The organism is Arthrobacter sp. NPDC056727 (assembly GCF_042790555.1).
Lineage (GTDB): Bacteria > Actinomycetota > Actinomycetes > Actinomycetales > Micrococcaceae > Arthrobacter.
Map to the genome: position 1 here is coordinate 162,485 of NZ_JBHTZA010000005.1, position 107,872 is coordinate 270,356.

The window sequence follows — 107,872 nt, forward strand, 5'->3', positions numbered from 1 at the left end:
CGTCGTCTTCGGTGGTCATCTCGTCTACGGTGGCGCCGGAGTTGGCGGCCAGGACGGCGGCTTTGACTTTGTCGGCCGTGTCGCCGGTCAGTGCGGTTTCGTTGCCGTGGGTGTGGGTGCTGCTGGTGGACGAGTCGGTTGTCGTGGCAGCGTTGGCGGGCAGTGCCGCCGCGGTCAGGGCCCCTCCCCCGATAATGGCGCCGAGAAGGGCCGCGCCGGCAGCGATTTTTCGGACCTGGTTCATGATCGTGCTCCTAGTGCGTCGTTACCCCGACATGCTCGAGGTGTTAAGACCATCCTGAGACGTCTTCCTTTTGCCGCCCTGTCCTGTTGCTGTGCCGTTCCTGTGACTGATGTGGCTTGTGAGCTTTGGTTACGGGACGTGACCCTGGGCGCCGGCTGATTGAATGCTCGCCTCGCGGCGGCGCGGACAGCTCACCGTCACCGGTATGCCACGCCGGGCCTTCCCGACGCGCATAGCAACCGGACAGCTTCGCAACAGTGGATCCATAGCGGAGGACAGGAAAGTGGGTCATCGATACGACCCGATCTTCTAGCTACGGAGGAAGTGTGCACAGCGCAACCACACTTTTGAACCATCCCCGGTCCAGGAATACCGATACATCCACTTATTGGCAGACTGTTCATAGGGGCTTGTCGGTGCTCCTCGCTGTTGGGGTAGTGCTTGGCGGGGTTGTTTTGGGATTGAACGGACCACTGGTCTCGCCCGTGGCCGCTCCTGCCTCTTCCACCTCAGTTGCCAGCAACACCACGGTAACAGTGCCGCAACGGACACCAGCCGTGGGCGGTGCAGACCGGCGCGGGATACGCGCAAGGGGACGCCGGTGATGGACAGTCGCCAGCTCATGGTTTCTCCGGCCACCGCGCTCACCTTCATCTGGGGTGGTGCTGTGGTCGCGTCAGGGCTTGCCATAGTAGCTGCGCCTCAGCCTCTGAGGCTGGGCGTGCCGTTGATCGCACACCTCACGGGGATGCTGGCCGGTTACGGGGTGACAGTAATGCTGGCCCTGATGTCCCGGGCCCCTGCCTTGGAACGAGGCGTCGGCGCGGACCGGTTGGCGCGCTGGCACGCCACTGGCGGACGAGCGATTGTCTTCCTCATGCTGATCCACGGTGGCACCGCCACCGTTGCCTGGGCGACGCGGCAGGGAATGGGCCTATGGGCTGCCTTTATCGAAGTGATGCGAATGCCCGGGCTTATCGCGGCGACGGCTGCCACCCTTATCTTTGTACTCATCGGCGTCATATCCGCCCGCAGCATGCGGCGGAAAGTGAGATACGAAACCTGGCACGCGCTCCACCTGCTCACGTATCTGGCCGTCGCTTTGTCTTTTGCGCATGAGCTGGCCGGTCCCGATCTCGCCGGCCATCGCCTGGCCCAGGTCTTCTGGAGTCTGCTCTACACGGCCGGCTTTGGTCTGGTGCTGCGGTACCGTGTCCTGGCCCCGATATTGCTCGCCTGGCGCCACCGGCTTCGGATCGACCACATCCGCACCGAGGGAAAAGGCGTCGCGAGCATCATCCTTCGCGGTCGGCACCTCGACGAATTGAACGCTCAACCCGGCCAATTCTTTCGCTTCAGATTCCTGAGCAGAACCACCTGGCTGTCATCCCATCCTTTCTCGCTCTCGGCCCCGCCTCACCACCAGTTTCTGCGGATAACCGTCAAAGCGATCGGCGACGGCACCGAACTCATTCATTCCCTCCAGCCCGGCACAAGGGTTATCGCGGCAGGACCTTATGGAGCCATGACCGCCGCCCGGAGGCAGGCACACGGGGTCCTGCTGATCGCAGGCGGAATCGGAATCACACCAATGCGGGCGCTCTTCGAAACATTGCCCCCAACTGCCGGGCGCATAACGCTGCTGTACCGGGCCTCATCCCCCGAAGAAGTGCTGTTCAGAGAAGAACTCCAACAAATTGCCGGGCACCGCAACGCCCGCCTCATCTTCCTCGTGGGACCGTCCTCGGACCCGGCGAACGCCGTGACAGCCCGAAACCTGACACACATGGTTCCAGACCTGACTGCCCGTGACGTCTACATCTGTGCCTCCCCCAAATTCTCTGCAGCTGTCAGAACAGCACTCACAAAGGCAGGACTCCCCGGCCGACAACTACACCAGGAGGAATTCAGTTTCTAGAAAGCGGCATTACAGGTCCAGCTACTGAGACGAAGCGCCAGCCTGAGCTACACCCCAGCCTGACGTCAGTGCGCCCTGACAAGGGAGTATGTGGCCTGTGGTGGAGCTCCGGCTTATCCTGAGACGGCCATCCAGTCACAACATCTGCCTCAGCCGCCCCCTGGCCCATGCCGGATTTCATCAGGACCAGATATTTTGGACTACTTCGACTATTCTCGGGCTACCCCGCCACCGGTTTTCTCCTCTGAGACTGTCAGGGTGGGATCTGAGACCCTCGTGAGCCACTGTCAACGAAACGGAAGATCGCCCTATTCTGACGTCACGTCCGTACTTCAAAGTCGAATGATTCAGAGCGACGAAGGATGACGTGGCCGCCAGCATCAACGGCGCTCCCGTTCGCCTTGGGCCTCGCGCCCAGATGATTTCGGTCGCACCTCTACTGCTAGGCGACCTTGGAGAGTCTTGGACCGGCGCAGGGTGATGCGGACGTTGCTGTCGTTTCTGCTTCCCAGGACACAACCTGCGACAGGCACGGCATTCGACCCCGGTTCCTTGAGCCGCTCTACTCGGTGTCCGGTTCGGCCCACTCGAGGGCTGCGACGAGGTGCCCTTCGTTGGGAAGGGCCTGCTGTTCTGCTGCCGGGAGTTTGTCGTAGGTGTAGGCCGCTACGGCCATGGGTGAGGTTGACCGGCCGAGGCTGTAGCGGACGCTGCGGTCGTTCTTCGTTCCGCAGATCAGGATGCCCACGGTTTCGTTGTGATAGTCGCGGCGAAGCATGTCATCGACCAGGGCGACATAGAAGTTCAGTTTGCCGGCGTATTCAGGCTGGAACTTCCCGGTTTTGAGTTCGATGACCACATACCGGAGCTGCTCGATGTGGAAGAAGAGCAGGTCGACGTAGTAATCATCGCCGTCGACGTCGAAATGGACCTGGCGCCCCACGAACGAAAAGCCCGGTCCCAACTCCTGCAGGGTTTCGGTGATCCGGCTTGTCAGCGCGTTTTCCAGGTCGCGTTCTGCGACTTCACCGGAGAGGCCGAGGAATTCGAAGTTGTAAGGGTCCTTTGCCATCTGCTGGGCAAGTTCAGAGTCGGCGGCTGCCAGATGCCGGGTGAAGTTGGATGGCGCTGTGCCCGTGCGTTCCATGGACCGGTTCATCATCATGTTCAGCAGCACGTTCCGGGACCAGCCGTACTGGACGGCCGCGGCGGCGTACCAGTCCCGCTCTTCGGCGCTGGCTGCTTTGTCCAGGATCATCCGGATGTGGCCCCACGGCAAATGTGCCACAGCCTGTGGCACATTTTCGTCCTCGCCCCAGGCCCGCACCATCGCGGTCATGTACTGCAGGCTCCGGTACGACAGGCCCTTCATATCCGGAAATGCGGCTGCCAGATCGGCCGCCAGCCGCCGGATGACGCCGCTCCCCCAGCCCTTCGCCTGTGATGTGGTTGGCCATCATGCCGTCATCCCCTAGTGACACGTCGGCTGACCCATCGCCGTACTTAATCAAAGCGATCCCGTGATCCGCGTCCTCACGCACAACGAATGGCTGAAGGACGTCTCGCATGCGATCGCCGCCGCCTGGCAACACTTGACCGTCGACGAAGCCTTGGAAGAACACATCGAATGCCATGGCCCCGACCCTTGCACGAAGAGTGCGGGTCCACAAGGACCCAACGCTTTAGCGGATTGCAGAGCCACTGCCGGACCGCGAATACCCGTACATGCCGGTCGCCAGGGCGTCAGTAGGTGAGAGATTCACGTATCTTGCTCAGGAACTTTTGTCCGTCACCGTCGAGCAGGGACTTCGCGAGAAGCCTCTGCCCGATTGGAGTGGCCAAGTTGGAGACTGTCCCACCCGCATCGACGAATGGGACTAGCCAGTTTTTTAGCGCTTCCAGGAGATCATGGTTGCGTTCGTTTTCCATAAGGCTGTGGTCAAGATCGAGAAGGGCTTCAAGATGAGGTCGGTCCGTTTCTGAGACTAGGTTCTCCCATCGGGTCTGCAGGTGGCAATGGGTCGGTTTCGGATCCTGAGCCGGCCCAATGCCAAGGAACCATAGGCCGAAGTTGAGGTAGTACCGGGGGCCGTAGTTGGACTTCTGAAGATGAAGAACAACGACAGAATCTGGCCGGGTAATGTACCACGATCCGGATTTTTTCCGGCCCCCTAGGTCCTTTGCGAATTGGTCGAAGGTCGTCGTGATCACGTTTTTGTTGTTCACGGTCCGTAGGTCACCACGCTTCCGGTCCAAGGTTTTCCGGGGAACTGCTCGTTCAGTTTAGCCACATAGCCCTCGATCTGACGCTCGCCCAACCGAATCGCCCGCGGGTTGTTCGGCTTGAGTTCGAAAATATGTCGGGTTTCGAAGTTGATCGCGTCGACGCGACCACCGGCCCGGAGCGTGAATTCCTTTTCATATCCGGGGCCGTAGTTCCAGGCTTTATGCATGTCGCGACCCAGTTTGGTTGCTGCCGTCTCGCCGTTAATTGCCACACGTTCGGACTTTGCTGCTGCGACCGTTCCTTCTGCTGCGGCTGCTTCTGCCACGGTTGGGCCGCGGGCGCCGAGGACCACTGCTCCTTCTGCCGCGGATGCGCTGCGGCCTCCGAAGGCCATTGCAGCGACCGCAGCGACGGGTCCGAGTGCGTGCTCCCAGGACTGATCCTCGGGTTCAGAGTTACCCTGCATCGCATTTAGCGTTTGCTTAAGGCTCATCGGGCCCTTGAAGGTCGGCGCGGGGACGTCTGTCGTTGAATAGCGCATCGGCGTGGAGTAGTGGTGGAAACCGGCGTATGCGCCGTTGACGTAGGTCCCTCGGGCGTAGGTTTGCAGGGGGCGGAACGGGTTGAGGTATTCCGCAGTTACGGGTCGAGGTACCCATCTCCCCGGAGTAACTTTGGCGCCAACACCATGCCAAGATCCCCCCTCCGACAAGGCAGGCATCATGATCAGCCCGGAAGGGTCTGACCCGTTGACGGGGTCGCCCTCGGAATAGATGTAGGCCGAAAAGTTCCTGGCTTCACTCGGTTTGAGGACAGGGTCCGGTGTAGTGAAGGCACCCGTGACGGGATCGAGGTCGCGGGCTCCGAGGTGGGTGAGGGAACTGACGGTGTCGCCAAGCCCGGCGATGTATCCGTTACTGGCGCTGAAGCCGGCCAGATTCGCAGTGTTGGAGCCGGTTCCTTTGACGGTAGCGGGCGCTGTTGCGTAGGCGCCTGTTCCGGTGGCGGATTGGGTGGCGCCACGGGCAAGACCGAACGGGTCGGTATAGCGGGTGATTGCGGTGGAACCAGCGGTCGTTGTGGTGGGTTGCAGGATGGTTTGGGCGGTGTTGACACTGTCGCTGACCACGAAGGCAAGCCGCACGGTGGTGCCGCTGGCGATGCGTTCCGCGATGACGTTGCCTAGGAAGTCATAGCTCCTCGTAGCGCTCTTGGCACCTGTTGTTGTGGCGTGCGCGGTGGTTTTCCCTAGGGTGATGGTGGTGCCGGATCCATCGACGATGCCGACAAGGTTTCCAGCGGCGTCGTAGTAACGGCTGGAAGCGGATCCCGCTGTCCCGGTCGCCGGAGCAGGCGGGGTGCCCGCGGTGGCCGACGGATTCGGGTTCGTCGGCAGAAGGGCGGACCCGCTGCTGGAGGCGAGGAGCCCGTCTAGGGTGTAGTTCAGGGTTTGGCCGGCCCGGCCGGTCATCCTGCCCCCGCTGTCCCAACTGAAGTCGACCGTGGTGGCTGTGCCGCCGGCGGGGGTTGTGGTGAGTGACTTCAGCCGGTGCGGGCCAGGCTGCCCCACTGCGGCGTAGGTGTAGCTCTCGGTGGAGGACAGGGCCCCGGTGGCGGAGAAGCGCTTTACCTGGGAACGGTCTCCAGCCTGAGTGTAGGTGTAGGTGTGGGCGTAGGGTGCAGGGCCTCCTAACCCGGTCACCGAGGTGGACGCCGGCGAAGGGGCCGTTGTGCAGGTTTTGGATGAAGGTGTCCAGACGGCGGCGAGCCGGGCGGCGTAGTCGTAGCTGTAGCACTGGTAGTCGGTCGGGGTGCCAGTGCGGCCGGCGAATGCGACGGAGCGGGCGGTGAGCTTCCCGGATGGGGTGTAGGTGTATGCCGTTTTTCCCAGGTCTGCGGTGTTGTTCTTGGCTTTGTTGGTGCTCCAGTGATTGGTGAGTCGTCCGGTAGTGGCGTCCCAGGTGAAGTAGCTCTGGTTCAGCCCCACCGTTGGGGTGGTAGTGCTGGAGGAGTTCGCGTCCCATTGCTGGAACGTGGAAATCAGGTTCAGGTGGTTGTACTGGGTGTTCCCGGCGAGGGTGTCTCCGGTGCCGTTGGCCAGCGACGAGTCGTTCTGGAAGGTGTCGTATCCGTAGTACAGAGTCTCGGCTGGCAATCCGCCCATGGCGGGGAAGGCCTTTTGGCTGGGTTTTCCGGTCTTGGTGAAGTAAGTGGTGGTCGTGTACGGGCCGGCGAAGGCGCCAAGCCCGGCCGGGAGGGTTGTCGTGACTGTCTTGGGCTGATAGGCGGCGTTGTAACCCGAGACGGCCGTGGTCACCGCCTGGTCGTAGTTGCTCCCGTTGTAGCGGGTGGTAGAACTGAGCTGACCCTTCTTCTCGCCGTCGTAGGTGCTGGTGCTCAGGGTGTGTGGCTGCCCGCCAGCAGGGCTTACGGTGGTCGTCGTTTTTCGGTCAAGGATGTCATAGCTGTAGGCGATGATGCTGTTGGTGGCATCCGTTACGGAGGAGACCCTGCCGCTGCTGTCATAGCTGGTGCTGTGGGTGCCGGTGTCGGGGTCGGTGGCGCTGATGGTGCGGCCGCCAGGGTCGAACGTCCAGGACCAGGCGTTGCCGGCAGTGTCGGTCATGCCGGTGAGCTGGCCTAGGGTGTCGTATCGGTAAGTGGTGGTATCCGGGACGCCGCTGGCGGTGGTGCCGTGGTAGAGCAGTTGGCTGGTTACGTTACCGTCGGCGTTGGTGATGACTCGTTTCGCGGATTCATTCCCGGGACCGGTGGTGGTGGCGGTGTCCTGGCCGATGTAGGCGATGTTTGTGGTCCAGAGGGTCTGGTTGTCATTGGCCACTGCTGTGATAGCTGTGGTGCGGCCTGCCCCGTCGAAGGCGTAAGTTGTGGACGAAGGAACGGCCACGGTCGGAACCAAGAGAGTTCCGTTGGGTTCCGGGGACATGAAGTAGTCGTTGTCGACGCGGCGGACGGCGCCGGCGGAGTCGTAATACGTGTCGCTGGCGATCGTACCTCCGCCCGGGGACATGTTCTGAGTTTGCCGGATGCGGCCGAGGCCGTCGTAGATGGTGTAACTGCTCACGACCTGGTTGGCGGTATTAATTGTGCCGGTGTGGACCCAGGAAGGCGCCGTCTGGGAGACCGAATAGGTGATTCCTTGGGTCGGGGTCGGGTTGCTTGTCTGGGGCCGGAGTGGGTCCCAAAGGGCGGTGGGGCGGCCGGAGGCGTCGTATTGGCGTGTGGTTGTGTTGCCGTTCTCGTCCACCTCGGATAGGGATAAACCCCGGACCATGTCCAAGGTTTGGGTGGAGGTCCAGCCCAACGGGTTGGTGGTCGTGACGGTCGCGGGTAACCCGGTCGCGGGGGTGAACGCTGTGGTCGTGGTCCTTGCGGTTCCGGTGGTGTTATCTGTGGAACTGATGGCCCGGCCCAGGGCGTCATAGACCAGGGCGGGGCCTTGTTGCCAGGTGGTGACGTTGTTTCCGGACACGGCGGTGGCCGTGTCGGTCCGGGTCGGGTTGCCGTCCACGGGCTGACTGTATCCAGAGGATCCCGGTACAGCGGAGGTGGAGGTGTCATACAGGGTTCGCGCGGCGGTCAGGATCGCCGCGGTACTGACCCCGTCGGTGCTGCATTCCCCGCTGTGTGTGGTGACCGTAGCCTGCAGAGCCAGGATGTTTGCTGCGGGATTGTCGGCGTAGTCGGTCATGGTGCAGCTGCCCGTGGTTCCGGAGCCTGTTTCGGGGGTGGCGGAGGAGGAACTGATCCGTCCGTATTTGTCGAAGTAGTTGGTAACGGTCTTGGTCCGGGTACCGGTGCCTTGGCTGCTGGCGATGTAGCGGGTCACGGATTTGGTGCCGGTATGGCGTGCCTGGGCGGTGTCGGTTCCGGCGCTGCCGGTGGCGGTCGGGCTCGAGGCCCAGGGAACGGTCACGGTGGAGCTCAGCCTTGGCCCGGTCTCCCCGAGGAAGGATTGGGATTCGATGGTCGCCCCTGCCAGCCAGGGCGAGTCGGTGATCACGCTCCCGTTGCTGGCTGTCACATTCGATGACCGGGTGCCTCCGGTGCTGTTGGACGTTGTGCCGTCCAAACCGCGCAGATAGGTGGTCGTTGTGGTGGGGTTTAGGCCGGCCGCGGCATTGCCGGTAATAGTTTTGACCTGGGACCAGCCGGCCAGCACGGACCAGCTCAGCCGGGACCCGCCGGAGCCGGCCACGAACTTCGGAGCGGCGTATTTCCAGGCGGGGGTGCCCAGATAGGTGTAGCGGGTCAGCAGGTCCGGGCTGTCCAGGCTGCCGGGGCCGGCGCTGATGCCCACCGACGCCACCGGGTAGATGTGGAAATAGTCCATCTGTGCCGGTTGGGCGACCGGGGTGGTGGGCGCCCACCACTGCGGAAAGCAGCGCTTTGTGTTGGTTTCCGGGGACGCGGGCAGGGTCGTGGAGGTGCATTCGGGGGCCATGTAGCCCACGGAGATGACGGCCCCGGTGGCGGTCTTAATGGAACTCAGCCGGTACCGGTCCAAGGGAGCGAGTCCATCGATAACCCAGACCCGGTTCTGCAAGGTCTCCCCGCTGAAGATGATATTTGGGTCGGTGATCACAGCGCCGGTGCCGGTTGTCGTGTTCGCGCCCCGGTGGCCGATGGTTCCTAGCCACAGTGCAGGCTTCGTGCCATCCCCGGGATCCGGCATCGAATGACCGAGGGTCCAGATGTCCGCGGTTTGGTAGACGCCGGAAACAAGGGTCCGGGAAGTGACGGTCTGTAGTCGCTGATCTGCATAGAAGGTGGGCGAGTACACGGTGCAGGCGCCGGTGGCCGCGCAGGCGAAACCGGTAGGCATGTCGTTGCCTTGGGTGCAGTCCACCCCAGTGCAGCGTCCGGTGTATCCGAAGCTGATCTGCAGTGGAGCGGACGCGGTGAGTTCACTGCCTGAGCGCATGCCGTAGTCCACGCGCTCTGGCCTGCTGGCCCGGACATAACTTAGCCGGGCGCCGTCACCGGCCTGAGCAGCATAGTAGTTAGTGTCCTGGGCGTAATAGACGGCCTGGGAGTTGCCGTGGGTGTCCACGACGTAGTCGAGGTTCCAGGCGTAGGCCTGCTGACAGAGAGACGAAGCAAAGGACACCACATAACAGGGTTGCGTGCTTGATGCCGCGCCGACGGGGACGGTGTCGGTCGAATTCGTGGTGGCTTGCCCGGACGACCAGCCGGGGAGCTTGTTCAACCCGAAGAAGTATTGCGTGCCGGAGGTATCGGTGATTTTCCAGTGTCCACCGTCGTAGGTGCCGTTGGTCCCGGCAACGGTGAGGTATTCGATCTTCGTGTTGTCATCGTTCTGCAGCCGGTACGTGCCTGTGGCGGCGTCCTTGATGATCTGCCCGGCACGGCCGCCGAAGGAAATGCTGAATTGTTGCCCCGCCGGGGAGCCGCACAGGTCGTAAGTCCCGGTGACGCCCTGGTCCATGCACGGAGCAAAGTTCTGGCGGATACTGCCGAGCCCGGCCAGGGACCACCCGTCACCGACCACGGATGCCTGGTTGTTCGTCGAACTTGTCAAGCCGTCCACGGATGAGGAGTCGTACCCCAGGGACAGGGCGGGGCTAGGACCGGCCGGTGCCTGTCGGGCACTGAAGGGGTAGGACCATGTAAAGGACCCGGTCTGCCCGCTCACGCCCCAGTTCCCGGCCCCTGCTCCGGGGATGGCGGTGAAGTCCCCGGACCCCTTGTCATTGGCGGGGACCGGTGTGGCCGTCATGGAGGTGAAGCCCGCGGTCCGGATCCTCACTCCGGTCCCTGACTGAGCTGGTCTAGATTCTCCGATGACTGCGGCGGGGCCGGTCCCGGATACCACGGCGTGCGTCGCCGCAGGGTTGGCACCGCTTAGGAACGGAATCGCCGGAGACAGGGGTTCCGAAGTCGCATGCCACGGGACCGCCGCAACGGGACTGAAGTCGGCTGGTCGGTCCGGCACCCAGTCCGGGAGCGAAGATGAACCTCCCAGGGCGAACAGTCCGGCTCCCGATATCGTCAGCACGGCGGTCGAGGCCAGAGCGGTCAGGCAGCGGCGCATCCGACTCTGTGTCTTGCCACTCATTTCAGGACTCCCATGCTGCGGCCGAATTGGTTTTGGGCATTGATAAATTGCTTGGCTGTCAGAACGCCTTGTGCGAGCACAGGGTGGTAAATTTGGCCGCTAAACTGATCTGCGCCGGCCGTGTCCGAGGCTCCCAGAAGGACAGGTTGGCTGGCGGCGGCGGCCAGATGGCTTCCTGTCGACGTCGCGGTCGTCCAGGTCCCGGTGTAGCCGTTGTTGGTCACGGTAATCCGCATTTGCTTGTTCGTTGCGTCATACACGGCGGAGATGAAGGACCAGGCTCCTGCAGCCAGCTTCGGTGTGTAGACGACTGAGTCCTTGGTCCCGCTGTTGATCGAGGTCCAGCCATCAAATCTTGCATAACCATCATCGATGCGTAGCGCGGCACCTGGTGACCCCGGGCCGGCCATTTGGGTTATCGCGGCCTGAACAGTAGCTGGCACGGATGTGGGGCAAACCCACCCTGAGAGGCTGAAACTGAGGGAGGGATCAACCGCAGCGCCCGACGTCGAGGCGTATGCCCCGGGGGAAGTTACTTCCAGTGCCTGGCCGTAGCTCAGGTCTGGGTCTTTGTCCGTCACGCCACCGGTGCACGAATTCGGTGCAGGGGTGCCGTTGATGGTTTCGATATCCTGCCACTGGGCGCCGCCGTTCAGATTGACGGGGAGGACTGTGTTCGGTAGCGGTGCCGTGACGCCGGAGCTGAAGGTGTAGGACGCGGCAGCGCCATAGACCTGCGTATTGACGTTGCCCGCAGTGTCGAAGGCCCACACGGTCAGGGTCGTCGTCTCGTCCACAGCCGCAATGGTCACGGTCGTACTGTCTCCTGCCGGGCAGACGACAACGTATTCCCTTAGCCTTTTGCCGCAAGTGGAATCGGCCAACAGCGTTGGTGACGCCGGGCCGGACGTCACGGAGTAAATGAATCCCTGCAGCCCGTACTTTCCGCCATCGCTCAAAGTGAAGGTGTACGGCGTCTGGCCGACGACGCCGTCGGCATCATTGCCATTGGCGTCAAACGTTCCGGGCGGGGGGACGATTTTCGGGGGCGCTGGAGGCGTCGTGTCAACGGTGAAAGCGAACGACATGGTCCCGGAGGTGTATCCGTATTTGTCCTTGGCATAGGCTTCCAATATGTAACTTCCGTCCGCCAGGGCGTTGCTGCCGGCCAGACTGAAGAGTGTGCCGGACGTCGGCGATCCTAGTGCCGTCGTCCCGGAGTCTTTTACGATTCCGGTCGAGGCAACCTTGACCGTCATGGTCACGGTGATGTTTCCGCCGACCGTTCCGTCCGGGTCGCTTGCCCTGACTGTATATGTGGGTTTATTCAGCCGGGTCACGTACCTTGAGGCCCAGGGTGTTCCCTCCCAGAGGCCGCGGGTGATCGTGTAGATCGTCGGAGTGCTCGGCGGAGTGTCGTAGTCGACAATGATCTTCGCTGTGTTGGAAAAGCGCTTCCACCCCAACCCGTCGGACTCATTGTCCGCCCGAAGCCCAACAGTCCAGACAGAGTCGGCAGCCAACTGGGTTTTGGCTGCCATCATGTCAAAACCGACAGCGCCTGCGGGACAGCTGGCCGAGTTTCCCTTGGCAACGGTCTGGGTCTGCAGCTTGGTTGAGAACGTTGGCTGCGCGTTCCACGTCGTTCCCGTGCCAACGTTCCCGGTGTAGTAAGCCGAGACAGCCCGCGCCGTGCAGGAGGGTGACCACACTTCCGTCGTCTGCAGCTGAGCGGCAAGGATCTTCTTCCCGACCAGACCGGATGTGTTGAACTGATAGAAGCCACGCGTCACATGTGAAACACCGTAGGTGTAGTCCCATGCTGCAGGTAAATATCCGACGTGGACGCTCGCGTCGGTGTACTGGCCATTCCAATATGAGGTCGTGGGCCAGTAGCTGTCCACGTATACGTACGAGGTTCTGTCGACGTCCCAGTCCGGGTCAACGTAGATCGGGTAGGTGATGTGAGGGGCGTTTAGGATCCCCTGCATTCCGAAGATCTGGGTTTGCCGGCCATTTTCATTCCCTAGCGACAGTGCGAACGGGTAGCTCAGACCTGGGCCGCCAGGGTCTTTGGCGGAAGCACCCTCCCAGGACGAGTCCCACCACTGCCCCTCAGCAGTATGCAGGGCGACCTGCCCGGACGCGTCCACAGCCGAGAGACCCGAACCCGGTGCGTTGTCCTTCACCGTGACATGCTCCGCGTCCAGGAAGAAGCGCATCTGAGCCACCCGAGGATCTCTGGCTGCCTCCGCGGAATAGATCTTCAACACCTGCGACACGCCGGACTGGTGCACGACTTGAACCAGATCGACACCCGGCAGCACGCCAGAGTACGTCGCAGTGTCCCCGTCGATCACCGGCCGGGGCAGGTCGCCGAAGGGCCAGGACTGCACTACCGAGGCCCCGTGCCTGTTAGCCAGTTTGGCCATGACGGGAGTGCCCTCCGTCCCTAGAGACACAGATATAGGTGCCCGCTCGGGGACGAGACGTTCCTCGCCATCGACTGTTGTGGTCACAAGGCGGGTCGAAATGTTCTCCCACCCGTTCTCATTGTTCATTCGGACAGGCTCCGAGCTCACCTCAAGCTGAAACGTACCGTCCGGCTTCGCGAGCGTGAGGTCTGTCGGAGTCGTCAAGGAATCCACCACTACCGGTTCACCCGCTGCGGCCGCCTCCTGTGCCGCCTCCTCTGCCGTGGGGGCATGCCCATCAGTCTGCGATCCAGTCATCACCATATCGTTGGAGGCCCAGCTCGAAGCCGGGGCCAGGAACATGGTCAAGAACATGCCCAGCGAAAGAATGACCGCGTAAAAAGGGCGCGAAAAAGTACGGTGAAAAATGTTCATCGGTGCCACTTCACTTAGAGTCCCCCCACCCCGGAATAAGCGAAGTCGCACTCCAAGCGTGGCTATGGGCCTAAGATAATCGACCAGCAAACTGAGGCACAAGAGCCAATTTCGAAGAATTTCCGGGCCGTGGGAACCGCACGGCCAAACGCATAAGTGATGGCCTCAAGCGGCGGGAACAGCCGATGGTGTCGAGGCCAAAGGCTACATCCGTCGAGTTATCGGAGACCTTCTGCGCCTAGGGACCACGTTTAGTGGTTTGGCTCATGCACCGGCACAAGCCATGGACCGCGCGAAAACCAGAGCGGTTATCGGTGTTCGAAACTGATCAGGGAAGTAATAATTAGCGGTTATGCTGAGCGCCATGACGTTGACACAGCGGATTGATGAAGTCATTACTTCACCCGCACATCATCTCCTAGCCGATTTCTTTGATCCAGAGGGACCGTTCGCAGGGTCAACTTTCGATGAGCTCGGAGAGAATCCGCCACAAAACATCGGTCCGGCGGATCTCGTTGCAGTAAGCCTTCTCGACGTCCGCTTTGAACCGCGTGCCGTAAGAGCAATACTGCAAACCGACAGCTCGTACCTCTCGAAACTACTCATCGCCATACCTGCCGACGTCGATATCTGGGATGCCGAGGACCGTCACCTCGATGCGGCCGCAGAACTCTTCAGTGCCCTCGATGCTTATGCAGGTGTGGGAGAAACAAAGGCCAGCAAACTTTTGGCCCGCAAACGCCCGCGGCTTCTTCCGGTTATCGACAGTGTTGTCCGCAAGGGGCTGCCGTTAGGCTCCGAGCCGGCACGAGAGTTGCGCGATGCCCTATCGGATCCATCTCGTCGGACAGCGCTGGAAGCCCTAAGGCCACGTGGAGTTTCTCCCCGAATCTCCACGATCCGGCTGCTCGATGCTGCCGTGTGGATGCGGTACAGCCAATCACGGAACGCGAAACGAGCTCGACGCAGAGCGGGCGTATAGCTAAGGCCAGAGCTCATGCCATGAGAGATGAGTTCCGCCACTACCGAGGGGTATCCCCATGACAACAAGCAGCCATCGCCTCCCCGGCAAGAGCCTCAATAAAAACATGCAAGGACCTTCAGGGCAGCCGGTTCTTTTCATCGATGAACTGCCCGTCCGCGAGGGCCAAGAGTTGATAATCACATTCGAGGAGGTCAATTCGACTTGGCGGCAGGGTCTCTTCCTCGCAACCAACGGCACACATTGTCCGTGGCGGGGACATCCTCGCCAAAGATAGTCCTGTGGCAAGATTCCGCCCCGCCCCAGGTGCCAGTCAAAGTCATAGATACGGACGGCAAACTCATCATTCATAACGTGTGGGATTCGCGCAGAAACCTTGGCCCGTTCGAGTCGCAGGCGGCTTCATCAGGAATGATAGTGGAAGTGGCAGGCGGTAGCCGACACTATCGCTGCAATGACATCGGCACCAACGCGAGCTTCGATAAATTGGTGGTGCGGGTGGAAGTTCGCTAACCAGTCAAAGAGGCCTTACCCACCACGGCTTGCCGGCTATGCCGGTACCGTACAAAGAAATAACGGCGCACCACCCCTGGCATTGCACCGGCGACCATCTGCAGTTTGAAGCTGATCGCCCCGGGCGGCTTTGAACGCACCCCCGCGTCGCTGTACCCGGGCCACGGCACGTGCTGCGTATGCATCCAGCTTGACGGATTATCCCTTACCGGCGTGTTCGATCTGGGTTCTCGTTGGACGAGTGAATCACGCATCTATTCTTGGTTCTGGGGCTGCCCAGAGCGCACCTGTTGAGCATCGCGTTGGATATCACGGGCGGTGCCCGCCATCATGGCGGTAAGTCGAATGGGGGGAATATGGAAGCCACACACAGTGAGCCGGTTTGGCGCGACAAGGCGAATTTCATAATTGCCGCGACGGTGGGTTCGTCGGCCACCGAAGTGACTACCGAGCAGCTCTGGGTCCGCAAGATTGACGGGATGCAGTATGAGATCTGTTGCATTCCGTTTTTCGTTTTATGACTTGGCTCTGGGCGACAAGGTAGAAGCAGCTGCTGATCTGCTTGTTGACCGTGTAACAGAGCCCTCCGGTCGGTTTGTTTTCCGCGTCTTCTTCCCGCAGCCGCATTCGCCCAGGGAGACAACAGTCTCGGCCCTGACTGCCCTGGGTGCCCTAGTGGAGTGGTCCTCGCCGAGCCTCCTGGCAATAGACGCAACCGACGAATCGCATGCAAGAGTCGTCGCCAGCTTCCTTCAACAGGCGGAGGACAACGGACACCTCATGTATGAGACCGGCCGATCCAGCTAGCGCGCATAGAGTTCCGTCGGAAGATCCAACACCAAATCAGCGGGCTGGCACTTGGAACCGGAGTTTGTACCGTGACCATATGTGAAAGATGAGGACATGTACGAGAAGTTCACTGCTGGATTCCATGTAACAGCCGGGGCTGCCCGGTCTCCTGAGCCGTCAAGTGATCGTTTGACAGAACTGTTTGCCCGGTTTGGGGGCTGCACCTTCGACCGCGGCCTATACCGAGTTCACGACCAGACTTCGTCACGGCGAGCCTCCCAGTGGGTGAGTGATGCGTACCCAGAATTCAAAGGAAGGCTTGTATGTTTCGGCTTTGACTGGCTGGGACGCCAATTCGCGTTGGATCCGCTTCGGGGATCGGCCTCCGAATTCGAGGTTGCGATGCTCGAACCCGGAACGGGATACGCCATGGAAGTCCCCGTGGCCTTCTCCGACTTCCACGACCAAGCGCTCGAAGAATACCGGGACGCCTGTCTCGCACCAGCCACGTTTGAGGACTGGATCACGCAGACGGATCGTGACCTGGACTTCAGCGAATGTGCAGGCTACAAAGTTCCGCTATTCCTTGGTGGGAAGGACGAGCTCGGAAACCTCGAAGTCTCGGACATGGCAGTCTACTGGTCCATAATGGGTGACCTTCGAAAGGCGACCCAGCATCTGGCCCCCGGGACTCCGGTATCAGGGATTGACTTCATCGAATAACAGATATAAGAGGCACGAAGATCGTGGCCACACCATGACAACGCCGCAGGGACGTGAAGGTACGAGCGAATTCCGCACAACGTCCCCGCCGGCCACCACACTGAAGCCTGGAGTTGTTCCAGCTTGACGGAATCTCCGTTATCGGCGTTTAAACCCACGGGAGTAGAAGTAGCTGCGAAAACTCCCGTTGCGGCACAGGTTTGCCGTCAGGCTCTGCTCAGATGCGGTAGGTTCGCCGCGCTGTTTCGGCAAATAAGTCACGGCGTTCAGGGTCTGACATGGGGCTGGTTATCGCGTCAAAGGCTGTGTAGAGAGTGTTGAAGCTGGAGTAGAGGCTGTCGACCGGGAAATTACTTCCGAACATGGTGCGGTGGGGACCGAACACGTCGATGGTGTCGAGGATGACGGGTCGGATTGATTGTGTCGTCCAGGAGTGGTCGTTCGTTCCGAGCGCGGAAATTTTGGTGACCACGTTGGGCTGCTTTGCCAGTTTTTGCATGCCGGTTCGCCAGTGCCGGAGGGACTCCGGATCGCGGTGTATGGGCATTCCGGCGTGGTCCAGGATGATGGTGGTGTCCGGATGGTTGGCGGCCAGTTGTGCTGCCTGGTCCAGCTGGTCGGGGAAGACTTGGAGGTCGAAGGACAGCCCGAGAGAGGCAAGGTGCGAGAACCCTTTCAGCCAGCCCGGGTTCGTGATCAGATCCGGGCGGGAGGTGTGGGTGTAACGGGGATCCGGGTGCCAGTTGAGGATGTCGCGGATACCCCGCACGGATGGGACTGCCGCGAGGCGTTCCAGGGTGAACAGCACCCCTGGCTCGGCCAGGGAGGCCTTGGCTACTTGAACCGATGGCACGCCGCTGGTGTCGTGTACGTTCTGGATCCAGTCAGCTTCCGAGAGCGGATCCGCTGCACCGTTTTCGACGTGGACGGATCCTGCCAGAGCGAATCCTGTGGCGTCCGCGAGGTAATCGTCGATGAGGTAGTTTCGCCGGAGCGGACGGTCATCCCCGTGGTAGCGGAACGGTTCTGCCGGGCCTTGGAGCCATGGGTATGAGCGGGAGAAGTCGCACAGGTGGTGATGGGCGTCGATGATGTCGAAATCGAGCACTGGGATCTCCTCATTTCCGGGCGCTTTTCCGTCGGCTCGGCTGTTGCCTGCGGGAGAGCGGATGGAGCGTCAGCAAGCACGGTGACGCTGGAGCGCGACGGCGGGAGGGGCGGCAGCGGTGTCGTCCGCTGCCGCCCTTGCCACTGATGCTCTATGCGTGGGCATCTTCCTGGGTCCGGTCACCGCCAGGGGTCGGTCAGGCAGTTGCCGTTGCCTCCTTTTTGGGGGGTGATTTTTTCTTGAATAGCGGCCAGCCTTTGCTGCCCTGGTCCAGTGCCACGGCGATGACGACGACGAGTCCGGTGACGATTTGTTCGTAGAAGCTGGGGACGTTGAGCAGGACGAGGCCGTTGGTGAGCGCCCCAAGGATCAATGCTCCGATCAGGGTACCGGCGATCCGTCCCTCTCCACCCATGAGGTTGGCTCCGCCGATAACGGCCGAGGCAATGGCTGTCAGCAGGTACGGGCTGCCGGCGTCGGTCTGGGCTGCGTTGATCCGGGCGACGATGACCAGCCCGCCGACACCTGCAAGTACGCCGGAGAGGGCGTAGACGGCGATTTTCACCCGGTCGACGCGGACGCCGGAGAGCCATGCTGTTTCCTCGCTGCCGCCGGTGGCGATGACGTTCTGCCCGAAGACTGTCCGGCGGAGCAGCAGCCAGCAGAGGATGGCGAGGACTGCTACGAGGATGACCGCGACCGGGATGCCGCCGACGTAGCTGTTGAGCATGAAGACGAAGTCCTTGGGGACGTTATAGACGGGCCGTCCGTTGGTGACCACGTAGGCGAATCCCTGGTAGATGCTCATTGTTCCGAGGGTGGCGATGAACGGGGGCAGCTTGAGTTTCGTGATGAGCAGCCCGTTGATGGCGCCGCAGACCAGGCCGGTGCCGATGCCGGCGAGCAGGGCGAGGAACGGCGAGGTTCCGGCGTTGACCATGAGGGTGGCGGAGACGATGCCGACGAAGCTCGCGATTGAACCGACGGCGAGGTCGATGCCGCCGGTGATGATGACGAACGTGATGCCAAGCCCGATGATGGCGTTGACGCTGGCTGAGACGGCGATGTCCCGCAGGTTGCCGGAGGTGAGGAAGTTCGGGTTCAGCAGCCCGAAGATCAGGAAGATGACGACCGCAGCGATGTAGATGCCGAGTGCCTGGAAGTTCAGTGCCGGCAGGGTGCGTCGTTTTCTGCCGGCGGCAGCGTCGGGGCGTCGGTTCAGAGGCGTCCTCGGGCTGTCTTCGCCCGCGTCATTCTTGGGCAGGGTGGGCTGGCTCATGTCGTTGTTCTTTCTGCGATGCCCATGGCGTTGGCCACGAGGCTGTGTTCATTGATGTCGTCGCCGGTGTGCTCGGAGACGAACTGACCCTGCCGCATCACCTTGACCCGGTCGCTGAGGGAGATGATTTCCGGCAGGTCGGAAGAAACCACGATCACCGCGCTTCCGGCCTTCGCCAAAGCGTCGATGAGTTCGTAGATTTCGACCTTCCCGCCGACGTCCACGCCCTTGGTGGGCTCATCGAAGAGGAATACTTTGGTGTTGCGCCACGTCCACTTGGCGATGACAATTTTTTGCTGGTTGCCGCCGGAGAACTGGCGGGCGTTGAGCCGCACGTTCGCCGGCCGGAGAGACATCCGCGCCGCGGCCTCTTCCGCAGCCGCGATCTGTTTCCGCCGACTGATGAGCGGGCCAAATCCGTTGAACTGCCTGTCCGCGGTGAGTGCGACGTTGAAGTAGGCGGGAACCTGCAGGACCAGGCCTTGGTGCTTGCGTTCTTCGGGGATGAACGCGATACCGGCGTTTCTGCTGTCCCTCGGTGAGCGGATCTTCCGCTTTTTTCCGTCAACGTTCACCGTCCCGGTGCTGCCCTTGTCGGCCCTGATGATGGCCCGCAGGAACTCGGTGCGGCCCGAGCCGACCAGCCCGGCGATCCCCAGTACTTCCCCGGCCCGCACGTCCACGGCAAGGGGTCCGCCGCCGGTGGGGTGGCTGACATCCGAAGCTGAAAACAGGACCGGGGCGTCTGGTGGGACGGGGTGCTGCCGTTTGAACGACAGCAGCTCCCGGCCGACCATGTTCCGTACGATGTCCTGTTCCGAGGTCTCCACAATCGGCCTGGTGTAGTTGACGGTGCCATCGCGCAGGACCACCACCTTGTCGGAGACGCTCATGACCTCGGGCATCTTGTGGGAAACGTAGATGATGCCTACCCCCCGGGTATGGGCGATTTCCCGTACCCGGTTCAGGACGCCTTCGACGTTGTGTTCCAGCATGCTGGTGGTGGGTTCGTCCAAAGCGACGATTTTTGCGCCGAAGGCCAGGGCCCGGGCGATCGTCAGGGCATGGCGCTGGGCGGGGCTGAGACCCCGGACCGGGGCTTTGGCGTTGAGTGGGAAACCCATTTGGGCGACGTCGGCCAGCGCCTGGTCGATGTCGGCGCCGGCGTCCCGGCGTTCGCGTGCTGTGCGGCCGAGCACGAGGTTCTGCTCTACCGACAGCTGCGGAACGATGGCGGGTTCCTGGTGGGCGATCCTCACCCCGTCAGCCAGTGCCTGGCGGGGTGAGAAGTGCTGCCGTTGGGTGCCGTCGATAATGACGGACCCATGGTCCGGAACGAGTGAGCCGCCGAGAATGGCCAGCAGTGTGCTTTTGCCCGCCCCGTTTTCTCCGGCAAGGGTGCAGATTTCTCCGCGTTCCAGTGTGAAGCTCACATCGTTCAGCGCACGGACTCCGGGAAATGATTTCGCGATGTTCCGCAGTTCCAGCAGGGGCGCAGCCATGATCCGCACCATCCCTACGGCATGCCGGTCGCGTACTGACCGACGTTCTTGGAATCGATAATGAAGGCGGGAACGTCGACCCAGCCAGGAACCTTCTTGCCGGCCAACAGCCACAGTGCCGCGTCCACGCCGCTAGCGCCTTCGGTCACGGGCTGCTCGCTGACCGTGGCGGTCATGTTGCCTGCCTGGATTTCCTTCTTCGCCTGGGGAATGCCGTCGGTTCCGACAAGCAGTACCTTTCCGGTGAGGTTTTTCGCGGCGATGGCGGCGGCGACGCCGAGGGCCATGCCGTCATTCTGGGAGTAGAACGCCTTGATGTCGGGGTTGGCGGTGAGCATCGCGCTTGCGATCTCTTGGGCCTTGGTCTGATCCCACTTTGCTGTCTGGGATGCGACCAACTGGAGGTTGGAATGCTTGGTCAGGCCGTTCTTGAAGCCCTCTCCGCGGTTCAGCGCGTTTGATGATCCCGGGTCGCCTTCGATCATGGCGACCTTGCCGCCGGCGGGGAGTTTGGTTGCGATGTAGTCAGCGGCGGTGGCACCGATAGTCTTCGCGTCAGGACCGACGTAAACGCTTCCGGGAACGTTGCCCTTGGCATCGTTGAGGATAACAACGGGCATTTTCTTCGCCAGGGCGTCAGTGAAAACCGTGTCCAAGCCTGTCGCTGAGATGGGTGAGGCAAGCAGGGCACTGCAGCCCTGGTTTGCGGCGCTCTTGGCCTTGTCCAGCTGCTCGGTGATGGAGGACTCGTCGGTCACATCGAATGTCTGGTACTTGACGCCGAGCTTCTTGGCCTCGGCTTCGAACCCGTCCCGTTCGAAACCCCAGAACTCGTTGGACAGCGTTCGGGTGATGTAGCAGAGCTTGGTATCGGCCGATCCTGAGGGGGCACCGAGGCTGGCCTTGACGTCCTTGATGGGTGTCTTAGCCGAGGCGTCAACGAGGCTGGCCAGGTCAGCCGTCTGGCCCGACTGTCCGGTGGATGCTTCCGGCGTGGCGCTGCAGGCGGCGAGCAACGCAACTGCCGCCGTGGCTGCGGCGATCTGGGTGGCCGCCTTGGGAAGTTTGTTCATGATCTGTTTTCCTTTCGTCCTTGGAAGGCCCGCCGGGGCGGGATTCATGCTCTTGATTGGCGCAGCCTTTGTTAGGGGAAACGGCGCCATTGTTCGTCATGGGGGTTACGGTGAGTTTGGTGTTGGCCGTGTCCTCGGCCAGGGATGTTCTCCGACGCTTGCGGGGCCGGCTGTTATGAGACTTTGGCGAGGGGAACTCCGATGGCCTTCTCGATATCCCGGATGTCATCGGATGTGAGGAAAGACTCGGGGCGGCCGCAAACGAGCCGTCCGGCCTCGTTGGCAGCCCGGAGGCTGACGGAGAACGGGTGGTCGTTGGCCATCGCGAGGACCATGGCGGCAAGGAAGCTGTCCCCTGCTCCGATGGAGTTCACGATGCGGGCCGGTTCAACTTTCTCCTGCAGGAGGTCGTTCCCGTCCAGAGCCACAACCCCCTCATCGCCCAGTGTCAGGACGGGGGTTTTGGCGCCGGCCTCCCGCAGCGCTGTCAGCAGCAGCCGTTCGTCCGTCTCTTGCGGGACGTCCAGTACGTGACAGGCCTCGCTGCGGTTCAGGACCACGACGTCGGCCAGTCGGAGGAGCGTCCTCGCTTCGGCATGCACCGGGGAGAGGTTCAGGACCACCGTCGTGCCGAGCTCCCGGAAGCGGGTGGCCGCGCGTCGCACGGCGGGAAGCGGGACCTCGAGGTTCAGAACCACAAACGCCGGCGGTTCGTGGCCATCGAGGAAGGCATCGACGTCGGCGGCCGAGAAATTCCCGTTGGCTCCCGGGACAACGACGGTGTCGTATTCACCCTCCGGATTGACCCTCACATGGCCTACACCGGTGTGAATCCGATCATCGATGATGATGCCTTCTGTGGTGATCCCCCGTGAACGGAGAGTCCCGGCAATGAAACTGCCAAGGTCATCCGATCCGACACGGCCCACGAGCGTGACGGCCGCCGGATCAAGCGAGGCGATGCTCATGGCGGCGTTCAGGCTCTTGCCGCCGGCAGCCATTTCGAAACTGGACCCGGTCGCGTAGCTCGCCGCGCTCCCCTGTTCGCCAACGTAGGCGATCAGGTCCGCGTTCAGCGAGCCGACCACGCAGATACTGGTTGAGCCCACCTAGACACCCACGGCTTTCGACCAGAGAACTGAGGATGAGTGCAACGCGTCTCCCTGAGGCAGGTCCGGGTGGTCGCGGACCAGTTCGCGGGCCTTATCGATGATGATCCCCATCCGCTCGATGTTCATTTCACATTCGGATACCGGGTTTTCGCGTACCGGGTCAGTGTCGAAATAGAAGGTTCCCTCGTAGCCCTCCCGGAGCAGGTAATACACGAGTTCCAGCGTCTCCGAGAAGTGGATCGACGCTACCACGAGGCCGTCGTCAGCCACGCCGTGCGAATCATTGAGCTGGAGCCCGTAGAGTTTCTGTTCCCGCAGGCACATCGCGGCGGACTGCGCAGGGTTCTCGCGGGCCATCAGCAGATGGCCGAAGTCCAGGGTCACGCCGAGGTTCGGGCGGTCACAGTCCTTGATGAGGTTCATGACGGCGCCGGTGGTGTTCAGGATGGTGCGTCCGCGCGGCTCGGCGGGCTTGTATTCGATCGAGATGCGGATGTCCTGGTCGACGTCGGCGACGGCCTGCAGGCTCTCGACCATCCAGTTCCAGGACTTCATGTAGTCCATCTGCAAAGGGTATTCGTACCCGTCGTGGGCCGGCCACAGAAGGACGTGGTCGGAGCCGAATTCCCGGCACAGGCTGATGGCTTCCTTCACCATTCCCACGGCTGCCTCCCGAAGCGCGGGATCGGGATTGGTGAAACCTCCGTTGGCGAACTGGGGCGCCGGCCAGCGAAGCTGGATGCCTCGAACGTCCAGGCCGGCGCTGTCCAACGCCGCCTTGATGTCCTGAACCGAGTGCCGGCCGAAGTGTTCCGGGTAGTTCAGCTCGAGCGAGGTCAGTCCCTTCACGCTGCCCGCGAGGGCAATCAGTTCGAGCACGGACTCTTCGCCGCTGGGGTATTTTTTTCCCTTGCCAAGCGCAAAGGAGTTGAGACGGGTGGAGTACTTAATGTCGGTCATCGGTGTTTCGCTTTCGATCGTGAAGGCCACTGGCCCACGGGGAGCGATCGAAATTCCTGACGGAACTTCGGCTCTGAAGTCGGGCTGGTGTTGGAAGTCTACGAGGCAATTCCCTTTGAATGACGCTAGATTTGGACCACGAGGCTAGAATCTTTCACTCCTGAATATTGATTCAAAGCGCCGATTCGATCCTCGAGCAAGCTGCCAGACAAATGCCCGCACATGTCCGCGAAGAGCGCAGCACACGAAGCGGTTCAGAGATAAATTCACCTCTGCATAAATATTCAAAAAGCCGATGAAAGTGACGAATTATGACGCAGATCACGGGGGCCTCCTCATTCTTGTCCGTGAGCACTGAGCAGCTTCGTCTGTTCACCAAGATCGCCGTGCTGTACCACGAGGAAGGGATGTCGCAGGGGGAAATCTCCCAGCGGCTGAACCTTTCCCAAGCTCGGGTCTCGCGCTACCTCAAAAACGCCGTCGAACTCGGAATCGTGCGGACATCCATAGTCCAGCCGGCCGGGATCTACGTCGGTCTGGAGAAGGCGCTCGAGGAGAAGTATCAACTCCGCGAGGTTGTGGTCGTTGATGTGATGGACGGCGCCTCACTGGGAATGAGGTTGGGCTCGTCCGCGGCCACCTACCTCGAAACGACAATCGATGCCGACGACTATGTCGGAATCTCCTCATGGAGTACAACGCTCCTGCAGACCGTTGAAGCGATGCGCTCACGGCCGCGGAAGATCGCCAATGAAGTGATTCAACTCATCGGGGGCGTGGGCAGCCCCCAAGCGCAACTCCAGGCCACGCGCCTTGTTTCCCATCTGGCCGAGCTGACCTCGGCCAAGCCCTACTACATGGGCTGTCCGGGGCTCGTCGCAAACCCGCAAATCCGCGATGCATTCCTCGCAGACCCGGCCGTGAAAGCGTCCATTGAGGCCTGGGACCGCCTGACCACGCTGCTGGTGGGCATCGGAACGTTCCCGGCGTCCCCGCTGTGGGAGGCCAGTGGAAACGCGCTCAGCAGAGCCGAGGAGAAAGAACTTTCCCGGGCCGGCGCCGTCGGAGAGATATGTTTGCGCTTCTTCGACATCAACGGCCAGCCCATGAAACCCGCCATCGAACAGCGGATGATCTCGATCGAAGCCGAGGCGATGATGCGCATACCCCGCCGCATCGGCGTCGCGGGAGGCATGCGCAAACTGGACGCCATCCGAGGCGCCATTGCAGGAGGATGGATCAATGTTCTGATAACGGACGCCGATGTGGCAAGACAGCTTCTCGAACCGCCACAGCTCTAGGTGACCGCTGACATTCAGTGCCGGCCAATAGCGGCTTCTACTCAAACGGACCAACTGTGCCGTCGCACCAAGGCTGGATTCCCGCGGAATGCCGGAATCTAAATTATCGGCGTGGGCTAACGGGATTGAAGTAGCTGATTTGGGTGACCTTAAGGCGGTTGTTCCGTCAGTAATGACGATTGCCACGTAACGGCAGCCTGGGTTGGACTTCCGTCCTCTGAACTCCGTCGATCTGGAGTCCTTGGAAGCAGGTCCAGCCCCCGCGGTAGGGTTTCGTGATTACCCGTATTTAGGTGCATGAGCCATGATTGGTGTTGTGGATGATCAACGTATTCATTGCCTGTTCGAGAGTCGGTCATGAGCGGACGTGCCTTTCAAGACCCGCACAAGGTTGCGGTGACACCTGGACAACAGGCCCAGGCTCCATCGCCTGACGGTTCCGTCCGGCCACTTTTCCAGCGTGACTTTGGACCGGGCATGTCCGGCGACCGCAAGAGGCCGCCGACGATTGCCGATGTCGCACGCGTTGCGGGCGTGTCGCAGCCCACAGTCTCTCGGGTTCTCACCGGCAACATTCCGGTGCGCGATGTGACTAAGGCCCGTGTCCGGGCTGCGATGAAAAAGCTCGGCTATCGGCCCAACGGTGCGGCCCGCGCACTCGTGCAGGGGCGTCAGCCGATTGTCGGCGTAATCACGCGTGACACGGCCTTGCATGGCTACACCCGAATGCTGGCCAACATCGAAAGCCGGGCACGCCAGGCCGGCTACCTCGTAGCCATCGTCGCCCTTGACCCTGTAGACCTGCAGAACGCTACGTCGGCTCTGGATCTTTTGCTTGGTCAGCCTATCCTCGGGGTCGTTGTCCTCGATTACGCCACCTACGACTCCCGCCTGAGGGACAGCCTGGGTACCTTGCCCATCTCCACTGTGATCCACGGGGACCAAACAGACATCGATGTACCGCATGTGCGCGTCGATGACAGGAGGGCTGCGTACGAGGTCACGAACCATTTGCTCGGGCTCGGCCACCGGACTGTTCATCATGTCGCCGCGCCGAGCCGCGGCGGGGAACCGCATGTCCGCGAGAAGGCATGGCGCCAGGCGCTGACCGATGCAGGCGCCCCCGTCCCTGACGTCCACCGAACCGACTGGTCCATCACTGCCGCACGCGAGGCGGGTGCAGCCTTGGCGCGCGACCCCGACGTCACGGCGATCTTTTGCGCCAACGACGAACTCGCCTTCGCCGTGATGCGCAGCATCCACGAAGCGGGCAGGCGCGTCCCGGAAGACATCAGCGTCGCAGGCATCGACGATGAGCCCCTGGCAGCGGCCTGGGTTCCAGCGCTGACCACCTACCGGCTTGATTTTGACTGGGCCGGAGTGGCAGCACTGGAACTGCTCATGGAACTCGACGAACCCAGCCGCACGGCCGGGTTGCCGTCTTACGGGCTCGTCATTCGGGAAAGCACAGCTCCTCCCGCCTCCACCGCCTGAGCTTCCGCTCGGGCCAAGCCAGGCCGGAACTCCTGACCTTTTAAAATGATCAACGCTTGCATGCGTGAATGTCAGGACATATGCTTTTCTTCAATCGGAAATGATCAACGCTTTCATGGAGCGGATCGACGCAAAGGAGCATCGTTTGGACACCACGCAGACCTCGCCAACCGCCACCGTTCTGGCAGTGCAGGAAGGGGCAGCATCCGTTGCCCTGCTGCCGTTCCGCTTCGAGTGGAACACGGGCGGGATGAGCCTGGCCTTCACCGCCGATACCGAACTGCCGGTGGTCCTGAGCGGCGTGAGTGACATGGATTCCGCGGCGACGCGGACCCTTCAGCCGATTGTTGAACTCATCGCGACCGGTGACGGCCGTTCCCGGACAACGACGCGCTTCACAAATACGGGGGTAGGTTCCCGTCTTCGCTACGCCAGCCACGCCGAAAGTGTCCGGGACGGAGTTGCCGAACTAGAGGTGGTGCAGCGGGACGCCCTGACGGGATTGGAGGTGACGACGACGTTCACCGCGTCACCGGCATTGGCGGCCGCCCGCGTGACGACGACCGTCGTGAACACCTCGGACACTCCTGTGATCCTCGAGGCAGTCAGTTCCTTCTCGGCCGGGGCGTTCGTCTATCCCGGCGAGTCGACGAAGGACCTGCTGCTGCACTCCGGTACCGGCGAGCAGCTGGCGGAATTCCGCTGGACGACCCAGGCGCTGTGGAGCCAGGAGAACCTCGCCGACTTCAACTCGGCCAACATGAACCAGCCCGGCCGCGGCGGTGTTGAGAAGGTCAGCACCTCGACCTGGTCAACGGCGCGTGCCCTGCCGACCGGCGCCCTGGAAAACAGGGTCACGGGACGGTCCTTTGCGTGGCAGATCGAACACAACGGGGGCTGGCGCTGGGAGGTTGATAATGTCCGCGAGGGCGAAGACTCCGTGGCCCTCGTCCTGCTCGGCCCGGAGGACCTCGATCATCACTGGTCGCACAAACTTGAGCCCGGCGAGGCATTCACGTCCGTGCCGGTCTCGTTCGCCGTCGGTGGGGCCGGGTTTGAGGGCGTCATCGCGGAGCTCACCCGCCATCGCCGGTGGCTGCGCCGCCACCAGACGGCCGATACCGGCTCAATGCTGGTCTTCAACGATTACATGAACACGATTAACGGCGACCCGACGACCGAGAAACTGCTCCCTCTCATCCAGGAAGCGGCAGCAGCCGGCGCTGAGTGCTTCTGCATTGACGCCGGCTGGTACGACGACACGGCAGCCGGCGACTGGTGGCCCTCCGTCGGCGAGTGGCTGCCCTCCGCCCGGCGCTTTCCCGACGGCGGACTGGCACGGGTGGTGTCGGCGATCCGGGATGCCGGCATGGGAGTCGGGATCTGGCTGGAGCCTGAGGTCATCGGCGTCGACAGCCCGGTCGCGAAGCAGCTCCCGGACGGTGCCTTTCTGCAACGCCACGGACACCGCGTCACGGAGCACCAACGCTATTTCCTTGACCTGCGCCACCCCGCCGCCCGCGCACACCTGGACACGACATTCGATCGGCTCATCACGGCGTTCGGCATCGATTTCTTCAAGCTCGATTACAACGTGACCCCTGGGCCGGGTACGGATTTCGAAGCCTTCTCAACCGGCGCGGGCCTGCTCGGGCACAACCGCGCCCATCTCGACTGGTTTGCCGGGCTCCGCCGCCGCCATCCCAGTGTGGTCTTCGAGAACTGCAGTTCCGGGGCCATGCGGGCCGACTTCGCCATGCTGGAACTGTTCGACTTCCAGTCCACGTCCGATCAGGAAGACTTCCGCCTATATCCGGCGATCGCCGCCGGGGCGCCGGTCCAAATGCTCCCGGAGCAGGCGGGCAACTGGGCCTATCCGCAGTCGTGGATGACCCAGGAGGAGATCGCCTACACCATGGTCACCGGCCTCAGCGGCCGCCTCTACGCTTCCGGCTACCTCAACCGGATGACCCCGGACCAGCTTGAGCTCGTGCACGATGCCTACAGGCAGTTCAAAGCGACCCGTGACAACATCGCTGCCTCCACTCCGGGCTGGCCTGCCGGCCTTCCCCAGTGGTACGCCGACACCATCGCGCTGACGCTCTCCGGGCCCGAGGCTGACCTACTCTACGTCTGGAACCGCGGTGATGAAAACTCTGAAATCTCACTGGACCTGGGCGACGGTGTCCAAGCCGGACACCTCATTGAGATCTACCCCCGCACCCTCGCCCCCTGGGACGTTACCGACGGCCCGGGGAACACCGTTCTGATGCGGCCGGGCATCAGCGGCCCCACCGCACGGGTCTACTCGATCCCGCGCGGCTAATCCCTCGAATCCCATCTGCAGTAACCCAACTACAAAGGACAAGCAATGAAGCTTTCTCGGAATACGGCACGGGCGGCAATCGCGGCTCTCGGTGTCGCGGCCCTCCTCGTCAGCACCACCGGATGCGATCGCGGCACCACCGCCTCCAGCAGCAGCGATGAAGTTCAGCTGTTCCTCAACGGTGGCACCGGCACCCCCCAGTACAAGGCGATGACGGATCTCATCGCCAAGTTCAAGACGGAAAAGGGCATCTCCGTCAAGATGACCGCGGCGTCCACGGACTACGAGGACCAGATGAAGGTCAAGCTCGCCTCCGGTGACATCCCCGATATTTTCACCACCCACGGCTGGTCCCTCCTGCGCTACAGCAAGTTCCTGGAACCACTCACCGACCGCCCCTGGGCATCAAAGGTCAACAAGGGACTGGATTCCGCAATGCGCGACAGCGACGGCAAGATTTACGCCTTCCCCGGCGCATTCGACACGGCCGGCATCGCCTACAACAAGGATGTCCTCGACAAGGCAGGCATCGACCCGACCAAAATCACCACCTGGGACGCTTTCGACGCCGCAGCGGCGGCGGTCGCAGCCAAGGGAAACACACCGATCTTCTCCAGCGGCAAGGCACAAGGACCGGCCGGGCACATGGCGGACTACCTGGCCGCAGACTCCTTCACGGAACCCGAACTCACCCAGATGAAGGACGGCACCTTCGTCACCTCCGCCTACACCAAGGTCCTGGACCGGGTGAAGTCCTGGCAGAGCAAGGGCTGGTTCAACAAGGACTACTCTTCCGCTTCCGAGGATGACATGGCCCGCGCTCTCGCCAACGGAACAGCCGGCTTCGAGATCTACAACAACAACATCCTCGCCACGGCCCGGACCTACAACCCGAACGCCAATGTCGGATTCATCCCGCTGCCGCCCACCAACGGCGATACCCCGTACCTGATCGGGGGCGAAGGCATCGACTCGTTCGGCATCTCCAAGACCTCCAGCCACAAAGACAACGCCCTGGCGTTTCTTGACTTCCTCGCCCAGCCGGCCAACGCAGCTGCCCTCGCCGAAGCAAACGGCGCCGCCGCAGGCCTGACGGACGTCAAGGTCGACTTCGGCAAGCTCACCGCCAGCTACGACAAGTACGTCACCAGCGGATCGACGCCGGTCAAGCCCTACTTCGACCGCGTGTACCTTCCGAACGGCTCGTGGAACACGATGGTCGCGACCACCGACGCCGTGATCTCCGGACAGTCCGAGGTCGCTGGAGCCGTCGACCAGATGAAGAACCAGTTCGCCACACTGTACGGCCAGAAATAGCCCAAAAAGGGGGCCTGCCCACGAACCAGCAGGCAGGCCCCCATCCCGTATCACCTTCGGCACCGCCGACCCAAAAACCTCGCGAAAGCAAGAGACATGAGCCAACAAACCACCCTCCCCCGGGCAGCCAAGGGGGTCGAATCCCAGACAGAACGCCGGCCGCGGCGGCGCCGCGGCGGGTTAATGAACCTGATGTACGTGCCGGCCATCGCCATGGTGGCCATCTTCATGCTCTACCCCCTTGTGCAGGGCATCGGACTCGCGTTCACGAACTGGGACGGATACTCCCCCACCAAGGCTTTCGTTGGACTCGACAATTTCGCACGGCTCTTCACCGACACGACGTTCCAGACCGCGCTGGTAAACACGCTCATCTACGGCATCGGCTGCACAGTGCTGCAGCAGGTGCTCGGACTCGGACTCGCCGTCGCCCTCGACGGCGCCGGGCGCAGCAAGGCCTTCGCCCGCGCCCTGATCTATCTGCCCGTGCTCGTCTCGCCCGTCGTGATGAGCATGATGTACTACTTCCTCTTCCAGTACGACCGCGGCGCCCTGAACGACATCCTCGTCTCGATCGGATTCGACCGGATCGCCTGGCTCTCCACCGGCCCGGGAACGGTCAGCATCGTCGTACTTATCAACACGCTTCAATTCGTCGGCATCTCGATGGTCATTTACCTCGCCGGCCTCCAGAGCATCGGCCAGGAAATCAACGAGGCCGCGGAAGTGGACGGCGCCCGCGGACTGCGCCTCTTCCGGTCCATCACCCTGCCCCTGTTGCGACCGGCAATTATTTCCAGCGTGATCATCAATCTCATCGGCGGGCTCAAGCTCTACGACGTCATCCAGGTCCTCACCGCCGGCGGCCCCGGATACTCCTCACACTCAGTCTCGACCCTGATCGCACGCAGCTACTTCGGCCAGCAGGCCGCCGGCTACGCCTCCGCCATGGGCGTCGCACTGTTCGTACTGATCGCCGTGGTCTCAATCTTCCTGGTCGCGCGCATGGACCGCACCGGAAAGGACCTCTGATGGCCACCATAACCGCATCGAAACGGACCGCTGCCCAACGCGTCGGGCGCACCTCCCAAGCCGGACGACTCGGACGCTGGATCTTCATCGCCATCGCCGTCATCGCGCAGGTGACCCCGTTCTACCTGGCCCTGACCACAGCCTTCAAACCCATCACAGACACCACGTCGCTATGGCTCCCACCCCTCAGCGGCGGAACACTCGATAATTTCGCCACAGCCTGGGACTCCGGACACCTCGAATGGGCCTTGGAGAACGGCCTGATCGTCACCGTCGTCAGCACTGCGCTCACCTGCATAGTCGGCGCCATGGCCGCTTACCCTCTCGCGCGCCGAAGCACGAAACTGAACCGTTTCGTTTCCCTGGCAATCCTCGGCATGCTCATGGTCCCGCCCCTGAGCATCCTCGTTCCCCTCTACACAATGCTCGCCCAGCTCGGTCTCCTGAACACTTACGTCAGCCTCATCATGGTCCTCACGACCCTGCAGCTTCCCCTCGCGGTGTTCCTGTTCACCCAGTTCATGCGGACACTGCCGCTCTCACTCGAAGAAGCAGCCGCCATCGACGGCGCCGGACTCACGACCACGTTCGTACGCATCGTGCTTCCCTCACTCAAGCCCGTCTTCGCGACCGTCGTGATCCTCACATCAACCAACGTATGGAACGAGTTCGCCATGAGCTCCTACATCCTGAACAAAGCCGAAGTCCGTACACTCGCCCCCGCCGCAGCCAGCTTCTTTGGAACCCAGGGCAACAACATCGGAGCCGCAGCCGCAGCCGCGCTCATCGGACTCCTCCCAATCCTCATCGCCTACCTCTTCCTCCAAAAATACTTCGTCAAGGGTGCGCTGGCAGGCGCAGAGAAGTAGACATGGTCCACCGGCTGCGCAGGTCACAGCACTCAGGATCGCCAGAGGCCCTCCCAGACCGTCCCTTGAAAACAATTCAAAGACCAGAGTCCCGGCCGCACGGGACTGCAGGCCAAACGGAACCCCCTCAACGATCGCGCCGCGGAGTTCCTCGACATCGGCCCGCAAGATCAAAGGAAGCCCGTAGTGATGGACATACAGATTCTCAAGCACTCTCCCGTACCCCTGTATTTCAGATAGCCGAAGCAATCCAAGCAGAGGTACGGCGCAACAACCTCGCCAAAGGACACAAACTCATGAGCGAAAGCGAGCTGGCTCAGCAGCTGAATGTATCGAGGGGAACCATCCGCCACGCCATGCAAATCCTCGCCGATAGGCACATCATTACGCGAACCCAGGGATCCGGAACAAACGTGGCCTAAGGCTGGGCCACATCCGTATCCGTGAAAGCTCCGGGCAATCCAAGGCAACGATCTCATCATGAAGGTTTGCGTCCCGAGTCAGCCAGGGAAAGATCAAGCTCTTAGCCGTAGGCAGTCCGGCGATGCCGGTGCTCGGCATCGTGGTGATGAACGCGGCGGCCTCTCTTTCAACGCGATTGCAGCGGAACCGCGACCTGATTGCCCCGGCTCGCTCACGGGGATTAGTAGCAAACGAATAATCACCGATACCAGGTATTCAACGACGAGATGTTGCAACCATCGGTAGGCGCTTCCAAAGGAGCAGGTGGGTAATGAATAAGAAAAATGCTAGAGATGGTTCCCTCTCTAGCTCCACGACGCCCGGCCCCGGCTGCGACCCGCAAACGGGTATTGGGGATCGCCGGCCGGAGCGGAATCATCGTGCCTCCGTGGTCGACGTCGCCAAACGAGCCGGAGTGTCCACTCAGACCGTATCCCGCGTGGTCAACGGCGAACGATACGTCCGTGGCAGCACTCGCGACCAGGTGATTGCGGCGATGAACGACCTTGGCTACCGGCCGAACAGTGCCGCCCGGGCACTCAAACGCGGCAGCTTCCGCACCATCGGGGTGATCACGTTCTCACTGTCGTCGCTGGGGAACATGCGCACACTGGAGGCCATCGCGCTGCATGCAGCACGGCAGGACTTCGCCATCACGCTGATACCGGTCACCGCCCCCACCCGGGCCGGGATCCAGGGCGCGTTCTCCCGGATGGGCGAGCTCGCTGTCGACGCCGTTATCGCCATCATGGAAGTCCACCTCCTGGACGCAGCCACGGTAACGCTGCCGCCGGGAGTGAAGGTGGTCGTCGTCGATTCCGACGCCGGCGAGCAGCACAGTGTGGTGGACACCGACCAGGCCGACGGCGCCCAAAAAGCCGTCAAGCACCTCCTGGATCTCGGCCACCAGACCGTCTGGCACGTCGCCGGCCCCGAGGAATCCTTCGCCAGCGAACGCCGCTCCGCCGCCTGGCGCAGCACCCTTACCGCAGCAGGCAAACCCGTCCCGCCGGTGATCCGTGGCGACTGGTCGGCCGAGTCCGGCTATGCCGCCGGTCTTCGGCTCGCCGACGAACCTGGCTGCACCGCCGTGTTCGCCGCCAACGACCACATGGCCCTCGGCCTGCTCCGGGCCTTCCGCGAAAAAGGAAGATCCGTCCCGGAAGACATCAGCCTGGTCGGCTTCGACGACGTCCCGGAAGCCTCCGCCTACGCTCCCCCGCTCACTACCGTCCACCAGAACTTCGCTGACGTCGGCGAACGCTGCGTCGATAACGTCCTCCAACAACTCCGCACCGACACCGCAGAACCCGGCGTGACCCTGGTGCCCACCAAACTCGTCATCCGCCAAAGCACCGCACGCCCAAATCAGGCTCGCAATTCGGTTCGCACACCTTTTTCGGCGCACCGGTTAGGAGACATAGGTACGAAACACGGCGAGCCCTGAATCTCTCGGCAGTTTCTGGAAGCTAATAAGAAGTCTCGCAACCATCGGTTTATAAGTCGGGCGTCGGCGGCGGGGATGGGACGTGACGTATCCAGTTGATGTAGACCCCAACCTGACACCACGGCGCCTGCCTCTTGACGTTCGTCTAGGGAGGCCTTAGAACTCAATCCCACACGTAAGACGGTTGGAGGCGGCGGTGGCTGGTCAGCGAATTGGGTACGTGCGGGTGAGCACGCTGGATCAGAACGAGAAGCGTCAGCTCGACGGTTTGGTTCTGGACAGGGTTTTCACGGACAAGGCGTCCGGCAGGGACACGGCCAGGCCACAACTGGCAGAACTGCTGGGCTTCGCCCGTGACGGGGACACGGTCGTGGTGCACAGCATGGACCGGCTCGCCCGCAACCTCGATGACCTCCGCGCCCTAGTACAGCGCCTGACCCGCAAGGGGGTGCGTGTGGAGTTCGTTAAGGAGCACCTGCTCTTCACGGGCGAGGACTCCCCCATGGCCAACCTCATGCTCTCGGTCATGGGAGCCTTCGCTGAATTCGAACGCTCCCTGATAAGGGAACGCCAGCGGGAAGGCATCACTCTGGCCAAGCAGCGCGGCGCTTACAAAGGGCGGAAGAAGACGCTCACTGCGGACCGGGCTGCGGAGCTGGTCCAGCGGGCAGCCAATGGAATTCCGAAAACTGTCCTGGCCGGCGAGTATGGCATCAGCCGGGAGACGGTGTACCAGTACCTGCGCCAGGCCAAGCTCTCCTGAGGCTTCCCCTTAGCCCGTTTACTCGGTGTCCGGTTCGGCCCACTCGAGGGCTGCGACAAGGTGCCCTTCGTTGGGAAGGGCTTGTTGCTCTGCTGCGGGGAGCTTGTCGTAGGTGTAGGCCGCCACGGCCATGGGTGAGGTCGATCGGCCCAGGCTGTAGCGGACGCTGCGGTCGTTCTTCGTGCCGCAGATAAGAATCCCGACGGTTTCGTTGTGGTAGTCGCGGCGGAGCATGTCATCGACCAGGGCGACGTAGAAGTTGAGCTTGCCGGCGTATTCGGGCTGGAACTTACCGGTTTTGAGTTCGATGACCACGTACCGGAGCTGCTCGATGTGGAAGAAGAGCAGGTCGACGTAGTAGTCATCGCCATCGACGTCGAAATGAACCTGACGGCCGACAAAGGAAAAGCCCGGTCCCAGCTCCTGCAGGGTTTCGGTGATCCGGCTTGTCAGTGCGTTCTCCAGGTCGCGTTCTGCGACTTCGCCGGAGAGGCCGAGGAATTCGAAGTTGTAAGGGTCCTTCGCCATCTGCTGGGCAAGCTCAGAATCGGCGGCCGCCAGATGCCGGGTGAAGTTGGATGGCGCTGTACCGGTGCGTTCCATGGACCGGTTCATCATCATGTTCAGCAACACGTTCCGGGACCAGCCATACTGGACGGCCGCGGCCGCATACCAGTCCCGCTCTTCCGCGTTGGCTGCCTTGTCCAGGATCATCCGGATGTGGCCCCACGGCAAATGTGCCACAGCCTGTGGCACATTTTCGTCCTCACCCCATGCCCGCACCATCGCGGTCATGTACTGCAGACTTCGGTAAGACAGGCCCTTCATATCCGGAAAGGCGGTCGCCAGATCAACTGCCAACCGCCGGATGACGCCACTCCCCCAGCCTTGGCTTTCCTGCCGGACGATGATGTCCCTGCCAAGCGACCAATAGAGCTGGATGACCAGCGTGTTGACGGTCCTCTGGGCGTGGATCCTGGCACTCGAGATCCGGGTCTTCAGCTCCTCCAGTAGGTCTGCGTAGTCTGCTGGCAGATCGATTTCTGAAGTCACCATGCCTCAACCCTACCGAGAGGCAAATGTGCCACAGGCTGTGGCACATTTGCCGGAGGCCACAGCCAACGCCAATCAGGCTGACGGAATCACCATTATCGGCTCTTTAAAACAGTCCGGGGGAGTGCCTGGAAAAGGGGCTGCCTCCTGCCGTCATTCCATGGCGCTTTCCCCACGGACTCCTTGGCTCAGAACTGTTCAGCCAGCGCCCGGTTTACGGCGGAGATGTCCAGAAAGGCGGCTGGCTTGTAAAAATGCGAACACGGGGCCCGTCGCGGACGACCGGCAGTAATGTCAGTCCGGTTTGATACGTTGCATCTATCAGCAACGTCTGGGGGTGACTTAAATGGCTGAGCGAAATTCGTACCACGTGGTTCCTAGTGAAGATGGATGGAAGGCCGAGCGGGAAGGCTCGTCTCGCGCTTCTTCTGTTCACGACACGCAATCCGCAGCAATCGACGCTGCTCGGGGTTATCTGTCCCGCTCTGGAGGCGGGGAATTGAACATCCACGGCAAGGACAACAAGATCAGGGCAAAGGACACAATTGCACCTGGCAATGATCCACGGAATACGCCTGGATGAGCCTGATCGCGTAATGACCCCGCCGGCTTCGGTTTGTTAACAGGAGCCGGCGGGTCTTCTTGTATGCGGACGGACGGGGCCTGAGGGACACATAATGCCCGTACGCCTGCCTTACGCCGCGGCTGACGGAATACCCGTTATCGGCGTTTCGAGGGAGCGTTCGTTAGATGCGAGAATCCCGCATCTAGTGCGGCCTGCCACCCTTGTTGGCGGATTGCCAAGAGATCTGGGGGATTCTTCCAGGAAAGCGAAGAGCCCCGCCGGTGGTCACAAGGCGAGGCTCTTCTCTGGTGGTTCGGCTTCTCTGCTCATAGGTCAGCAGAGTTGCTGAACCCAACGTATAGACAGCCCACTTAGCTTTACAACATGTGACCGCGGTCGTCCTTCCGCCAGCCGGAACCCGGGACTGAGGTGACTTGGCAGCTTTCATGGCACTGTAAGCCCTCCACGGCCTGAGCGTTTCTTTCCTGCGCCGGACGCAAACCACCTCTACCTTCCTCGGCGTAAAGTTGTAATCGGCCGGCGGCGGACAGTCGCCTGGCGTCCCCCCACGCCAGCGGCCCCAGCTCCGTCGTCGGTCCGCTACGCCGTGGGCAGCGATGCCGACCCAAGCTGGGGTGTGGGTTTATTACCCTTATGGCGGCCCGCTCCAGGTTGACGAAATATCCCTTATCGTCGTCCGTGCAGCACGAGTTCAAACAGGTGAGAGAACCATGCTGCTGAGCTTAGTTGGGTCCGTACTGGGACCACTTGTCGAAGTGGTGTTCCCCGTCGATCCTTCTGACGGTCCCGGACTGGGCGCGCATCACAATGGACTGGGTGCTGATCTTCGATTTCTTGTATCGAACACCTCTGAGCAGGTCTCCGTCGGTGATGCCGGTCGCGGCGAAATAGCAGTTGTCGCTGCGGACCAAGTCACTGGTAGTCAGGATTCTGGATGGGTCGTGGCCCGCGTTAGTGGCTTTCGTGCGTTCTTCGTCATCCATGGGCGCGAGCCTGCCCTGGATGACCCCGCCGAGAGTTTTCACTGCGCACGCTGTCACGATTCCCTCAGGGGTACCGCCGGTGCCCATCATGGCGTCAACGCCTGTACCGGGGACGCATGCGGCGATGGCTGCCGCGACATCGCCGTCGAGAATGAACTTGGTCCGGGCGCCGGCGGCGCGGATGTCCTCTACGAGGCTGGCGTGCCGTTCCCGTTCGAGGACGGCAACCGTGAGCTGGTTGACTTTGACGCCTTTGGCTTTGGCGATCAAATGCAGGTTCTGACGCACCGGAAGGCGGAGGTCCACGAAGTCGGCCGCTTCGGGTCCGGTGACCAGCTTCTCCATGTAGAACACGGCCGAGGGATCAAACATGGCCCCTCGTTCGGTGACGGCCAGGACGGCGAGGGCGTTGTTCATGCCCAGTGCGGCCAGGCGGGTGCCGTCGATCGGGTCCACGGCCACGTCGCACGCCGCGCCGCTGCCGTCGCCGACGTTCTCGCCGTTGTACAGCATGGGAGCTTCGTCCTTCTCCCCTTCCCCGATCACCACGGTGCCGTTGAAGCGGACGGTGGAGAGGAAGGAGCGCATGGCGTCGACGGCGGCACCGTCGGAGGCGTTCTTGTTCCCCATTCCCACCCACTGGCCGGCAGCGATGGCAGCCGCTTCTGTGACGCGGACCATCTCGAGGCCGAGGTTGCGGTCAATCACGTCGGGCCGGATTACCGGTACTGCAGTGGACATGCGGACTCCTGTGCTGTGTGCTTCTTGTTACTTGACCGTGGACCGGAGTCGTTTTGCCGCGCTGGTTGGTCCGGAAATGACGGGCAGGCCCGTTGCTGCCGCGAGGGCCTCGGTTGCCGGGGCCAGGGAGTACTGGGCCAGGAAGATCGCGTCGGGTTGGCTGCCGCTGTCTTTGGTGGCTGCGATGAGGGCGTCTGCCAGCTCGGTCTGGTTTCCGGTTTGTGTGGCGGTGAACGCGGCAGGTGCGGCTACCCCGTCAAGGTCGGTTGTTCGTCCGGCCTGCTGGAGCGCGTCGCGGAGCCTGGCCACTGAGTCCGTGAGGGCCGACTCGAGGGAGGCGATGACCAGGACCCTGCCGTAGTTGCCTGCGGCGAGTTCGTCGAAGGCCGCCTCGTCCGGCGCCATCACGGGTACGTCCGCGTGGGTGTCCTGGGCGATGGGCCCGTACATGGAGCAGGTCAGGAGGATCCCGTCAGCTCCTTCTGCCAGGGCGTGCTGGATGAGGCGGGCCATGCGTGTGCGCAGGGGGTCGTCAAGTCCACCGCGGGAGGAGGCGTCGGCGAGGAGTTTGTCATCCAGGATGTTCCAGACCTCGGCTTCGGGGAAGTCAGCGGCGAGGGCCTGGACGGCCGGGCCGATCGCGGCGGGGGTCGCGTTGATCAGGGCGATCCGCGGGGCTGGCTGTGCAGTGCTCATGCGTTTGCTTCCTTGATCCAGTCCAGGCCTTCAACGGTGCCGGCAGCGGGGGCATATTCGCAGCCGATCCATCCCTGGTATCCGCGGCGGCGCAGGTGGTTGAAGATGCCGGTGTAGGCGATTTCGCCAGTGCCGGGTTCGTGGCGTGAGGGTGGGTCGGCGACCTGGAGGTGGAAGACCCGATCCCACACGCTGTCGAGGGTGGTCAGCAGGTCGCCTTCGTCGATCTGTGCGTGGTAGAAGTCGAAGAGCAGTCCGACATTGTCGCTGCCGACGGCTTCTGCGACGGCTGCTGCCTGAGACTGGGTGTCGAGAATGAAGCCGGGGGCGTCCCTTTTGTTCTGCGCCTCGAGGAGCAGCCGGACGCCGGTCCCCTTGGCGCGTTCGGCGGCCCAGGCGATGTTGGTGACGTAGCGGGCGAAAGCCCTGTCCCTGCTGACGCCATCAGGGCGGAGGCCTCCGACGATGTGGAGGAAGTCCGCGCCAAGGGCCGTGGCGTATTCCAGGCCCTGCTCGACGCCGTCGCGGAATTCCTGGACCCGGTCCGGGAAACAGGCAACACCTGAACGCGTCGGGGTCCCGGGTTCACCCATGGGGGTGTTGACCAGGACCTGCTTGAGACCGGCATCAGCCAGCCGGCGTTGCAGTTCGGCCGCTTCGTAGGGGTAGGGGGCGGCGTATTCGACGGCGGCGAAGCCGGCCTTGGCGGCCGCGTCGAAGCGCTCCAGGAACGGGACTTCGGTGAAAAGCCACTTCAGGTTCGCTGCGAAGCGCAGGCGGGCCGGCTGCCCGGCGTCAACCACTGCGGTCGTGGTGAGTGTGGTGTCGGTGCTCATGCTGCCGGGACCGCCGCGATTTCCTTGTTGACCGTCTGGGCGGGCAGAGGCTGGCCCTGCAGGACGTCGATGACGGACTGGGCAGCCATGGTTCCGGAGCGGCGGCGGGACTCGATGGTGGCCGCACCGATGTGGGCGGTGACAAGGACGTTGTCCAGGGAGCGCAGGCGGCTGTTGGCCGGGAGGGGTTCGACCTCGACGGTGTCCAGGGCGGCGCCGGCGAGGTGGCCGCTTTCGATCGCGTCGGCGAGGGCTTCTTCATCGATGACGCCGCCGCGGGCGGCGTTGACCAGGTACGCGCCGGGCTTCATCTTGGCGATGGCGGCGGCGTTGATCAGGTGGTGGGTTTCCTCGGACAGGAAGAGGTGAAGGCTGACGAAATCACTGACGGCGAGCAGTTCGTCCAGCTCGACCCGGCGGATGTTGTGCTCGGCGGCGAATGCTTCGTCGAAGTACGGGTCGTAGGCCACAACGTCCATGCCGATCACCCGGGCGATACGGGCAACGTCTTTGCCGATGGCGCCAAGGCCCACGATGCCGAGGGTGTTTCCGCCCAGCTCCCGCCCGCTGGTCTGGTCCCAGCCCCCGGTGCGGATGCTCTGGATGTTCTGCGGAATCAGGCGGGCGACGTTGAGCAGCAACGCGACCGTGTGCTCGGCGACCGACTGGCGGTTGATGCCCGGGGTCGGGCAGACAGCGACACCGTGGGCGGTTGCGGCGGGAACATCAATGTTGTCGTAGCCGACCCCGGTGCGGCCGAAGACCTTCAGCTTGTCGGCCGCGGCGATGACCTCAGGAGTAAAAGCGTCCGTCCCGGCGACAATCCCGTCGAAACCGGCCACGACCTCCTTCAGCGCTTCCACCGACGTCCCGCGGGTCTTGAAAGAGCTGTGAACGACCTCGAAGCCGGCCTCCAGCAGCATCTGATGGACCTCATCGCCCGGGGACAACCAGGCGGTAGTGACGAGTACGCGTTGTGCAGTCATTAGGGATCTCCTTTGTTCCGTTCCGGCGCCTCCGCGTGGAGGTGCGGAGGCCTTCCCGGCAAGTTCTGAAACTATACTATATGGCGGGAAAGTATAGTATGTCTACAACTGCACGCGTTGCCGGAAGGTGGGGGCGGCGCCGGATAGACTGTCCTATAGTATTTTCGCTTCTAGCCAGGAAGGGTGTTCCTTGATGGCCCGCTCAGCCCGTCAGCCCCTGGCTGACAAGATGTACGAAGTCCTGCTCGATGAGTTCATGGACGGCGTGCGTGCGGCGGGCGAGCCTCTGAACATCCACGCTCTGACGCGTGAGCTCGAGGTAAGCCAGACACCTTTGCGTGAAGCGCTGGCCCGGCTCGAACACACAGGCCTGGTCCAGCGCGTGGCCCTGAAGGGGTACCGCGTCGCTCCCCCGATGAGCCAGCGTGAAATTGCCAAGCTGATGGCGGCGCGTCTGGTCCTGGAGCCTGCCATGACCTATGAAACGGGCCTCAGGACGACCCCGGAGTTCCTCGACGAGCTGCGGGGAACCATTGAGGATCTCGAAAAATCCGTCGAGCACGCCGACACGGAGCGCGAAAACTTCCGTCTCTACTGGCGATCGGATGACCAGTTCCATCAGCTCATCGCCGCGCAGTGCGACAACCCGTTCCTTGAAACGGCCTACCGCTCCCTGGGCGGGCAGATCCAGCGCTTCCGCCTGTTCTCAAAAATCGGCCGGACCGGTGCGAAGTTCGCTGCCGCAGAACACCGCGCGGTCTACGAAGCACTGGCCGCAGGAGAAGCCGACCGCGCCGCGGAGATGATGCGCGAGCACATCTCCCTGGCTAGCGAACGCAACACCGCGCCGCGCTAGGCGCCCCAGGCAACTACAGCAATGCCCGCCAAGCAATTGGCGGGCATTGCTGTTTAAGCCACACCTCAGCCGGCGAAAACCCCCGGCAGCCTCTCGGCGGGAGCGCTGCCGCCGCGCGGATTTCACTCCCGAGCTTCCCCCTAAAGGCAGGGTGTTGCGTAGACCACATGGAAATAGTATAGTTTCGTGCTGTTCGCTATACTATTCTTCGCGGGCCTGGCGTTGTCTTACGCTGGTCCTAGCGGGTTTCAATGAGGAGGCCTCATGTTGCAAGTACGCGCTCTTAGCGCGCTTCCCGATCCCAAGGGGGGTATGGCGCAGTGACTGCCATCTTCGCCTTGGGCGCTTTTATCGCGGCGATCGTTCTGTGGAACGTCGTCTTCAAACGGAACATCGCCGAAGCCATGTTCGTCGGTTTCGTTGCCGCTGCCGGATTCGCCGGCGCCGACTTCTTTCCCGTTCTCTGGAAGGGATTCCTCTCCGGCATCCAGAACGAGGTCGTGTTCGCGGCCCTCGCGTTCGTGATCGTCGGTGAGATCCTGACCAAGGCCGGCATCATCCAGCGCATCGTCGACATCCTGTCCTCGATGCTGGGCCGGCTCCGTGGCGGGTCCATCTACGCCGCAACCGTGGGCTCAGGTGTGTTCGGCGCCGTCGCCCACAACGGTGCGGCGACGGCCGCGACCGTTGGTGCCATCACGATCCCCTGGATCAAGCGCTCCAACGCCAGCGGCGAAACCGCGGCCGTCGTCCTTGGCGGCAACTCCGGCGTCGGCGCCGTGTTCCCGTTCAGCGGCGCGTTCTTCCTGCTGCTCGCAGCCCCCACCGTCACCGGTGTCGTCTCGGCCCAGACCATGGCCCTCACGGCCTTCATCGCCGCCCTCTGGATGGTCGTCGTACGCCTGGTGTCCGCGTTCTTCCTCATCCGCAAGCAAAAAGTCGGCGCGATGGACCCCGAAGACGTCAAACCCCTCCGGGTCACGTTCCTTCTCGGCTGGACCTCCCTGCTCGTCCTCGCCGCCGTGGCCCTGCCCATCCTCGCCACGTCCGGCACCTTCGTGACCGACCGGGTCGGGGAAGACGCCTTCGATGCAGTTCCCGTCCTGGTGTGGCTCCCCGTGGCCATGCTTCTGCCCGGCCTGATCGTCGGCCGTAAGCAACTCCCCCGCACCGGACGTGCCTGGTGGGACATGTTCGGCAAGATCAGCCCCAAGCTCGGCATCGTAGCGGTCACCATGATCTCGGCATTCTCCGCCTCGGACGTTATCTCCAAGCTTGGCCTGAGCAAGCAGATGACACCGCTGCTGGCCATGCTCAACGGCGTTCCCGCCATCGTCGTGGCGATCATCGTCGGCATCATCATCATCATCGTCGCCGGCCCGCTCAGCACCACCGCCACCCTCGCCGCCGTCGGGTCCGTCGCGTTCGCCGCCCTGACCGCCGCCGGCATCCCTGCTCCCCTGGCCTTTGCAGCCCTGCTGATCTGGGCGGCATCCGAGAGTGCCTCCCCACCGGGCGCAGCCCCGCTCTACGTCGCCGCAGGCATCGCTGGCGTCGACCCGGTGAAGACCTTCTTCCCCGTCATCATGTACTACCTCATCCCCACGTTCCTTCTGGGCGTACTCATCGCAGTAGGTGTGCTTTGGATTCCATGACCAACAAATCCGTCAACGACAACCAGACCAGCAACACGACAGAGGCACCAATGGCCAAGGCAGGCAAAGGAAGCGCAGTCCACCGACTGTTCTCCTACGCCTCACGGATCTGCATGATCGGCCTTGTCCTCGGCGGCATCATCGTTGCCCTCGGCCAGGTACTGGGCATCGTTCTGATCAACGCGGACCTCGTCATCGCCCTCGGTGAAACCGGTGTGAACACCATCTGCATCCTTGCCTCCCTCGGCGGCATCTTCGCCTACCTCGGCCTCTACACGAAGGCCGGACGTGAAGAAGTAGCAAACATGCACGAGGACGACAAGTGAGCGCAGCCGCGCAGCAGACCAGCGGCCGGCGGCCCGTCATCGGCGTCATCGCCGATGACGTCACCGGCGGCACCGACGTGGCCGTGGCGCTCCGGCGCCGCGGCCTGCGGACCCTGCTGTTCTTCGGAACCCCGGAAGACGATCTTCAGCTGCCCGAGCACGACGCCCTGGTTATCTCCCTCAAGACCAGGATGCTGCCCGCCATCGAAGCAGTGGACTTCTCCCTGGAAGCCAGCCGTTGGCTGCAGCAGCACGGAGCCACGCAGACCTACTTCAAGTACTGCTCAACCTTCGATTCCACCGCCGCCGGCAACATCGGCCCGGTCCTCGACGCCCTCTCCGACGCCCTCGGGGCAGGAACCGTCGTCAACACCCCCAGCTCCCCCGAACACGGCCGGACCCAGTACGAGGGCCAGCTCTTCGTCGGAGACCTGCTGCTGGCCGAATCCCACATGCGCCACCATCCGCTCACCCCGATGACGGACTCGGACCTGCGGCGCCTTCTCGGGCAGCAGACGCACCGGCCGGTGGGGCTCCTGCGCCATGAAACCATTCGGAGTGGCGTGGAGGCTATCGGTGCCGGTCTCAAGGCTGCAGGTGCTGAGGGTGCGCGGTATGTTTTCGCTGACGCCGTCAGCGACAGCGACCTGGCCGATATAGGCCGCGCCGTCCTCGGTGAACCTCTGGTGGGCGGGGCAGCCGGTCTGGCCGGCGGTATCGCCGTCGCCTACGCCGAGGTTTATGGCACCGCCGGCACCGAGGGCATCGACGAGGACCACCACGGTCCCTCAGCCGTCGTTGCCGGCAGCTGCTCCGCCCGGACACTGGAACAGATCGAACACATGCACCGGGCGGGCCGGCCCTCCTTCTTCCTGGACGCGGTCGCCACCCCCGACGCCGCTGCCCTGGCCGCCGAGGCCCTGGCCTGGTACGACAGCCTCGACCCCGCCGCATCGCCGCTGATCTACTCCTCGGTCGAGCCGGTCAGGCTCTCCATGATCCAGTCACGCCTCGGCGTGGACGGCAGCGCCGCGATCCTTGAAGAAGCCACCGGCCTCATCGCCCGCGGCCTGCTCGAACGCGGCGTCACCCGCATCATCGCCGCCGGCGGGGAAACCTCCGGCGCGGTCGTCGACGCCCTCGGCGTCAGCGGCGGGCTCGTCGGAGCTGAAGCCGCCCGTGGTGTCCCGTGGATCCACACAACCGGCAACCAGTCAGTGACCCTCCTGCTCAAATCCGGCAACTTCGGCGACCCGGAGCTGCTCGTGCGGGCCTCGGCGCCGACAGCCGCCCTGGCAGCAGGAGGTACCCATGGACGCCCGTGAACAGATCGTCGCCACCGCACGGTCGCTGTTCAACCGGTCCCTCACACACGGCAGCACCGGCAACATCTCCATCCGGACAGAACAGGGGGTGCTGGTCACCCCCACCGGGTCCAGCCTCGGGACCGTCCTGCCCGAGGAGATCTCGCTGATCGACCTGCAGGGAAAGCACCTTGACGGGCCCAAACCGTCAAAGGAGGCCTTTCTCCACGCCGCCGTACTCAGGGCACGCCCGCACGCCCAGGCCGTGGTGCATACCCACTCCACGCACGCCGCCGCGGTCTCCTGCCTCGACGGCCTGAACACCGACGATGTCCTGCCTCCACTGACCGCGTACTACGCCATGCGCATCGGGAAACTGCCGCTGCTGCCCTACCATGCGCCAGGAGACGATGCCCTGCGGGACATCGCCGAGGACGCAGCACGACGCAACCCCGCACTGCTGCTCAGCAACCACGGACCCGTCGTCGCCGGAACCTCTCTCTCAGCCGCAGCTGACGCGGTCGAAGAGCTGGAGGAAACAGCGAAGCTGTTCCTGCTCCTGCGCGGCATGCCGGTCAGGCCCCTGACCCAGGCACAACGCGACGCCCTCGCACCGCCCTCGGCCTGACCGCGCGCCCGAACCCTCGAACCGACCCCCTTTTTGGCTTCGGCTGCCCCGGCATGCCGTCAGCCAATGCCCTCACAGAACAGGAACACCACGAACGTGAAACTCTTCAGCACCCTCGCCGTCAAGAAAGCCCTGGACGACGTCATCCTCGATGCCTTTACCGCAGAAACCGGGATCACCGTCGAAGGTGTCTACGACCCCACCGTGCAGCTGCTGCGCCGCATCGATGCCGGGGAAACCTTCGACGTCATGATCGGGGTCACCAGCTCCTTCGACAGCCTCGGCCACCTCGTCGACCTGACCTCCCGCCAGGCTGTGGCACGCACCGGCGTCGGCCTCGCCGTACCCGCCGGCGCCCCCGTCCCGGACATCTCCACCAAGGACGCCTTCGTCCAGACGCTGCTCAACGCCCGGTCCGTTGCCTACTCCGTAACCGGCGCCAGCGGCATCTACTTCGCAGAACTCCTCAACCGCCTCGGCATCGCCGACCAGATCAACGCCAAAGCAACCATCATCGAAAAGGGCTTCATCGCCAACGCCGTCGTCGACGGCCGGGCCGACGTCGCCATCCAGCAGCTCAGCGAACTGCTCTTCGTCCCCGAAGCACAGATCGCCGGCCCGTTCCCGGCAGAGGTACAGCACTACACCGAATTCTCCGCCGCCCTCGCGCTGGAAGCAGCAGAGAACCCCGAAGCGCGCGCCTTCATCGAATTCCTGACCTCCGCAAAGGCCAACGAAGCCTACGCCCAGACCCTGCTCGAGATCCCCGTCGCCTAAAGCGCGCACAATACGAAGGGCCATGGACATGATGTCCATGGCCCTTCGCGTATCCCTGCCCGCGCATCAGGACGATCCCCAGGAGGACGCCGGGCTTCTTCGGCAGCTGCGGCTCTGCCTTGGTTGAACTGCACCCCCGTCTGACACCTGCCGGTTGCTGGACGGAATACCGGTCATCGGGTTTAGACAGGACCAGAAAGGCAGAGGGGTGAGCTCGTTGCATGGCCTTACGGTCTGTTTCGGGATGGGCTTGAATAAGCGTGGGACTCCGGCGCGCGGGTGCCCGCGTGGAGAGCCCATCGACCCGGTCACGGAATTTCCGTGCCAGTGCGTAGGCCTAACGTGCTTCTTCGGTTAATTCAGGGCCTGCGAGGTCACTGGCCAGTGCAGCAGGTCAGCGATCTTTTTCAGATGCTGAGCGCGGCGCGTCCTTCTCCGGCACATTCATCGAGCTTCCCATGTTCTATTCATTCCCCGGCCTCATGGTTTAGCATCCCAGCAGGTCGTTGAATTCACACCGGGGCCAGCACTTAGGCAACGGAAGGGTTGTTTCGGGGTTCTTCCGCTGAGAGGCGGCGGACGATCAGGGATTCGAAATCAACGAGCTTGCGGGTGCCGCTGCCGGTGTCCAGAATCCAGAACATCCCCATGGACGGCATTGTCTGCAGCACCTTTCCACGGTTGTAGCACCGTCCTTCGTGCCAGGCTTCAATCATGTCGCCGACGGCGAGGGCCGTCAGGTCCTGCACGACTCCGATTGTTTGTTCTTCCGTCACGTCCCCTCCTCCGTTCATGCCTACGGGTTGGCCCCGCAAGTTCAGAGTAGGGGCTACAGTTTGCGCCCGCGTTTCTGACGGATGACTGCCTCGGTAGGAAATTGGTTCAGACGGCTGGCAGTTTCAGCTACACCCCAACCTGGCACGGCTGTTTGCTTGACGGAATCGCGGTTATCGGCGGTCGCTCGCGTCCTTATCCATGAGGTGCTGTTTGGCCCTTGGCTCAACACGGGGGCTCTGGCCGCTGCTCTTCATGAACTGTCCCTGGCAACGGCCGGCTGACCGACCTGTCCGATCAGTACAACCAAACCTGATGCCTGAGCTTTTCACGTATTGTTTGGCTCTCGCACCAGCCGATGCCGGCAAGTTCCAGTGCCCGGGAGTTAGCCACCGGTTGTGCTTGGTGTCCTTCAAAAGAGATGGCCGCCCACCGGTGGCGGCGTCAAAGCGGGCAAGAGCGTCCGCAGAATTCAATTCGCCCAGGACCGCCCGAAGCCCAGCTTCCGCCGGCTACCCAGTCATTCTGCGCCAGACATTTCGCCTGTTCTGCGACAGCAGTAAGCAGCTCGAGGGGTCTCTTGGTAGGGGACTCCTGCAGTTGAAAGAAGTCCCTGGCCGATGCCGGGCTAGTCGGTTTCCGGACCGTCGCAATAGTGACAGCCATCTTCACAGCCGTCCTCGCCGGATTGTCTCTGAAGGGACAGCATCGTGATGGGGACGGCTACAGTCGCGGCCCCGCCGCCGCGGGCACCGGTCGGGCGGTGCGTCTTGCACGCTGGGAGGGGGCCTCGACGTCCGAGAGATCTGGTAAATGTCACTGGAGACTCCTTGGGGCGTATTGGACGATCCGGACTCACGTCCAAAGAAGCTGCTGCCATTGAGGTCTTCACTATGATGCAGATGCCTTGCACGTCCGGGACCAGGTTTGGGTCAAAAACCCGCTGCTGCGCCAAGTCCGCCTAGCCTAATTGTTTTGTGCGCGCGCCGCGCGTATCAGGCGGCGTCGGGAATTGGAGAGGTGGCTGCGCATGGCCGCGGATGCGGCCGCATCATCGCCGTCCACGATCGCTTCGTAGATGGACCAGTGCTCGTGGATCACCTGTTCGAAGTGATCGCGGGCATAGTGTTCTTCACTGGTCATCAGCCTGGTGCGGGGCATGGCGATCATAGTGGGCCCCAGCGAGGCGAGACAGTCGGTATAAAAGGGATTTGCGGATGCTGCGGCGATGGCGCGGTGGAACTCGTAATCAGCTTTCATGGCGTGAGCTGGGTGGGCGCCGCTTGCCGCGAATTCTTCCAGGGCTTTATGTGCGGCCTTCAGTTGCCGGTCTGTCCGGTTGCGGGCCGCGAGAGCGGCGGCCTCGGACTCGACGCCTAGGCGGAATGCGAGCAGGTGGAGCCGGTCCTCCAGGCTGGCCATGGGCCGGCCGCCGGCCGGGTGAGGGTCGCCGTGCGGGGGCGGGGTCAGCGCGAAGCTGCCACGCCCCCGTTCGGTTTCCACCAGACCCTCTGCCTGGAGCCGCGTGAGCGCGGCCCGGACCACTGTCCGGCTGACGCCGAACTCGCCGATGAGGGTGTTTTCGCTGGGCAGCTTCGCGCCCGGCTGTATGTCGCCGTCAACGATGCGCCTGCGAAGGTCGGCTGCGAGGTCCGCGGTGAGGGTCCGGCTCATGGCTTCAAGGTTACTTGCCGAATTCCACCGTCTCGGTGGTCCAGGCGCGGGCCTGGTCGCTGAGGCTGACGCCGAGTCCCGGGCGGTCCGGAACGATCATGCGGCCGTCCTTGGTTTCGAGGCGTTCGTTGAACAGCGGGTCCAGCCAGTCGAAGTGCTCCACCCAGGGTTCGCGCGGGTAGGCGGCGGCCAGGTGCAGGTGGATTTCCATCGCGAAATGCGGTGCCAGGCCCAGGCCGCGTTCGTCGGCCAGGGCCGCGAGGCGGAGGAACTGCGTGATGCCGCCGACGCGCGGGGCATCGGGCTGGATGATGTCGCAGCCGTTGGCCGCGATCAGGCCCTTGTGCTCGGCCACGGAGGCGAGCATTTCGCCGGTGGCGATGGGGGTGTCCAGGACCTGGGCGAGGTGGGCGTGGCCCTCGAAGTCGTAGGCGTCCAGCGGTTCTTCGATCCAGATGAGGTTGAACTCCTCAAGCTGGCGGCCCATGCGCAGTGCAGTGGCGCGGTCCCACTGCTGGTTGGCGTCGACCATCAGGGGGACGTCCCAGCCGATGTGTTCGCGGATGCCGGCCACGCGGCGCAGGTCCTCCTTGGTGTCCGGGAGGCCCACTTTGATCTTGATGCCGCCGATGCCCTCCTGGACGGACTGTGTGGCGCGGGCCTTGACCTCGTCGAGGGTGGCGTTCAGGAAGCCGCCGGAGGTGTTGTAGGTCTGGACGGAGTCGCGGTAGGAACCCAGGAGCTTGGCCAGGGGCAGGCCGGCGCGCTTGGCCTTGAGGTCGTACAGGGCGATGTCGATTGCGGCGAGGGCCTGGGTGGCGACGCCCGAGCGGCCCACTGACGCGCCGGCCCAGAGCAGCTTGGTGTACAGCTTGCCGATGTCGTTGGGGTCCTCGCCGATGATTCCCTCGGCGACTTCCTTGGCGTGGGCGTACTGGGCCGGGCCGCCGGCGCGCTTGGAGTAGCTGAAGCCGAGGCCGGTGTGGCCCTGCTCGGTGGTGATCTCGGCAAAGAGGAAAACGACCTCGGTCATGGGCTTCTGGCGTCCGGTGAACACCTTGGCGTCGCTGATGGGCACGGCCAGCGGAAGGCGTGCGGTGGAAAGTTTGACGTGCCGGATGAGATCGACGGTACTCATTGGATTCTCCTTGAAAGCTTCGTGCGGCTGCATCGCCACTTTAGTTATAGTACAAGTTACGCACTTCTAATACAAGTGCAATTTTGGGGTGCTGGCGGTTAATTGTGAAGGCTGGCACTTCTCTAAACAGACATCCCCGACCCCAGGTTTGGCGGGAGGTCGGGGATGTCTGAATTCGGGCGGCAAGTGCTCTAGGGCTGAAGAGCTTCGCTGTTTGCAGCGTCCTTGGTGGGTTTGAATTCGAGCCTCTTGACTCGGCCCATGATGAGGTAGCCCAGCAGGGCGACGGCTCCGTGGGCGCCGACAAACCACAGGGCGACGTCGAAGTTGCCGGTGGCGGAGATGACGATTCCGATGACGATCGGGGTCACGATGCCGGCGATGTTGCCGAATGCGTTCATGATGGACGCGGAGACGCTGTTGGCTTCCTTGGGGGCCATGTCGGTGGCGAAGGCCCAGCCAAGTGCAGCGACGCCCTTGCCGAAGAACGCGAGCGTCATCAGCAGCACAATGATGGGTGTGCTGTCCGTGAAGGGGCAGAGCATGATCAGCATGGCAAGGGCCATACCGGTGACGGAGGGTATTTTTCGGGCCTTCGTCAGTGACACTCCCTTGCGCAGGAGGAGGTCGGAGATGAATCCGCCGAGGATGCCGCCGGCGAAGCCTGCGAGGGCGGGGATGGCGGCGATGAAGCCGGCCTGCATGATGTTCAGGTGCCTGCTGCTGACCAGGTAAATGGGGAACCAGGTGATGAAGAAGTAGGTCAGGGCGTTGACCGCGTACTGTGCCACGTAGAGGCCCCAGAACATCCGGCTGGTGAACAGTTGGGTGAACTGTGCCCGGGTGATGGTGGTTTTCCGGGTGGACAGGCTGGCTGACTCGTCCAGGTCCACGAGGCCGCCGCCGGCTCGAATGGCCTCGATTTCTGCGCCGCTGACGCGCTTGTGCTTTGACGGGACATTCATCCAGCGGAACCAGACAACAGCCATGACCAGGCCCAGGGCGCCCAGTACGTAGAAGCCGATACGCCAGCCAAAGGTGAACGTCATCCAGCCGATGATGGGCGCGAACATGGCGGTGGCGAGGTACTGGGCGGAGTTGAAGACGGCCGTGGCCTGGCCGCGTTCCTTGGTGGGGAACCACATGGTGGTGATGCGGGCATTGGCAGGGAATGCCGGTGCTTCAACGAGGCCCAGGAACAGGCGCAGACCGAAGAGAATGCCCACGGAGACGAGCACGGGGGTGGAAATGAGTCCCACGAATCCGACCACGAGGGTGGCGGCCGACCAGAGCACCAGGCTCAGGCCATAGGTCTTTTTGGCCCCGAAGCGGTCCAGCAGGTATCCACCCGGAAGCTGTCCGACGACGTAGGCCCAGCTGAAAGCGGAGAAGACGAATCCGAGCTGAACGGATGTCATCCCGAGCTCTTTAGTCATGTCGGTGCCGGCGATGGACATGCTGCTGCGGTCAGCATAGTTGATCACAGTGATGAAGAAGATCAGGCCCAGCACGAGAAAACGCGTGTGGGACTTATTGCGGCCGTTTCGTGGCTGCATGGCCGTTTCCGTTTCCCCCGACGAAACAAGAGCAGGTTTGGACATCGTTGATCCTTGTCTTGGTATAAATTCTTTGCACCTTGGGAGGTGAGAGTCGCCATAGGCGTTCTGGTTGTCAGAGTGACCTCGCACACTTGGTGCTTTCATAAATATATGGCGTGCATCTCATGCGCGTCCAAGACGCTTTTCGCATGAAGTGATACCTTCCGGGAATGCACGGTGTGGGCGGGTGTAGTTGTGGGCCCGGACCGCTGCAGCGCTATGACTGAGCCCCCGCCAACCTTGTCCCGGATCAGGTCATGGAACGGCAGAAGGGCCTGGCTGTAGATGTTTTCTACAGCCAGGCCCTTCTTCCGGTAATTCGGTCACACCAAAGGATTCCGGGTCAGGAAGGCTTTGCGTGGCCCGATTGTCCTGCCGTTGGGATTTTGGTGACGGACGCACCGTCTCCGTAGCAGAGCATTTTTCTGCCGGCTCCGTCGTGTTGGATCATCCAGAAGACGCTGCGGTCCGGTGCGATCATGTCGATAGCCCCCGACCCCCAGCTGCCATCGGCGAAACGCACTTGCACTTCATCGTTTTTGCTTAGTTTGGACCAGTTGGGGATAGGCGCGGCTACCGTCACCGGCCGTTGCCGTTTGTTGCTTTTGTACATGTCTGCTCCCTGGCTAATCCTTGAAGCTGCCGCCGTCGGCCTTGACCGCCAGCACGGGCCGGTCGGCCTGCATCAGGATCTGCTGTGCGTGGCTGCCGAGGATGAACTTGCCCACCTGCGTGCGGTGGCGCAGGCCAATTACGATCAGTGAGGCATCAATCTCCCTGGCGACGTCCAGAAACTCCTCGGCGAGGTCATGCTGGTAGGGCGGCTGGATGACCCGGGCAGCCACGCCGGCGTCGGCGGCTTTCTTCGCCGCCTCTGCCAGGATGTCCTCGGGGGCCACGGACTTGTCCACCAGCGCCCCCTGCCGGGCGGAGTTCACGATGACCAGCTCCTCCTGACGCAGAAGCGCCTCGGCGATGCCCGCGGTGAGGGCTGCCTCGCCGGCGGGAGTTGGAACAAAGCCGACGATGATGCTCATACCTTTTCCTTAATGGTTGAACCGGCGGCCGAAGCCGCGGGTGCGGATTTGCGCTTGGCGATCATGCTGCGGATGCCCGGCAGCACGGCCACCAGGACGAAGACCACCAGCAGTGTTGCTGAGATGGGGCGGGTGAAGAAACCGGTGGGGTCGCCGCCGAACACCAGCAGCGAACGCCGGAGTGAGCTTTCCAGCAGTTCGCCCAGAACGAAGGCCAGGACCAGTGGTCCGGGTTCGAAGCCGAACTTCTTCATCAGGTAGCCCACGATGCCGAAGACCACCACGAGGGTGACGTCGAACATGCTGTTGTTGATGGTGTAGGCACCCAGCAGGGTAATCAGTGCGGTAATCGGGGCAAGGATTGCGGCGCGGACGCGGAGGATCCGGACGAAGATGCCGACCAGGGGCAGGCTCATGATCAGCAGCAGGATGTTGCCGATGTACATCGAGTTCACCACGCCCCAGAACAGGTCCGGGTTTTGCTCCACGAGTTGCGGGCCCGGTGTGACGCCCTGGATGAGCAGTGCGCCGAACATCAAAGCCATGGTGGCGTTGGCCGGGATGCCGAGGGTCAGCAGCGGAATGAAGGAGGACGTGGCCGCGGCGTTGTTGGCCGTTTCCGGTCCTGCGACACCCTCCGGGGCGCCCTTGCCGAAGCGTTCGGGCTGCTTGGCCCGTTTCTTTTCCATGGCGTAGGAGGCCATGGAGGCGATGGTGGCACCGCCACCGGGCAGGATGCCCAGGAAGAACCCGAGCACGGAGCCACGGGTGATCGCACCGGACGCGAATTTCAGGTCCGACTTCGAGGGCCAGACGTTGGAGACCTTCGACGGCGCCTTGGCGGCGCGGTGCCGTTCCTCCAGGTTGTACAGGATCTCGCCGACACCGAAGATGCCCATGGCGATCGGCACGAAGTCGATGCCGTCAGCGAGTTCCAGGCTGCCGAAGGTGAAGCGGCTTTCGCCGGTGAAGATGTCGCGGCCGACGGTGGCCAGCAGCAGCCCGACAGCCGCGGCGATCAGCGCCTTGGCCTTGGACCCCCCGCTGATGGTGGCCACCAGGAGGATACCCAGCATTGCCAGTGCTGAATACTCGGGCGGACCAAAGTCCAGCGCGAACCCGGCCACTATCGGCGCCAGGAAGGTGAGGCCAATGATGGCTGCGGTGCCGCCGATGAAGGATCCGATGGCGGCCAGCCCAAGTGCTGTGCCGGCCTTGCCCTGCCTGGCCATCTGGTAGCCGTCGAAGACGGTGACCACGGACGACGCTTCGCCGGGGAGTCGCAGAAGCACCGAGGTGATGGTGCCGCCGTACTGGGCCCCGTAGAAAATACCCGCGAGCATGATGATGGCGGTGACCGGCTCGATCCCGTAGGTCAGGGGAAGCAGGATGGCGATGGTCGCTGCCGGGCCCAATCCGGGCAGCACGCCGATCAGCATGCCGATGACGACGCCGACCAGGCAGTAGAGAAGGTTTGTTGGTTCCAGGACGACGGCGAATCCGTTGATCACAGGATTGAGGAAATCCACGGTGGTCTCCTAGAAGAGGTGGGGAATGGAGGTGCCGAGCGCCAGGATGAAGATGGCGTAGAACGCAACCACCACCAGGACGCTGACCAGGATCGTGGACCGCCAGGTCTCGCCGCCGAGGAATTTCATCCAGATGGCGCACAGGACCAGGGCGGGAATCTCGAAGCCGATCAGCGGCATGAGCGCGACCATGGCTGCGAGGGTGGCGAGGCCGATGAGCGCGGCCAGGGACATGCGGGTGAATTTTTCCGCGTCCCGGTTATGCCGGCCGAGGATCAGCTGGAAGAGTCCAAGCACCACCATCACGCAGCTGGCCATGAATGGCCACAACCCGGGTTCGGGAGCCTGCAGGGTGCCAAGCCCCATGGCGACCGAGAGAGCCAGGGCGCCGGTCCCGACGCCGATGACTACCAGGGAAGAGGCGGCGTTGGCGAGGGCGCCGGCGGCGGGTGGCTTTTCTTCATCCCACTGGGCGGCCAGCTGTTCGGGGGTCAGGGCCTCGGGCAGGTCATTGGCTGTGCCCCCGCCGGACGGGACGGCGGTACTGCCGTCCCGTCCTGGGGATACTGCTGGAGTAGTCTCCATGGTCCTTACTTGTTTCCGCTCAGGCTGATGCCGTACTTCTCCACCAGCTCCTTGTACTTCGCGGCGTAACCCTTCCACTCACTGACAACTTCCTCGCCGGTGATCTCCTTGGGGGTCAGCAGGTTCTTCTTATTGAATTCCTTGTAGGCGTCCGTCTTGAACGTCTCCTGGAAGGCAGCGAGCAGCTTGTCTTTCACCTCCTGGGGGGTTCCCTTCGGGGCAGCCACGGCGCGGTACTGGGCCACAGGGACGTCATACCCGGCTTCCTTCGCCGAGGGAACGTTGGGCAGGAAGCTGTTTCGCTTCTCGGAGAACACCAGCAGCGGCGTCACCTGACCTGCATCTATCTGGGCCTTTGCCTCACCGAGCTGGACGGTGGCCAGTTCCACCTGGTTGCCCAGAACGGCAGTCAGGGCGGGCTTGCCACTGTCAAAGGGAACGTCGGTGCCCTTCACTTTGGCCTGTTTGAAGAGCACAGTCTGGGCCAGCTGGCTGCCGGTGCCAACGCCCGTGGTGCCGTAGGTGACGTTGCGGCCGGCGTCGGTGACGTCCTTGAAGCTCTTGAAACCGGATTTGGAGCTGGCGATCAGAACATAGTCGTCCTGGGAGAGCCCGGCGATGATGTCCAGGTTATCGATGTTTACCGCTTCATCAGCAGAAACGGCCAGCGGGGTGATGGTGATCAGGGAAGCGTTGAGCAAGACGAGTTCCTGCCCATCGGCGGGCTTACCGGCCACTTCCTTGGTGGCCAGGGCACCGTTGGCGCCGGGCTTGTTGACCACCGGCATCGGCTGGCCAAGAGTCTTAGAGGATCCCTCTGCCAGGGCGCGCGCGATCAGGTCGGTGCTACCGCCGGGGGCCTGACCCACAGTGAGGGTGACTGGTCCGCTGGGGTATTTCGAGCTATCGGCTGAGCCGCCGCTGGCGACGTTGCCGCCGCAGGCGGTCACTGCCAGCAGGGTGAACGCCGACATGGTCCCAAGGACCGTGCGGCGGGTAGGGAAGGACTTCATTGTGGCTCCTCATTGAGATGCTGATAAGTCTTGGAGAGTGTGAAAGGAGTCACTTCGGGACTCGCTAGAAAGAGTGTAAAGACGGGTATGATGCCTGTCTAAGGCTAACTCTGCATTACGCGATACCCGAAAGGCATCATGTTTACCTTCGACCAACTGACCGGTTTTATCGCCGTTGCTGAGGAGCTGCACTTCGGCCGGGCAGCCGAGCGGCTCAACATGACGCAGCCGCCCTTGAGCCGTCAGATCCAGAAGCTGGAAAAGACAGTAGGTGCACAACTCTTGGAGCGGGACAACAGGAAAGTCGAACTGACGTATGCCGGGCGGACCTTTTTGGACGAGGCCCGCCGGCTCATCGCCCTGGCCGAGCGGGCACCTGTCACCGCCCGGCGGATTGCGTCCGGCCAATCAGGCCTGCTTCGCATCGGGTTCACCGCCGCCAGCGGCTTCAGCATCCTCGGTCCGCTCCTGGAGGAAATCTCCCAGCTGATTCCGGATGTTGACGTAGACCTGCAGGAACTGGTCACCGGCGACCAGATCGGCGGACTTCTGACCGGTGAGCTGGACCTGGGCCTGGCCCGCCCTCCCTTCGACAGTGAAACCTTCGGCTCCCACCTTCTGTACCGGGAATCAATGGCGGTGGCGGTACCGTCCGGCCACCCGCTGACCCTGCTGGGCCGGGACATCACGTCGGAGGATTTCAAGGACGAACCGCTGATCATGCACTCTGCCACCCAGGCACGCTACTTCTACGACCTCGTGGTCAGTACGCTCACCATTCATCATGCCAACGTAGTCCACACCGTCAGTCAGATCCTGACCATGGTCTCACTCGTCGCTGCCAAACGGGGGCTGGCGTTTGTTCCTCACTCGGCCGCGCTCCTGGGGGTTAAAGGCGTCGAATTTCTGCCGTTGGCCGGAGACGAGGCGGGCCAGGTTGAGCTGCACGCCATCTGGAAGCACGGCATTACCAACCCCGCGTTGGGGCGGGTCCTGAGGGGTCTCGAGTTCTCGATGGAGTAACACACCCACCCCTTCAAAACCATGCATCAAAAGTATCAGTGGATACAAAATTGAACTTAGACAGGCATGAGCGCCGCTCCTACTCTGGAAGGGAACCATCAGCCTGCCGCACGCGGCGCACACCACAAAGGACACCACCGTGGCAAAGTACACACCTCAGGAACTCGCGGACATCCTCAAGGACGGCCTGCTGTCCTTCCCGGTCACATCGTTCGACGCGCAGCTGCAGTTCGACGAGGAGAACTACCGCAAGCACCTGGCGTGGCAGGCCAGCTACCCCGTCGCCGGGCTCTTCGCCGCCGGCGGCACGGGTGAAGGCTTCTCCCTCACTCCTGCCGAGTCTGCCCGCGTGGTCCGTGCCGCCGTCGAAGAAGTCGGCAGCACCGTCCCCGTCCTCGCCTCTGCCGGTGGCTCCACCGCCCAGGCCATCGAAAACGCCAAGGCCGCCGAGGCCGCGGGCGCCGAGGGTATCCTGCTCCTGCCGCCGTATTTGACCGAAGCCGACCAGGGCGGTCTGATCGACCACGTCAGCGCCGTCTGCAGCGCCACCTCGCTCGGCGTCATCATCTACAACCGCGCCAACGCCATCTACAAGGACACCACGGTCGCCACCCTGGCCGACCGCCACGAGAACCTGATCGGCTTCAAGGACGGCGTGGGCGACCTCGAGCACGACGCCCGCGTCTACGCCAAGCTCGGCGACCGCCTGTTCTACCTGGGCGGCCTCCCCACGGCGGAGACCTTCGCGCTGCCGCTGCTGCAGCTGGGCATGAGCACGTACTCCAGCGCCATGTACAACTTCGTTCCCCAGTTCGCCCTCGACTTCTACCAGGACGTCCGCAACAACGACCGCGTCGCGGTGAACCAGAAGCTCAACGACTTTGTCATCCCCTACCTGGACATCCGCGACCGCGTGAAGGGCTACGCTGTCTCCATCGTCAAGGGCGGCCTTGACGCGATCGGCCGCTCCGCCGGCCCCGTCCGCCCGCCGCTGCAGAACATGGCGGAGAAGGACCTGGCCGACCTCAAGGCCCTCATCGCGAAGGTCTCCTAGCTCCCAGCCCACCGACCTATATAGCCCACCGACCTATATATATAGGAGGAACAATCGTGACCCTTACCGGACACTCCCTGATCGCCGGACAGACCGTCATTGGCGAAGGCAAGACCACTAACGGCTTTAACCCGTCTACTAACGAGGCCCTCGAGCCCGCCTACACCCTGCTCACCGAGGAGCAGCTCAAGGCCGCCACCGCGGCCGCTGCCGAGGCCTTCGCCTCCTTCAGCACGCTGGACCCGGAAACCCACGCCGCGTTCCTGGACGCCATCGCGGACAACATCGAAGCGATCGGTGACGAACTGATCGTCCGCGCCGGCCAGGAAACCGGCCTGCCCGCCGCCCGCCTGACCGGCGAACGCGCCCGCACCACCGGCCAGCTGCGGCTCTTCGCCGACGTCGTCCGGCAGGGCGACTTCCGCGGCGTGCGCATCGACCCGGCCATCCCGGACCGCACGCCCCTGCCCCGCCCGGACATCCGCCAGCGCCAGATCCCGCTCGGCCCCGTTGCCGTGTTCGGCGCCAGTAACTTCCCGCTGGCGTTCTCGACGGCGGGAGGCGACACGGCCTCTGCCCTCGCCGCCGGCTGCCCCGTGGTCTTCAAGGCCCACAACGCCCACCCCGGCACCAGCGAACTCGTCGGCCACGCCGTCACGAAGGCGGTCAAGGACCTCGGGCTGCACCCGGGCGTCTTCTCCCTCATCTACGGCCCCGGCTCCAGCATCGGCCAGGCCCTCGTCGCCGACCCGGCCATCAAGGCCGTCGGCTTCACCGGCTCCCAGTCCGCCGGCATCGCGCTGATGCGCACTGCCGCCGCCCGCCCGGAGCCCATCCCCGTCTACGCGGAGATGTCCTCCCTCAACCCGGTCTTCGTCTTCGAGGGTGCTCTCAAGGGTGACGGGGCATCAATCGATTCGCTCGCCGCCGCCTATGTCGCCGCCGTCACCGGCAGCTCGGGCCAGCTCTGCACCTCCCCTGGGCTGCTCTTCGCGCCCGCCGGTGCGGCAGGTGATAAGTTTGCCGCTGCAGTCGGCCGTGCTGTGGCAGCCTGTGCCGGGCAGACCATGCTCACCGCGGGAATCGCCGACTCCTGGAACGCCGGCACCCAGGCGCTGGCCGCCGCGCAGAATGTGACCGTGGTGGGAACCGGCACCCCCGGCCCCACCGAGAACGCCCCGGCACCGGCCATCTACGGCACCGAAGTCCGTGACTTCATCACCAACGAAGTCCTGCACGCCGAGATCTTCGGCGCGGCATCCCTGGTGATCCGCTACTCCTCCGCCGAGGAACTCATCGAGGCCGTCAACCGGATCGAGGGCCAGCTCACGGCGTCCCTGCAGCTCACTGAAGAGGACTACCCGACGGCGGCACCGTTGATCCCCGTGCTCGAGCAGAAGGTGGGGCGCATCATCGTGAACGGCTGGCCTACCGGTGTCGAAGTGGGCCACGCCATGGTCCACGGCGGCCCCTTCCCTGCCACCTCGGACGCCCGCACCACCTCCGTGGGAACCCTCGCGATCAACCGGTTCCTGCGCCCTGTCGCCTACCAGAACCTGCCCCTGGAACTCCTGCCGGCAGCCCTCCGGGACGCAAACCCCTGGCACCTCAACCGCCGCATCAACGGCAACGTTGTGCCTTCTGACGAGACGGCAGAAGTCAGCGCATGAGCAATCAGCCCCTCATCGCTGGCGTCGAGGTCGTGCCGGTCGCCGGTTATGACAGCATGCTGATGAACCTCAGCGGCGCCCACGGGCCGTTCTTCACCCGGAACGTGGTCATCGTGACCGACTCCGACGGCCGTACCGGCCTCGGCGAGGTTCCCGGCGGCGAAAAGATCCGCACCACCATCGAGGAAGCCGGCGCCCTGATCGCGGGGAAGCCGGTGGCGCGCTACCGCTCGCTGCTGCGGGAAATCGCAGCAGCGTTCGCCGACCGCGACGCCGGCGGCCGTGGCCTGCAGACCTTCGACCTGCGCACCACCGTCCACGCCGTCACCGCCGTCGAGTCCGCACTGCTGGACCTGCACGGCCAGTTCCTGGGCGTCCCGGTGGCCGAACTGCTGGGCGACGGCCAGCAGCGCACGTCCGTGCCGATGCTCGGGTACCTGTTCTTCGTCGGCGACCACAAGCGGACGGATCTGCCGTACCTGGTGGAGGAATCGCCGTCGGACCGCTGGGAAGAACTGCGCCGCCAGGAGGCAATGAGGCCCGAGGCAGTTGTTGCGCTGGCCGAAGCCGCGCAGGAGCGCTACGGCTTTAGCGACTTCAAGCTCAAGGGCGGCGTGCTGTCCGGCGACGACGAGGTGGACGTCGTCACGGCGCTGGCCAAGCGCTTCCCCGATGCCCGCGTCACCCTGGACCCGAACGGCGGCTGGCTGCTCGAGGAGGCCATCCGGCTGGGCAAGCGGATGCAGGGCGTCGTGGCCTACGCCGAGGACCCCTGCGGCGCCGAAGGCCGCTTCTCCGGACGCGAGGTCATGGCCGAGTTCCGCCGGGCCACCGGGCTGAAGACAGCCACCAACATGATCGCCACGGACTGGCGGGAGATGGCCCACGCCATCCGCAGCAACGCCGTGGACATCCCGCTGGCGGACCCGCACTTCTGGACCATGCACGGTTCGGTGCGGGTGGCGCAGCTGTGCGACGAGTTCGGCCTGACCTGGGGCTCGCACTCGAACAACCACTTCGACATCTCGCTGGCCATGTTCACCCACACCGGCGCGGCAGCCCCCGGCGAGATCACCGCGCTGGACACGCACTGGATCTGGCAGGACGGGCAGGGCCTCACCAGGAACCCGCTGCAGATCAAGGGCGGCGCCATCGAAGTTCCGGACGCTCCCGGCCTGGGCATCGAACTGGACCGCGAGGCCCTGGACAGGGCACACCAGCTGTACCTGAAGCACGGCCTGGACGCGCGCGACGACAGCATCGGCATGCAGTACTACATCGACGGCTGGTCCTTCGACCCGAAGCGTCCCTGCCTCATCCGATAGGCGAGGCGCGGCATGTCCCAACTTCCGCACGGCCGGCCCTCTCGCAACAGGAAGACGGCCGTGCGGAGACCCATGAAGGGCTGCTGATGGAAGTGTTGCTTGCGGGTGCTTGGAGCACAGGTAATTAGAAGGGCAGAGTGTGGGCGGCGTTGTCTCCGGAATCCTCATCGTTTCAGCAGTCATCGCCGTCGGTTACCTCGCTGCCAGGTTCCGCATCCTGGGTTCCGAAGTCCAGGGTGCGCTGACCCGCACCGCCTTCTACATCACCAACCCCGCCCTGCTCTACACCGTGGTGGCCGGCTCGGACATCCGGGCCGCCCTCGGAACCGACGCCCCGCTGGCGCTGCTTTCAGCAGCGGCAGTGGGGCTTCTCTACTGGCTGCTGAGCTTCCTGTTCTTCCGCCGCCCGGCCGCGGAGACCGCCGTCGGCGCCATGGCCAGCAGCTACGCCAACGCCAACAACATCGGCATCCCGGTCTCGCTGTACGCCGTCGGCACCGCCCAGCATGTGGCCCCGGTACTGCTGGTGCAGCTCCTGGTGCTGGCCCCGTTCTACCTCACGCTTCTGGGGGTGTCCTCCGGCGCACGGATCTCGTGGAAAAAGGTGCTGCTCCAGCCGCTGTCCAACCCCATGATCATCGCCTCAGCCCTCGGCGTCTTCGTTGCGCTGACCGGGTGGCAGGAGCCGGAACTGCTGCAGAAGCCGATCGACATGCTGGCCGGCGGGGCCGTCCCGATGGTGCTCCTCGCCTTTGGCCTGTCGCTGGCCGGCCGTGCGCCGCTGCAGAAGGACGACGGCCGCACCGAAACCCTCGTGGCCACCTTCCTGAAAATTGCGGGCATGCCCGTGATCGTCTGGCTGCTGGGACGTTTTGTCTTCGGCCTCGAGGGGCAGCACCTGCTGGCCAGCGTGATCATGGCCGCCCTCCCCACCGCGCAGAACGTCTTCCTGTTCGCCTCCCCGTACGGCCGCGGCACGACCGTCGCCCGCGACGTGATCCTCTGCACCACCATCCTGTGCGCGGGCGCACTGCTCGCGGTGGCGTGGCTGGTCCAGTAGTTCCCACCGGGGTCACCATCGTTGGCACGCCGCGCCGGGGCTTCTAGTTTCGATACGGGGCCCGGGTGGCCAACGGTGGCCCGGGCCCCGTCAATGACATGGACGGCAGGGTAGGGGTCAGTGTCCGGGGCCGCCGGTTTCGGTTGCGGTCACCGTGAAGGAGCCGTCGAGTTTCACCGTGGCGCTGGTGCCGTCGGCCTTGACGATGTGGGCTTCGTAGGTGGCTCCCTCAGCGTCGTTTTCCACGCGTTCGATGGTGGCTCCCGGGTTGGCGGCCAGGGCGGCTGCCTTGACTTTCGCCGCCGTATCCCCGGTCAGGAGGGCCTCGGTTACGCCGTTGGCCCCCACATGCCCGCCCTTGGTCTCATCGCGTGTGTGAGAGGCATCAGTTCCTGACGCCGAAGTGGACGCTGTCGTGGTCGTGTTCGTGGCCGCGTTAGCAGGCAGGGCCGTAATGGCCAGAGCCCCGCCACCTAACAGGGCTCCGATCAGGGTAGCGCCTGCAACGATCTTCTTGACATGGTTCATGTCTGTGCTCCTAAGGTTCCGCTCCGACTGTTCGAAGGCTATGACCCAATACTTGAACCCCGCCCTGTGCTGCCTCTTTCCGGTCATTGTGAACCGACTGTGAGGGCCTCAGCGGGAACCTGCAAGGGCCCGGCAGCGTCCAAACGGCACTATCAGTAGCTGCATGGCGGGATTGGGCGACAGTACCTAGCGGGCTGATGCAATCACGCAATCATTCGGACGCGGAACTGCCGTCTTGCTGCAGCACACCCCAACCTGACGTCAGTGAGCGTTGTGGCTGTTTCCGGCACCCGTGAGGAAACAGCCACTCCGCCCCGCGCCCTTCTCCGAGCGGCTTAAAGTCCTTGGAATCGACGCGCAAGGGGTCCCAAACGCGAGACCCGCAACCTCTCCCAGCACGTCGACGCCCGAAAGCTCTTTGATCTACTCGACTACAGCCGAGCGGTCATCGCCCGCCGCGCAGCCCGGTCGGCCATACGAATGTCTTGCTACATCGCCCTCAAGCAGAAGTAGCGTCGATAATGCGGCGCAAGGCGCGACATCGGACGACAACGCACTTCTCCATCAGTTCCTCCCCGGTGGTTTCAAAACCATCATGTTTCGGTGCGCGGTGGCAGTCCGGCCTTGATTCGCCGTATGCTCGCCAGCCAGTCCTCCCAGGCCGCTGGGTCCGTGGGCTGGCCGTCACTTTCCAATTCCGTATCACCGAGCAGGGTAATGAGATCATCTCCAGCTCTCTGCGCATATTCCCATATGAAATTCGACATGACCAGGAATCCCTCACGTGCCGTGAGGTCAGTTGTATCTTGGGTCGGATCACTTGGCGATGCCATTAAGTCCTCCATTTGTAATTTCCTGACCGTTACGAACCTCGGCCCACACCTGCGTCCCGTCCGGAAGCGTCTTAAAGTACTTCTCCAAGGTGGAACCATCCTTCAGGGTAAGAGTACTTCTTAAGTTTTGGGGGTCCAGCGCACTCTGTATCAGCGCCCGATTTTCTGCCGTGTCTTCGGCAAGGTGGCCAACTGCATTCCGGAAGATATGAGAGGTATCTGATCGGAATCCTATGCTGGTCGAGCCCAGGAGTCCCTTCGCTGCCTTTCCTCCCACGCCGAATTTCCCTGCGCCCGCACCGATCGCAGCGCCGATGATGGCCTCAGGACATGATCCATGTCCTGAAAGACAGGCATTGGTTTCGTCGCTCGTGACTACGGCGACTCCTGAGGCTGCTCCGGAAAGTCCAGCAGCGAACGGGGTGACCTCGGCACAGATGACTGCGACCAGGCATAGCAGCGCTACGCCCCCGGAGGCTGTGGCCACCCCGTTGGCGATTTGGTTGACGACTTCGCGCCAGTCCTGCTCGCTGAGGCCAGTCGGGTCTATGCCAGCCATTGGGTTGCCCGCTGTGTATGTGTAGCCGAGGCCTGGGATGCCGGCGGGATCGGGCGAGAGGAACCTTCCATCCGCGGCGTTGTAGTCGCGGGCCCCCACTTGGTAGAGCGGGTTGTTGTTGTAGGCACCGATGAACTGGAGAGGATTCTGGGGCGCACTCTTCCCGGTAGTGGTGGACCGGGTATCGCCGTAGGGGTTGTAGGCGTAACCGAGGCTCAGTGTCCCGGTCGAGGAGACCACTCCCCTGACTGACCCGTACGCATCGGTGAGGTAGCTGGAGGTGATATTCCCTGCCGTCATGCTGAGAAGACCGAGGCCATGGTCGTACTTCCGCAGCGTCTTACCGCCGCCTTGCTCAAGGACCAGGACGCCGCTGAGCGGGTCGTAGGAGTTCGTTGTCGTGGTCCTGCCGATGGTCGTGCTGACGCGGTGGTTGTCCCCGTCATAGCTGTAGTCGGTTGTGGTGGACCCTGCGGTGATTTTGGTCAGTTGGCTGGCGGCGTTCCAGGTGTAGTTCGCGGCGCCGTCGGAGGTGCGGCCCAGGACGCCGTTACTGCGCCAGAACTTCCCCGCTGCGTACTTCATTTACGAAGAGGTGGTACCTAAATCCGGGATAGTGGTCGACCAGTGCTACCAACGTACCCGCGGCCCAGACGGCAGCGTTCATCTCTGGTATGGCGCACGGAAAGGCACCGGCCGAGGTGAGGCCTCCAGCGGTCTCAAGTTCGACACATTGGTACCGCAGGAATTCATACTTTGAGGCGGGGTGCCGGGCCACCGCACCCGCCAAACCCAGCGGCGCACTGAAACCGCACCGCTTGATACCAGGGACACTCACCGCAACTGCCCCTGACGGCCACATTGGCAACAACCCGCAGCTCCATCCCACGGGGACCGCGTTTCCTCAGAGATCCGGAAGGGCCCGCGTCATCAGGCGGCATCCCGCTGGAGCCCCGGGGCAAGTGCGTGACAAAACCAAACAAACCAAGTATTTCCTTTGATTTCACCCGATCCCCGACGGCCGTCTCGGGCACCACTGCACAGCGGACCCAACAGCCTCACTAAGGAAACCGCGTACGCGGGCGCCAGGTCCGGGAAGCGCTCGAGCGCTCCGACGTCATGGTGCTCTCGACCATCAGCCAGGATGGCAGCCCTTGGACCAGCCCCTTGGGCTACCGCGCCGACGAACAGCTGAACCTGTACTTCGCGTCCAAGATGGACTCCCGGCACGTCCAGAACCTACTTGTCGACGACCGGGTGTCGGTTGCGATCTACGCCTGTCCGCCGCCAGCCGATGGTGCCCTCGGCCTCCAGATCCAGGGCCACGCGGCGCTCATCACCGGCGGCGGCGCAGGCTGGCAACAGTTCCAGATCACCCCTGACGAAGTGTGGTGCTACGACTCCCGCATCGACCAAGCACGGCATCTCGTGCCCGCAGGGGACTACTGGTCGTAGCAGGGTGTGTCCGGGTACAGCACACCCCAGCCTGACGTCAGGCACCCCTAGCGATGGTTGTCAGAATAGGATCTGAGCGGGCGTTTTTAGACACGCTACCGTGAAGGCCTTAGATGTCATTCTGACACTCTCACAGCGGGACATCCTTTCGTACCCCAGTTCCCCTGGATGGAGGCCGAGCTGCCTGTGGAAGGATCGAATGCCCAGTTTCCTGTGGTCCGGGGCACTCATCGTGCACCTCTCCGGTTGCGGAAGGGAGCGCTGTGGCACACGTGTGCAGACGCCGTCAGTGACCGGAGAGTAATAGACGTGGCCCTAGCGTGAAAGTTGCAGGCGGCAGCACAGGGCTTCCCTCAACTTTGGACGGACCAAAACGCCGGGAGCCGAACTAATAATGCATCTGGTGGAGACTTTCCGGTACCGACTGTCCCGGGCGTTTTGCCTGTATCCCTGGATGCTCAGAACATGTTCCCGACTCAGGTGTACAGGGTTATCGGCTGGACGTCGCCGAGCAGGTAATCAGCTCCGACCTCGATTTTTTTCGTAGTCCACCGGGTCATGCAGCGAATGAGTCCGGATGTTCCGCCAGAACAGGTCCATGCCGATGTCGTTACTGGCGGAGCTGGAGCCGGTGACCTCGAAAATCCGGTTGGCCCCGTCGACGCCGACCTCAGTGGAGACGACCTTCAGCTGGGCGACTCGGACGACGTAGGCGGAGGCGCTCAGGGCACCCACGCGCTTGCCCGAGATGCGGGCAGCGCTGGGTTGCTCGCCCGTCACGGTGAGCTCGCGGCCCCAGCGGGAGCCGTCCAAGCCCAGATAGACGACGCCGGCGACGAGCACCGCGGCGACAACCGGAAGCGGGATGCCCAGCAGGTAGCCGTTACCCCATACCGCGAAGCTCTCAGGAACCCGGGAGCGCACCAGGTAGATGGGGCCCCGCTGCCGGTGAGCAACTGTTGGGCGCTGGTGCCGCCCACCACGGCAAGTACCACCGGGATCAGCAGTCCCTTGGCCGCCCCCACCCACTGGCTCGCCACACCGAGCAGGGTGAAGCCGTTGATGAGCGCGGCGATGACGACGGCGGCCACGAGCGTTCCGGGGATCGAGACCACGAGATGGCAGGAGAACACTACTGACATTAAGGCCACGAGGATGATGTCCAGCAGGATTTGGTTTCCGACTCCGGGCACCGCTGCGGAGAGCCCGGCGGACAGCAGCAGCCCGGCCAGGCCCGCCAACCCGCGGATATCAGCTAGAGACGTACCTGCGCGGGCTGATGCCCGCCACCTTCGCCGCGGTCGGATCCTGGCCGACGGCGTAGCTGCGCACGCCCCAGCTGGCGCGTCCCAACCCGAGGCCGACGACGGCGAACACCGGCCGGACTTGGACAAGGCCCGGACCAGCCGCGGAGCTAATCGATTCTGATGGGCAAAAACCCGTGCCCATCCTATGGCCGCCTCAGAGTCACCTTGATCCTGGAGTCTGCACCTACCGGGAACTTAGAAACGATTCCGCCCCCGTGAAGGGCTTGCAGGATTTTCCGGTGCTCCGGAGTATCGGCGAGCCGGGTCACAGAGTGGCCCCTATCGGCAATGCGGGAGTAAGGATTACCGAGCTTACGGAGTAGTTCTTGCAGTTGATCAACCGTGAGCCGGTCGATTGCATCTGCCATCAGTCTTACCACGGTGGATGTGCCTACGCCCCCGCTGAGCACCAGTTCGATTCCTGATGCGTTCAATGTAAGACGCCCCTTGAGGGCCTCCTGAGCGACAGCCTCGTAGGCGTCCCTTGGCACTTTGGGAAAGGTTCGCAGCCTATTGACAACTAACCGCCGAAGGTCGCCGATGTTCTCGCTGAGCAAGAGCGGAGCTATGTGCTCGGGGGCCAAAGTCTCTGGTGACAGTAATTCGGAGTAGTGACTCGACTTACCGACCGCGTATTTCAGGGTAGGCCAATCCGTCATCAGCCTTTGCTGGAATGCCTCCGAATCGTCAGCGATGAGTCCCGCTTCGATCAGGTTTCCAATGAAGTTGCCGGGGTCGGGTTCGATGGACGTAGTCGGCAGCTCACCAGTTTCCAATGATCTTGCCAGTTCGATGCGGTGGTCAGGATTTGGTAGAGCTTTTGACGCGTTCAGTATGGAGAGTGCCAGCTGTGTTTTTTCCTGAAGTTCGGCGCCGTCGGTCTCCAGAATCTCTGATACAGCTTCCAGGGACTTGGCGAGATGGGCGTCGACGTCCCCTTGCCACTCAATATAGGCCGCGACGTTCCGATATTTCATCGTGGTCCGTCGGCCTCCGACAAGTGCGGGCCAAGCGCCGTTCGGCACATCTTCAAGGTCAAGGACTCGACAATCCGGGTGTGCGTTGGAGACGACGAAGGCGTAGTCGGCTTCCCGCCACTCGGAGGGTTCGTTCAGGATGGTTACGAAGCTGTCCGGGTCCTCCACGACGTAGGTGGTCGTAGGCGAGTCGGCATGGGCAGACTTGTAGTCGTCGATGTTTGCCAAGGCATGGAGGTAAATGGTCTTGCCAAGTTTCCTGAGCCGGTCCAAGGCGATGTTGTCCGTCTTGCTAATGCGTTCCAGGTTTTCCGCTGACACCTTGTAAGCGGTTGTCTCGGCCAGTTCGGCGCAGGCGGCGTCAGAAAGGGCACTTACTCTGCCCAGTTGAGCACCGACTGCAACGATGAAGGCCACCACCTCTTTGGGGGTTGTAGTGCTTACGCCGTTGACGAGGGCCGGGAACTGTATGTAAGCGGATTCCACGAACGTCTGTAGTTGCTTGGAGTTGTCGTACTGGGTGTTGGCCCGACGTGCTCCGGCAGCGGCGTCAATCGTTGTCGCCTTTTCAGCTGCATCGAGGGCGGGGTGTGCAGCAAGGCGGGTGAAGATCGTGAGCAGGAAGGGGGCCAATTGCGCAGCGAACGGTGCTTTGTACGTCCCTGCGCTCAGATAGTGATCGATGAACTTGCTTTCAGTCTCGCCTCCAGAGGCCAAGTTTCTAGCCAAGGTGACTGCGTCCTTTGGGCGATGGACAAGTAGATGGTCTAGTACCGAGATGTTGAACATGCTCCGCTCATTGAGGACCGATGGGCCTTGGTCCCGGATGATCGCTTCGACGTCTTCACTTTCCAGAGGGTAGTCGGCGTCTGCCACTCCGCGGTCTATGCATCGCAGAATGTAGGTCATGGCATCGGGCCGGATCAGTTGCCCGTAGAACGAGGAAACGTGGAGGGTGAAGTACGGGGTGATGTAACCTGCGATCACAAGGTCAACTGCGAGTCGCGAGGGCATCAGCACTTCGACTATGCCACGGAAGCTAAGCGGGGCGTCCCCTTCGAATGCCGGGTGTCTGAACTCGGGCCGTTCGATGAGCTGCTTCCATGTGTGACGGCGGAGGAATCCAGCATTCAGTTGTCCCTGCTCAATTGTTCTCTGATCACTAGCGACAGCTGAGGCGGAGAACGGTTCCACGTCGATGTCCTGACCGATCAGCGTCTTCACCGTGTCGGAGGACAGGATCATTGAGGTGGCGTGATTGTAGTAATCCCTCACAGTGAGCGAGAGTGTGGATTCGCCTGCCGCGAGCTTCTTCCAGAATGCAGGCTTCGAAGCACCAGCCTTGTCCACAACTTGGTTGTCGACAGTAATTGTCCCGTTTACCAGGCTGGAACCCCTGGCTTTGGCCAGACTGTCGATGACGTCCAGTAGTCGTGTTGCTAAGAACGCCGCCCGTTCCTCTGCTCCTTGTTGGATTTGGACACGAACGCGCAGCTTCTCATTGTTGTTTCGAATGCTCTGCAGGTTATGGGTCACGAGCGCACGCCACGAGTCATACAGCTTGTCGAGGGAAGATGTGCCGAGCCGTATGGCTTCGAAGTCAGCCATGTGGGCGTTCTTGAAGAGGATCATGGCGAACAATCGATCCTCGTCAAGCTCTGGCACGGGGTTCTCAACTTTGAGGAGCCGGTGTTCGAAGACTTCGTATTCATTGACGATGTTGTGAATGAGCCGCATGTCTGCGACGTGGCGGGCGGCAAGATCGATCACGTCTTTTGAGATGCTGTGACCCCGAGTTGTCAGGAGGTCATGCATGAGATCTCGGGCGTTCTTGTGGGTGATGAAGGGGACGACGGGGACGACGAGTTCGAAGAACTTTGTACGGTTAGCTCTCTTCAATTCGGCGCGCGCTTCGTCCGTGACGTCACGGGTTTCGCGGCCAAGCCTTTCGAAGACGCTGTCCTTGACGGCGTAGATAAAGCGTATGTTCCTTCCGCCCAACTGCTTCGCCGAGTTCAGCAGGCTGTTGAGGGCGCGGAGGGCCTCGAAAATTCTGGGGTCGTTGAACCGGTCAAGGTCCTCGACAATCAGGATGTCGCACGCTTTGTTAGTTTCGAAGAAGTAGATGATCTCGTCGAGATATTCGTCAAAGTAGCTCGAGGAGCGTGGCGGCAACGTGATCGTCGCTGGGCCAGCGCTTACCTTCTCAACGCCTAGCCTGCCGTGAATGAACAACCTCACGACGAGCACGGCAATTGCAACAAGCAGCGGAATGGCCAGATAAATTCCTAGGGTCCGCAGCCAGCCTGGGAGCGGTTCCACGGCCCGACCAACATCAGGTAGGGCTGAAATATCGAGGCCAACGGCAATCAAGGCAACTAGACCGAGGATACCTGCTAGAAGGGCCCATGCCATCTCACGCCACCAGCGGAACCGCGTTATGCGCCGAAAGCGGGACTCCGGGGCAGCTGCTGGTCGCTGTTGATACAGAAGCTGCTTGACGATTTCTTTCTGAATACGGTTTGTGGTGGTATTTGCAGCCGGATTGGTCTCGGTGCCGGTCTGTGGCGGGTTATCCGGCTCTACACCAAGTGTCAACAAAGACACTTCCAGAACTCGGTCGCCGAGTTGGCGGCTGAACTCTCCTAGGATGCTGCTCTTCCCGGTGCCATATGTTCCAGAGAGGGCGATGTTTCGCACGTTGGGTTGCTTTTCAATGGCATGACGAAGAACCGAGACGTATGCACCGTGCTGCAGCTCGTTGTATTCCGGAGCTAGAGGGTGCAACTTAGGAACTTCAGCGTTCATAACGCCCTGTGCCTCCATTTTCCTCGCGCCGACGCGTAACCGACACCGCTGCGAAAGACCTGCCAGACTGCGAAGAAACATGGACTTACTCTGCTTTCCTGCGCCTGGTCCGACGCCTCAGAACGGGGATACGGAGTCGCGTAGCAGCTCTCAGCATGAGTCCCAGGGGATTGCTTCTGACTCGCCCGCTCACTTTGGTTGGCGGTTGATGAAGGCGGCCATTCCGGGAACGGTAAAGGCAATGACGCCATGTTCTGGCGCATAGACGAGCCCCTTGGCGATCAGGTTTGCCCGAATCGGTCCGAAGCTGGCAGGTCCTCGTCCTAGCCGCGACGCTACTTCTCCCGAAGAGCTCCCGTTGTCGCCGTCTTCTGCCATGGCTCGGAGGTAGTTTTGCTCGGCTCTGGTTGCGCGGTCCCAGCGGGCCCGGAAGAAGCCAGTGTCCAATGCCGCCCGGCCGGTTGCAGCACCCACCCGGGCATCGTCATACGTAATGGACTCTCCAGTGGCGGCGTTCCAGGTGTCCTGCCCGAACTGCTGCAGGAAGTAGGGATAGCCTGCACTCTCATCGACGATAAGGGCGATCGCAGATTTATCCCATTCGACACCATCTTCAGCTGCGGGTTTAGTGAGGGCTTCGGAAGCAACTGTTCCCCGGAGTTGCTCGATCTTTTCGTAGTTGAATCGTTCTGCGTAGGATTTCGCTTCTGCGAGGACTCGGGGCAGGCTGGGCAATCCAGCGAATGCAAACAGTACCCGCCATTCATCTTGGGCAGCTGCGTGGGCTATTGCGCAGAGTGCCACGATTTCATCGTGAGCAAGATCTTGGGCTTCATCGACAAGTATGGCTAGACCGACGTTCTCTTCTTCAGCGGCCAGAGCAAGGTCCTGGATGAGCTTTTTGAGGTCGGTTTCAAGAACACCTGTGTCCGCTCCCCCGCCCGAGGAGCCATCCAAGTCCAGTCCGAAATTCCACGTTCCGCTTTGGTCGTAGGACGCTTTGAAACTGACGGCAGTTTTTAGGGCCTTGATGAGCCTTCTGCCAGCTGAGGGACGTGCGAGATCGGCTAGGGGGCCGTGCAGGGCTTCTCCCAGCGCTTCACGCAGTGATTTCCCGGCGCCGGCTTCGACCTGCGCGACTAGCCAGTCCCTCTGAGCGGCCGAGCGGCGGAAGTCGGAAAGGAGTACTGTCTTCCCGACGCCCCTCAGGCCGTAGAGAACGAACGGCTGCGCCGACCTGTCGGCCTCCACACGCTCGAGGGCCACTTGCCAGTCTCGCCGCGGTTGGTCGCGTCCTACCAGGGCGGCCGGTTTTCTTCCCGCACCGGGCGAGTAGGGGTTTGCTACGGGATCCACACGTCACGCCTTTACAGAGTTATACAGACTTCTAGCACTCTATAGTAAAAAGCTATACGTCGATACACTTTGGTAGAAGTGAGAGCGCTACGAAGGCGAAGTTGTTCCCTCAAGGCGCCTTGCCACACCCACGACAAACAGGTCCCTGCAGCCGGTCGACGGCTCAGCTGAAGCATTCCTGCACCAGCAGCCGCTGCGTACTTCGAATCAAATGTTCCAGCCGGTTAAGGGAAAACGCTTCATTTGGCCGTTCCCTACAGCTGATGTCGCATGTATCCTAAGCCGGTGACTGCTCTGCGTGACGAAGAGGAATAACGTCCGAGCTCTGCGAGGACACTACGTGGGAACCTGGACGGCAAGGCATCCATTCGCCTTGAGCCAGCGGTATAAGGGACCTGCGATATTTGGGCGTGCCTGAAGCATCAGCCGCTGAGCAGCGGCGAAGTCATGGGAGAGCATGTGGTGCTCTTCTAGGTGGTTGACCACTGAAAGAACCGTCTCCAAGACCTGCATCCAACGACCCTCGGTGTTTTCCTTCTTCATGTTGTGCACTGGCAGGGTTATCAGGGCGTCTCCAAGCCCCATTGTTCTGACCTTTTCTGTGAGGAATTTTTGGTCGTCGAGCATTCCGGAGACCGTTATGTGAGGCTCACGTGGGGCGAAGTCAAACCATTCCTGTAAGAGGCTTTCGTCTTCTTGCAGCCACACATGGAATGTGTGTCCGTTGAACTCGTCCGCAGAGTTGGCGAAGGGCGTCGGTCCTTTGTTACTAATCGGACCGTAATGGCTGGACACGCGACGCCTCAGTGGACGGTCTAGAAGCCATCTATGCATTGGCTCGCGGTGCTCACCCAATATTTGGTCACCAAAGATCCCGTAGTACTCCATTGCGAGATCTCGAGTGGTTGTTAATCCATAACCGAGAACCGTCGCGGTCAAGCTTGCGACATCATTTACCCAAGAATCAACGGTCTGAGAATAGAAGTTGATGGTGCTGAAGCCGGGATGTTCTGCCCTGATCGTAGGAGCCATAGGCTTCCCGATATGGCTTATCGACCAGCTGGTGACACCAGGTTCATGATACGACCATCGGGGTTTTCGGCCTGCCGGAATGGCGTAGGCCACCCGCAGAGCATCACGCATAACGGGGTCTTCCCACACAACCTGAGGGGTGATCTCCGGATCAATCTCGTAGACGTTGGGTCGGATGTCGATTCGGTCCGAAACGTGCAGGCGGCATTCCTCCGGGCCTTCTACGGCTGGCCAGACCGCAACTGCCCAGTTTCGACTCTGGACGGCGGCACTGACGATGCCGGCCGCACCGGCGAAGTTGGCGGCTTCAGAGGCTCGTTCTAGGGCCCCGTGGTACTTGAGTTCAAGCTTCTGGACGCGATAGGCCAAGTCAACGACGTCTTCTCTGCTTGGAGTTTCGGGGATGATGCCCATTTTTTCCGCGAGATAGTTGGGATTAAACGAGCCGTCGCCTTTGCCGCCCATCTCGAGGGCCCTGACAAAGTACGGAAGCTCTGCAAGTAGGCACCCAGTGCCGTTCCTCCAGTTCTTTACCTTCCCTAGGTGTACGTCGTGAAGGCCGAGTTCTTGCAGTCTCTCAACCAGATCAGCTGGTCCGACCTGGCGGTGGTCCATCCAGTTGTTAAGTTCACGGGTGAAGATGGCCCACGACTTATCGCGTCTCTGTTTTGCCGGCTTCTGGGTCCGCGTTCTCATGCTAGGAAATTACCCCAATTGTGGCTAAAGCTGTGTCTCGCTGACATGAGCCGCATTCCGATCTACTAAGAAGCGCTAGATGCTGGAGCATTCGGTTAGCCCGATGCTCGTCTCTACAGGCAGCCCCCGCCGTAGAGCACCCTCTAGAGGGGTACCCAGTTTTCTTTACAAAGGAGAACGCAGTGAGCACCTCAGTAGCTAATTACAAGCCGACCTTTTTGCTGGAAATCAGCGCCCGCAAGCACGCAAAGTCACCCATCAGGACTGTTGCCAGCTTGATGCTAGCAACGGTTGCCGCAGTTCTAGTCGCTCTCATTGTCGGAACTGCAAAACTACCGCCGCTGTCCACGGATAGTGAAACTCTGCTGGCGCTTCAGAAGGTGGCAGCGCAGGAACTCGCCCAGTCATCATCTGTTCGAGTGTCTTCGCTTCCGCAGGACGGGAGCGAAGGACTGCACCTGGCTCCAGGCTTCGTCATGAAGCCCTCGAATGTTTCTAAGGAATCAAGAGGAAGCGAAATTGCGCCGGGGGTCGTCAGCTACGGCCAGGTTGCATCCCAAACAAATTTGGTGGCTCAGGAGCTGCCCGACGGGGCTACCAGATTCATGACAGTGTTGAGCGGGAGCAACGCGCCTGAAAATTACACCTACCAGGTAGACATGCCGGAAGGCACGACGATGAAGATGGCTCCTTCTGGGGGAGTCGATTTCATCAACCACGCGGGACAAAAGGTGGGCTCGATCGGTGCTCCTTGGGCCCGAGACGCCAAGGGTGTGGCCGTCGAAACTTACTACACCATCAAGGGATCCCAGTTGGTTCAGACCACAAAGCATGCAGGCGCCGCCTATCCGGTTGTGGCTGATCCGATCGTGATCTTCGTGATGGGGTACATGATGCTGTGCATGGTGGGAGGCGGCTTGGCATGGATCCTTTCCAAGGGATATCCCAAGTGGGTCCGGATTGGGGCCACGCTCTTCGCCTGCATTAGGGCATAAGGAGCCGAGTCCCCAACCTACAGCGCGGTCTGCGTCGAGCATTGACGCGGACCGCGCTTTGGCATGTTCCGAGTTGCGGTCGCACGGACTCATGCATCCATGAGTCCTGAACGGGAGGGACACGCTTGGCCCGGTGGGTTGTTTCGCTGTCCACAGCCGGGCACAATCCTGATGGGTTATCCACCGCTACTGCTGCTGAGGGAGCTTTCCCGATGGCGCCCGATTCCAGCCGTGGATAACCCAGATTGACCCCAACCATGGACAGCCCGCGTGATCACCTTGAGCGTGGCCGACAACGCCCGGTTTTAGAACAACCCTGCGGGCGGTTCCTCGCAGGGTAGTGGGGCGAGTTTGGAGCGGTGGCCGTCGTCCGGGGTGCAGCCCCTGAACGGCCCGTCGGTGGAGAGCAGGACGGACATGTGGTGGTCTGCGTGGTCGCGCCACCACACGCTCATCCCGGTGGTGCCGTCCAGGCGCAGGAACTCCCAGGCCCGCCAGAGCGCTTCGAGGCGGCTGATCGCTTCGGCGTGTTTCCACCATTGCGGGCACCAGGTCACACCGCCCTGGACGTTGAGCTGCCGGCGGTACGTGGTGGCCAGCTTGCCGCTGACGAATTCGGCGACGTTCGGGTAGAACAGCTCAGGGGCGTCCGGGTCCTCCCCGGCTGGCTCGGCGGGGGCTGCGCTGTTTTCCAGTTCGTCGTCCCACTCCCCCAGGCCCTCACTCATGAGAGGCCCCCGCAGCGATCCACCGGTTGCCGGCTACGGCTGCGGGCTTGTTCGCTGGGTCGTGTGCGGCGATGGAGGCCCGCACTGCTTCAGCGTGCGGACCGTTCACCCAAGGCACCGTTTCCAGCAGTGCCGCGGGGGCCCCGGAGGCGAACATGATGGCTCGGCCACGAGGGAACGCGGCGAGGTCCGACACCTCGAGCGTGCGTTCTTTGCGGTCGTCGTCGTGGCTGTAGGAGGTGCCTTGTTTGGAGCGGCTTCTGGTCATGTTGGAGTAGCGGTATTCGCCTACGAGCTGGGCGAGTTCGTTCAGGAATTCGGCTTCGGCGACGCCGCCGCCGTAGACCTTGATGTTGGAGGCGGACCATAGTTTGCGCATGCCGTCGCGGCCCCATACTTCAACGCCTTGGGACCAGGACTGGAGGATGGTCATGAGGACGATGCCGCGGGAGCCGTAGTGGCTGTAGAGGTTGGGCAGTTCGCGCCATCGGCAGACGTTGGCTGCTTCGTCCAGGACGCCGATCATTGGTGTGGCCAGCCGGCCCCCGGGTGAATGGACGGCGAGTTCTTCGGCGGCCTCGACTGTGGCCACGGTCAGCGCCGTCACAAGCGGGCCCGCGGTGCCTTTGCCTTCCTTGGACAGGCTGTACAGCGTGCCCTTGGACCGGACGAATTCTGCCGGGTCGAACTGCGGCCGCTGGTCGTTGTCGCCCTGCGGCGTCACCCAGCGGGCGACCTGGCGGTTGGTGAGGCAGGAGGCCATTTGCAGTGCCGTGCCGTACACGCCGCCGCGTTGCTTCTCGGGGGCGTTGATGACGCCGCCGACGGCGTTCGCGGTCTGCAGGTAGCCGTGGGCCTTGAGGATGTCTACCGCTTCATCGTCGGCCGGGCGGGTCAGCCAGGTATGGACCTGGGTGATCGGCTGGCCGTCGAGGGCGGCGGCGAGCAGGAGCCCGGCGAGGAGATCCTGGCCGGCCGGGTCGAAGTAGGCGTCCGTTTTGGCGTCCGGGCCGCGGGAGCCGGCGGCGAAGTGGTCGGCCAGTCGTGCCGCTTTCACTTCGTCGGTGACGTAGGACAGGGGGTTCCACCACCACGTGGGTTCCTCGAGGGCGACGGACTGCGGATCGAACACCCACACCGGCCCTTCTGCAGCGCGGACGTCGCGTGTCCCGTCCACGATGTCCCGCTTGTTCGAGGTCACCAGGGCGGCGCCCGGGGCGGCGAGGATCGCCGGGATGGCCCGGGAGGTGGTTTTGCCGGTGCGGGGTCCCCAGATGTCGATGTGCATGTCTTCCCAGGAGCCGTAGACCATTTGCCCGCCCAGGACGGTCTTGCCTACCGGGATCCCGGGTGAGCCTTTCACTCCCAGACGTTCGGCGGTGGCGGTGGCACCGCGCAGGGTCAGTGCGCGGAGGTCCCGTCCTTTGGCCATGTGCTGGGCGGCGGCGTCCACACGCGAACGCTTGGACCGCCTGCGCACGATTGCACGTACCACCAGGACGGCCACGACGATGATGAGGGCGCCGAAGCCGATCAGGACCCCGGTGGCGGCCGGAGGCCAGGTGACCTTGTGCGAGAGCAGGCCGAAAACCAGTTCAAACGGGTTGGCGGGCAGCTTCTGCCCGTCGCCGGACAGCATCGACCCCAGGTGCACGGCGCCGGTCACCGAGCCGACACCGAGCACCACCAGGGTGATGAAGATCCAGAGCAGGATTGTTTCGGTGTCGAGCTGTGAACGTTTGCCGCTGCTTGGTGCACCCATCAGCTCTCCCCCTCGCCGTTGCCGCGGTTTAGCGTCCAGCGCTTGTTGGTGTCGTGCAGTCTTTCCTCGACGCTGGTCAGTTTCAGGGCGACCGGGATGCCGGGGCGGCCGCCGACTTTGAAGAGGAACTTGCCCAGGCCCGGGCGTACGCGTTTGCGGGATCCTCCGACGTCGGTCCATGACCCCGGGTCTGCCCAGGAGATGAGGCGGGCCTGTTCCGCCCGGGAGAGGGTGACGGCCTTGCTGAGTTTTTCCATTTCGGCTCCGGGGAGTGCGCCGCAGACGACCATGCCGGAGCGTTCGACGAAGCCGCGGGCCTTCATCCGTTCGGCCTCCGTTGGCAGGGCTTCGAGGTCACTCATAGTGTGCGTGATCATGGCCTGCCCGACGCCCTCGGTGCGGTTCAGGCGGGTCAGTGAATCGACCCGGTCGACCATGCCTTCACCCGAGCGCAGGGCCCGCCACAGTTCGTCCATGACGACAAAGTAGTTCCGGCGCGGTTCCAGGCCGGCGTCGGCCAGGGTGTGGGCGACCTGGACGGTGGCGAACCCGGTGGACCAGCAGGCCAGCAGGCAGGCCGCCTGGATGTCCCGCTGCGTATCGGAGATCCCGGAGAGGTCGAAGACCACGGGTTTGGTCAGGTCCATCGGCTGGTCCGTGGGCTGGGAGAACATGTCCGCGAACCGGCCCGAGCCGTTCAGGGAGTACAGCGACTGGCGCAGCTGGTCGGTCGCGTCAAGGTAGCGGCTCATGTCGCCACGGTCCAAGGCAATCGCCCGGAGCTCGTCGGGGGCGTCTTTGATGACCTCGATCAGGTCCCCGATCAACGGGACGCGGTCCAGGCGCTCGTCCAGGATGTGCAGGGCCCGGTCGATCAGGGATTCCTCGTGGGCGCTGGGCTTGGCGTTCCGCACGATGGTGATCAAAGCGGTGATCATGTTCAGGCGCCGGTTGTGCGAGTCGGCCATCAGCTGTTCGGCCAGCTTCTCCGCCTTCACCGCCGCAGCCAGCGACTGCGCGGCCGCGGCCTGGTCACCATCCGGGTCGTTCAGAGCCCTATCCGCGTTGGCCCGGTGTTCCTCGGCCGAGGCGAGCAGCCTGGCGGCAGCTCCAGTGGCTTCACCGGGGTCCAGGACGTTCAAGTGGCCACGGCCGGGACCCAGGCTGATGACCTGCCCGCCGAGGGCTTCGATCAGGTCAACGTAGTCCGGCTTCAGGTCACCGAGGATCAACGGGTTGATGCTCCGGCCTGCCAGCCCCAGGACGATGTGCCGGACCAGGGTGGATTTGCCGTAGTGCGGCAGGCCGAGGACGAACATGGAGGGGTTGTTGATCATGCCGTGCATGAACCAGCTGATCGGGTCCGCCCCGAACGGGGCCCCGGTGTCGGTGTGAACACCGATCGGCACCCCCAGGATCGGCGTCCCACTGCCGCCCACGAACGGCCAAAGACCGCAGACCTGGACCGAAGTTCCACGCCACTCGTCGGCCGCCGTGACGTAGACGGCTTCACCCTGCCCGCGGCCGCGCCAGCCCCGCAGACCCGGGCGGCGTGCGGCCGCGGCCGCGAACTTCGTCGCAGGGGCCCGCTTGGCGGCAGGGGCCGCTTTAATTGCGGGGGCTTGGGTGCGCTGGTGTCTGGTTTTTCTGCCGAACATCATCACATGGCCTCGCGGATCTCTTCGGGGACCTTCAGGTGCTTGGGCAGGACCAGTCCCAGCGGCAGGGACGCGGCAAAGGCAGAATCCTGAGAGCCGTAGGCGCGCCGCAACAGCAGACGTGCCGAGGGGCCGAGGTTGCCCTCCACCACGGCGACCGCGTCATCGAGGTCACGGGAGGACAGCACCGTGGCGGTGACCACCATGCCGAAGTTCACCAGCCCCGCCCCCTTGGCTTCCTCGGCCGCGGTGGCCTGCGCTGATCGTGCATCGACCAGGGCGCGGGCTGTGGGCCGGTTGGTCGAGGACGCCCGGGTGAGGGCGTTGGTCTGGTCCGACTCCACAATGGCGGCCGCGCGGCCGGCTTCGATCGGCCGGTACAGCAAGGTGATGCGTTTGCGGGCAATCTCCCCGTGCGGTGCCACCAGGCGGGCCAGCGCCGATGCCAGGATGTGGCCGCGGGGTGCGCCCGTCATCGACCAGGAGACCGAGTGGCCGGAATCGTGGCGGTAGCCGTCCCAGTCGGCCTGGTGGGCGGATGGTCCGACGTCGCTCCAGTCCAGGTCAACGGGGGTGCCCTGGTAATGGGCTTCGTCGATGAGCCGTGCCGCTGCAGGGTCGTACGCGACCCGAACGACCTCACACAGGTCCTGGGCGTTCAACGGCGCGCACGCACCGGCGCCGGTGGATTCCAGACGCTCGGTGAGGCTGGGAAGCCGGGACGCGAGATCCTTTGCGATCTCGTCGGCGGTGCGTCGCTTGCCGCCGGCCCGGGCAGCGGCGCTGAACGTCAATGCGACCCACGCCCGGATCGTGGCCGACCCCTGGGGGTAGGTCTTCAAGGCCTCTCGGAGCATGGCCTTGGCAATGTCAGGGGCGTCGTCGTGGATGTTCGATTCAACTTCCCGGCGCAGCCGCGCCCCGGAATCGGGGGCAGTTTCGACCGTGACGGATGCAGCCACGACGCCAGGTTCGTTCGACAACGAGGCCAGCCAGCCGCCCCAGTTAGCCACCCAGGCATCAATCTGTTCGGGATCGACCAACGACGCCCCGTCAGGCTGCGTCCCGAAGACAACGGTGTAGTGCGCGGTGGAGGGAAGGTGGATCAATGCGAACGGGCGCCCATAGGAGTCATTGAACTCGTACAGCTTGGAACCGGCAGCGATCCCCGGCAGCTGGAACTCGCCCCAGGGCGTCAGTCCCAACGGACCGGAACGGTAGATGTTGGCGCGTCTGCGCCGCGCCACGCGGAACGCCAACCGGCCGAAGACCCGCTCCCCTATGGACTTGTTGTGCTTGTCGGTCACCGAGACGACGGCCAGCGCCAACCCCAGGACGAGCAGAGCAACCAGCCCGGCGAACCAGCCGCCGACGAAAAAGCAGATCACGGTGATGATGAGGCCCACAAACAATCCTGCTGTGGCCAGCCCACCCAGAGTGCCGATGCCGGCCCTACGCGGACGTCGCCAGTTGCCGTAGGTCGGTTCCCTGTAGGTGTTCTCGATCGCTGCCATTTCAGGCACCCCCCGTTGAATCTTCAGTCATGGTCTTCACGGCACCGGCGGCAGCCTGGCCCGCCTCAATGCCCTTCTGCGCCGCGGCCACACCAAGCCCGGCAGGGCCAGCCGCGGCTGCCCCGCCTGCTGCTGCCGCGCCGGAGGCGGCACCAGTACTTCCGGCAGCCGCGGCACCGCTGCCCTGGGCAGCCGCGGCACCGCTGCCCTGGGCAGCCGCGGCACCGCTGCCCTCGGCTGCCGTGGCACCGCTGCCGGCGGTGTCTGTTGCGGCAGCCTCTGTGCCGGCTCCGGATGGGGTGTCCGAGGGACTGCCCTCTCCCCCGGTCTCGCCCGCTGTCCCTGACGAACCGGCCGTTCCAGAGTCACCGGCCCCTGATGGACCCTCGGAGCCCCCTGATTCGTTGGAGCTGCTGGCCGGTGCGGAAGCAACCGAACCGCCACTTCCACCGCCGCGGCCGGCGCTGCCCATGCTGACAGCACCGGAAGCCAGTGCGCCGACCGCTCCTGCAGCCAGTCCTCCGCCTCCGCCGGCGACGGCACCCACCATCGGAGTCACGAAACGCATCAGCGCGGGCATGGCAAACAAGGCAATGACCATCAGGGCCAACCCGGTAATTGTCGTCATCAGTGCGGAGCCGAAGTCTTTTCCATCTCCACCGTCACCGAAAATTTTGGTTCCGCTGAGTTGGAAGGCCGTGGCGTAAACGATGGCTGCCGCGGGCTTGTAGAGAATGAAGGCGATCAGCCAGGCAGTGCACTTCTGGAACCAGCCCTTGCCGGCCTCGGTGTTCGTAAAGGCTGCAGCCGTAGGGAAAATCCCGGTCAGGATGACGAGCAGGCCACCGCGGACGATCATGAGGACGATCTGCATCACGGAGGCCAGGATCGCGATCAGCCCCAGGAGGATGATCATGATCGAACCGATCGGGCTGGTAGCTGAAAGTTTCAACAGGGACGTGATGTTCTCGTTAAACGACCTCCCTTCCGTGGAGCTCTCGATGATCCAGGCAGAGAATTTATCGGCCGCGACCGTCAGAAGGCCCACTGCTGCTACCCCCGCGCCAGAGACGACGACCAGGGTCGCCAGCGAACGCCCCAGATCACGCAAGGGTGCGCCCCTGCGCTCGATCACCATCTTTGCCGCACCCACAAGGACAGACAGCACAGCCAGCGACGCCGTCCAAAAATAGAGGCTGTTCTGCAGGAACAACACCGGATCACTCGCCGCGGACCCACCCGGGGCTGAGGTTAGAGCGGGAGTCCCCACATTCACCCAAAACGTCCCAAGCGTCTTGACTACGTTCCCCACAGCGTCTGCGACTGCCTGGGCCATGTTCTTGACCGCGTCATTGGCACGATCATTCGCCCAGTCTGAGACGACGCAGCCAACTTCCCACGGTTTGCAGGGCTGACCGTTCTCGTTGGCCGGAAGCAAGTTAGACACCCGCCCAACTAATGAAGCCGTTCAAATCAGAGAGCTGTCGTGCTTCTGTCACGCCACTGGCCGGCAGAACCCATTTCCAATCTCCCCCTTGCCACTGCACTGCAACGGGCACTGAACCTACGCTGCCGTTTGCTGCTGTAAGGCCGTATTCAATGACCGCTCGATCACCGGTGTAGTCCACGACCTTGTAGCCGGCGATCTGAAACGGTGCCGTCGTCGGGGCGCTGGTCGGCGGTTCCGACAGCATCTTGTCTCGTTCCGGTCCCTCCGCCACGAGATACTGGGCTAATAGGTCGGGACGTCCAGAACTCCCGAGAACAATCATGTTTGCCCCGGCGTAGAGCGCCCCGGTTGGTGAGTGTGCGAAGCAGGAGCGGAGGCCGTTGGCTTCGGTCTTACCGGGGCCGAACTGAGTAGGCGATGTCGGTGCAGCGATCTTGCCAACCAACTCCCACTTGGTATCAGCCGGAGCGGTGGCTGGTTTGGCCTGGTCGCCGGAGGGCAGGCCGCAGATGCTTGCGGCCGCTTCTTGACTGGGTTGTGTGCTGGCTGTGGGGGATCCGGAGTTGCTTGGTTCGGCTGCAGGGTTTCCTCCCCCTTTGGGGAGCAGGGCCAGGATGATTCCGAGCGCGACTATGATCGCCACGACAACGGCCGAGATGATGAACTTGGGTTTGGTCAGCGGGTTCTGGTCTTCGTTCATTGTCGGTTCAGTCATGGCTTTCGCTCCTTAGACCAGGGCGCCTACGACACCGCCGGCGGAGGCTGCGAGGATGCAGCCACCGAGGACCCAGGCCAGGCGGCCGGCGTGCTCGCCGCCTTCGCCGCGTCGGTTGTTGATCATCATCGTTCCGGCGGTGATCAGGATGCCGGCCACGGCGAGGCCGAAGACGATCCAGGCGATCCATTTGAGGATGGTGATCAAGCCTTCGGAGCCGGGAGGTGCTTCACCGGTGCCCGGGTTCGGTATCTCGGTGATGGCAATGCTTGACCATTCCATGGCCTTGGAGAACAACATGGGGGTTTCTTCTTTCTACTTGGCCGTGAGTGCGGCGGTGGCGCTTACTGCGTGCTGTACCTGCTCGAGGATGGTGCGGGCTTCTTTGGGAAGTTCTTCGGGGGCGATGTCGTGGCCGTAGCGCCATCCGTCCACCCAGGGAAAGTGCCACACGTGGGGTACTCCCCCGCCGACGATGCGGGAGAAGTCGCGGATTTCTTTGGGGAGCCGTCCGGGAGCGTCGGCCATGACCATCAGGCCGGCGACCTGGATCCCGGGCAGCGACCGTGAAGCCCATTCACGTGCCGCCAACCGGGCCGCGGCCAGGCCGGGGATATTGGAACGGGCGACCAGGACGACGACGGTCCCGGTGGCCGTCAAAGGCCAGTGATGCCCGGCTGCCCTGGTGTTCTTGTCCAGACGTGCAAGCGTGGTTTCGCCCGCGCCGCCGTGCACGCCAAGCCACCAGAAATCCGGTTCCCTTCCCGTGACGTTCCTGCGGGGAAGCCGGTCCGCCTGGTCCGGCTGCGGAACACTGAGCTGCGGCCTCGTCGCCCCCGTAGGGAGGAGCGGCAGCTCTTCCGGGATGGCTGGAACAGGGTCGTCGATTGTTTCTGTGCCGAGCGTCACCCAGCGATTTTTTGAGACCGGCATTTCACATCCCCTACTAATGTCCGCAAAGATCGTATCGGTACCATCCGACACGAAAGGCCATAAGTGACTCCCAATAACAGCTTTAGTACCTTTCAGTCACTTCCAGTACATCACAGTACCAATTTGTGGTCTATGCTGGCTCTATGCGGTGGGACGGACTGAGCGTGGACCCGAAATACCTGGAAGCGCTCTTCGCCAAGTACCCGGAGCGTCTAACGCCTCAGGACCTTGAAGAGATCTTCGGGTTGTCCCGAAACACCGTGTACCGCTGGCTCCAAACCGGAGTGATTCCTGCGTACCAAGTCGAGAAGACATGGTTGATCGCCAGAGATCAAGTCAAGGACTGGGTCTGGGAGAACCGGAACACCCTGCGGAAGGGCCAGACACCGGAAGCGACCGAAGACCAGCCTTAGGGCGAAGCAACAGAACAGATGTGACTCGGACAGATGTGAGTCGGACAGATGTGAGGGGGGACAGATGCCATCGCCAAGGAGCGGGCCCGTACTGATCGCCGGCGCCGTCCTTGCCCCCGTCGGTTTGGTGCTGGCCATCATCCTGTTCGGCGGGGGCTCCCAGGCCGCGGCCGACGTCTGCTCACCGACCGGGTCCAGCGTCAGCGTCGACACAAGCCAGCTGCCCAAGGTCGCTGTCGCCGGCTTCGGGGCCGGGCAGCTGACGAACGCCGCCCTAATCATCAACGCAGGCAAAGCCCTTGGCCTGTCTGCCCGGGGGCAGACGATCGGTGTCATGACGGCCATGGGCGAGTCCGGGCTGCGTGTCCTGGACCACGGGGACGGACCGGGACCTGACTCCCGGGGACTGTTCCAGCAGCGCGACAACGGTGCCTGGGGCACCTATCGGGACCGGATGAACCCCACGGCCTCCGCGACCAACTTCTTCAAGGCCCTGCAGAAGATCGACGGCTGGGAAAAGCTCGAACCCACCACGGCCGCGCACAGGGTCCAGCGAAACGCGGACCCGTTCCACTATCGGCCCTACTGGGCCGCCGCTGTCGAGGTTGTCGCCGCCCTGGGCGATGTGAAAATCACCAGCGCCGGGGGCACAAGCTCCTGCGGCATCCCCGGCCAATCCGGCCAAGACGATGACCTGCCGTGGAGCACGGCCAAGATTTACGAGCCATCCCCGCTGGGCATGTTCAACCGCGAATGCGTTGACTTCGCCCTCTGGCGAGTCAACCAGCAACTGGGCAGCACCACCGCCCCCTACAAGATCCTGAACGGCACCTTCCGGCCCGACGGTGCCCTGCTCGGCTCCGCCCTGACCTGGAAGGACGGCTGGGACGCCAAAGGCTGGCCCACCGGCACAACGCCACGTGTCGGTGCGGTCGTCTGGTACTCCCCCGGCACCGGAGGCGCAGACGGCACCTACGGCCACGTCGCCATCGTCAAAGCCGTCAACGGTGACGGCAGCTTCCTCGAAGAGGGCTACAACGGCAACCCCGCCCCCAACGACCACACCTACTACACCCGGACCGTACAGAACGGCACTCCCAGCGCCTTTCTCTACCTGCCCGGCAGCGACTCACCGGAGAAACCATGAAACGCACCCTGACAGCCCTCACGGCTCTGCTCCTCTGTACCGCCTGCGCGCCGGTATCCAGCACAACGCCCAAGGAACCAACACCCGGCACTTCCACCACCACGGCGTCTACTGCAGCGCCGGCCACTCTAAGTGCAGGCGGCAGGCCCCAGGCGCCCGGCGGCACAGCACCGGCTACCCTGGGCATTGCCTGGGACGAGGCAAGCAAAAAGGCAGCCTTGGTAACCGCGACCAGGGCCATGACGCTCTACGCCCGCCCCACGGTCGGGGACAAGGTCTGGATCCAGGACCTCGGCCAGCTCCTGACCGCCCAGGCCACCGCCGACTACCAATACGTTGACCCGGCCAACATCCCGGTCACCAAGGTCGCCGGACCGGGCCGGCTCAAGGTCGATGAGAAGAACGGCTTCGGCTGCCATGTTCTCTTCCCGACGGACGCTGGGGTGTATGACGTGCAGCTGCTCCGCACAGCTGCCCACAAGCCCTGGCAAGTCAACCGCTTCACACCCCCGAACGGCAAAAAATAAGGACAGATGATGGAAACCCAAGCACTCGACTTCCCCAAAATCAACGCCGTTCTCCGCACCAACGGAACCGGCGAAGTCACCATCAACGGGACCTCCCATCCGATCGAAGCCGCCGACGAAGCCGCCGTCCTCACCGACGCGCTACGCATCATCACCGAAACCGCCATCCAGCTCGGCCGACCCGTCCGCGTCAGCACCACCGACCCGGACGGGCAGGGCCTCATCATCGTCTCCCCCGACGGTGTCGTCAGCGAAGCCACCCCCATCAAGCTCGCCTCCCGGCAGGCGCAGGACACCCTGCCCGTCAAGGCCGCCTCTGCACCTGAAACGGCCAAAGCCACAGCCGCGCCGGCTCCGGCGCCCGTCGCCCCTCCGGCCGAAGAAACGCCAGCGCATCCAGCCGGCGCTGCGCCGGTGACCTTGGGTGCAGCCGTCACGGACGCAGCACAGGAGCCCGCACCGGCCGCCACACCAGCCGCTGAGGAGCCTGGCACCAGGCGCAGCCTCAAAGACACCTCATTCCTGATCAGCGCTCCCGTGATTCAGCCCGCCACGCGCGGCTGGCGCGGCGCTCTGAGCCGCCTGGGCTTCCGCATGGACCCCTCGCCCGAGGAGCTGGCCGAACGCGAAGACATCCGCACCGTCAGCCAACACTGGCCCGGGCCCCGCACCGTCGCGGTCGTCAACCGCAAGGGCGGCGCTAACAAGACACCCACCGTCGTCATGCTCAGCGCCATCCTGGCCCGCTACAGCGGCGCAGCGACCGTCGCCTGGGACAACAACGAATCACAGGGGACCCTCGGCTGGCGCACCGAACAGGGCGGCCACAACAACAGCGTCCTGGACCTCATCGACTCCTCCCAGGCACTGCTCTCCCCCAGCGCCCAAGCAGCCGAGATCGCCCGGTTCGTCCACCACCAGACCGCCGACAAGTTCGACGTCCTGCGCTCCGACGAGAACGACGAAGGCGACCACGAAGTGACCGCCGAAGAAGTGGACATCGCCCACCAGGTACTCACCCGCTACTACCGGCTCATCGTCATGGACTCCGGCAACACCGCCCGCGCCGCCAACTGGCGCCGAATGATCCACCACACCAACCAGCTCGTGGTCCCCGTGACAGCCATCGAAGACCGCGCCGAAGCCGCCCGCCTGACCCTCCAAACCCTCGAATCCCGCGGCGGCCACGACGCCGAACTGGCCCGCAACGCCGTCGTCATCGTCTCCGAGTCCACCGACGCCAAGCGAAGCATGAGCGGCGACGCGCTCAAACGCGCCAAGGACGAGGCCCAAAGAATCGCCGAGGGCTTCGCACCCCATGTACGGGCCGTGGTCCGCATCCCCTACGACCCCGCCCTCGTCAACGGACCCATCCGCTACGACGCCCTCCAACCGGCAACACAGCGCGCATGGCTCGCCGCGGCAGCAGCCGTAGCAAAGGGCTTCTGAAGATGACAACGCCACTACGCGTCCCTGCACCGACCGATGGGCTGCTAGACCGGATCGCGAGGAAACGGCGTCTTCTCTCCCCCGCCGGTCCGCCGCTAGATTCAACTCCTGAACAAGGATGAGGACCTTGTGGCGGTGGATACCGCTCGGTCGGCATGATCCCTGGAGGCTGGACTTCGCGAGCACTTGCCGCCAGGTGCAAACCAAAGCTCATGAAATCGCGTGTCCCTCCAGCTCACGCGGATGTTGTTTCTGTTTCAACACGCCGAAAGGTGTTTCTGTTTCAATGCCGGATCGCTGACGAGGCCGGTGGTAGTTTCAGTTTCAGAGAAGGGTGGAGTGCCTAGCATTTACCGACTCAGGGCCAACAGGCAATTGGCTCGACCAATCTATTGAAGTAGCGGTGGCTGGCCAGGGTCACCGGAGTTCAAAGGACAGGGATGATGGCTCCAGTTACACGTACAGGCAGGCGCTCTAAGGGCGACCGCAAATTCGTCGGATTCCGCATCGCAACGCCCAAAGCCGACGCAATGGACCAGATTGCCAAGGCAGAGGGCTACCAGTATGTCAGCGACTGGCTGTCCGATTTGGTCGACGAACGCCTGGCTAACACCAAACTGCACGCAATATCTCAGCAGGAGGAGTTGCCTCTTGGCCGATTGGCCTCATAAATAACGACGGCCCGCACAAGGCGGGCCGTCGTGAGCTTGGGACTTACATTCTGGATTTGCTTGGCGGCTGACAGATTGTAAGTCGGGCGGTGGACCTTCACAGGTCGACCATTGGTTTTTGTATGAAACCGGTCTTGGCGGGCCGGCCCTTTGTTATCCCTGCAACAGGATCTCCCCGAAAGGATTGTCCTCATCGTACATCAGCACGCGCGCGTGCTGCCAGCCATACACGATGCTGGCGTGTCGCGCGAATCAAGCGACCCCGCACGTCTGTGGTCAGCGCTGGCGCCTCTTCTGGCCGGGCAGCCCCGTGTGCGTCTCTCCCGTGACGCCGGAAAAACCTACCCGCAGAAGTTTGAACGGGACCTCACCGACGCCCTCCCCACGCTTCCTGCGGCGGTACGCATCTTCGGCAAAGACGGGACCTGCGCCGCCATCTTCCTGGACTTCGACTCCTCAGTCGCCGGTGCGGACTGGGTAGAAGCTGATGTCCGTGCCCTGCAGACCTGGCTGCACTCCTGCGGCGCCCGCTGGATCGAGGACTACTCCCCCAGCGGCGGCCGGCACGTCTACATTCCGCTCGAACAGCGTGTTACCTTCACGGAAGCGCGTGACCTCGTCGAGGCCCTGGGCACCCGCCACCGAAGCCTGGACAAGACCCCGCACCAAAACCTCCTGCATGGCTGCATGCGCACCCCCGGCTCACCGCACAAACGCGGCGGCCACCAGCAGCTCGCCATGAGCCTGAACATGGCTTACGACGTCGTCCGCCGCCCCAACAGCCCGGAAATCTGGGCAAACCTCACGGCAGACTTGGCGGCTGAGATTGCCGCCGTGCGGGCTCTGCGTCTCGAGCAGTCGTTCATTCCGGCCACTACTGAAACACCCAAGGCACCGCGGCTTGCCGGCAGGATGTCGCGGCCCATGCAGCAGCTGGCACTCACAGGTCTCTACGACGTCAACCGCTACGCCACGGACTCCGACGCCCGGCAGGCAGTCATCGTGAATGCTGCGGCTGCCGGGATGGAGCTAGTGGATGTCGAGCGCCGCATATTGCAGGGCATCTGGCCGGGCTTGGCGTCCTTCTACGCACGCTACCCTTCCCGCCACAGAATGCCGGCCCTCAAGCGCGACTGGGCTAACGCACTTGCCCACCTGCGAAAAAGCCAAGGAAAAGAAGCCAAAAAGAACAGCGTCCATATATCCCCCACAAGCCAGCCCCCTACACAGGCGGGGGCCCTAATAGCTCTAAAAGAATCGATCGACTCCTCGAATCCCGATGCTGAACACCGGTACATCAGGACATGGCGAAATGCGCTGCGTTTGAAAGAGCCTGCGTACACCGACTCCAGAACAGGTTTGGCACGAAGAATGGTGCTGCGGGCATTGGGGGAGGCTGCACACATGACTGCCTCCCGCTTCATCGAGTTCGGCGACCGGTCCTTGGCTGTGGCTACTGGGTTGGACCACACGACCGTGGGTTCGCACCTGAGGGCGTTGCGTTCTGAGAACAATCCGTTGGTTACCCTGGTTGAGCAGGGCCGCGGGACTAAAGGCGATCTGTACATGCTGACCATCCCGGAGGATTTGAAGACGGCGGCAGAAGACCTGACTTGGAGGAAAGGGAAGATTTATGCGCTGCGGCCGGTTTTCAGGGAACTGGGTCTGCCGGCTGCGTTCGTCTACGAGGCCTTGGAGCAGTCCCCCACTCCCCTGCCCACCATGGAGCTCGTGCGCCTAACTAAGCTGTCTCGCACCGCTGTCACCGAAGCACTTGAAATCCTGGCTGCTTGGAAAATGATCAGCCGGAGCACAGCCAGAGTCTGGTCCGTGGTGGCGTCCACGTCATTGAAGGAACTGGCCGAATACTTCGGGGTCCTGGAGGCGGTTGCCGCGCAGATGCAGCGCTACCGGATCGAGCGTATCGTCTGGCGGGAATGGCTTTCCAAGAATGTCACCACCGTCACGGAGCTCGTCTCCCCCGGCGAGGATTATCCATGGGAGATGTTCGAAGGGCCGCCCGATGAATGGTCCTTGGCAGACATGGCGTTCGGTCAGACCGGGTGACCCTTCGCAGGCAAAAAGGAGGGCCATGCTTTCATGCATGAAAGCAGGAAAGCATGGCCCGGGACGGCGTAGGTGTTTTAGCTCCAGCGCATCCTGATCCCCTGTTCTATCGCGTCCCGCAGTGTGACCCCCTCGTTCTCCTGGGCGTCGTAGAGCAGATCCAGGATGTCCTGCGACACCCGGGTGCTCAACGGAAAAGTGACCTCCCGGCGCGAGGACTTCTTGTTGGTCGACTTGGAAGACTTGCTTGCGCGAGTGGACTGTTTGGCCGGTGCAGGGCCTGTGGGTGCTGAGGCGCGAACCGGCACTGGCGTTTCCTGGACTGGAGCGGCTTGGGTAGCAGCTGCGGGTTCTGTAGCTGCAGGAGGCGGGGTAGGTTCCTCCTGGACCGGAGCCACTTCGGCAGGAGCTGCAGGTTCAGTGACCGCTGCGGCAGCCGGCGCATCCTCGACCGAGGCAGCGGCGGCCGCTGGAACTGGTTCAGGCTCCACTGCCTCACCGGTTGTCGGGTCGTTTTTCAACCGAACAGGCGCGGCCGCCGGCGCCGGCACAGGATTGGACGGGGTGTAGTCAACCGGATCCACGGTCTCATCCGGCGCCGGGCGCGGCCTGCGCCGTAGCTGTGCCGGACGATCTTTGATAATGCTTGCCTCGGTCATCGGACGATCTCTTTCATTAGCTCGGTGTAGGCCTCTACGACGGGCAGGCCCTTGCGGTACTCCCCGTACCACTCCTGGGTCATTCGCATTTCCTGGACAATCGTCCGGTGCGGAACCAGCGGAGTGAGCAGCATTCCGGTTTCGCGCAGCTCCTCGATGCTGGCGACCGCGATCCGGGACATGACGGTGGAAGCTACAGCGCCGACGATGATGCCGGCTTCGTGGAGGTTGTCGGGGGCCCCGATCCTCTTGCGCGACATGCGGAACTGGTCCACGCTGCGGCGGGCGCCGGCGACGCCGTCCACCCCGTCGACAGTGGCGCCGGCGGCGTACACGATGGTGTCCGCGGCGTTCAAAGCAGAGAGGGTTAGCGGGCCACCCTGGCGGTTCGGGCAGTCGATGACGACGACGTCAGCGTCAATGCCCACTAGGGATGTCCGAAGGCGCAGCTCCGCGTGGTCGGCCCGGTCGGCTTCGCGGTTAGAGACGCTTCGTGCGGACGGAACGACACGTAGGTTGGGGAACCAGGAGGACTCGACGGCCAGGTCTTCGGCCCATCCCTCGGGGTCTGGATCTCCCAGGATGGCGCCCACGTGCAGGCCCTCCCCTTTCGGTTCGATACCTATCCATTTGCTGGCAGCTGCACGCGGGTCGAGATCAACGAGAACGACTTTGCGGCCCGAAGCGGCTGTTACAGCGGCAAGTGATACAGCCGATGTCGTCTTGGTGGCGCCACCTGACTCGCTGTAAACCATGATTGTTTGCATGGCCCCAAGCTTTCCGGGGCCACGTGTGCGTTACAAGGAGCCACGCCGAGCACTCCCCGCTGTGATCAAACTGGCATGGCGCCTTGCGTTCATTCATGCATGAAAGAAAGGACGCATGCAGGCTGGTTGGTGTCCCCCTCATGGGCCGCCTAGCGGCAGCCCGACGCCCCGGACTCACAACCCTCCCCCGCCGATCGGATATCCTTGTGGGCCTTGTTTGAAGGGCTGAGCGCGGGTGTGTATGCATTCATGCATGAAAGTAGGCCAGCCTGTGGGGATGCAGGATAGGTCCCCGCAGCCGCAGGGCCTGGCTAAGTCCGAGAGCGGCTGACGCCGCCGGATCGTGGCCATGTGTATGGGGCTATGGGCGATTATTATGCTTAATTGCTCTCATGCATTCATGCGTGCCTGCAGGCGGGCTGGCTTTCTGGCACCAAGGAAAGCTTGCGCGCTGGCAGGTATGAATGGTGGAGGGCATTGTTTCCGGCGGTCGGAACGTATCAGCGGCCCATGGAGGCCCCTCGCACCGGAGTGGCGTTGGGCTCGGTGACTTCATGCATGAATGCAAGCTGGCAGGGATGGATGCTGGCATATTTAGCCTCCGCTCTGGATTGGACCCTTCTATTAGCGGTAGAACGCAGTCAGGCTTGGAGGCATGCATGAATGAACGAATGCTTGCAGGGCTGCATGGAAGATGGCATGTCGTCCCGATGGGAGCCTAGTTGTTTCCGCCAGCATGCGAGCTGGAATGCATGCATGAAAGCTGGCTGGTAAGCATGCAGGCTGCATATTGCTGGCCGGGGGCTTTTCCTCTTCTTGTTCTTGCGTTCAATCATGCATGAATGACCGCTGGGGCTTACCACGGGCATGTATACGCGCAAGCCTCTCCTTGACGGCGAAGGTCCCCACCTTGGACGTGGCCGGGGTGAGTTAATTGACACTGGCACTGACCGTGCATCATTTATCCATACATGAGTGCCTGCAACCGGGCTTTCCGTCTTGCACGCCTGCAAGCATTCATGCATGTCCCGGCGGAAGAGGGAAGTTCTTGTCTGAGCCACCAGCGGCTCTTCTCACATGTCCGCCATCCAGAAGGCATTCATGCATGTTTGATTGCACGCTTCACGGTGGACGGCAGCGGGATTGGAAATCGCATCAGCCGCTTGCGCCCTCCTGCATGGCGTGACGGCAGGCATTCTTTCATGCATGACCGCAAGCGTTGCCGACAGCCTGCGCCCTCGACTGAATCCCGACGCATGCGTTCGTGCAATCCACCATGCATTCATGTGTTTTTGATTACTCCATTGCCTTTGGCTCCTTCTTGCAGGATGGAATGCCAATTTGCAAGCGAGCAAACTTTCATGCATGAAGGCAGGCGGGCCGTCGTGGTGGCAAGCTGGCCAATCGTGGCTGGCCTGCAGTCTGGCAACACCCCGCCGGCTTAACCCCGTCGGCTTAACCCCGCCGCCGAGGCTCCCGACGCCATGCCGGCCATTTCATCATCAGGCTCGGTCCGGGCGGTAACGAACAACGTCGGCGCGTCCGACCGTTTCCGGATATACCCGGCCACCTCGAGGCCGTCCATGTCAGGCAGGTTCAAGTCCACCGTGACCAGAACCGGATGGTGTTCCCAGGGCGCCGCCACCCCCTGCACGCCCATGGATACGGCATGAACCTCGAAGCCCAATCGTGTCAGGATCAGCGTGATCAGATCCCGGATATCCTGGTCATCCTCCACGACCAGGCAAAGTCCGCGTGAGATCAAAATGCCCCTCGGCCTGTAAGTGATGCCGCACAGTGTAGAGCGCTAACCTCAATCTGATAGCAGAGCGGCATTTAAAGGTGGTCGTTGGAAGCTCTGGCGTAACCGCAGACAGGCCAGCTTGACCCTGTCACGGTCTCGTCCCAGCCCTGAACCGTCCCAACTCTTCGCGAACCGGCTTGCTCATATACCTAAGGTCGGTCTAGTGGCGGAAAGCTTCCGGACACGAATCGGATCTGGAAGAAGAGCCTGGGCAGGGAAGCGAAGTAGCCCTCGTGAGGGCAAGAAGAAAGCCCGCCGATGGGGGTTGGGCGGGCTTTCTGTTGCCCACCGTACGGGAACCGTCTTCGGACATGGACTGGACGAATTCAGCGCCAAGAGCGCGAGTCCCTCAAAACGTGGATACGCATGCGCCGGCTCCTTGAACCGTCCGTCAAAAAACTGAGAACTGAATGTCCGGGTGTTGGTGATGGAGGGTCAGTCGGCCGCGATGGGGTCGCCGCCGTGGTCACGGATGAGGGAAGCGGCCATGCGCTTGGCGACTACTGCTGCCTCCCGGTCTCCCTCCACCGCGGAAATGATCGAACCCTTGGTCAGGATGTGGCAGGAGCGGGCAAGAACGTCGGGTTGTTCAAGGCCGGCCTCGACGGCCAGCGCGCGGATGAAGGCCCGGACCTGTGCCAGATACTCGATTGATGTAATTCCCAGTGGATGTGCGGGGCCCATTTCGAGCATGGTGCTGATGAAGGCGCAGGCCTGAAAGTCATCCTCGCGGAACCACCCGTCGAGGACATCGAAAATGGCCATCAGCCGGCCCGTGGGGTTCTCGGTCCGCCTTCCGGTTTCGGCGATGATTGCCTCAACCGTCATGTCCTGGTGGCAACGCTCCAAGTATGCGAGGACCAGTTCATCCTTTGAAGTGAAGTGCGCATAGAAGGTTGCTTTGGCGACCCCTGCCCGTGAAATCAGCTCAGCGATGCCGACGTCGCGGATACCGCGCTGTAAGAACAGTTCGTAAGCGGCATCCAGAATCCGATCCCGGCTGCCACCTGGCCTCAGGCGTGGCAGGGCAGGGGCGTCATCGGCGGCAGTTGAAGGGTCGTGAGCGTGTTCCATCACTAGTCAGACACTACACGCCAAAGCGAGACAGACCGGTCGGTACAGAAAATTAGCAAGATTGCTTACTAAAAATTAGTAACCATGCTTAGTATTGCGTCAGTGCTGGTCGTCCCAGCAGTTGACCGCGAAGGAAAGAGAGCATGATGACGGAAAATCAGGGGAGCAACGTCACCGGGTCCTCCTCCCGGGATCCGGAGGCGACCACCATCATCGCGACAAGCGCGAACGCCACGTCAGACGCAGCGGCCGGGTCCAAGAAGGACGCGGTGAAGGAAGAGGCCTCGAACGTGGCAGGGCATGCCGCCGCCGCCGCGCAGGGTGTAGCGCAGACGGCGAAGGATGAAGTCGCCAACGTCGCCGCGGAGGCGAAGTCCAGTGCGAAGGACCTGTTGTCCCAGGTGACGTCGGGTCTGTCCGGCCAGGCCGGTGCCCAGCAGCAGAAGGCTGCCGAGGGCATCCGTACCATTTCCAGCCAGCTGCAGGCCACGGCGAATGCACCGGACCAGCAGGGCGTTGCCAGTGACCTGATCCGCCAGGCGGCGGACCGCACTTCATCGGTGGCTTCCTGGATTGAGAACAAGGAGCCCGGTGACCTGCTGAACGAGGTGCAGGGCTTCGCCCGCAGCCGCCCCGGTACTTTCCTGCTGTTGGCCGCAGGCGCCGGCCTTCTGGCCGGACGGCTCACCCGTAGCCTCGCCGCAGGGGCCCCGGCGTCACAAAACGGCGGCCGGCCCGTCCAGCCGGTCGGGGCTCCGCAGGCAGCTGCGCTGCCGCAGGAAACGTTCCCCGCAGGCGGCGGCGCCGATTTGTACGAGGAGCCTGTTGTCACCGGCGCAGCGCCTGCGTCGACTACGACGTTGCCGTCAGGAACGGCGGAAGATACGCCTCTGCGGTTCGAGAATGACCCCTATCAGCCTGCTGAAGGACGCGCCCTGTGAGCAGCCAGATTCCGGAGCCAGCGCCCAGTCAGGCGCATCAGAAGGCTGATAACGCCTCTTTGGGGGAGTTGCTGGGTGATGTGACCCGGGACTTGTCCACGCTGATGCGCCAGGAAGTGGAGCTCGCCAAGGCCGAGGCCAAGCAGTCCGCCACGCGCGCCGGGAAAGGCGGCGGGATGCTCGCCGGTGCCGGCGTCACCATGGCAGATACCGATGGTGCGCTCCTTTCGTACTGCGTTGGCGAACTCGGTGAAGCGCCGGTGTTCCTTAGTCACGATGAATGGCTGATCCATCAGTCGTCCTCTTCGTAGGTGCGCAGCCGCGGCCGGCGGCGCGGTGGGTCAGAGATGCGGGCCTGGTCCCGGGCAGCGACAGTCGGGATGCGATCGTTGATGGTGCGGCGCAGCTCCCGCCGCCGTGCGCGGCGGGCGGCTTCGACGTCACGAAGGCTCAGCCGGAGATTCGGGTGGTCCTCGTCAATGGCGGTGCAGATAAAGGTGTCATGGTCGAAGACACGAATCTCGGAGATGTCCCGTGGGCCATAGCGGATCGTGATGGTGCGTCCCACGAACGGTGCCAGGGTGGGCGAAAGGTAGCGCTGGCCTTGAAAGTGGATGCCGTCGCGCTGCACCACACGATTCTTCGGAACGGCGGTCACGAGCGCTTGCGAACTAGCTGCGGCTGCGTCCTGAAAGTCACTTTTGTGACAGGGTTTGTGGCGGAGCCTTTTGGGACACCATCCGGAGCAGTCAGATTACCCCGTTCCCCCGGATCCCGATCCGGGGGAGCGCCCCACCCGAAGACGTTTCAGCTCCAAGGAAGCGGGACACTCCTGCAGGGCCACCAGAGTCACAACCTCAAACACCTTGAGCTGGGGAGGCGGTTGCGCTCCCGGTATGTGGGCGAGCCGGAGCTAGAGGCGTTCCGGGCTGCTCGTGGAACTAGGACGTAGATCCGCGGGGTGGCGGTCATGTACAGCCGTTTGCCGGATTCGATGTAGGTGTTGTCGTGGACCTTCACGAAGGCGGAGTCGTCGTGGCTGGCCTCGGTGATGCCGGTGGTGCGGTGGGCTTCGTCGCAGACGATGAGGTCGAATTCGGGCAAGCCCTCTTTCTCACAGTTCGTTCGCTCGTACGCGAAGGGAAGCGGGGCATTTCGATTCAAACTTTGGTCAGGCTTGAGGCGCGCCAGAAAGCACAGATGACAACCGATTTGGTCACATTCAACCGCGGCTACTGTCTCTGGTTGTAAGGCCTGCCGATCTCCACCGGTGTGCTGATCGACGTGGCTGCTTCACTTCCTGAGAACCGGGACATCTCTGATGGGAAAGTGAGCCATTTCGTGAGTTGAAAAGTGAGCCACGTTGACGCTGGTTATTCTGCCGTATTTTCCGGTCTTGTCGAGGACAAGGAGTCCGGCTGTGCATGTTTGAGTCGGTAGCTGGAGCCTTTGAGGGTGATGACTTCGGCGTGGTGGACGATGCGGTCGATCATGGCCGCGACGACGACCTGATCACCGAAAACGTCGCCCCAGAGGGTGAAGGGCAGGTCAGAGGTCAGGACCAGCGAGGCGTGTTCGTAGCGTGAGGACACGAGCTGGAAGAACAGGTTCGCAGCGTCGCAACTCCGGATTGTCGGAGGTGTTGCAACGATCGCTAGAACTCGCCCCAGCGGGCACATTAACTGGCCGCCCGTGGGTAGAAACTACTGGCCATTGACATGCCTAGCTGGTAATCAACAGGCATACAAAAGTTGGGTAGTGTCAGACTTCCAGTCGGCGAGTATCCTCAACGACATGTCCGTGGCTCCTAAGTCGCCACATCGATGCATTCGTCCTTTATGTGTAGATGAAAATTGAGTGAGCGAGTTTCCGTCGAAACGGCATGCTTCCTATTCACCTGCATCAACTGAGAAATTTTTTTGAATCACACTGATAGGGCTTCGTTCTCTAAAGCAACTCAACGTGGCCCGAGGTGCTGGGAAGTTGAGGATTGTTATGTCCAGGAGTATAGAGGTTCGAGTTACCCCCACTACCAAGCCCTCGAAACCAATCGTGGGGGTTGTAGTCGAAATCACCTACGACACAGAAATAGAAGGGTCCAAGGTCGCACAGGAAGCCGTGCAGCGTAGCCTCAGGATGCAGCTTGACAGCTCACTCAGGGGCAGCGCGACACTTGATGACCTAGCAGGCACCAAGGTGATTGCGAACGTGCTTACCGTCGACGGCGTGGGGCTGGTAACGCGAGCTTTAGAAGTAGATCGACATAGGGTGGAATTCACGCTTTCGGACGAGGATGTCAAAAAGATCACTGATGGCGGCCAGACCTTGCCGGATACGGTCGCAACAGCCATGGTGACCCGCTCGGTGCGGCTCGTTCCATCTGGCATGATCGTCCCCGACTATGTGAACAGCAGTCTGGCCATTGCAGTCGTTTCAAATGCTCAAGATCTGCAAACCTTGGGCCTCGATGCAGTCCTCAAATCTCAGGGCGGGACAGTCGTAACAGCTACAGAATTGACCGCGGACTTGGCTTCGGTTGCAAATCAAGTGGCGTGGCAACCAGCCCACATCGCCGTGGATGGATCGTTTTCGGTTTCACTTCCAAAGGTGACTTCTGCCGGATGGTTATGGCGGCTCACCGGGAAAATCCAGCTCTTGGGCTTCGTGCCTGACGAGCTGTCACAGCCGCGGAGCCCGCTGGTCCTCGCCCTTCCCACTATCAGCGCTTACGTTGGCGAGGAAACATCACCCCACGAAGTGGACTGCAAATGCGCGTCAAAAGTTCCATCCGACATCACGGAGGCGGAACTGGCTAATAATCCCGACATCTACTCCGAGGACCCTGGTGCGTTCTGCCATCCTTTCACTAACCCGGAGCGGATCGTAAGCGAGAAGGCATTCTCTGTCATCGCCAGGAGCACACAGCCCGCGGTGGGCCCTGTGGGTTCGCGTCGAATGCGTGGTTTGGACGTCCTCCAGCTGGAAGGAGATCAGCTGCCGGCCCGCCGCTCTGTGTCGACAGAGACGAGAAGACGTTCATCATCCTTGCGTTCCCGCGGCCCGTCGCGCGGTCGGTCTTTCCCGCCACTGGGCCTAGCGTTAGCCAAGCTTGATCTGCTGCCCCACCGCCACGCGCTGCTGAGTCGTTACGACGATCTCCTGCGCCGCCTGCCGGGCGGTCGCCGACTTATGGACGAGGAGCATCCTCTGCAATGGGAGGACGAAATTGCCCAGTACCAAGCGACCGAAGTTGCACTCGGGCACATCCTAGATTTCCGCGTGCGCTGGCGTTCAAATGGCTACTCTCTCGGTACTGTGGCGAAGACACTCACTCTCGCACCGCGTCAAACCCGACGCATCCAAAAGATCGAGTGGCGCCGGTCCGAGCGAGCTCGGCGACGCGAGCAGACATCGCTGGACGATGAGGTAAATGACCAGGTGGTTAGGGAACGCGATTTTTTCGACGCCGTTGCCGCCCACCTCGATGAGTGGGCCACAGGAGAATCAAGCTCGCGGACTAAGGCCGCGGCAGGCGGCATCGGTTTTGCTTTGCCAGGTGTAATTGGCGGCATCGGTGGAGGAGCCGCGTCGGCGCATAGTACATCCCACCAAGAGGGTGGGCGCGATACGACGGCAAGCGAGACTCAGCGGCTGCGGGACGCAGTCCGGCGCCATGGCGATTCATTGCGCAAGTTCGAGAGCACTGTTGTAACGGAAGTTACACAAGAGGAAAGCGTAACGGGCACCACCGAAGTTGTTCGGAATCTTAACTACGCCCACTCGCTGACAGTTATTTACTACCAGATCCTTCGTCATCTAAAAATTAAGACGGAGCTCGCCGGCGTAAGACAATGTATCTTCGTTCCCTTTGCCCTCCGTCCGTTCGATCTCCAGCGAGCATACCGTTGGCGAGAATCCATCTCCGGGGCGATTCGGACTCCGAGGTTTGGGCGGGCATTGCGCTACCTAAAAGACGTAGCAACAAACTTTTCGACCTCCGATATCGATCCAGGACCCCGCGCAAATCAACCCTTGACCTACGTGAGGGGATCGCTTTATGTCACTTTGGGGGTTGAGCGTCCTGCCGACTCATCGGACGGAAAGTTCGACACTGGACTGTGGCAAGTCGCCCAGCCATTACTCAGTACTCCTGCCCTCGGCATTTTCAGCACGTTGGCAACACTTCTGGCCAATCAACGCGATGCGCAGTTCCAAAAGGACTATGCACCCGGGATGGCAGCCCGCTGGGCAGACCGCCTCACGTTTCAACTTCCCGGTGGACGAGTGCTTCGCGCCGATTGCACACTCGCTACTCGTTACCGCTTCAATCAGCCCACCCGCATCGACTTTTCTATCCCATCAGCTGAACTCACAGGTTTGACGCGATCGACGGTGTCGCAGCTACGCATCATTCCGGCTCTAGGGCTCCCGCCAGGATCAGTGGCAAATCTGAGCCGGATATCGATTACGTACAGCACACCCCGCTTCGAGCACAGCGTTGAAGGGCGTACGGGAACCGATGACCTCGTCACACCCATCACCGGAGCGGCTGAAGTTGCCAGCGCCGTCCTGCCCCTCGATTCGTGGGAGAAGGTCGATGAGCGGCTAGAACTGATTCGCTCGGTCCAGGAACTCATTGAGCACCTCAATGAGCACGTCGAGTACTACCACAAAGCAATCTGGTGGCGACTGGATCGTGATCGGTTGCTGATGATGCTCGATGGGTTCTATGTGCCAGGGACGAACAATGTCAGTATTGCTTCTATCGTCGATCGGGAACCGCTCGCGATTATAGGGAACTCGCTCGTTTACCGTGTGGGTGCCGCTGCCTTCGTGCCGATGGGCAAGATCACCAGTCCTCAAACTTTGCTCGAAGTTTATGCCGAACGATCCCCTGTCGCCGATCCCCTGTACATCAGCCTGCCGACGGATGGACTGTACGCTCAGACGATTATGGACGAGTGCGGGGCCCTCGAGGAACATTATGGAAACACGGACTGGGCGCTCAATGACGCAGACCCGGAGCTCGGAGCGATCGACCCGATGTTGCTCGGGAGCAGGGCAACGGATTCGACTGCGACAACGCAACCCACACCTTTCCCAAGCACGATCATCAATCTGCAGAACGCCCCTGACGCCCCGGCACCCCAGGGGTTAGCTGGGGTTCTCAGTGCTGTCACCAACGCCAACGCGTTTCGTGACATGGCAGGTCTGGCCGGGACACAGGCCAACGCACGGGCAGCGCTTGAGACCGCTGCAGGTCTAGCTACGAACTTCGGCAACCAAGCCGCTTCACTTGAATTGGCTAAGCTTGCCAAGGCCGCGCAAGCAACCAATGATGCCGACCGCAAGCTGGCCTCAATAAAGAATGCCCAGGACAAAGGCCTCGCCACAGACGAACAAGCCGCGGTTCAAACGCAAGCAGCACTTTCTGCTATGAACCCTGATGCAGTCCCTTCGGACGCACCTCACACGAATGCTGCTATCAACGATGCCATCGTTACCGCTGCGTCTGTGCCCGGTTCCAGTATCGAAGCTACGAACAGCGAAGGCGCTACAAAAGTTACCTTAGGCAAAGAGGACGTCCTCCTCTTCACCCCCCGGATCCTCGACATAGAAACAAATGCGAGCTTGAGGTCCTTTGGCCCACCAAACGACTTCACCGGTGTTACCAAACTGTCCATTCGCGCTTTGAACCTTCCAAGTGGTTCGACCCTGGTCTGGAGCAACCCTTCGGCTGCTGCAGGCAGGTACTCGTTGACACAGACAACTACTTCCGGTACCTCTGAGGTGACCATTTCCGGGATACATCCGGGGCGCACGGATATCGACGTCGAGGCACGCGACGCTGGGGGCGTTGTCATTTCCAAGAAAAAGTTTCCGCTATCCATCCCGCAGTTCATCGAGATTGACGACTCTAATGCGGACCTCGACGCCTTCATCGCGAACAATAACCTCGGCGCCATCCAGACGCCGATTCTCAATGAGGCACGGTCCGTGGTGGAGCTTCTGCACAACAGCACTTCAAACGTTCGCCTCCTCTGGAAGTCAAAAGGCGCAAGCGCCCCTGCACACGTCGGCCGGGCATTCGTGACGACTGCCAAAATCGGCAACGTCGACGTCTCCGGCAGGGGCCTGTATGGTGAAACACGGCCGGGCCCAGCCGCCTTGTCAACAGATGTCGGTGACACTGTATTCGATGAGTCAATAGAAATTTTCCCACAGTCCTATCTGACTGCAGGGACGGCGACTAGCGATGTAAACGCGGCGGTTAATGAACTGGCGCGGGCCATCACTTCACTGCAGGCCTCAAACCCCGACTACGAGCTGTGGCTGATCCGGTTCTTCGGCCGGCTAATCGGCGAAACCCTCGCTCACGAAATTTTCCATTCGCTGCTCCCGGTACCTTTCTTTCACAACGTGGACGCCTCGGGCAAAGACGTGGACACACCTGACATCATGGACGATGGCTCGCATCGTTCCTTCTTGGAGCGCACAGGGATCGCGGCTGCAAGTTCATTACCGGCCGATCTGCTCGACAATCTCACCGATACAAGCACCGCCAGCATCAACCGCCTGACGGGCGCTAATCTAAAATTCCTGCAGACAACCTTCCCCGTCCCGCCAGTGAAGCCATTTGATACCTGACCTCAAAAGGCTCCCGATGATTGGTAGCCAACCAGCCAAGAGTGCAACGGGAACGCCAGGCGAACACATTCAGGCGAGGCCTTCCTGCTATCGGCCCATACTCTTCTGAGCCTGTTTAGATCCAGAAGCCGTCAGGGTCTTTCTAGCTCTAGAAGCTTTGCTACGGGCGGCGGTCACGGCGGCTGCCGGAGGAGTCGCTTGGTCGCGGTCGGCGTTCAGCCGCGCTTGACTGCTTCACGATCCACAATGTGGTCAAGGTTTTTTCCAGGGAAGCTCGGCATTCTGCTGAATCATATGTCGGTGCGGCTTCGTCCGTCGGCTGGTCGTGGCCGTGTGCTGTCGGCGTCCACATTTTAGCGCTGTGCTTTGTCGGGGCGTTCGGCTTCCACGAGAAGCCGGCCGGCTTCGGCGCTTTCCCCCGATGCCGCCGTCCGTTCTTCCGAAGTCCGAGTCTTTGCACGTGCTGCTTCATTGAGTGCGGCCGCACCGGCCGCCCGTTCCCAGAACGTCGACGTCGATCGCGTAGCGTTGCCGAACCTGCTCGCGGACGGCGTCAGCCGCAGAGCGTGCCATCGGGTCCTCGCCCTTCCACGCCGTTGTGATTTGGTGGACGCGGACGATGTCTTCGGCTTGGCGTTTTCCCACCAGCGGGAATCCAGAGCGGGTGCAATCTGTGCGCGTGCGGCTGCTGTCGGTGACTGCTCCGCTGACGGGTCGTCTCGCTCTCGCTCTCGCTCACGCTTAGTTTCGCCGATGAAATTGCCGCCTTGGGCTATTGACCCTGCCCTTAGAATAAGGCACGGCATGGACCAGCTCGGGCGCGCTCCGCGGGCATTAAGGCCTCCCGCGCAGGCAAAGGCACCGGCAGCGCCTCTACCCGTCTCTGTGCGGCTGCCGACGAAAACGCGCGGAACAGCTTTACCGCCAGCCGGCTCCCCGTACGCCGGGATTGAGGCAGCCCCCGTCTGCATGTATGCCCTCGTTATCGTCTTCGAACATTCCGCCGCAGTCGCTGCATTGGAACCGGAAACCGTTGGGGCTCCCGCGATAGCGTGGGTTGTCCCTAATCGCTTGCATGCGCGCCGCGCGTGCGTCCTTCGCGGCCTGTCGCTCCGCAATCTCTTCTGCGTTACGGGCCTCCGACATCCAGAACGGTTTCCCGTTCGGGCTAATAACCGGTTCCGCCTCTTGGTATGTCCGTTGATGGTGCGCGGCAGGAAGCTTTTGCCTGCCCGCCGGAAGCTGCTCTGCCTGCTTGCGGCGCAGCACCTCCCAAGGGGGGAGCGTGCGGCCTGAACGGCTAGGAGTGCCTGCCGCTATGAGCGACCATTTGGTGTGCGGAAGCGACGCCACCCACCGGCCTTGGATGACTTCCTTGCACTCTGGGCAAGAGAACCCTTGTCGTCTTTCAGTGCCGTGGAGGGGAACTATCTTTGCCTCTACCAGACCGCGGTTGTGCGCCTCTAGCCACGCGGCCACGTGTGCGCGTACGTGCTGGAAATTCTCTGGCCCTGGCCTGTAGGGGCGGAGATCGATTCGGGCAGGCGGCTCGACCAGCCGCCAAATGAGCATTGGATGACCAGCGCCCACACAATGGACAACACTCGCCCAGATGTTCATTGCGGCAGCAGCGGCAGGTGTCTCGCTGACATCAGGTGGTGCTGCTCGCTCCAAGAACAATGCGTCTCGCTCCGCGTTCTTGCGGACGGCCTCCTGGTCCGCAGCCAGTTTCGCTGCGGCAGCGGCGGTCGCCTGCAATTGGGCAGCCGCTGCATTCTTCAATCGGTTCTTTTCCTCCCGCGCAAGTGCCTCTGTCTGCTGCTTTGGTGTGCCAGGAGCCCATCGGAACGAAGGGTGAAGAATCCGGTCCACGACGAGACCGACGCGCTCCACATTCCGCACGACCGGTTGATATTTCGCCGCTTGCATGAGCGCCGCCGGCTCTTCGGGCAGGTCGCTACTCTTGCCGAAACCTGTCACGATCATCGGCAGCCTTACACGAAACCAGTCCAGACTTTCCGGGACGATCCACACCGGTGCGATGCCATCGTCCAGGTAACGCTGGGATCTGAAAACGTACTCTTCCTCGCTCTGCGCCGACAGTTGCACCTCGAACGCGAGTTTCCGGCCGCTCGTGTGGAAGGCCATTACGTCGGCAATCCAGGCCCGGTCGGGATGTGCGAGCTCGACCTCAGCGTGCCAGCCGGGGGTCGCGTTAATCCGGTCTTTCAGCGCGCGCTTCATCACCAGGTGCTGCTCTGATTCAGACTTATGGTTAACAGGGCATTCGACGTCGGGATAGTGCTTGAAGAACTGGCGTCCTCGGCGTGTGACCCTGCTTGCCCGCAGTCCGCACTCCTGCAAAGCCAGCGTTTCGTACAGCGGATGATGTACCAAGGCCCGCCAAGGATCGTGAGCCATCTCCGTGGCGTCTATCCGCTCACCGTTCAGGTACGCAACCAGCTGCACAAACGCCCCCACTTTTAGCTACACATTTTGCTTGGCCGTAAATCTACCGCGCGGCAGGGCGAGAAGTGGGACCGTGTACGTGGCGGATCCTGGGGCAGATATGATCCGGGCATGACTGAATTGGAACTCTTCGTGAAAGCCATCGCTGAAGATCTCGGCGATCCTTCCGATTGGCGCCCACCTGTGGAGTTTCGAGATTCTCTTGCGCTTTGCGCCCTGAACTCGGCCTACTCCCTGCGGGCGAGCTCGGCCGCAGCGACGAACGTGCTTGCCCGGTACCGTGCGCTTCGCCCATCGGCAGACACTGACAGCGGCTTAGACCTGATGGAGGCCATGGATAGCGCAGGCGGGCCCGCAGATTTCGCGCTTGACGTCCTGGACAACGAAAGCAAGCTCCCCGGTACAAACCGTTTACGACCTGAGGGCCTTTACGAGGGCCTCTCCCGGCTCGCAGCCCTGGACACCCCGGTAACGAATACAGGGCAACTCCGAGCCGCTGCGACCATAGGCAGTACCTCCGCAAAGGCGGCATGGACTTCAGTCAAAGGCTTTGGTCCGCTGGCCTGGTCATACCTGATCATGAATGCAGGAGTCAGCACGGAAACAAAACCAGACGTAATGGTGCAACGCTACCTCGTGCGAGTTCTTGGCGATGAACAGAGACTTGCTCCCGCACGAACACGGGAGCTCCTCCAGTTGGCGGCCACGAAACTCGCCGTTGAACCCCGGGACTTGGACAGAGCAATATGGCTGCACGAGAGTCCGACGAAGTAGTCGCCCACCAAAGTACCGGCTAACGAACGGGGAGAATGAGGGTCGCAAAACGAGGTGCATCTCTTGCAGTCGTAACCTTTCAAGATGGACAGCACGAACTCTTCAGCAATATTGGATCTCGCAAAATACGGAATCACGGAAGGTTTGTTTGGCGCGTCAGTGTCCGAAGAGTTGGTTGTCTCGGTTGGGCTTATAGCAATAGTTGGAGCGTTGGCCGAACACAAGATAGAAAACCTGTGGATCGAACTTAGGGGACCTTCGGCGGCAGGCAAGAAGGGCCCGTCCCCAAACGTGACCCAAAACATCAGAGACTGTAGGGAAATCCTGGACTCGCTGGACACGGGAAACGAGGACACCATGCCGCACCATTACGAATGGCACTACCGCGACAAAGGTCTGTACCTTCTGGAGCAAGCCGAGAAGGCCTTCGCAGCGCGGAATGACCTAGTGCACCGGGTCTGGTCTGTAGCAGATGCGGTCGAACCGAGCGGATACAAGACACCGCCGCCGAAAGGAAGAAATGCCAAAGACATGGCGGCTCGTCCGTACCGGACTGTGTCTAAGGATGAGATAAACGCCGCAATCGTTAGCCTCGTCCACACCGTTGAGGCGCTTGATCGCTTCGCTGGGGGAGCCCCTGGGGCCCGCTGACCAGGTACCGGCCGACTTACGGGCACTTGCACTCACAGGTCAAGAGGCGATAGGCACACCATCAGACCCTGCTGAGTGTCGTTCTTGGTTCCTGCGGTGCTGGCGACTGGTCAGCCAGCGACGCGCGCGCTCCGGCGCCTGCTGCCACCAACTCATCGTCCGCCGCGAAGCGCCGGAATCCGCCGGGGCCGTTCCCGCAGAGGCGGCAGCTGTGAGCCACGCCGCCGCAGAGGCACCAAAGGCCACCTTCCGCTGGTACAGGAAGCCGCACCCATCCAGATCGCGGGGTAATCGGATGGACCGCAGCTTGCGCATGAAACGGAAGTTGGCTTCTGATCTTCATTAGCGGGATGACAGTTTGAATCTGTCACGCAAGAGCACCCACAATAAAGGCAAAGGAAGACCCCCGCACGGCAATGGCCGTGCGGGGGTCTTCTTTCTTTTTATTCCAACTATCGGCGGGAGCCGGCATCCATTGACGAACATTTCCGGAAAGGAAGAACCATGAAAGAGCAGCTGTCACACTCTTGCATTCAGTGGGCGCACCAGTATTTCCTCAGGAGCGCAAAACTCAACGGCGGTGCACCCACGGTCGCGGCAAGTTGGGTGTGGTCCTTCGGCAAGGTTGCCGACCAAGTCCAGGACTACCTGGAGTCCGCACACCCTAGGGCCGAGTCACTGCCGGTTGCCCTGGTTCACGAGATTCTCGAGCTGGCGCAGGATTCGTACGGCCGGTTTCCGCAGGGAGATGTCCGCCGCGTCCTCATTGATGCATGGTGCGGGCTTGCCCATGTGTACGCCGCAGCAGGCAGTTCCATGAACCGGGAGATGGACAGACTGGAGATGATGACCGACTGGCTCATAGCCATCGACGAGTTGCATTACAGCAGCTTCCCGGGACTGTCCAGGATGGCGGCGGCCTATCAGGCCGAATGCCGCCGCCTGGACCTCACAAAGCTCCGGCGCGACCTCCACGATTTCAAGTACGTGGGTGCGCTTTTGGACCTGTTGAAACTGTACGAACCACGAGCCAGACCAACCCGCGGCACCGCGGCGATCAAGCACCGTGGGGCAACAACCAGGAAGCCAGCTATTGGCAGCTCGGAGCGAAGTGAAGCCACCCGTGCCGGCCAGCACGTCGGAGCGACGAAACGCACCATGGAGACGCTGGCAAATGAACTCTACGGCAACTGGAGGGACCATTGGCGGAACACATTGCCCCAGCTGGGTTAAGTCCAGTGCAAATGCACGACCCTCCGGTAACCAGAAGCAGCCTGCCGAGATGCGTGGCTGCGCCCATGCACGTCCCTCGAGTCGGCGCAGCGCCGGAACGTTTGACCAGCTCGCTACTTTCCTTAGTCTCCATGGTCTGGCAGTGCCGACTCGTGCCGCTGACCTGGGCATCAGGCAAAATGGGCCCATGTGCGGCAGATACGTGATGTCCAAGGCAACCAGTGACCTTCTGAGCCACTTTGAGGCCAAAGAGGTTGAGGGCAGCCCGCCGCCGCCGAGCTGGAATGTGGCGCCAACCCAGAGTGTGCCGATCGTTGCCGAACGTCTGGATGAGGGCGCGATTGACCGGCATCTGCTCATTGCGCGGTGGGGTCTGGTCCCGTCCTGGGCGAAGGACATCAAGATCGGTTCCAAGCTGATCAACGCCCGCAGCGAGTCAATCCTGGAGAAGCCGTCCTTCCGGAAAGCTGCGGTGAAGCGCCGGGCAATCGTTCCAGCCGAGGGTTATTACGAGTGGCAAAAGACTGAGGACGGTAAGAAGATCCCGAACTATCTGTACTCCGAGAAGGAGCCCTTGCTGGGCTTTGCCGGTCTGTACGAGTGGTGGGCTGACCCATCCCTGCCCGAGGATGACCCGGAACGGTGGCTGCTCAGCTGCACGGTGTTGACCACGACGACGCAGGACGCCCTGGGGCACGTCCATGACCGTTCCCCGGTGATCATTCCCCGAGACCGCTTCGCGGAATGGCTGGACCCGGACCTGACCGACAAGGGCGGCATCCAGCACCTGCTGGACTCCTTGCCGGAACCGACCCTGATACCCCGGGTCGTCAGTCCCCGGGTGAACAGTGTGCGGAACAACGGGCCCGAGCTCATCGAGCCCGCTGAACCTGCGGCCTCATAGACTCATTGCCGTGAAACTCACCGGGACCATCACTAACTCCGACGGCAGCTACGGATACATCGACGTCGAAGGTGACAGCTACGACGAGGCTCGGGACAACCTCTACGCGCGGCTGGAAGATGGACAAAAGCTGATCACCATCCGCACCGACCGCTAACCCGTGTGGAGCCTGTCCGGCAGGGTGACATCGGCAGGCGACAGTTCCGGTCTGGGCCGGAGCAGGCGGAGGGGATGCCGGAACGACCGGCCTGACCAGGCGGTGTCGGCGGAGACTTCGACGATCAGGGGCTCCACGAGTGTCAAGGCGACGGGTTCCTTGTCGCGGTTGAACCTGTCCAGGGTCGTGCCCTTCACGGTGGCCGGCCAGGGGTGGTGGCCCTTGGGCGGTTTCAGCCATCGGGCCAGGTCCCTGGCGTCGGCGGTCTTCAGCGGGGTGGACCGGCCGACGATCCGCAGTTCACCCTCGAGAACGAGTCCGGCCACGACCTCTGAGGGTTGAGTGATCGGTCCGATCACGGCCCCGCAGATGACGTCTACGGTTTCCCGGTGTTTCAGCTTCAGCCAGGAGCGGACGCCTGGCGTGTAGGGCTGATTCAAATTCTTGATGACCAGCCCCTCGATCCCGGTATGGGGCAGGTCTTCGGACCATTGCTCGGCAACACTACGGTCCGTGGTGGTGGGGGAGAGGGACAGTGGCGGTTCCCAACTGCTGGCCAGTTCTTCAAGGAGGACCCGCCGCTGGCCTAAGGGCAGGTCACGGGCGTCATGGCCGGCGACGGCCAACATATCGAAGGCGACGTAGTTCGCGGGCGTCTGCCGGACCAGTCCGGGGAGGGTTTTCGGGCCGGCACCGAGGCGCTGCTGCAGAGAGGTGAAGTCGAGCCGGCCGTTGGTCCAGATCACGGCTTCGCCGTCGATCACGCACCCGGGAGGGACAGCGGCCTCCAGGGCCTGAATGAGCTCGGGGAAATACCGGTTTTGTTGGGTCCAATAATGCTGTCGCGGACGTCGCAAAGTCCCACGGCTGAATATGTCTAAGACAGGAACTGTCGGTGTGTCGGGGACGTACTC

At 62.4% G+C, this 107,872-nt stretch carries 86 protein-coding genes and 6 pseudogenes; 42 read left to right on the forward strand and 50 right to left on the reverse strand.

All coding sequences use genetic code 11. The features are described from left to right. Positions 1-244 (reverse strand): annotated as a pseudogene (locus ACFRAH_RS07145) (hypothetical protein); the annotation flags it as partial. A 604-nt stretch (positions 245-848) separates the two neighbouring features. Between ACFRAH_RS07145 and ACFRAH_RS07150 the strand changes: the two are divergent. Then, entirely contained in the window at positions 849-2,162 is a 1,314-nt protein-coding gene (locus tag ACFRAH_RS07150; RefSeq protein WP_377990297.1) for a ferric reductase-like transmembrane domain-containing protein, read from the forward strand. A 562-nt stretch (positions 2,163-2,724) separates the two neighbouring features. On the opposite strand, the gene ACFRAH_RS07155 is transcribed toward ACFRAH_RS07150, so the two are convergent. The 5 genes and pseudogenes from ACFRAH_RS07155 to ACFRAH_RS07175 all read right to left on the reverse strand — a co-directional run bounded on the left by ACFRAH_RS07155 (position 2,725) and on the right by ACFRAH_RS07175 (position 13,338). Continuing rightward, a complete protein-coding gene (locus tag ACFRAH_RS07155; RefSeq protein WP_377990298.1) occupies positions 2,725-3,327 on the reverse strand; it encodes a PDDEXK nuclease domain-containing protein in 603 nt (200 codons plus the stop codon). Beyond that, a pseudogene (locus ACFRAH_RS07160) lies at positions 3,313-3,594 on the reverse strand (DUF1016 N-terminal domain-containing protein); the annotation flags it as partial. The pseudogene ACFRAH_RS07160 and the gene ACFRAH_RS07155, both read right to left, overlap by 15 nt. A 311-nt stretch (positions 3,595-3,905) precedes the next feature. Next, entirely contained in the window at positions 3,906-4,388 is a 483-nt protein-coding gene (locus ACFRAH_RS07165) for a DUF4304 domain-containing protein (protein ID WP_377990211.1), read from the reverse strand. Then, on the reverse strand, positions 4,385-10,180 hold the full coding sequence (locus ACFRAH_RS07170; protein ID WP_377990212.1) for an RHS repeat-associated core domain-containing protein: 5,796 nt from the start codon (positions 10,178-10,180) through the stop codon (positions 4,385-4,387). Before ACFRAH_RS07170 ends, ACFRAH_RS07165 begins: the two co-directional genes overlap by 4 nt. 305 nt (positions 10,181-10,485) lie before the next feature. Further along, entirely contained in the window at positions 10,486-13,338 is a 2,853-nt protein-coding gene (locus ACFRAH_RS07175; protein WP_377990213.1) for a hypothetical protein, read from the reverse strand. Between the two features lie 364 nt (positions 13,339-13,702). Here ACFRAH_RS07175 and ACFRAH_RS07180 point away from each other — a divergent pair, with 364 nt between their 5' ends. From ACFRAH_RS07180 to ACFRAH_RS07195, 4 genes are all read left to right on the forward strand, one after another. Then, the gene (locus ACFRAH_RS07180; RefSeq protein ID WP_377990214.1) at positions 13,703-14,320 is read left to right on the forward strand and encodes a DUF6308 family protein; all 618 of its coding nucleotides are present in this window, start codon (positions 13,703-13,705) and stop codon (positions 14,318-14,320) included. 803 nt (positions 14,321-15,123) lie between these two features. Next, positions 15,124-15,354 (forward strand): hypothetical protein, encoded by a 231-nt coding sequence (locus tag ACFRAH_RS07185; RefSeq protein ID WP_377990215.1) that lies wholly within the window; start codon positions 15,124-15,126, stop codon positions 15,352-15,354. Continuing rightward, a complete protein-coding gene (locus tag ACFRAH_RS07190; protein WP_377990216.1) occupies positions 15,320-15,640 on the forward strand; it encodes a DUF4265 domain-containing protein in 321 nt (106 codons plus the stop codon). The genes ACFRAH_RS07185 and ACFRAH_RS07190 overlap by 35 nt, the downstream gene beginning before the upstream one ends. A gap of 96 nt (positions 15,641-15,736) precedes the next feature. Then, entirely contained in the window at positions 15,737-16,345 is a 609-nt protein-coding gene (locus ACFRAH_RS07195) for a T6SS immunity protein Tdi1 domain-containing protein (protein ID WP_377990217.1), read from the forward strand. A 217-nt stretch (positions 16,346-16,562) separates the two neighbouring features. Here the strand turns inward: ACFRAH_RS07195 and ACFRAH_RS07200 are convergent, their stop codons facing one another. The 6 genes from ACFRAH_RS07200 to ACFRAH_RS07225 all read right to left on the reverse strand — a co-directional run bounded on the left by ACFRAH_RS07200 (position 16,563) and on the right by ACFRAH_RS07225 (position 23,379). Continuing rightward, positions 16,563-17,453 carry an amidohydrolase family protein gene (locus ACFRAH_RS07200; RefSeq protein ID WP_377990218.1) on the reverse strand — a complete coding sequence of 297 codons (891 nt, stop codon included), beginning with the start codon at positions 17,451-17,453 and terminating at the stop codon, positions 16,563-16,565. A 196-nt stretch (positions 17,454-17,649) separates the two neighbouring features. Continuing rightward, positions 17,650-18,732 (reverse strand): ABC transporter permease, encoded by a 1,083-nt coding sequence (locus ACFRAH_RS07205; protein ID WP_377990219.1) that lies wholly within the window; start codon positions 18,730-18,732, stop codon positions 17,650-17,652. Continuing rightward, positions 18,729-20,234, reverse strand: coding sequence for a sugar ABC transporter ATP-binding protein (locus ACFRAH_RS07210; RefSeq protein ID WP_377990220.1), 1,506 nt, complete (start codon positions 20,232-20,234; stop codon positions 18,729-18,731). The genes ACFRAH_RS07205 and ACFRAH_RS07210 overlap by 4 nt, the downstream gene beginning before the upstream one ends. A 14-nt stretch (positions 20,235-20,248) precedes the next feature. Further along, positions 20,249-21,307: a substrate-binding domain-containing protein gene (locus tag ACFRAH_RS07215; RefSeq protein WP_377990221.1), complete on the reverse strand. Its 1,059-nt coding sequence runs from the start codon at positions 21,305-21,307 to the stop codon at positions 20,249-20,251. 173 nt (positions 21,308-21,480) lie between these two features. Continuing rightward, positions 21,481-22,416 (reverse strand): PfkB family carbohydrate kinase, encoded by a 936-nt coding sequence (locus ACFRAH_RS07220; RefSeq protein ID WP_377990222.1) that lies wholly within the window; start codon positions 22,414-22,416, stop codon positions 21,481-21,483. Further along, positions 22,417-23,379: a sugar phosphate isomerase/epimerase family protein gene (locus tag ACFRAH_RS07225; RefSeq protein WP_377990223.1), complete on the reverse strand. Its 963-nt coding sequence runs from the start codon at positions 23,377-23,379 to the stop codon at positions 22,417-22,419. 347 nt (positions 23,380-23,726) lie between these two features. On the opposite strand from ACFRAH_RS07225, the gene ACFRAH_RS07230 reads away from it, so the two are divergent. The 9 genes from ACFRAH_RS07230 (at position 23,727) to ACFRAH_RS07270 (ending at position 34,390) form a co-directional block, all read left to right on the forward strand. Further along, the gene (locus tag ACFRAH_RS07230; protein ID WP_377990224.1) at positions 23,727-24,680 is read left to right on the forward strand and encodes a sugar-binding transcriptional regulator; all 954 of its coding nucleotides are present in this window, start codon (positions 23,727-23,729) and stop codon (positions 24,678-24,680) included. A gap of 477 nt (positions 24,681-25,157) precedes the next feature. Further along, the gene (locus ACFRAH_RS07235; protein ID WP_377990225.1) at positions 25,158-26,174 is read left to right on the forward strand and encodes a LacI family DNA-binding transcriptional regulator; all 1,017 of its coding nucleotides are present in this window, start codon (positions 25,158-25,160) and stop codon (positions 26,172-26,174) included. Between the two features lie 145 nt (positions 26,175-26,319). Further along, positions 26,320-28,500, forward strand: coding sequence for an alpha-galactosidase (locus ACFRAH_RS07240; RefSeq protein WP_377990226.1), 2,181 nt, complete (start codon positions 26,320-26,322; stop codon positions 28,498-28,500). 45 nt (positions 28,501-28,545) lie between these two features. Then, positions 28,546-29,817 (forward strand): ABC transporter substrate-binding protein, encoded by a 1,272-nt coding sequence (locus ACFRAH_RS07245; RefSeq protein ID WP_377990227.1) that lies wholly within the window; start codon positions 28,546-28,548, stop codon positions 29,815-29,817. A gap of 96 nt (positions 29,818-29,913) precedes the next feature. Next, the gene (locus ACFRAH_RS07250) at positions 29,914-30,849 is read left to right on the forward strand and encodes a carbohydrate ABC transporter permease (protein WP_377990228.1); all 936 of its coding nucleotides are present in this window, start codon (positions 29,914-29,916) and stop codon (positions 30,847-30,849) included. Next, the gene (locus tag ACFRAH_RS07255; protein WP_377990229.1) at positions 30,849-31,718 is read left to right on the forward strand and encodes a carbohydrate ABC transporter permease; all 870 of its coding nucleotides are present in this window, start codon (positions 30,849-30,851) and stop codon (positions 31,716-31,718) included. Before ACFRAH_RS07250 ends, ACFRAH_RS07255 begins: the two co-directional genes overlap by 1 nt. 2 nt (positions 31,719-31,720) lie before the next feature. After that, positions 31,721-32,140: a winged helix-turn-helix domain-containing protein gene (locus tag ACFRAH_RS07260; protein ID WP_377990230.1), complete on the forward strand. Its 420-nt coding sequence runs from the start codon at positions 31,721-31,723 to the stop codon at positions 32,138-32,140. 428 nt (positions 32,141-32,568) lie between these two features. Continuing rightward, complete coding sequence (locus ACFRAH_RS07265) at positions 32,569-33,627, forward strand: LacI family DNA-binding transcriptional regulator (RefSeq protein WP_377990231.1); 1,059 nt, start codon at positions 32,569-32,571, stop codon at positions 33,625-33,627. Positions 33,628-33,823: 196 nt separating this feature from the next. Further along, positions 33,824-34,390: a recombinase family protein gene (locus tag ACFRAH_RS07270; protein WP_377990232.1), complete on the forward strand. Its 567-nt coding sequence runs from the start codon at positions 33,824-33,826 to the stop codon at positions 34,388-34,390. A gap of 18 nt (positions 34,391-34,408) precedes the next feature. Here the strand turns inward: ACFRAH_RS07270 and ACFRAH_RS07275 are convergent, their stop codons facing one another. After that, positions 34,409-35,446, reverse strand: a complete 1,038-nt coding sequence (locus tag ACFRAH_RS07275) for a YhcG family protein (protein WP_377990233.1) — start codon at positions 35,444-35,446, stop codon at positions 34,409-34,411. Between the two features lie 343 nt (positions 35,447-35,789). Here ACFRAH_RS07275 and ACFRAH_RS07280 point away from each other — a divergent pair, with 343 nt between their 5' ends. Then, positions 35,790-36,026: a DUF2188 domain-containing protein gene (locus ACFRAH_RS07280; protein ID WP_377990234.1), complete on the forward strand. Its 237-nt coding sequence runs from the start codon at positions 35,790-35,792 to the stop codon at positions 36,024-36,026. A gap of 725 nt (positions 36,027-36,751) precedes the next feature. Here ACFRAH_RS07280 and glpX read toward each other — a convergent pair. The 4 genes from glpX to ACFRAH_RS07300 are packed head-to-tail and all read right to left on the reverse strand — an operon-like array spanning position 36,752 to position 40,271. Beyond that, positions 36,752-37,753, reverse strand: a complete 1,002-nt coding sequence (glpX, locus tag ACFRAH_RS07285) for a class II fructose-bisphosphatase (RefSeq protein ID WP_377990235.1) — start codon at positions 37,751-37,753, stop codon at positions 36,752-36,754. A 27-nt stretch (positions 37,754-37,780) separates the two neighbouring features. Beyond that, complete coding sequence (locus ACFRAH_RS07290) at positions 37,781-38,449, reverse strand: aspartate/glutamate racemase family protein (protein ID WP_377990236.1); 669 nt, start codon at positions 38,447-38,449, stop codon at positions 37,781-37,783. Further along, entirely contained in the window at positions 38,446-39,285 is an 840-nt protein-coding gene (locus ACFRAH_RS07295) for a hydroxypyruvate isomerase family protein (RefSeq protein WP_377990237.1), read from the reverse strand. Before ACFRAH_RS07295 ends, ACFRAH_RS07290 begins: the two co-directional genes overlap by 4 nt. Next, the gene (locus tag ACFRAH_RS07300) at positions 39,282-40,271 is read right to left on the reverse strand and encodes a phosphoglycerate dehydrogenase (protein ID WP_377990238.1); all 990 of its coding nucleotides are present in this window, start codon (positions 40,269-40,271) and stop codon (positions 39,282-39,284) included. The genes ACFRAH_RS07295 and ACFRAH_RS07300 overlap by 4 nt, the downstream gene beginning before the upstream one ends. Positions 40,272-40,464: 193 nt before the next feature. On the opposite strand from ACFRAH_RS07300, the gene ACFRAH_RS07305 reads away from it, so the two are divergent. The 6 genes from ACFRAH_RS07305 to ACFRAH_RS07330 all read left to right on the forward strand — a co-directional run bounded on the left by ACFRAH_RS07305 (position 40,465) and on the right by ACFRAH_RS07330 (position 45,817). After that, entirely contained in the window at positions 40,465-41,127 is a 663-nt protein-coding gene (locus ACFRAH_RS07305) for a GntR family transcriptional regulator (protein ID WP_377990239.1), read from the forward strand. Between the two features lie 320 nt (positions 41,128-41,447). Then, on the forward strand, positions 41,448-42,782 hold the full coding sequence (locus ACFRAH_RS07310) for a TRAP transporter large permease subunit (RefSeq protein WP_377990240.1): 1,335 nt from the start codon (positions 41,448-41,450) through the stop codon (positions 42,780-42,782). Continuing rightward, positions 42,779-43,108, forward strand: coding sequence for a hypothetical protein (locus tag ACFRAH_RS07315; RefSeq protein WP_377990241.1), 330 nt, complete (start codon positions 42,779-42,781; stop codon positions 43,106-43,108). Before ACFRAH_RS07310 ends, ACFRAH_RS07315 begins: the two co-directional genes overlap by 4 nt. Continuing rightward, on the forward strand, positions 43,105-44,433 hold the full coding sequence (otnK, locus tag ACFRAH_RS07320; protein WP_377990242.1) for a 3-oxo-tetronate kinase: 1,329 nt from the start codon (positions 43,105-43,107) through the stop codon (positions 44,431-44,433). The genes ACFRAH_RS07315 and otnK overlap by 4 nt, the downstream gene beginning before the upstream one ends. Further along, the gene (otnC, locus tag ACFRAH_RS07325; RefSeq protein WP_377990243.1) at positions 44,420-45,040 is read left to right on the forward strand and encodes a 3-oxo-tetronate 4-phosphate decarboxylase; all 621 of its coding nucleotides are present in this window, start codon (positions 44,420-44,422) and stop codon (positions 45,038-45,040) included. Before otnK ends, otnC begins: the two co-directional genes overlap by 14 nt. 96 nt (positions 45,041-45,136) lie before the next feature. Continuing rightward, the gene (locus ACFRAH_RS07330) at positions 45,137-45,817 is read left to right on the forward strand and encodes a substrate-binding domain-containing protein (protein ID WP_377990244.1); all 681 of its coding nucleotides are present in this window, start codon (positions 45,137-45,139) and stop codon (positions 45,815-45,817) included. A 530-nt stretch (positions 45,818-46,347) separates the two neighbouring features. Here ACFRAH_RS07330 and ACFRAH_RS07335 read toward each other — a convergent pair. The 9 genes from ACFRAH_RS07335 to ACFRAH_RS07375 form a co-directional block, all read right to left on the reverse strand. Next, positions 46,348-46,593, reverse strand: coding sequence for a hypothetical protein (locus ACFRAH_RS07335; protein WP_377990245.1), 246 nt, complete (start codon positions 46,591-46,593; stop codon positions 46,348-46,350). 964 nt (positions 46,594-47,557) lie between these two features. Next, the gene (locus tag ACFRAH_RS07340) at positions 47,558-48,265 is read right to left on the reverse strand and encodes a FadR/GntR family transcriptional regulator (protein WP_377990246.1); all 708 of its coding nucleotides are present in this window, start codon (positions 48,263-48,265) and stop codon (positions 47,558-47,560) included. Between the two features lie 10 nt (positions 48,266-48,275). Beyond that, positions 48,276-49,403, reverse strand: coding sequence for a mandelate racemase/muconate lactonizing enzyme family protein (locus ACFRAH_RS07345; RefSeq protein WP_377990247.1), 1,128 nt, complete (start codon positions 49,401-49,403; stop codon positions 48,276-48,278). A gap of 191 nt (positions 49,404-49,594) precedes the next feature. Next, positions 49,595-50,959 (reverse strand): MFS transporter, encoded by a 1,365-nt coding sequence (locus ACFRAH_RS07350; protein WP_377990248.1) that lies wholly within the window; start codon positions 50,957-50,959, stop codon positions 49,595-49,597. Positions 50,960-51,344: 385 nt separating this feature from the next. Continuing rightward, the gene (locus ACFRAH_RS07355; RefSeq protein ID WP_377990249.1) at positions 51,345-51,614 is read right to left on the reverse strand and encodes a hypothetical protein; all 270 of its coding nucleotides are present in this window, start codon (positions 51,612-51,614) and stop codon (positions 51,345-51,347) included. 13 nt (positions 51,615-51,627) lie between these two features. Beyond that, positions 51,628-52,038, reverse strand: a complete 411-nt coding sequence (locus tag ACFRAH_RS07360; protein ID WP_377990250.1) for a universal stress protein — start codon at positions 52,036-52,038, stop codon at positions 51,628-51,630. Next, complete coding sequence (locus ACFRAH_RS07365; protein WP_377990251.1) at positions 52,035-53,567, reverse strand: tripartite tricarboxylate transporter permease; 1,533 nt, start codon at positions 53,565-53,567, stop codon at positions 52,035-52,037. The genes ACFRAH_RS07360 and ACFRAH_RS07365 overlap by 4 nt, the downstream gene beginning before the upstream one ends. A 9-nt stretch (positions 53,568-53,576) precedes the next feature. Then, entirely contained in the window at positions 53,577-54,152 is a 576-nt protein-coding gene (locus ACFRAH_RS07370) for a tripartite tricarboxylate transporter TctB family protein (protein WP_377990252.1), read from the reverse strand. A 5-nt stretch (positions 54,153-54,157) separates the two neighbouring features. After that, positions 54,158-55,165 (reverse strand): Bug family tripartite tricarboxylate transporter substrate binding protein, encoded by a 1,008-nt coding sequence (locus ACFRAH_RS07375; RefSeq protein ID WP_377990253.1) that lies wholly within the window; start codon positions 55,163-55,165, stop codon positions 54,158-54,160. A 138-nt stretch (positions 55,166-55,303) separates the two neighbouring features. On the opposite strand from ACFRAH_RS07375, the gene ACFRAH_RS07380 reads away from it, so the two are divergent. From ACFRAH_RS07380 to ACFRAH_RS07400, 5 genes are all read left to right on the forward strand, one after another. Further along, positions 55,304-56,188 carry a LysR family transcriptional regulator gene (locus ACFRAH_RS07380; protein WP_377990254.1) on the forward strand — a complete coding sequence of 295 codons (885 nt, stop codon included), beginning with the start codon at positions 55,304-55,306 and terminating at the stop codon, positions 56,186-56,188. Positions 56,189-56,327: 139 nt separating this feature from the next. Then, entirely contained in the window at positions 56,328-57,242 is a 915-nt protein-coding gene (kdgD, locus tag ACFRAH_RS07385) for a 5-dehydro-4-deoxyglucarate dehydratase (protein WP_377990255.1), read from the forward strand. 56 nt (positions 57,243-57,298) lie between these two features. Continuing rightward, on the forward strand, positions 57,299-58,912 hold the full coding sequence (locus ACFRAH_RS07390) for an aldehyde dehydrogenase (NADP(+)) (protein WP_377990256.1): 1,614 nt from the start codon (positions 57,299-57,301) through the stop codon (positions 58,910-58,912). Next, positions 58,909-60,237 carry an enolase C-terminal domain-like protein gene (locus ACFRAH_RS07395; RefSeq protein ID WP_377990257.1) on the forward strand — a complete coding sequence of 443 codons (1,329 nt, stop codon included), beginning with the start codon at positions 58,909-58,911 and terminating at the stop codon, positions 60,235-60,237. Before ACFRAH_RS07390 ends, ACFRAH_RS07395 begins: the two co-directional genes overlap by 4 nt. A 139-nt stretch (positions 60,238-60,376) precedes the next feature. Next, positions 60,377-61,297, forward strand: coding sequence for an AEC family transporter (locus ACFRAH_RS07400; protein ID WP_377990258.1), 921 nt, complete (start codon positions 60,377-60,379; stop codon positions 61,295-61,297). Between the two features lie 117 nt (positions 61,298-61,414). Here the strand turns inward: ACFRAH_RS07400 and ACFRAH_RS07405 are convergent, their stop codons facing one another. After that, positions 61,415-61,825: a hypothetical protein gene (locus ACFRAH_RS07405; protein WP_377990259.1), complete on the reverse strand. Its 411-nt coding sequence runs from the start codon at positions 61,823-61,825 to the stop codon at positions 61,415-61,417. Between the two features lie 816 nt (positions 61,826-62,641). Further along, the gene (locus ACFRAH_RS07410; RefSeq protein WP_377990260.1) at positions 62,642-63,802 is read right to left on the reverse strand and encodes an RHS repeat-associated core domain-containing protein; all 1,161 of its coding nucleotides are present in this window, start codon (positions 63,800-63,802) and stop codon (positions 62,642-62,644) included. 513 nt (positions 63,803-64,315) lie between these two features. Between ACFRAH_RS07410 and ACFRAH_RS07415 the strand changes: the two are divergent. Continuing rightward, positions 64,316-64,672 (forward strand): annotated as a pseudogene (locus ACFRAH_RS07415) (pyridoxamine 5'-phosphate oxidase family protein); the annotation flags it as partial. A 519-nt stretch (positions 64,673-65,191) separates the two neighbouring features. Here ACFRAH_RS07415 and ACFRAH_RS07420 read toward each other — a convergent pair. The 4 genes from ACFRAH_RS07420 to ACFRAH_RS07435 all read right to left on the reverse strand — a co-directional run bounded on the left by ACFRAH_RS07420 (position 65,192) and on the right by ACFRAH_RS07435 (position 72,848). Next, the gene (locus ACFRAH_RS07420; protein WP_377990261.1) at positions 65,192-65,596 is read right to left on the reverse strand and encodes a hypothetical protein; all 405 of its coding nucleotides are present in this window, start codon (positions 65,594-65,596) and stop codon (positions 65,192-65,194) included. Positions 65,597-66,122: 526 nt separating this feature from the next. Then, positions 66,123-69,764: a hypothetical protein gene (locus ACFRAH_RS07425; protein ID WP_377990262.1), complete on the reverse strand. Its 3,642-nt coding sequence runs from the start codon at positions 69,762-69,764 to the stop codon at positions 66,123-66,125. Between the two features lie 189 nt (positions 69,765-69,953). Next, complete coding sequence (locus tag ACFRAH_RS07430; RefSeq protein ID WP_377990263.1) at positions 69,954-71,120, reverse strand: ATP-binding protein; 1,167 nt, start codon at positions 71,118-71,120, stop codon at positions 69,954-69,956. 336 nt (positions 71,121-71,456) lie between these two features. Further along, positions 71,457-72,848 carry a hypothetical protein gene (locus tag ACFRAH_RS07435; RefSeq protein WP_377990264.1) on the reverse strand — a complete coding sequence of 464 codons (1,392 nt, stop codon included), beginning with the start codon at positions 72,846-72,848 and terminating at the stop codon, positions 71,457-71,459. 182 nt (positions 72,849-73,030) lie between these two features. Between ACFRAH_RS07435 and ACFRAH_RS07440 the strand changes: the two genes are divergently transcribed. Continuing rightward, the gene (locus tag ACFRAH_RS07440; RefSeq protein ID WP_377990265.1) at positions 73,031-73,843 is read left to right on the forward strand and encodes a hypothetical protein; all 813 of its coding nucleotides are present in this window, start codon (positions 73,031-73,033) and stop codon (positions 73,841-73,843) included. Positions 73,844-74,148: 305 nt separating this feature from the next. On the opposite strand, the gene ACFRAH_RS07445 is transcribed toward ACFRAH_RS07440, so the two are convergent. The 8 genes from ACFRAH_RS07445 to ACFRAH_RS07480 form a co-directional block, all read right to left on the reverse strand. Continuing rightward, positions 74,149-74,571, reverse strand: a complete 423-nt coding sequence (locus tag ACFRAH_RS07445; protein ID WP_377990266.1) for a DUF4913 domain-containing protein — start codon at positions 74,569-74,571, stop codon at positions 74,149-74,151. After that, entirely contained in the window at positions 74,564-76,333 is a 1,770-nt protein-coding gene (locus ACFRAH_RS07450) for a type IV secretory system conjugative DNA transfer family protein (RefSeq protein ID WP_377990267.1), read from the reverse strand. Before ACFRAH_RS07450 ends, ACFRAH_RS07445 begins: the two co-directional genes overlap by 8 nt. After that, positions 76,333-77,991 (reverse strand): ATP/GTP-binding protein, encoded by a 1,659-nt coding sequence (locus ACFRAH_RS07455; RefSeq protein WP_377990299.1) that lies wholly within the window; start codon positions 77,989-77,991, stop codon positions 76,333-76,335. Before ACFRAH_RS07455 ends, ACFRAH_RS07450 begins: the two co-directional genes overlap by 1 nt. Positions 77,992-77,993: 2 nt before the next feature. Then, positions 77,994-79,505, reverse strand: a complete 1,512-nt coding sequence (locus ACFRAH_RS07460) for an SCO6880 family protein (protein ID WP_377990268.1) — start codon at positions 79,503-79,505, stop codon at positions 77,994-77,996. Between the two features lies 1 nt (position 79,506). Next, entirely contained in the window at positions 79,507-80,721 is a 1,215-nt protein-coding gene (locus tag ACFRAH_RS07465; protein ID WP_377990269.1) for a hypothetical protein, read from the reverse strand. Positions 80,722-80,944: 223 nt separating this feature from the next. Continuing rightward, on the reverse strand, positions 80,945-81,670 hold the full coding sequence (locus ACFRAH_RS07470; protein ID WP_377990270.1) for a hypothetical protein: 726 nt from the start codon (positions 81,668-81,670) through the stop codon (positions 80,945-80,947). A 12-nt stretch (positions 81,671-81,682) separates the two neighbouring features. Beyond that, complete coding sequence (locus ACFRAH_RS07475; RefSeq protein WP_377990271.1) at positions 81,683-81,970, reverse strand: hypothetical protein; 288 nt, start codon at positions 81,968-81,970, stop codon at positions 81,683-81,685. Between the two features lie 15 nt (positions 81,971-81,985). Continuing rightward, the gene (locus ACFRAH_RS07480) at positions 81,986-82,579 is read right to left on the reverse strand and encodes a DUF6668 family protein (protein WP_377990272.1); all 594 of its coding nucleotides are present in this window, start codon (positions 82,577-82,579) and stop codon (positions 81,986-81,988) included. A 167-nt stretch (positions 82,580-82,746) separates the two neighbouring features. Between ACFRAH_RS07480 and ACFRAH_RS07485 the strand changes: the two genes are divergently transcribed. From ACFRAH_RS07485 to ACFRAH_RS07510, 6 genes are all read left to right on the forward strand, one after another. Continuing rightward, positions 82,747-83,016 (forward strand): helix-turn-helix domain-containing protein, encoded by a 270-nt coding sequence (locus ACFRAH_RS07485; RefSeq protein WP_377990273.1) that lies wholly within the window; start codon positions 82,747-82,749, stop codon positions 83,014-83,016. Positions 83,017-83,080: 64 nt separating this feature from the next. After that, positions 83,081-84,163: a CHAP domain-containing protein gene (locus ACFRAH_RS07490; RefSeq protein ID WP_377990274.1), complete on the forward strand. Its 1,083-nt coding sequence runs from the start codon at positions 83,081-83,083 to the stop codon at positions 84,161-84,163. Continuing rightward, positions 84,160-84,690, forward strand: a complete 531-nt coding sequence (locus ACFRAH_RS07495) for a hypothetical protein (protein WP_377990275.1) — start codon at positions 84,160-84,162, stop codon at positions 84,688-84,690. The genes ACFRAH_RS07490 and ACFRAH_RS07495 overlap by 4 nt, the downstream gene beginning before the upstream one ends. A gap of 6 nt (positions 84,691-84,696) precedes the next feature. After that, on the forward strand, positions 84,697-86,139 hold the full coding sequence (locus tag ACFRAH_RS07500) for a MinD/ParA family protein (RefSeq protein ID WP_377990276.1): 1,443 nt from the start codon (positions 84,697-84,699) through the stop codon (positions 86,137-86,139). 440 nt (positions 86,140-86,579) lie between these two features. Beyond that, positions 86,580-86,810, forward strand: coding sequence for a hypothetical protein (locus tag ACFRAH_RS07505; protein ID WP_251024689.1), 231 nt, complete (start codon positions 86,580-86,582; stop codon positions 86,808-86,810). A gap of 240 nt (positions 86,811-87,050) precedes the next feature. Next, entirely contained in the window at positions 87,051-88,877 is a 1,827-nt protein-coding gene (locus tag ACFRAH_RS07510) for a MarR family transcriptional regulator (protein WP_377990277.1), read from the forward strand. Between the two features lie 655 nt (positions 88,878-89,532). On the opposite strand, the gene ACFRAH_RS07515 is transcribed toward ACFRAH_RS07510, so the two are convergent. The 3 genes from ACFRAH_RS07515 to ACFRAH_RS07525 form a co-directional block, all read right to left on the reverse strand. Further along, positions 89,533-90,303 carry a ParA family protein gene (locus ACFRAH_RS07515; protein ID WP_377990278.1) on the reverse strand — a complete coding sequence of 257 codons (771 nt, stop codon included), beginning with the start codon at positions 90,301-90,303 and terminating at the stop codon, positions 89,533-89,535. Positions 90,304-91,744: 1,441 nt separating this feature from the next. Further along, positions 91,745-92,041: a response regulator gene (locus ACFRAH_RS07520; RefSeq protein WP_377990279.1), complete on the reverse strand. Its 297-nt coding sequence runs from the start codon at positions 92,039-92,041 to the stop codon at positions 91,745-91,747. 501 nt (positions 92,042-92,542) lie between these two features. Then, on the reverse strand, positions 92,543-93,181 hold the full coding sequence (locus ACFRAH_RS07525; protein ID WP_377990300.1) for a TetR/AcrR family transcriptional regulator: 639 nt from the start codon (positions 93,179-93,181) through the stop codon (positions 92,543-92,545). 143 nt (positions 93,182-93,324) lie between these two features. On the opposite strand from ACFRAH_RS07525, the gene ACFRAH_RS07530 reads away from it, so the two are divergent. Next, the gene (locus ACFRAH_RS07530) at positions 93,325-94,122 is read left to right on the forward strand and encodes a hypothetical protein (protein WP_377990280.1); all 798 of its coding nucleotides are present in this window, start codon (positions 93,325-93,327) and stop codon (positions 94,120-94,122) included. Then, positions 94,119-94,319: pseudogene (locus tag ACFRAH_RS07535) on the forward strand (phage holin family protein); the annotation flags it as partial. The gene ACFRAH_RS07530 and the pseudogene ACFRAH_RS07535, both read left to right, overlap by 4 nt. On the opposite strand, the pseudogene ACFRAH_RS07540 reads toward ACFRAH_RS07535, so the two are convergent. The 4 genes and pseudogenes from ACFRAH_RS07540 to ACFRAH_RS07555 form a co-directional block, all read right to left on the reverse strand. Next, positions 94,302-94,415: pseudogene (locus ACFRAH_RS07540) on the reverse strand (ATP-binding protein); the annotation flags it as partial. The pseudogenes ACFRAH_RS07535 and ACFRAH_RS07540 overlap by 18 nt on opposite strands. Next, complete coding sequence (locus ACFRAH_RS07545) at positions 94,415-94,780, reverse strand: Mu transposase C-terminal domain-containing protein (protein WP_377990281.1); 366 nt, start codon at positions 94,778-94,780, stop codon at positions 94,415-94,417. The pseudogene ACFRAH_RS07540 and the gene ACFRAH_RS07545, both read right to left, overlap by 1 nt. Before the next feature lie 191 nt (positions 94,781-94,971). Further along, positions 94,972-95,286, reverse strand: coding sequence for a DEAD/DEAH box helicase family protein (locus tag ACFRAH_RS07550; protein ID WP_377990282.1), 315 nt, complete (start codon positions 95,284-95,286; stop codon positions 94,972-94,974). 209 nt (positions 95,287-95,495) lie between these two features. Further along, positions 95,496-95,741: pseudogene (locus tag ACFRAH_RS07555) on the reverse strand (ATP-binding protein); the annotation flags it as partial. Between the two features lie 433 nt (positions 95,742-96,174). On the opposite strand from ACFRAH_RS07555, the gene ACFRAH_RS07560 reads away from it, so the two are divergent. Continuing rightward, positions 96,175-100,770, forward strand: a complete 4,596-nt coding sequence (locus ACFRAH_RS07560; RefSeq protein ID WP_377990283.1) for a hypothetical protein — start codon at positions 96,175-96,177, stop codon at positions 100,768-100,770. A gap of 468 nt (positions 100,771-101,238) precedes the next feature. Here the strand turns inward: ACFRAH_RS07560 and ACFRAH_RS07565 are convergent, their stop codons facing one another. Both ACFRAH_RS07565 and ACFRAH_RS07570 read right to left on the reverse strand, forming a co-directional pair. Further along, positions 101,239-101,415, reverse strand: a complete 177-nt coding sequence (locus tag ACFRAH_RS07565; protein ID WP_377990284.1) for a hypothetical protein — start codon at positions 101,413-101,415, stop codon at positions 101,239-101,241. Between the two features lie 273 nt (positions 101,416-101,688). Continuing rightward, the gene (locus tag ACFRAH_RS07570; protein WP_377990285.1) at positions 101,689-103,239 is read right to left on the reverse strand and encodes a competence protein CoiA; all 1,551 of its coding nucleotides are present in this window, start codon (positions 103,237-103,239) and stop codon (positions 101,689-101,691) included. Between the two features lie 111 nt (positions 103,240-103,350). Between ACFRAH_RS07570 and ACFRAH_RS07575 the strand changes: the two genes are divergently transcribed. The 5 genes from ACFRAH_RS07575 (at position 103,351) to ACFRAH_RS07595 (ending at position 106,958) form a co-directional block, all read left to right on the forward strand. After that, entirely contained in the window at positions 103,351-104,013 is a 663-nt protein-coding gene (locus tag ACFRAH_RS07575) for a hypothetical protein (RefSeq protein WP_377990286.1), read from the forward strand. A gap of 84 nt (positions 104,014-104,097) precedes the next feature. Then, on the forward strand, positions 104,098-104,664 hold the full coding sequence (locus ACFRAH_RS07580; RefSeq protein ID WP_377990287.1) for a hypothetical protein: 567 nt from the start codon (positions 104,098-104,100) through the stop codon (positions 104,662-104,664). Positions 104,665-105,168: 504 nt separating this feature from the next. Then, positions 105,169-105,897, forward strand: coding sequence for a hypothetical protein (locus tag ACFRAH_RS07585; protein WP_377990288.1), 729 nt, complete (start codon positions 105,169-105,171; stop codon positions 105,895-105,897). A 187-nt stretch (positions 105,898-106,084) separates the two neighbouring features. After that, complete coding sequence (locus ACFRAH_RS07590) at positions 106,085-106,801, forward strand: SOS response-associated peptidase (protein WP_377990289.1); 717 nt, start codon at positions 106,085-106,087, stop codon at positions 106,799-106,801. Between the two features lie 10 nt (positions 106,802-106,811). Next, positions 106,812-106,958, forward strand: coding sequence for a hypothetical protein (locus ACFRAH_RS07595; RefSeq protein WP_377990290.1), 147 nt, complete (start codon positions 106,812-106,814; stop codon positions 106,956-106,958). Here the strand turns inward: ACFRAH_RS07595 and ACFRAH_RS07600 are convergent. After that, on the reverse strand, positions 106,955-107,815 hold the full coding sequence (locus ACFRAH_RS07600; protein WP_377990291.1) for an ATP-dependent DNA ligase: 861 nt from the start codon (positions 107,813-107,815) through the stop codon (positions 106,955-106,957). The genes ACFRAH_RS07595 and ACFRAH_RS07600 overlap by 4 nt on opposite strands. Positions 107,816-107,872: the final 57 nt, after the last annotated feature.

Bases quoted from the DNA above. Each gene is read 5' to 3' on its own strand.
- ACFRAH_RS07150 (WP_377990297.1), top strand. From the start codon at position 849: ATGGACAGTCGCCAGCTCATGGTTTCTCCGGCCACCGCGCTCACCTTC.
- ACFRAH_RS07155 (WP_377990298.1), bottom strand. From the start codon at position 3,327: ATGATGATGAACCGGTCCATGGAACGCACGGGCACAGCGCCATCCAAC.
- ACFRAH_RS07175 (WP_377990213.1), bottom strand. From the start codon at position 13,338: ATGAACATTTTTCACCGTACTTTTTCGCGCCCTTTTTACGCGGTCATT.
- ACFRAH_RS07180 (WP_377990214.1), top strand. From the start codon at position 13,703: ATGACGTTGACACAGCGGATTGATGAAGTCATTACTTCACCCGCACAT.
- ACFRAH_RS07190 (WP_377990216.1), top strand. From the start codon at position 15,320: ATGAGATCTGTTGCATTCCGTTTTTCGTTTTATGACTTGGCTCTGGGC.
- ACFRAH_RS07195 (WP_377990217.1), top strand. From the start codon at position 15,737: ATGTACGAGAAGTTCACTGCTGGATTCCATGTAACAGCCGGGGCTGCC.
- ACFRAH_RS07205 (WP_377990219.1), bottom strand. From the start codon at position 18,732: ATGAGCCAGCCCACCCTGCCCAAGAATGACGCGGGCGAAGACAGCCCG.
- ACFRAH_RS07210 (WP_377990220.1), bottom strand. From the start codon at position 20,234: ATGGCTGCGCCCCTGCTGGAACTGCGGAACATCGCGAAATCATTTCCC.
- ACFRAH_RS07215 (WP_377990221.1), bottom strand. From the start codon at position 21,307: ATGAACAAACTTCCCAAGGCGGCCACCCAGATCGCCGCAGCCACGGCG.
- ACFRAH_RS07225 (WP_377990223.1), bottom strand. From the start codon at position 23,379: ATGACCGACATTAAGTACTCCACCCGTCTCAACTCCTTTGCGCTTGGC.
- ACFRAH_RS07235 (WP_377990225.1), top strand. From the start codon at position 25,158: ATGTCCGGCGACCGCAAGAGGCCGCCGACGATTGCCGATGTCGCACGC.
- ACFRAH_RS07245 (WP_377990227.1), top strand. From the start codon at position 28,546: ATGAAGCTTTCTCGGAATACGGCACGGGCGGCAATCGCGGCTCTCGGT.
- ACFRAH_RS07250 (WP_377990228.1), top strand. From the start codon at position 29,914: ATGAGCCAACAAACCACCCTCCCCCGGGCAGCCAAGGGGGTCGAATCC.
- ACFRAH_RS07255 (WP_377990229.1), top strand. From the start codon at position 30,849: ATGGCCACCATAACCGCATCGAAACGGACCGCTGCCCAACGCGTCGGG.
- ACFRAH_RS07260 (WP_377990230.1), top strand. From the start codon at position 31,721: ATGGTCCACCGGCTGCGCAGGTCACAGCACTCAGGATCGCCAGAGGCC.
- ACFRAH_RS07275 (WP_377990233.1), bottom strand. From the start codon at position 35,446: ATGGTGACTTCAGAAATCGATCTGCCAGCAGACTACGCAGACCTACTG.
- ACFRAH_RS07280 (WP_377990234.1), top strand. From the start codon at position 35,790: ATGGCTGAGCGAAATTCGTACCACGTGGTTCCTAGTGAAGATGGATGG.
- glpX (WP_377990235.1), bottom strand. From the start codon at position 37,753: ATGTCCACTGCAGTACCGGTAATCCGGCCCGACGTGATTGACCGCAAC.
- ACFRAH_RS07290 (WP_377990236.1), bottom strand. From the start codon at position 38,449: ATGAGCACTGCACAGCCAGCCCCGCGGATCGCCCTGATCAACGCGACC.
- ACFRAH_RS07295 (WP_377990237.1), bottom strand. From the start codon at position 39,285: ATGAGCACCGACACCACACTCACCACGACCGCAGTGGTTGACGCCGGG.
- ACFRAH_RS07300 (WP_377990238.1), bottom strand. From the start codon at position 40,271: ATGACTGCACAACGCGTACTCGTCACTACCGCCTGGTTGTCCCCGGGC.
- ACFRAH_RS07305 (WP_377990239.1), top strand. From the start codon at position 40,465: ATGGCCCGCTCAGCCCGTCAGCCCCTGGCTGACAAGATGTACGAAGTC.
- ACFRAH_RS07315 (WP_377990241.1), top strand. From the start codon at position 42,779: ATGACCAACAAATCCGTCAACGACAACCAGACCAGCAACACGACAGAG.
- otnC (WP_377990243.1), top strand. From the start codon at position 44,420: ATGGACGCCCGTGAACAGATCGTCGCCACCGCACGGTCGCTGTTCAAC.
- ACFRAH_RS07340 (WP_377990246.1), bottom strand. From the start codon at position 48,265: ATGAGCCGGACCCTCACCGCGGACCTCGCAGCCGACCTTCGCAGGCGC.
- ACFRAH_RS07345 (WP_377990247.1), bottom strand. From the start codon at position 49,403: ATGAGTACCGTCGATCTCATCCGGCACGTCAAACTTTCCACCGCACGC.
- ACFRAH_RS07350 (WP_377990248.1), bottom strand. From the start codon at position 50,959: ATGCAGCCACGAAACGGCCGCAATAAGTCCCACACGCGTTTTCTCGTG.
- ACFRAH_RS07355 (WP_377990249.1), bottom strand. From the start codon at position 51,614: ATGTACAAAAGCAACAAACGGCAACGGCCGGTGACGGTAGCCGCGCCT.
- ACFRAH_RS07360 (WP_377990250.1), bottom strand. From the start codon at position 52,038: ATGAGCATCATCGTCGGCTTTGTTCCAACTCCCGCCGGCGAGGCAGCC.
- ACFRAH_RS07370 (WP_377990252.1), bottom strand. From the start codon at position 54,152: ATGGAGACTACTCCAGCAGTATCCCCAGGACGGGACGGCAGTACCGCC.
- ACFRAH_RS07375 (WP_377990253.1), bottom strand. From the start codon at position 55,165: ATGAAGTCCTTCCCTACCCGCCGCACGGTCCTTGGGACCATGTCGGCG.
- ACFRAH_RS07380 (WP_377990254.1), top strand. From the start codon at position 55,304: ATGTTTACCTTCGACCAACTGACCGGTTTTATCGCCGTTGCTGAGGAG.
- ACFRAH_RS07395 (WP_377990257.1), top strand. From the start codon at position 58,909: ATGAGCAATCAGCCCCTCATCGCTGGCGTCGAGGTCGTGCCGGTCGCC.
- ACFRAH_RS07405 (WP_377990259.1), bottom strand. From the start codon at position 61,825: ATGAACCATGTCAAGAAGATCGTTGCAGGCGCTACCCTGATCGGAGCC.
- ACFRAH_RS07410 (WP_377990260.1), bottom strand. From the start codon at position 63,802: ATGAAGTACGCAGCGGGGAAGTTCTGGCGCAGTAACGGCGTCCTGGGC.
- ACFRAH_RS07425 (WP_377990262.1), bottom strand. From the start codon at position 69,764: ATGAACGCTGAAGTTCCTAAGTTGCACCCTCTAGCTCCGGAATACAAC.
- ACFRAH_RS07435 (WP_377990264.1), bottom strand. From the start codon at position 72,848: ATGAGAACGCGGACCCAGAAGCCGGCAAAACAGAGACGCGATAAGTCG.
- ACFRAH_RS07445 (WP_377990266.1), bottom strand. From the start codon at position 74,571: ATGAGTGAGGGCCTGGGGGAGTGGGACGACGAACTGGAAAACAGCGCA.
- ACFRAH_RS07450 (WP_377990267.1), bottom strand. From the start codon at position 76,333: ATGGGTGCACCAAGCAGCGGCAAACGTTCACAGCTCGACACCGAAACA.
- ACFRAH_RS07455 (WP_377990299.1), bottom strand. From the start codon at position 77,991: ATGTTCGGCAGAAAAACCAGACACCAGCGCACCCAAGCCCCCGCAATT.
- ACFRAH_RS07460 (WP_377990268.1), bottom strand. From the start codon at position 79,505: ATGGCAGCGATCGAGAACACCTACAGGGAACCGACCTACGGCAACTGG.
- ACFRAH_RS07470 (WP_377990270.1), bottom strand. From the start codon at position 81,670: ATGACTGAACCGACAATGAACGAAGACCAGAACCCGCTGACCAAACCC.
- ACFRAH_RS07475 (WP_377990271.1), bottom strand. From the start codon at position 81,970: ATGTTGTTCTCCAAGGCCATGGAATGGTCAAGCATTGCCATCACCGAG.
- ACFRAH_RS07485 (WP_377990273.1), top strand. From the start codon at position 82,747: ATGCGGTGGGACGGACTGAGCGTGGACCCGAAATACCTGGAAGCGCTC.
- ACFRAH_RS07490 (WP_377990274.1), top strand. From the start codon at position 83,081: ATGCCATCGCCAAGGAGCGGGCCCGTACTGATCGCCGGCGCCGTCCTT.
- ACFRAH_RS07495 (WP_377990275.1), top strand. From the start codon at position 84,160: ATGAAACGCACCCTGACAGCCCTCACGGCTCTGCTCCTCTGTACCGCC.
- ACFRAH_RS07500 (WP_377990276.1), top strand. From the start codon at position 84,697: ATGATGGAAACCCAAGCACTCGACTTCCCCAAAATCAACGCCGTTCTC.
- ACFRAH_RS07505 (WP_251024689.1), top strand. From the start codon at position 86,580: ATGATGGCTCCAGTTACACGTACAGGCAGGCGCTCTAAGGGCGACCGC.
- ACFRAH_RS07515 (WP_377990278.1), bottom strand. From the start codon at position 90,303: ATGCAAACAATCATGGTTTACAGCGAGTCAGGTGGCGCCACCAAGACG.
- ACFRAH_RS07525 (WP_377990300.1), bottom strand. From the start codon at position 93,181: ATGGAACACGCTCACGACCCTTCAACTGCCGCCGATGACGCCCCTGCC.
- ACFRAH_RS07530 (WP_377990280.1), top strand. From the start codon at position 93,325: ATGATGACGGAAAATCAGGGGAGCAACGTCACCGGGTCCTCCTCCCGG.
- ACFRAH_RS07575 (WP_377990286.1), top strand. From the start codon at position 103,351: ATGACTGAATTGGAACTCTTCGTGAAAGCCATCGCTGAAGATCTCGGC.
- ACFRAH_RS07580 (WP_377990287.1), top strand. From the start codon at position 104,098: ATGGACAGCACGAACTCTTCAGCAATATTGGATCTCGCAAAATACGGA.
- ACFRAH_RS07585 (WP_377990288.1), top strand. From the start codon at position 105,169: ATGAAAGAGCAGCTGTCACACTCTTGCATTCAGTGGGCGCACCAGTAT.
- ACFRAH_RS07590 (WP_377990289.1), top strand. From the start codon at position 106,085: ATGTGCGGCAGATACGTGATGTCCAAGGCAACCAGTGACCTTCTGAGC.